Source organism: Streptomyces sp. NPDC127097 (assembly GCF_042724075.1).
Taxonomy (GTDB): domain Bacteria; phylum Actinomycetota; class Actinomycetes; order Streptomycetales; family Streptomycetaceae; genus Streptomyces.
Window position 1 is genome coordinate 1 of record NZ_JBHXFI010000017.1, and the last position, 111349, is coordinate 111349.

Genomic DNA, 111349 nt, shown 5'->3' on the forward strand with positions numbered 1-111349 from the left:
GGTTGATAGGCCAGATATGGAAGCCCGGTAACGGGTGGAGTTGACTGGTACTAATAGGCCGAGGGCTTGTCCTCAGTTGCTCGCGTCCACTGTGTAGGTTCTGAAGTAACGACCTGTGTCATTGCCGGGTTGTCATCTTCATAGTGTTTCGGTGGTCATTGCGTTAGGGAAACGCCCGGTTACATTCCGAACCCGGAAGCTAAGCCTTTCAGCGCCGATGGTACTGCAGGGGGGACCCTGTGGGAGAGTAGGACGCCGCCGAACAATTTTTAGAGGAAGCCCCTCGGGAACGAAAGTTCCCGGGGGGCTTTTTCGCGTTTCCGGCCGCTCGGTACGCTCATGGGCATGCGCTACGACCTGGTCATTTTCGATAACGATGGCGTCCTGGTGGACAGCGAGCCGATCTCCAATCGGATTCTTGCCGGCTACCTCACCGAATTGGGTCATCCGACCAGCTACGAAGATTCGCTGCGGGATTACATGGGCGGTGCGCTGCACCGCATTCACGAGGTCGTGCTTCAGCGGTCCGGGAAGCGGTTGCCGGCCGGGTTCGACGAGAGTTTTCATGCGCGGGTCTTCGACGAGTTCCGGCGGAGGCTGGAGCCGGTGGCGGGCGTGGGCGAGGTGCTGGAGAAGCTGGCCGCGGACGGGGTGCCGTACTGCGTCGGGTCGTCAGGAAGCCATGAGCGCATTCGCGTGGCGTTGACGAAGACCGGGCTGTGGGAGCGGTTCGCGGGGGCCGGCGGTGATGCCGGTGAGCGGATCTTCTCGTCGCAGGATGTGGGGCGGGGCAAGCCGGCGCCGGATCTCTTTCTGTATGCGGCACAGGAGATGGGGGTGGCGCCGGAGCGGTGTGCGGTGGTCGAGGACAGTCCGTTGGGCGTGCGGGCCGCGGTCGCCGCGGGGATGGACGTCTACGGGTTCACGGCGATGACACCGGCGGAGAAGCTGACGGAGGCCGGGGCCACCGCCCTGTTCGCCCATATGGCGGAGCTGCCGGCGCTGTTGCAGTAGGGGACACCGTCCCCGGCGCACGTCAGGCGCCCGGCGAAATCGGCGCTGTGATCCATCTACCCAGTGGTAGTGGGGAGTTCTAGGCTGAGCGGCCATGACGGCCCCCCGGGTACCAGGAGCGCGGCTGCGGCACGGCCGGGTTTCGCTCGCTCTGAGCTTCTTCATCCAGGGTGCGGTCTTCGCCCTCCTGGTGACCCGAATACCCGCGATCCAGGACCGCTACGGGATCTCGGACGGGCTGCTGCCCGTTTTCCTGGCGGCGGTGCCCGTCCTTGCGGGGGTCGGCAGCGTCGTCACCGAGCAGCTGGTGAAGCGGGTGCGGCCCGGCCGGGTGCTGCGAGTGGTGCAGCCGGTGGTGTGTCTGGCGCTGGCCGCCGTCGGGTCGGTCGGCTCGATGGCGCAGGCGGCGGTGGCGCTGGCGGTGTTCGGGCTGTCGGTGGGCGCCCTGGACGCCTCGATGAACATGCTCGGGGTGAGCCTTCAGCGGGCGTACGGGCGGAGCATCATGCTGGGGTTCCACGCCGCGTACAGCCTGGGCGGCATCGTGGGCGCCTCGCTGGCCTGGGCGGGGGCGCACTGGAAGCTGTCGCTGGCGCTGTTGTACGGGCCGGTGGTGGCGGTCCTGGTGCCGCTGGCGCTGCTCGTGGGCCGATGGTTCGTGGACCGGGGCCGGGAGGCTCAGGGAGGCAGCGAGGAGGGGCCGGCGGGGGCCGTCGCGCCCCTCGCGATGCGGCTGTTGTTGCCGCTGTGCATGGTGATGGCCTTCGCCTATATCGGGGACTCGACCGTCTCCAACTGGAGCGCCAAGTACCTCCAGGACGTCCTGGGGAGCTCCGAGCAGCTCGCCACCGTCCCGTACAACGTCTACATGGTCACCACGCTGCTCGGGCGGGCGCTCGGGGACCTGGGTGTGCGGCGCTTCGGGGCGGTCGCGGTGGTGCGGGCCGGGGCGGTGGTCGCGGCCGGCGGCTTCGCGGCGGTGGCGGCGGCGCCGGGGGCATGGGCCGGGATGGCGGGGTTCACGCTGCTGGGGTTCGGGCTCAGTGTGCTGGTGCCCCAGACGTTCGCGGCGGCGGGGCGCTACGCCTACGAGCGGCACGGGCCGGAGGCCGCGGACATGGCCGTCGCGCGGCTGAACATCTTCAATTACGTGGGCTTCTTGATCGGCTCGCCGCTGGTCGGTGCGCTGGGTGATGCCTGGAGCTATCGGGGGGCGATGCTCGTACCGATGGCCCTGGTGCTGGTGACGCTGGTGTATGCCCGCTCGTTCGGGGCGCCGGAGGCCCGATACGGTGACGGGCATGAGCGGCCGTGCACAGCTGATGTGGGATGAGGCAGTAACGGGCTACGACTTCGGGTCCGGGCATCCGATGGACCCGGTCCGGCTCGCGCTGACCATGCGTTTGGTGGAGGCGTTCGAGCTGGAGCGCGGGCCGCTGGAGGTGGTCGCGGCCAAGCCGGCCGGGGACTCCACGCTGCGGCTGGTGCATCGCGAGGACTACATCGCCGCGGTCCGCAGAGCCTCGGCGGACCCGGCGGCCGCGGACATGTCGTACGGGCTGGGGACGGCGGACGATCCGGCGTTCCCGCGGATGCACGAGGCGTCCGCGCTGATCGCCGGGCAGTCGGTGGGCGCGGCGGAGGCCGTCTGGCGCGGCGACGCGGCGCATGCGGTGAACTTCGCCGGCGGGCTGCACCACGCGATGCCGGGCGGCGCGGCCGGCTTCTGCATCTACAACGACGCGTCGCTGGCGATCGCCCGGCTGCTGGAGCTCGGGGCCGAACGGGTCGCGTATGTGGATGTGGACGTCCACCACGGAGACGGGGTGCAGGCGGCGTTCTGGGAGGACCCGCGGGTACTGACGATCTCGCTGCACGAGCATCCCCGGACGCTCTTCCCGCAGACGGGCTGGCCGGAGGAGACCGGCGGGGCGGGCGCGGAGGGCACCGCGGTGAATGTGGCGCTGCCGGCCGGGACCGGGGACGAGGGCTGGCTGCGGGCGTTCCACGCGGTGGTCCCGGAGCTGCTGGGGGCCTTCCGGCCGCAGGTGATCGTGACGCAGCACGGCGCGGACACCCACTTCGAGGACCCGCTGGCGCATCTCGCGGTGAGCCTGGACGCCCAGCGTGCGGTGGCGGAAGCCTGCCACGACCTGGCGCATGAGCACGCCGACGGCCGGTGGGTCGCGCTCGGCGGGGGCGGCTATGCGGTGGTGGACGTGGTGCCGCGCAGTTGGACGCATCTGGTCGCGATCGCGGCGGGCCGGCCGATCGAGCCGACCTCGATGGTGCCGGAGAACTGGCGGCACGAAGTCTTCCGCCGGACCCGGCAGTTGGCGCCGCACCGGATGACGGACGGCCGTACGCCGCGGTGGCGGGACTTCATCGACGACGGCTACGACCCGGCCGACCGGCTGGACCAGGCGGTGCTGGCGACCCGTCGGGCGGTCTTCCCGGCGCACGGGTTGCTGCCGTAGGCCAGCCCCCTGCCGGGGACCTGTAACGCTGTTACGGCGGCGCCCCGGGGCGAGGTGCTCCGCGGGCGCCGACGGCCGGCGAGCGTCGTCGTCCCGCAGCACCGTGCCGTCCGCCGCTCCCGTACGGCCGTATCCGGCACCGCGCCCCACGGATGTGTGACGTCCCGTCGGTCCGGGCACCCGAAGGCCGACCAACCGGACAGTATGGGAAGCGTGTTGGGAACCGGGGCGCTACGGGCGCACCTGATCGAGGCGCGGCTCGCGGGGACGATCGCGACCACGCGGGAGAAGAGTCTGGCGCGCTACCGGCTCTTCGCGGCACGCGACCCCAGGGCGCTGCTGGGGCTGGATCCAGAACGGGACTGGCCGCTGAGTGAAGTACTGCGACTGATGGGGCGGAAGTGCGGGGTTTCGGCCGATCCCGCGCACACTTCCGGCCCGGATGTGATCGACCCCGACCGTACGGTCGCCGCGCTGGACGGGTTCGCCGAACGGGTCGCCACAGCCGCCGGCCGCCGGGCGCCGGTGTTGATCGGCACCGGCCATCCGCACCGGCTGCTGGAGTTCTACGCCGCCCTCGCAGACGCTCTCTCGTCGGCGGGCTGCACCGTCCTCACCCCGGCGTATGGCGCCCGTGTCGACATAGCGACCCGGTTCGGAGTACGTCCCTGCACCCTTGAGTACGTACGGGGAGTCGCGCTGATGCGAGAAACCGGCGTGCGGGGTGCGCCCGGGGCCGGGGGCGTACACACCCATTCCCCGCTCCCGGTACGGACCGCTCTGGCGGCCGCGGCGGACGCTGCGGGGCCGCTGCCGGGGCTGGTGATCGGGGACCACGGATGGGTCTGCGGGGCAGGTCAGCTGGGCTTTGAGGCGATCGGGCTGGCGGACACGGACGACCCGGCGCCGTTCGTCGGCCAGGCCGAGGGGCGGGTGTCCGTGGTGGTGCCGCTCGATGACGCCGTGCGGGCAGCGGACTATCGGCCGCTGGCCCGCTATGTACTTAATCGCGCATGTCTGTCCCGATAGGCGGCTGTTCGCTGCTCCTCTTCCCCACTCGCATCACCCGCCCCTAATCTGGGGAGTGAGCGCATAGCGACGAAGAGTCACCGGAGGGGAAGCCGGTGACCGTCTTATGCGGAAGGTGCAGGTGTGACATGGCGGCAGACCAGAGGCCTCTGAACGAGGTCGTGTTCCTGACAGTGGCGGAGGTCGCCACGGTGATGCGAGTGTCGAAGATGACCGTGTACCGCCTGGTGCACAGCGGTCATCTGCCCGCGATTCGCGTGGGGAGGTCATTCCGGGTTCCGGAGCAGGCGGTGCACGACTATCTCCGGGAGTCCTTTGTGGGGGTGGAATCAGCCTGACGGGTCCGTCGCCGACCCTCGGATTACGCCGTTCGCCCGGCGGCGGGTAGGCTGGCCCGATGTAGGTAGTGTGGGCTCGGACGCCCCGCACCGAGTGATTCGAAGTGAGCGAGGGTAGTCGTGGGCTCTGTTATCAAGAAGCGGCGCAAGCGGATGGCGAAGAAGAAGCACCGCAAGCTGCTCAAGCGCACCCGTGTTCAGCGTCGTAACAAGAAGTAAGCGACGCTGATCGCGAATTCGCAGCCCCTCATCGCCTTGGCGCGATGGGGGGCTGCGGTGCGTTGTGGGCCGTACGGACGGTGGTCGGACGGAAATGTGGCCACGGGCATCCTGCGGTCATCACTGCGCAACACCGACCCGATAGCGTGGCCTGCACAGCTTGGCCAGTCGTGGTCGCGGCGGGAAGGAAGGGCTGATCTTGGGCAAGGTCGTGCTCGTCACGGGAGTCGCACGGCAATTGGGCGGCCGGTTCGTCCGCCGCATCCAGCGCGATCCCGACGTCGACCGGGTGATCGGGGTCGACGCCGTGCCACCGGAGCACCATCTGGGCGGCGCCGAATTCCTCAAGGCCGATATCCGGCATCCGGCCATTGCCCGGGTCCTGGCCGAGACGGGCGTCGACACCGTCGTCCATATGGACATCAACGGCACGCCGTTGGGCAAGCGCGGCGGCCGCGCCTCGGTGAAGGAAACCAACGTCATCGGGACGATGCAGCTGCTCGGCGCCTGCCAGAAGGCCCCGAATGTGCAGCGGCTGGTCATCAAGTCCAGTACCAGCGTCTACGGCTCCGCGCCGCGGGATCCCGCCGTCTTCACCGAGACCACCACACCGAAGTCACTGCCCAGTGGTGGCTTCGCCAAGGACGTCGTCGAGGTAGAGGGATACGTCCGCGGCTTTGCCCGTCGTCGGCCGGATGTGGCGGTGTGTGTGCTGCGCTTCGCCAACATCCTCGGGCCGTGCGCGGATTCCCCGCTCGCCGAGTACTTCTCGCTGCCCATATGGCCCACCGTGCTCGGCTACGACCCGCGGCTCCAGTTCGTCCACGAGGACGACGCCATCGAGGTGCTGCGGATCGCCGCCGCCGCGCCCCGCCGCGGCACGCTCAACAGCGGCACGTTCAATATCGCCGGAGACGGTGTGCTGCTGCTCTCGCAGACTTCCCGGCGGCTGGGGCGGCCGACCGTCCCGCTGCTGCTGCCGACCGTCACCTGGGCCGGTACGGCGCTGCGGTCCATCGGCATCACGGACTTCTCGCCGGAACAGATCCGGCTGCTCACGCACGGCAGGGTCGTCGAAACGACGCAGATGCGCGAGACACTGGGATTCCACCCGAAGTACACGACGGCGGAGACCTTCGCGGAATTCGCCCGCAGCCGCGGACCCGGGCTGCTGCCGCCCGAGTCCCTCGCCCGCACCGTCGACCGGCTCGCCGGCGTGCTGCCCGCACGCGGCGGCCCGACCCAGTGAGGAGTTCATCCACGATGGCGGACGCCAAGGTCATTCCCTTCGGCGAGGAGCCCCGGGCGCGCAGGAAGGCCAGGCGGGCCGGGCGCGCGGGACGCGGTGCGGCGCTGGCGCCCGTACCGGAGGCACGGACCGAGCATCCGCCGGCGGTGCCCCCGCGGCCGAACCCCGGGCGGTCCCTGGACGAGCGGATCGCGGGCGGGCTGGCCTTCCTGCGGCGGCGGATCACCGGCGACTACGAGGTCGACGACTTCGGGTACGACGAGGAACTGACCGACCAGGTCCTGATGTCGCTGCTGCGGCCCTTCTACGAGAAGTACTTCCGGGTCGAGGTGAAGGGGGTGGAGAACATCCCCTCCGACGGCGGTGCGCTGATCGTCGCCAACCACTCCGGGACGCTCCCGCTGGACGGCCTGATGCTCCAGGTCGCGGTGCACGACAATCACCCGGCGCAGCGTCATCTCCGGCTGCTGGCGGCCGATTTGGTCTTCGTCCTGCCGGTGATAAACGAGCTGGCACGCAAGGCCGGGCACACCCTCGCCTGCGCGGAGGACGCCCAGCGGCTGCTGGAGCGTGGTGAGATCGTGGGCGTGATGCCGGAGGGCTTCAAGGGCATCGGCAAGCCCTTCGCGGACCGTTACAAGCTCCAGCGCTTCGGGCGGGGCGGCTTCGTCTCGACGGCGCTGAAGGCCGGGGTGCCGATCGTGCCGTGCTCGATCGTGGGCGCGGAGGAGATCTACCCGATGCTCGGGAACGCCAGGACGCTGGCGCGGGTGCTGGGGCTGCCGTATTTCCCGATCACGCCGACCTTCCCATGGCTGGGGCCGCTGGGTGCGGTGCCGCTGCCGACGAAGTGGACGATCCAGTTCGGCGAGCCGATCCAGACGGCCGGCTATCCGGCGGAGGCGGCGGACGACCCGATGCTGATGTTCAACCTGACCGATCAGGTACGGGAAACGATTCAGCACACCCTCTACAAGCTGCTGGTACAGCGACGCTCGGTGTTCTTCTGAGGGAAGGACCAGAAGAACACCGAGCGGGCCGGCACCGGAGAGCGGGGCTACTTCGAGAGATCCTCGCCGTCGATGCCCAGACCGGGGAGCAGCCCCGGGATCAGCGGCGGGAGAGTGACGTCGGGGCGGCCGCCGGTGTCCTTGCGGCCGCCCTGGCTCCCGTCGTGCGGCGAGGGGCTGTTGCCCTTGGACGGCGGGTCGAGCAGCCCGCCCGTGTTGCCGCCGAGCAGACCGTCCTCCTGTGAGGGCGAGGCCGACGGGCGCGGGGCGTGCGAACCGGCGCGGTGCTTGCCGTGGGCGGACTTGCTGCCGGACGGCGCCGGGCGGTCGTCGGAGCCGGAGCCGGTGCCCGCGGAGGCGGGCGTGTCGCGGTGGTGGCGCTTGCTGTCCGGGGTGGGCGGCAGCAGCGAGCGGAGCGGACCGACCTCTTTGTCTATGGCGTCGAAGACCGAGCTGACCTCATCGCGGACGTCCGTGAGCTGCACCGGGAGCTTGTTGCGCAGATGCGACCAGGTGCCGCGATGGGACTTGGTGAAGGAGTTCAGCGCCTGGATGGGGTCGAGCGAGCCATCGCGCTCATACGCCGCGTGCAGCAGGCGGTGGCCCTCGCCCGCGTCGTGCCGGATGCCGGAGAGCGCCTTGCGGATCTCGCCGAGGGCCTCGTGGTCGAGGTCGGCGAGCCGGGCGCGTTCCATCAGCCGGCGGACCTCCATCATGCGGGTGGACGCCTGGTCGAGCAGGAGCCGGCCGCGGTCGGAGTCATCGTCGGCCATGCCGAGCCGGAGGTCCTCCATGCCGCGCTTGAGGCCGTAGAGGGAGTCGCCGGGAAGGGCGTCGGAGCTGGCCGCGGCGACGCCGCTGAACGCTCCGGCGGCGACGCCGACCGTCAGTCCACCGGCCGCCAGCCCCTTGGAAAAGCGGGAGCGCGGGCGCAGCCGGCCGATCGATTTCGTGGCGCGGTGCGCGCCTCTGTGGGCGCGCTGCTCGGGCACCCTGGCACCGTCGGACGGAGCGCCTTCGGCGAAGGCGGCCTCCATCGCGGCGATGAGCTGGGCGCGCTGGACAGTCTTGACCTCGGTGGCCATCTCGGGCCCCGGGAGTCTCCCGAGGCCGTCGGCGACCGCCAACAGCCGTGCTTCGCCCGGCGCTTGCGCCGGATTGTCGACCTGGTCCTCGGCCGCCGCGCCCTCGAGGACCTGCTCCTCCAGCGCCTGGGCGAAGGCGTTGGCCCGCCGGTGCACCGAGACATTTGCGATCACGGGCGGCACCTCCTCTCGTCATCCCGCTCGACTCCCCGGACTGGCTTTGACTGTCCAGATGGACCGGATGGTTGCACGCCGTGCTCCGCGGCCACTCGATCGAGTGAGTGGCCGCGGGTAAGGCGTGACCGCATGGAGCCTGCATCCCGCACAACGAGCGGCGCGGCACTCGGGTTACGCACTCACGATGATCTGACCGACCGGGTGCGAGTGGTCACCAAGAGTGATCGTGCAGCGGCGTGGGACGGGGCGTCGGTGCATGTGGACAGGGGGTCAGCGGGCGTCTTCGGGGAGCAGTCGCGCGAGGGTGCGGACCGCGCGGTACTGGAGGGTCTTGATCGCGCCCTCGTTCTTGCCCATGACGCGGGCGGTCTCGGCGACCGAGAGGCCCTGGAGGAAGCGCAGCGTGACGCACTCCTGCTGCTGGGGGTTGAGCTTGCGTACCGCCTCCAGGAGGGCGGCGTTGGAGAGCGATTCGAGGACCGAGTCCTCGGGGCTGCGCTCGACCTCGTTGGCGTCGAGCATCTCTCCGGTGGTGACTTCCAGGCGGAAGCGGGAGGACTTGAAGTGGTCGGCGACGAGGTTGCGGGCGATGGTCACCAGCCAGGCGCCGAAGTCACGGCCCTGCCAGGTGAACGTGCCGATGCGGCGCAGGGCGCGCAGAAAGGTCTCGCTGGTCAGGTCCTCGGCCGTGGCGCGGCCGCCCACGCGGTAGTAGATGTAGCGGTAGACCGTGTCGGCGTACTGGTCGTAGAGGCGGCCGAAGGCTTCGGCCTCGCCGGCCTGGGCTCGTTCGACGAGGTCCATCATGCGACGGCTGTCGCTGTCGGCGGGGCGACGGGCGGTGGTCGTGCCGGTGCCGGAGCGGCGGGTTCTGCCGGCGGCCTTTCCGACCGCAGCACTCCCGTCGGCCAGGGCGTAGCAGGGTCCGGCGGCGGGGACGGCTGAGGCGAATGCGGGGACGGCGTACGCGGTGGGGACAAAACTGCGCAGGTGGTCGACGAGTGTCGTACGCAGCGTAGCCAGGCCCGAGGCGTCAACCCCGACGTGTGGGTACACGGGACTCCCAGAGGCAGAGCTTCCATCACGTGCAGTGCGGGACCGTTCACTCCTCGTAGGGACGTGTGGGTTCCGGATTGCGTCTGAGGAGAATAACGCTTCGTACAGGCAGCGCTACACCCAGTTGCTCAAATCATCGATTAGTTACGGTCCGTGCCGGGTTGGTGGCAGATTCAGTATCGATTACTGAGCAACTATTGATCGGAAGGGAACGCAATCTGCCTGGTTGGAAGGCGTGTTGTGGCTGACCGACGGCAGCGGGACTGAGGGGACGGCGCAGGGGGTAGGGAGAGGGGATGGCCGTCCCGTCCGTTCGGTGATCGGGCCTGGTCAGCGGCGTCGGCGCTGGAGCGCGACCGCGGCCGCGGCGCCGCCGGCGAGGGCGCCGACACCGGCCGCCGCCGGGATGCCGATCTTGGCCGCTTTCCGGCCGGTGCGGTAGTCGCGCAGCCGCCAGCCCTGCTCCCGGGCGTGCTTGCGCAGCCTGCTGTCGGGGTTGATCGCATACGGGTGCCCGACGAGCGAGAGCATCGGGATGTCGTTGGCGGAGTCGCTGTAGGCGGCGCAGTGCGACAGGTCCAGGCCCTCGGCGGCCGCCAGTGCGCGCACCGCCTCGGCCTTGGCGGGGCCGTGCAGCGGCTCGCCCACCAGCTTGCCCGTATAGACACCGCCGACGGACTCGGCGACGGTGCCCAGCGCGCCGGTCAGGCCGAGCCGGCGGGCGATGATCGTCGCGGTCTCCACGGGGGCCGCGGTCACCAGCCAGACCTTCTGGCCGGCGTCGAGGTGGGCCTGGGCCAGGGCACGGGTGCCGGGCCAGACCCGCTCGGCCATGTACTCGTCGTAGATCTCCTCGCCGATGGACATCAGCTCGGCGACGCGGTGGCCCTGGACGATGGACAGCGCGCTGTTGCGGACGTCCGCCATGTGCTCGGGGTTCTCCGAGCCGGCCAGCCGGAAGTAGATCTGCTGCCAGGCGAAGCGGGCCAGGTCGCGCTTGTGGAAGAAGTGCCGCTTGTACAGGCCGCGGCCGAAGTGGAAGAGCGCGGCGCCCTGCATGACGGTGTTGTCCAGGTCGAAGAAGGCGGCGGCCGCCGTGTCCCCGACGACCGGGAATTCGGGCTCCGCCGGTGCCTCCTCGACGGGCGGGGCCTCCTGGGAGGACTTGCGGGCGGCCTCGGCCGCGGCCTCGCCGGCCAGCACGCTGCGGGCCGTGGCGGGGCGTCGGCGGCGAGGGATCCAGCCCAGGTCGAAGAGCGCCCCGGAGGGCATCCAGCCGGATCGGCGAGCGGGCGACATGCCGACAGCGTAGCCAGTTTGTTCGGTGCAGCCGGTTACGGGCGCGTGTCAGGAGGGACTGGGGAGGGGGAAGGGTGCATTACGGCCACCTCGGCGGGGCCTTAGGGGGTGGGCGAACGCTTCCCGTAGGGGATGGGAAGGCCCCCTGCGGGGCCACAACGTGGCGGGGGGAGGGGAAATTCCTCGCGGGGTGGGCGGTGGGGATTTCCGGGTGGGGTGGGTGGCGGGGATTTTCGGGCGAGGGGGCGGCGGGATTTGCGGGCGGCCGGCCGCGGGTGTCGCCGGTGGGTTCGGTGGGGAGGCGGAGGGCTCAGGCGCCCAGGGCCGTGCGCAGGCGTTTCGGGTCGACGCGCCAGAAGTCGTGCTGGGCGCCGTCGACGAGGATGACCGGAATCTGCTCCCAGTACTTGCGGTGCAGCTCGGGGTCCTCGGTGATGTCTTTGCGCTCCCACGACGCGCCGGTCTCGGCGCAGACCTTCTCGATCACGGCCTGGGCGTCGTCGCAGAGGTGGCAGCCCGGCTTGCCGACGAGGGTGACCAGCCGGTCGGCGGGGTTCTTGCGGGGGCTGCGGCTGAACAAGGGGGCCATGGAGTCATTGTGCCGGGTCACGGCGGTGCCGGGGCCGGTCGGGTTCGATTACCATCGGTGGGCGATTTGTAGGTTTCCGGGGGTATAGCGGTGAGGAGTGAGGGCGCGTGCTCCCGTCGGTGCTACCCGCTGAAACGGGTGGCGCGAGTGAACGGTGTGACGTGGGAGTTGGTTCCACGGAGGCTCGTTATGGCCGCGTGACCCCGGTCACTTTGGCCCGACAAAACGGACACCATCTTTGTGCACGCGTTCACAAAGACATAGCCTGCACAAGACAGGGCGGTCGGGTTCCATACGGTCGCCCGCAGCCCCGCTCTACCCGCAGGAGCACCGTGGCAACTGGCCGAACTCACCGACCGGCGACCCGAAGCCGAGGCATTCCCGAGGCCACCGTCGCCCGGCTTCCGCTGTATCTGCGTGCACTGACCGCGCTCTCCGAGCGCTCGGTACCCACGGTCTCCTCCGAGGAGCTCGCGGCCGCGGCGGGGGTCAATTCCGCCAAGCTGCGCAAGGACTTCTCCTACCTCGGCTCGTACGGGACCCGCGGCGTCGGCTACGACGTGGAGTACCTCGTTTACCAGATCTCGCGTGAACTGGGGCTGACCCAGGACTGGCCAGTCGTCATCGTCGGTATCGGTAACCTCGGCGCCGCGCTCGCCAACTACGGCGGCTTCGCCTCGCGCGGGTTCCGTGTCGCCGCGCTGATCGACGCCGACCCGGCCATGGCCGGCAAGCCCGTCGCGGGCATCGGGGTCCAGCACACCGATGAGCTGGAGCACATCATCGAGAGCAACGGCGTCTCGATCGGCGTGATCGCCACGCCGGCCGGGGCCGCCCAGCAGGTCTGCGACCGCCTGGTCGCGGCCGGTGTCACCTCGATCCTCAACTTCGCGCCGACCGTGCTGACCGTGCCCGACGGGGTGGACGTCCGCAAGGTCGACCTGTCGATAGAGCTCCAGATCCTCGCCTTCCACGAGCAGCGCAAGGCGGGCGAGGAGGTCGGGCCCGACAGCGGTGGGCCGGCCGCCGCCGCCCACGCCGCCGTGGCGGACGACCGCAAGGGACCTGACGGGGACATGCCCGCCGTGATGCCGGCATGACGCTCCTGGTCGTCGGACTGAGCCATCGCAGCGCGCCGGTGAGCGTGCTGGAGCGGGCCGCGCTCGCCCCGGAGGCGCGCGGCAAGCTGCTCCAGGACGCGGTGTCGGCCGAACCGGTCACCGAGTCCGCGGTGCTCTCCACCTGCAACCGCATCGAGCTCTACGCCGACGTGGACAAGTTCCACGCCGGGGTCGCCGAGCTGTCCACCCTCCTGGCCCGGCACAGCGGCGCCGGCCTGGATGAGCTCACCCCTTATCTCTACGTCCATTACGAGGACCGGGCGGTCCACCACCTCTTCTCGGTGGCCTGCGGCCTGGACTCGATGGTCGTCGGCGAGGGCCAGATCCTCGGGCAGATCAAGGACGCGCTGGCCGTCGCCCAGGAGCAGCACACCGCCGGCCGGCTGCTGAACGATCTGTTCCAGCAGGCCCTGCGGGTCGGCAAGCGGGCCCACAGCGAGACCGGTATCGACAAGGCCGGCCAGTCGCTGGTCACCTTCGGGCTGGAGCAGCTGGCGGCCGGCCGGGACGTCGAGGACTGGGCGCGCGGCAAGCGGGCGCTGGTCATCGGCGCCGGATCGATGTCGTCGCTGGCCGCCACCACCCTCGTACGGGCCGGCGTCGGCGAGCTGGCCGTCGCCAACCGCACCGTCGAGCGCGCCGAGCGGCTGGTGCGGATCCTCACCGAGCCGGGCGGGACCGGCGCCGTCACCGGGCTCGCCGCCCGTGCGGTGGCGATGACCTCCGTCCCGCAAGAGCTGGCGCTCGCCGACGTCGTGATCTCCTGTACCGGCGCGACCGGCCTGGTCCTGGCGGGCGAGATGGTCGCGGCCGCGCGCGACGGGCGCACGGCGCCGCTGGCGCTGCTCGATCTCGCCATGCCGCGGGACATAGATGCCGCGGTGCACCGGATCGAGGGCGCGCACCTCGTCGACATCGAGTCGCTGGCCGATGCGTCCGCGGACGCGCCGATGGCGGCCGACGTGGACAAGGTGCGCGGCATCGTCTCCGACGAGGTCGCCGCCTTCGGCGCCGCCCAGCGGGCCGCGCACATCACCCCCACCGTGGTCGCGCTGCGCACCATGGCCGCGGACGTCGTCGCCGGTGAGATCACCCGGCTCGACGGCCGCCTTCCCGACCTGGACGACAAGCAGCGCGCCGAGATCACCCAGACCGTGCGCCGCGTCGTCGACAAACTCCTGCACGCGCCCACCGTCCGGGTCAAGCAGCTGGCCAGCGAGCCCGGCGGCGCCGGGTACGCGGACGCCCTGCGGGAACTCTTCGACCTCGACCCCCAGACGGTCGCCGCCGTCAGCCGGGCCGACACGCGCGCCGACAGGCACGATGCACGGGAGCGGGCATGACCGACAGCACCACGAGAGCACTGCGGCTGGGCACGCGGCGCAGCAAGCTCGCCATGGCCCAGTCCGGGCAGGTCGCCGAGGCGGTGCGCGCACTGACCGGCCGTCCCGTCGAACTGGTGGAGATCACCACCTACGGCGACACCTCCCGCGAGCACCTCGCGCAGATCGGCGGCACCGGTGTGTTCGTCTCCGCGCTGCGGGACGCGCTGCTCGCCGGGGAGATCGACTTCGCCGTTCATTCGCTCAAGGACCTGCCCACCACGCAGCCCGAGGACCTGACGCTGGCCGCGATACCCGTACGGGAAGACCCCCGGGACGCGCTGATCGCCAGGGACGGGCTCACCTTCGAGCAGCTGACCGCCGACGAGGGCCGGGTGGCCCGCATCGGCACCGGCTCTCCCAGGAGGATGGCGCAGCTGAACGCCTGGGCCAGGTCGCTGGGCCGGCGTGTGGAGACCGTGCCGATACGCGGGAACATCGACACCCGCATCGGCTTCGTCGAAAAGGGCGAACTGGACGCGGTCGTACTGGCCGCCGCCGGACTCACCCGCATCGGCCGGATCGACGAGGCGACACAGCTGCTGTCGCCCGACGTGGTTTTGCCTGCCCCCGGCCAGGGGGCGCTGGCGATCGAGTGCGCCGCGGTCAACGCGGACCTCGCCGCCCGGCTCGCCGAGCTCGACGACCCGGACACCCGGGCCGCCGTGACCGCCGAGCGATCCCTGCTCGCCGCCCTGGAGGCCGGCTGTTCCGCACCCGTCGGAGCACTGGCCGACCTCAAGCGTGACGAGCAGGCTGTCACCGAATTGCATCTGCGCGGTGTCGTCGGCACGACCGACGGCAGCACGCTGGTGCAGATGTCCACCACCGGGCACGTACCCGCCTCTCCCGACGATGTCTCGACCCCGCTGCACATGGGCCGTGAACTCGCCGCCGAGATGCTCGCAAAGGGTGCGGCCGGTCTTATGGGGGAGCGAGCACTTTGAACCCCACCGCCCCAAACCACTCCGCCTCCGGTCAGGTCACCTTCCTGGGTGCCGGGCCGGGAGACCCGGGTCTGCTGACGCTGCGTGCCGTGGAGGCGCTGGCCTCCGCGGACGTACTGATCGCCGACCCGCAGGTGCTGGACGTCGTGCGCGGGCATGCCCGCGCACAAGTGGACACACCACAGGCATCAGCTGACGAGGCATCAATCCCCGTCACCACCAATGGCGTTTCAGCCCTTAGGGACACCGCCAATCTTGTCATGGCGGCCGCCCGTGCGGGCAAGCGGGTCGTGCGTGCCGTCAGCGGAGACCCCGGCCTCGACGGGTACGTCGCCGAGGAGATGCTGGCCTGCGCCGCCGAAGGCATCGTCTTCGAGGTCGTGCCCGGCATCGCCGCGGCCGTCGGCGTGCCCGCGTACGCCGGTGTCCCGCTGCGTGACGCGCAGGGCACCGACGTCCGCTTCGTCGACGCCCGCACCGCCGATGCGCGCTGCTGGGCCGAGGTGGGTGCCAGCGACGCCACCGCCGTCGTCTCCACCTCCCTCGACTCGGTGGCCGCGGCCGCCGGTGAGCTGGTGTCCGCGGGCCGCAAGCCGGACACCCCGCTGTCCGTCACCGTCGCCGGCACCACCACCCGCCAGCGCACCTGGACCGCCACCCTCGGGTCGGTCGCGCAGGTGCTCAAGGCCGCCAAGGTGCTGCCGTCGCCGGACGGCGGCCAGCCGGTCATAGCCGTGGTCGGTGAGCGCAGTGCCGCCGCGCAGCGCGACCGCCTTTCGTGGTTCGAGTCCAAGCCGCTCTTCGGCTGGCGGGTGCTCGTGCCGCGTACGAAGGAGCAGGCCGCCTCGCTCTCCGACCAGCTCGTCTCGTACGGCGCGGTGCCGCACGAGGTCCCGACCATCGCCGTCGAACCGCCGCGCACCCCGCAGCAGATGGAGCGCGCGGTCAAGGGCCTGGTCACCGGCCGCTACGAGTGGATCGCCTTCACCTCGGTCAACGCCGTCAAGGCCGTCCGGGAGAAGTTCGAGGAGTACGGCCTGGACGCCCGCGCGTTCGCCGGGATCAAGGTCGCCGCGGTCGGCGAGCAGACCGCCAAGGCGCTGGTCGCCTTCGGTGTGAAGCCCGACCTGGTGCCGAGCGGGGAGCAGTCCGCCGCCGGCCTGCTGGAGGACTGGCCGCCCTACGACCCGGTCTTCGACCCGATCGACCGCGTCTTCCTGCCGCGCGCCGACATCGCCACCGAGACCCTGGTCGCCGGGCTGATCGAGCTGGGCTGGGAGGTCGACGACGTCACCGCCTACCGGACCGTGCGCGCCTCGCCGCCGCCGGCCGAGACCCGGGAAGCGATCAAGGGCGGTGGGTTCGATGCTGTGCTCTTCACCTCGTCGTCGACGGTCCGGAACCTGGTCGGTATCGCGGGCAAGCCGCACAACGTGACGGTGATCGCCTGTATCGGCCCGGCGACTGCCAAGACGGCCGAGGAGCACGGGCTGCGGGTCGATGTCATGTCGCCTGAGCCGTCGGTGCACAAGCTGGCCGAGGCGCTCGCGGACTTCGGGGCGGCGCGGCGCGATGCCGCGATCGAGGCCGGGGACCCGGTTACGCGGCCGAGCGAGCGGCGGCCGGGGTCGCGTCGGCGGGCTCGTAGCTGAGCGGCTGTAAGGCAGTAGGAACGGCTGAGGGGCGCCTCTTTGCGGGGCGCCCTTCGGCTTGTCCGCCGTTAGTGCTTCGAGGCGTACGGCAGGAAGTCGGCCCAGGTGGTGGGGGTGAAGGTGAGACGGGGGCCGTCGGGGTTCTTGGAGTCGCGGATGAGGATGGTGCCGGGGGCGGTCGCGACCTCGAGGCATTCCGGACCGTCGCCGGTGCTGTAGCTGCTCTTTATCCATGCCAGGGCGGAGCCGTTCCCGCCGGAGGACTTGAGGGTCATGTCTCTCCCCGCACTTTGTCGATGAAGGCAAGCGACTCCCGTGGCGTGAGCGCCTGCGCCCGGATCATGCCATAGCGCAATTCGAGGGTCTGGAGCTCTTTGGGATTGGAGATCACCCGGCTGATGAGCTGGCTCTCGTTGTGCCCGACGGTGGAGCCATCCTTCAGCCTGAGTAGCTGGAAGGGCCCTTCGAGCCCCGCATTTTCTTCGCGGCTCAGGGGCAGCACCTGGATCGACACGTTCGACAACTGCCCCACCTCCAACAACCGTTCGAGCTGACTGCGCAGCACCATTGTGCCCCCGGTGCACCGTCGTAAGGTCGCTTCGCACTGTACGAAGTTGAGGACCGGCAGCCCCGTCTTGGTGCTGATGATCCCCTGACGGTCCACGCGACCCGCAACGCGCCGCTCCACCTCGTTCTGGGGGAACGGCGGCTGCCGGTTTCCGATCACCGCTCGCGCGTAGTCCTCCGTCTGCAACAACCCATGAATCACGGAGTTGTTGTACGCACACAGCTCGACCGACTCCGCCTCCATCTTCTTCAAGTCCCGTACCTTCTTCGGGTACCGGATCTCCGCCACGTCCGCCTTCAGCGCAGCGAGCTTGCCGCCCGCTCCCAGGGCCTCGTCCGCCCGGTCCAGGAACTCCGGCCGGGGAATCCGGCGGCCCCGTTCCACCGAGGAGACCAGCTCCTCCCCGTAGCCGATCGCGGTCCCGAATTCCGCCTGGGTGAGACCGGCCGCCTCCCGCCACAGCTTCAGCTGCCGTGCCACGGCCTTCATTACGGCCCCGGCCTCGTCGTCGTCCATGCCGGCGTCCCAGTCGTCCATGTGCGCTGCCCTCCGTCCAGCCGCTGGGATTCAACTTCTGCCGCCGGAACGCCGTCACCCCGTACGGCCCGGACAGCGCCGGACCGCACCCGGACAGTCACCGTCAGCACGGCCTCCGGTACTTCTCAGGCTAGATACGCACGACCACGCTGTGTGACGTGAATCAGCGAATCGCCCGAACCAGCAATTCCGTTACCGCGCTCGCCGTCGGCTCCGCCCCGGCGCTCCGGTTCTCCGTGCCGCTCTCCGCCACCCGGCGGGGAGCACGGCTGGCCCGGCTCCTGGCCACGGAGCAACTGCGCTCGTGGGGGCTGCCGTTCGACCCTTCCCTGTTGCTCGTCGGCGAGCTGGCAACAAACGCGGTGCTGCACGGCCGGGTCCCCGGGCGGTGCTTCCGACTCGGCCTCAGCGTCTCCTCGCCCGCCACGCTCCGTATTGAAGTCACCGATACGCGCGGTGATCGCCTGCCCGTTCCTCTGCCGGGGGCCGGTGGCTCGCCGGCGGAGTCGGGGCACGGGCTGCTGCTCGTGGGGGAGTTGGCGGACCGATGGGGAGTCGAGGAGGGGCCGGTGCCGTGCAAGACCGTGTGGGCGGAGGTCGATCTCGGTGCCGGCCGCTGAGCCCCGGACCGGCGCCCGGAAAGGCGGGACCCGGTGGGCCGGACGTCGGCGCGGCGGCCGGTCAAGAAGAAAGAACCCCGGGAGAGAACCTTCCAAACCCACCAAACCCCGCGTACGTCACTCGTGGGGGTGAACCGGCTCAACTCGGCTGGCGCGCGGCCGACTTGGGTGGGCAGTCTCGGGCCTGACCACCGCAGACATGCGACGGCCCCCGCCGGGACTGCCATCCCAGTGCGAGGGCCTGACCATAAAAGGAAGCTGAACCTTCCCCATGGCTGAAGAGAACCCTAACCGTGCCGTGCGCCCTTATTCGCGAGTTCGGCGAAGTGCCACCCACAGTGGGGTGACGCATGTCCGGCAGTACCAGCCGGACCGGTACACGATCATCGGCAATCACCTCGCCCAGCACCGCGACCTGTCCCTGACCGCGATCGGGGTGGGCACCCACATCCTGTCGCTGCCCGAGGGGGCGTCGGTCGACAGCGGAGCGGGAGGCGGCACCGCCGGAGGCCCCGGAGCCGCCCCGGCCGCACGCACCGGCCCCCGCCGCCGAAGCGCCGTCCGGCGAGCACCACGCCGCTGCCCGCGCCCTCCTCGTATCGCTGCGCCGTACCGACGACCGGCTCACCCTCCCCGAACGGGACGTGTGCCGCCTCGCTCCCGACGTCGCCGCCTGGTTTGAGAACGGTGCCAGCACTGCGGCCGTGTGCCGCACCCTGACGGCGGGCCTCCCGCCGGACCTGGAGAACCCGGCGGGGTTGCTCGCCCACCGTCTCCGGGAGCTGCTTCCGCCGCCGCTTCCCGCAGACCCCGAGACCCCGCCGGGCCCTGACAGGGGCGAGGTTCGGCCACCTCGGCCCGCTCCCTTCCAGACCTGTGACGGCTGTGAGCGGGCCTTCCGGGGCCGGGAACCGGGGCTCTGCCGGGACTGCCGAGGCGAGCCGGTGACCCGTGATCCCGCTGTCGTGGCTGATCCCGCTGTCGCGGCCTGAGCGGGCCCGGCGGACAGGCCGCCGGACCCGTCCCCTCCGACGACCCGTCGGCAAAGGCAAGCACAAAGCGGGCGTAGCGTGTTCGGTATGACGAAGTACGGAAGCTTCCCAGGGGCGCGGCCGCGGCGCCTGCGCACCACCCCCGCCATGCGGCGGATGGTCGCGGAGCACCGGCTGCATCCGGCGGACCTGATCCTCCCGGCGTTCGTCCGCGAGGGGATCAGCGAGCCGGTGCCGATCTCCGCCATGCCGGGCGTCGTCCAGCACACCCGCGACACGCTGCGCAAGGCCGCCGTCGAGGCGGTCGAGGCCGGGGTCGCCGGGATCATGCTGTTCGGGGTGCCGGAGGACGCCAAGAAGGATGGCGTCGGTACGGCGGGCACCGATCCGGACGGCATCCTCCAGGTCGCCATCCGGGACGTGCGGGCCGAGGTCGGCGACGACCTCGTGATCATGTCGGATCTGTGCCTGGACGAGTACACCGACCACGGGCACTGCGGTGTCCTGGACGCCGACGGCCGGGTCGACAACGACGCGACGCTGGAGCGCTACGCCGAGATGGCGCAGGTCCAGGCCGATGCGGGTGTCCATGTCGTGGGGCCCAGCGGGATGATGGACGGCCAGGTCGGTGTGGTCCGGGACGCCCTGGACCAGACCGGGCACGAGGATGTGTCGATCCTCGCCTACACCGCGAAGTACTCCTCCGCCTTCTACGGGCCCTTCCGCGAGGCCGTCGGCTCGTCGCTCCAGGGCGACCGCAAGACCTACCAGCAGGACCCGGGCAACCTCCGTGAGTCGCTGCGCGAGCTGGCGCTCGACCTGGAGGAGGGCGCCGACATGGTGATGGTCAAGCCGGCGCTGCCCTACCTGGACGTGCTGGCGAAGATCGCGGACGCGGTGGAGGTGCCGGTGGCCGCGTATCAGATCTCCGGTGAGTACGCGATGGTCGAGGCCGCCGCCGAGAAGGGCTGGATCGACCGGGACAGGGCGATCCTGGAGACGCTGACCGGCATCAAGCGGGCCGGGGCGAACATGATCCTCACGTACTGGGCGACGGAGGTGGCGCGGGGGCTGTGAGGCCCCGGCGGCCGTCCGTCGCAGCTGCTCCCGTCCCCGGTGTCCGGGGGCGGGAGCAGCGCTGTATGGGCGTGACGTTTTGTCTGCCTGGTTCCGGGCACGCACCGGTTGTCAGGGAAGACCGCGACCGGACCGAGGAGCGAGTCACCATGACTGCCAAGCGCAAGATGCAGGCCAAGGGCGCCCAGGTCATCGGCGCCATGAAGGAAGTCGTTGGCAAGGCGACGCACAACCGCAAGCTGGAGGCCGAGGGCAAGGCGGAGAAGACCGCCGGTCAGGGCCTCGATGTGAGTGAGAAGGCCAAGGACGAGGTGCGTAAGCGCTGGCCGTGAGGGCCACCCGGTGTCGCTGTCCCTGCCCTGGAGACCAGTACGGCCCCGTACCTCACGTGTGAGGTACGGGGCCGTTGTCGGGAGCGGCGGGCGGCCGGCCCGGCGCGCGCCGGTCAGAGGCGCTCGGGCGTCCGGATGCCGAGCAGCGCCATGCCCTGGTGGAGGGTGCGGGCGGTCAGCTCGCACAGGAACAGCCGGCCCGCGATCTGGTCCGGGCCGCCCTCGGCCTTCAGGACCGGGCACTGGTCGTAGAAGGTCGTGAACAGCGAGGCGAGGCCGTAGAGGTACGCGGCGAGCTTGTGCGGCTCGTACGACGCGGCGGCCTCGGCGACGGTCTCGCCGAACTGGTCCAGGTGCAGGCCCAGGGCCCGCTCGGCCGGGGCCAGCGGCAGCTCCGGGTGCGCCGCGGGGGCCGCGTCACCGGCCTTGCGGAAGATCGACCGGATCCGGGCGTAGGCGTACTGGAGGTACACCGAGGTGTCGCCGTTCAGCGAGACCATCTGGTCCAGGTCGAACTTGTAGTCGCGGCTCGGCGAGGTCGACAGGTCCGCGTACTTCACCGCGCCGATGCCCACCTGCGCACCGTTCTCGGTGATCTCCTGCTCGGTCAGGCCGATCGCCGCGCCCTTCTCGCGCACCACCGCGGTCGCCCGCTCGGCCGCCTCGTCGAGCAGGTCCTCCAGGCGTACGGTCTCGCCCGCACGGGTCTTGAACGGCTTGCCGTCCGCACCGAGGACCGTGCCGTAGCCCATGTTGTGCGCGGTGATGTCGTCGCTCAGCCAGCCCGCCCGGCGGGCCGTCTCGAAGACCATCCGGAAGTGCAGCGACTGGCGGACGTCGACGACGTACAGCAGCGTCGTCGCCTTCAGGTCGAAGACGCGGTCGCGGATCGCGGAGAGGTCGGAGGCCGCGTAGCCGAAGCCGCCGTCCGCCTTCTGCACGATCAGCGGCACCGGCTGGTCGTCCTTGCCGCGGATCTCGTCGAAGAAGACCACCAGCGCGCCCTCGGAGCGGACGGCGACGCCCGACTCCTCCAGCAGCCGCGCCGTCTCGGCCATCATGTCGTTGTACGCGGACTCGCCGACGATCTCGTCGTCGCGGATCTCCATGTCCAGCTTCTCGAAGACCGAGTAGAAGTAGACCTTCGACTCGTCCACGAACCGCTGCCACAGGCCGAGGGTCTCCGCGTCGCCCGACTGGAGCGCCACGACCCGCTTCCGGGCCCGCTCCTTGAACTGCTCGTCGGAGTCGAAGACGGCGCGCGATGCCTTGTAGACGCGGTTGAGGTTGCTCATCGCCTGCTCGCCGTCGACGTCGGCCGCCGGGGCCAGCTCGCCGGGGTTCTCGATCAGGTACTGGATGAGCATGCCGAACTGGGTGCCCCAGTCGCCGATGTGGTGCCGGCCGATCGTCTGCTCACCGGTGAAGTCCAGGAGGTGGCGCAGGGCGTCGCCGATGACCGCCGAGCGCAGGTGCCCGACGTGCATCTCCTTGGCGACGTTCGGCTGGGCGTAGTCGATGACCGTGACGCCGGGGTTCTCCTTGAGCGGGACGCCCAGCCGGTCGTCGGCGGCGCGGGCGGCCAGCGTCTCGGTGATCGCCCGGTCGGTGAGCGTGATGTTGAGGAAGCCGGGGCCGGAGACCTCGATCTCCTTGAGGAGGTCGTTCTCGCCGATCTCCGCGACGACCTTGGTCGCCAGCTCCCGCGGATTGCCCTTGAGCTTCTTCGCCAGCGCCAGCATGCCGTTGGCCTGGAAGTCGGCCCGGTCGCTGCGTCGGAGCAGCGGGTCGGCGGAGCCGGCCTCCGGCAGGGCTGCCGAGAGGGCGTCCGCGACGCGCTGGTGGACCGAAGCTGCGAGCGAAGTGACCGAGGCCATGGAGATGAGCTCTCTTCCAGAGGGAGGTGTCGCTGGAGTGGAAAGGGTTTGCCAATGAGTATCCCACGGCACTACCACTGATTTTTCGTCTGGGAGAATGGGCACCGTCAGGCTTTTGTGCGTCGAACGCGCAAGACGGCGCAATGAGGATCATCAGGAAGAGGAAGGCCGATCGTGGCTCAGCAGAGCACCGAGACCGACTGGGTCTCCAGGTTCGCGGACGAGGTCATTGCCGAGGCGGAGCGCCGCGCCCCCGGCAAACCCGTCGTCTGTGCCTCGGGCCTGAGCCCGTCCGGCCCGATCCACCTGGGCAACCTCCGCGAGGTCATGACCCCGCACCTGGTCGCCGACGAGATCCGCCGCCGGGGCCACGAGGTCCGCCACCTCATCTCCTGGGACGACTACGACCGCTACCGCAAGGTCCCGGCCGGTGTCGAGGGCGTCGACGCGTCCTGGGCCGAGCACATCGGCAAGCCGCTGACCGCGGTGCCGGCCCCGGCCGGCTCGCCGTACCCGAACTGGGCCGAGCACTTCAAGGCCGCGATGAGCGACGCGCTCGCCGAGATGGGCGTCGAGTACGACGGCATCAGCCAGACCGAGCAGTACACCTCCGGCGTCTACCGCGAGCAGATCCTGCACGCGATGAAGCACCGCGCGGACATCGACGCGATCCTCGCCCAGTACCGCACGAAGAAGGCCCCGGCGAAGAAGTCGCAGAAGCCGGTCGACGAGGCGGAGCTGGAGGCCGCCGAGGGCTCCGGTGCGGCCGGCGAGGACGACGGCAGCGGCGGCTCGGCGGGCTACTTCCCGTACAAGCCGTACTGCGGGCAGTGCGAGAAGGACCTCACCACGGTCACCTCGTACGACGACGAGACCACCGAGCTCGCCTACACCTGCACCGAGTGCGGGTTCGGCGAGACGGTCCGGCTGAGCGAGTTCAACCGCGGCAAGCTGGTCTGGAAGGTCGACTGGCCGATGCGCTGGGCCTACGAAGGCGTGATCTTCGAGCCGTCCGGTGTCGACCACTCCTCGCCCGGCTCGTCCTTCGTCGTCGGCGGCCAGATCGTCCGCAAGATCTTCGGCGGCGACCAGCCCATCGGCCCCATGTACGCCTTCGTCGGCATCAGCGGCATGGCCAAGATGTCCTCGTCGCGCGGCGGGGTGCCGACCCCGGGCGATGCGCTGAAGATCATGGAGGCGCCGCTGCTGCGCTGGCTGTACGCGCGCCGCAGGCCCAACCAGTCCTTCAAGATCGCCTTCGACCAGGAGATCCAGCGGACCTACGACGAGTGGGACAAGCTGGAGGCCAAGGTCGCGGACGGCACGGTGCTGCCGGCCGACGCCGCCGCGTACTCCCGCGCGGCCCGCACCGCCGCCGGCGAGCTGCCCCGTACGCCGCGCCCGCTGCCGTACCGCACCCTCGCCTCGGTCGCGGACATCACCGCCGGCCATGACGAGCAGACGCTCCGGATCCTGAGCGAACTGGACCCGGCCAACCCCGTCACCTCCCTGGACGAGACCCGGCCGCGGCTCGCCAAGGCGGAGTACTGGATCACCACCCAGGTCCCGGCCGAGCAGCGCACCGTCGTCCGCGACCAGCCCGACAGGGAGCTGCTCGGCACCCTCGACGAGCAGTCCCGTGACTCGCTGCGGCTGCTGCTCGACGGCCTCGACGAGCACTGGTCGCTGGACGGTCTGACGACCCTGGTCTACGGCGTGCCGAAGGTCCAGGCGGGGCTGGCGCCGGACGCCAAGCCGACCCCGGAGCTGAAGGCCGCCCAGCGCGCGTTCTTCGCCCTGCTCTACAACCTGCTGGTCGGCCGGGACACCGGGCCGCGGCTGCCCACCCTGCTGCTGGCCGTCGGCGCCGACCGGGTGCGCAAGCTGCTCGGCGGATGATGACAGCCCCTAGGGGGGCCGCTGCCGTGGAGTCGTAGACACCCCGGCGGGCTCTCCGACCGGGGGAGGAGACGGGTTCGGCCCCGGGGACGAGGATTCCCGGGGCCGAACGCTGCACGCTGGAGCCATGAGAGGGTTAATCGGCTTCATCGTCATGATCCAGGGCGCGATGGGATTCATCGGCCAGGTCTTCTTCGACGGCGCCTGGGGGCTGCTGCCCCACTGGTTCACCCTGCCGTCCCCCGCCTACGTCGGCCTCTTCGCGGCCGGCGCGGCGCTGGCCGTATGGGGCGACACGGCCAGGAAGCGCAAGCAGCAGCAGGAGCGGTCGGGGGCGGCATAGGGATGGCATGGGGGCGGCATGGGGGCCCGCCCCTACGGGATGTGTCCCGCCCCCGGCGTGCGCGTTACGCGATGTGTTCGTCCATCAGCTCCGCGTTGAGGCGGTCGCTGAACTGGTCCATGTAGCGGTGCAGGTCCCGTGCCCGGAGGCGGATCCCGTACTGCGCTTGCAGGTTCGCCGCGAACGCGCCCTGTGTCGGCATGCCTTCGCCCTCTATCGAATGCCGGAACACCTGGTACAGGTCCTCGTCGGTCGGGGCCGCGGCCGGTGCCCGGTCAGGCTGCGGGTCCGCCTCGGGAGTGCCCTTGCCGAGCGGACGCGTGCCACCCGCGCCGGTCGGCACCGGGACCTCCGGTTCGGGCTCCGGCCCGCGTGGCGCGGGTACGGGGACCTGCTCGGGCGCCGGCACCTGCTGGTGCTCGTCGTACGGGAGCTGATGTTCCTGCTCCGGGACGTACGCCGGGTCGTAGTCACCCTGATACGTCACCTGCTGCGGCGCCGCGAACCACTGGCTCGGCAGCTCCTCGGCCGGTTCCTGGGCCTTCGGCTCCAGAGCGGGCGTCACGGGCTGCTGGGGCGCCGGCATCAACTGCGGTTCGATGCCCGCCGCGGCAAGCCCCGCGGGAGCGGTCTCGGCCAGCGGTACCCCGTACCGGGCGAGCCGCAGCGGCATCAGGGACTCCACGGGAGCCTTACGCCGCCAGTTCCTCCCGAAGCGCGAACGCAGGCGGGCCTGGTACACGAGCCGTTCCTGCTCCAGCTTGATCACCGCGTCGTACGACCGCAGTTCCCACAGCTTCATCCGGCGCCACAACAGGAACGTCGGGACGGGCGAGAGGAGCCAGCGCGTGAGGCGCACGCCCTCCATGTGCCGGTCGGCCGTGATGTCCGCGATCCGGCCGATCGCGTGCCGGGCGGCCTCCACGGCCACCACGAACAGCAGCGGGATGACCGCGTGCATCCCGACGCCCAGCGCGTCCGGCCAGGCCGCCGCGCCGTTGAACGCGATGGTGGCCGCGGTCAGCAGCCAGGCGGTCTGGCGCAGCAGCGGGAACGGGATCCGGATCCAGGTGAGCAGCAGGTCGAGCGCCAGCAGCACCACGATCCCGGCGTCGATGCCGATCGGGAAGACGGCGGAGAAGGCGCCAAAGCCCTTCTTCTGCGCCAGCTCGCGCACCGCGGTGTAGGAGCCGGTGAAGCCGATGGCCGCGATCAGCGCCGCCCCGGCGATCACCACGCCGATCAGGATGCGGTGGGTACGAGTCAACTGCGCCGTCTGCGTCGCGGACACCCGCGGTCCCTCCCCGGCTCGGCGAAATGGCGCGCCTAGCGTGGCACACCCGCCGTCGGCCCCCACCGGGAGGTGCCCCCAGCCGGGGCCGGGGGCACGGGCGGGGGCGCTCCGGTCAGCCGTTGGCCTTGGTGGCGGCGCCGACCGCTTCCTTGGCGGCGGCCTGGGCCTTCTTCAGCAGATCGGCACCCTTGGGGGTGTCCGCGCCCGCCAGGCCGGCGCCGTTGTAGTTGAGCGTGACGACGATGTTGGAGGTGCGGGCGACGACCGTGGTGTTCTTGAAGTCGTTGCCCTCCTTCTTCACGTCGTAGGTGATCGCGGTCGCCTCGTCGCCGGTGCCGGACGTCTTCACGGACGTCAGCTTCTTGGCGTCCTTGGTGTCCTTCGCGTCGATGACCTGCTTGGCGTAGAAGTCCGTGGCGCGCTTCTCGCCGGAGCCGATGGCCGGGTCGGAGTCGTAGCGCTGGAAGCCGATGTCCAGCCAGCGGAACTGGGTGCCGTCGACGCCGTTCTCGTCGGAGCTGCTCCAGGAGCAGGTGCCGTGCGCGGTGTTGTCCGTGGAGTTGCCGCGCTCCCCGGAGGTGTCCTTCGCCTTGGGCAGCATCTTCTTGACGGTGTCCTTGGAGAACGCCTCGCAGGGGTTCGGCAGCTTCTTGAACTTCGCCGGCGCGACGCTCGGCGAGGGCTTGGCCGCGCTGCTGGACTTGGTGGAGGCGGAGGCGTCACCGGAGCTGTCGCTGTCCGAGCCGGAGCAGCCGGCGACGAGCAGCACCGGTACTGCTGCGCAGGTGAGAAGGCTGGCGAGTCGCTTGGCTGAACGGTGCATGGTTCCTTCGCTGTTCGTCGTCGTCCGGCCGGCGTGGAGCGCGGCCGTGGCGGTGGCCCGCCTTTCCTCGCGTACGGGCAGGGCGTGTCCGCCCTAGGGGCACGGTACGCGGCGCGGCGGGGTGGGTGACCGGTTCCTGTCGATGAGCGCAGCGCCCAAAACGGGCGCAGTTCACCGTACTTATCGATTCGGGCAATGCGCTCGATCCGGACTATTCGCTGAGGCTCTCGGACAGCTCGCCGGCCAGCGAACGGGCCTTGTCCTGCAATTCCTGGCTCTCCGGCAACATCGTCTTGTCCGTCGACCACTGGTCGTAGGTGAGCGTCACGATGACGTTCGACGTGCGGAAGACCACAGTGACGTCGCGGTGCACACCCGAGTCCGCTGTGACCAATTTGTCATTGAGGAAGGCCGCGTCCCCGAGGTCGTCCAGGACGCGCGGGGCGGTGGAGTCGCTCAGGCCCGCGCTGGGGTCCGCGCCGGGATCCGCGGAGGGGCTGGACGCCCCCGAGGGGCTCCCGGAGGGCGTCTGCTCCTTCTTGTCCGTCGAGCTGTTCGTGGTGGTTCCGGTGCCCGCGCCCTTGCCCTCGTCCCCGCCCTTCTCCTCGCCCTTGCCCTTGGTGGCGGACGGGCTCGGGTCGACGGGCGAGGGGGAGCCGTTGCCGCCGGACGGGATCTTCGCGGCCTGCGCCTTGCTGTCGTAGATCCCCTGCGCCTTGTCGTCATCGCTGACGGCGGCGTCGTACGACACCACGCGCTGGATGTCGAGGCTCAGATGGCGGGTGCCCGCGGTCGTCTCGCGGGTCCAGCGGCAGCCCACCCGGCGGTCGGTGTCGTAGGTGATGTCGGGCTGGCCGTCGTAGATCTTCTTGGCCTCGTCGCGCGACAGGTGCTGGCCGTCGCCGGGCAGCATGCCGCGGAGGCTGCCGCGCGCGGGCAGCCCGCAGGCTTCGGGGAGGGTCTGATAGCGGCCCGGCTCGGCGGCCTGGCTCGACGTGGAGGTGCCGCCGCTCTTGGCGTCCCCCTCTTCGCCGTCGGAGCCGGAGCCGCCGGTGCAGGCGGTGAGGCCGGCGGCCAGTGCCGCGGCCACCACCAGTGCGGCACCGGGTACGAACGGCTTGCGTGGCATCGTTCGCGGCTCCTTCCCCTACGAAATGCGGTTGCCGCCGGTCAGCGGCCGATGGACACAATGTCTATCGCACGTCTTGCCGCGCACGCCGGTTCGCCGTCCAAGATCGGATAACTTGTCCGGCTTTTGCGTTTTTCATAAATTCGGGGGAATGAGGGAGTTATGTCGTACGTCGAGGTACCGGGTGCCCAGGTACCGATCCGGATGTGGACGGATCCGGCCACGGTCGAGGACGTCGCGATGCAGCAGCTGCGCAATGTCGCCACCCTGCCGTGGATCAAGGGCCTGGCCGTGATGCCGGACGTCCACTACGGCAAGGGCGCCACGGTCGGCTCGGTGATCGCCATGCGCGGCGCGGTCTGCCCGGCGGCGGTCGGCGTCGACATCGGCTGCGGGATGAGCGCGGTACGCACCTCGCTCACCGCCAACGACCTGCCCGGCGACCTTTCCCGGCTGCGCTCGAAGATCGAGCAGGTGATTCCGGTGGGCCGGGGGATGCATGACGACCCGGTCGACCCGGGGCGGCTGCACGGCTTCCCCACGGCCCGGTGGGACGACTTCTGGGCGCGGTTCGACGGGGTCGCCGAAGCGGTCAAGTTCCGTCAGGAGCGGGCCACGAAGCAGATGGGGTCGCTCGGCTCCGGCAACCACTTCATCGAGTTCTGCCTCGACGACGACGGTGTGGTGTGGCTGATGCTGCACTCCGGCTCCCGCAACATCGGCAAGGAGCTCGCCGAGTTCCACATGGGCCAGGCGCAGAAGCTGCCGCACAACCAGGGCCTGGTCGACCGTGACCTCGCCGTCTTCATCGCGGACACCCCGCCGATGGCGGCGTACCGCAACGACCTGTTCTGGGCGCAGGAGTACGCGCGGCACAACCGGGAAGTGATGATGGCGCTCTTCCAGGACGTCGTCCGCAAGGAGTTCAAGAAGGCGAAGGTGACCTTCGACGAGGTGATCTCCTGCCACCACAACTATGTGGCGGAGGAGCGGTACGACGGCATGGACCTGCTGGTGACCCGTAAGGGCGCGATCCGGGCGGGCAGCGGCGAGTACGGGATCATCCCGGGCTCGATGGGCACCGGCTCCTACATCGTCAAGGGCCTGGGCAACGCCGCGTCCTTCAACTCCGCCTCCCACGGCGCCGGCCGCAAGATGAGCCGGAACGCCGCGAAGAAGCGGTTCTCCACCCGGGATCTGGAGGAGCAGACGCGGGGCGTGGAGTGCCGCAAGGACTCCGGTGTGGTGGACGAGATCCCGGGCGCCTACAAGCCGATCGAGCGGGTCATCGATCAGCAGCGTGACCTGGTCGAGGTCGTCGCCAAGCTCAAGCAGGTCATCTGCGTGAAGGGCTGAGCGCGGCACGCCAGGTGACCGACCGCCCCGGACCGCATGTGGTCCGGGGCGCCTGCGTGCTGACCGTCGGTCAGCGTCCGGAGCGACCGCCGCCCGCCGGCCCGCCTCCTGGTGGGAGCCGTGGTGCCCACCGCTCCCGGCCTTGATTGGACAGAGCCGAGCCGCAACCAGAAGGATCGTCGGGCAGCAGTGCCGCAGGCACCGTCGGGGGCGGGCCGGTGAAACCTGTTCGGCCTCCGAGGCACGCCGCGTCGTCCCCCTGACACCTCGGAGGAAAGCCACAGATGAGCTTCGACGGCCCGCACCACCCCTACGGCCAGCAACCGCCGCCGGCCCCGTACGGAGCGCCGCAGCAGCCGGCCCCGTACGGGTACCCGCAGCAGGCCGCGCCGGGCTACGGCCACCCGCAGCAGCCGATGGCGCCCGTCCGGCACGGTGCGTATGCGAGCTGGGGTGCCCGCTTCGGTGCCACCCTGATCGACTTCCTGATCGCCGTACTGGTGCCGGTCATCGTCGTCGCCCTCTCGATGCTCCTCAGGCACACCTGGGGCTCGGACTGCGCATACCTCGACATTGAGTGCACGAACGCTGCGAAGAGGGAAATAGTCCCCTTCATTTTCGTCCTGTGGGTGCTCGCCTTCCTGTGGTTGGTCGCCGCCCAAATCGTCATCCTCGTCAAGGAGGGCAAGGGCGCGTCACCGGGCAAGAAGGCCATGAAGATCCGGCTCATACGCGAGGAGACCGGTCAGCCGCTCGGCTTCGGTATGGCCCTGCTGCGCCGGATCTGCCACGGGCTGGACGGCGCGGCGTGCAACATCGGGTACCTGTGGCCGGCGTGGGACGCGAAGGGGCAGACCTTCGCGGACAAGGTCATGCGCACGGTGGTCGTCAGCACTAAGTAGGCCGGCGCCGAGTGGGCATGGCGCCGAAGCGGCCGCGGGGCCGGCGCCGGTTCAGGGGCGCAGGCCGGCCCGGGAGACGAGGCCGGCCATCGCTCCGCCGCCGGTGGCGACGCCGCCGCGGGGTACGGGGTGGGCGAAGGGGGGCGAGCCCTGGCGGCACGCCGCGCCGGGGGGCGGGAGTGTGCCGTCGATGAAGTAGCGGCTCTCGTAGGCGTGGACGCAGGTGCTGGGGTTGGTCAGTTCGCTGTGGCCGTAGCCGTGGTGGGTGAGCAGGCGGGCCTGGGCCAGTTCCTTGGCCAGGGCCTGGGCGCCCGAGTAGGGAGTGGCGGGGTCGTAGGTGGTGCCGATCACCAGGACGGGGTGCGCGGTCGGCTTGTTCCACGGGCCGAGGTAGTTGTTGGCGGCGACCGCCGGCCAGGTGGCGCACGGCTCCCCCGCCCAGGTCCAGAAGCGTCCGGCGTCGCCCGCGCGGCGGGCGGAGTCCTCCGCCAGGGCGTGATAGGCCCCGGGGTCCCGCGGATGGGGGCTGTCGCCGCAGAACACCGCGGCGGCCTGTTCCTCACCGGTGTACGGATTCGGGTTCGGGACCGGCGGTGCGGGGGGCGGCGGGGTCGGGTCCGGGGCGCGGCCCTGCCAGAGGGTCTGGAGCCGGGCGGCGAGGTAGGCCCATCCGGGGTCGAGGTTGTAGAGGCTGTTCACCACGTCACCGACCGTGCGGCCATAGGTCCACGCGCCGATGGGACGCTCCCGGAGCCGCCGCATCAGCCGGTCGAACTTGTCCCGGGTCGCCTTCGGGCTCCCGGCGGAGAAGGCGCAGCGGGCCGTGGTGGTGGCCCCGCACCGGGTGAGGAACTGGTCCAGGGTCGCGGCCGCGCTGCGGTCCGAGCCCATGCGCAGGAACGTCGGGAGCCGGGGGGCCTGCTGCGAGGCGTGGTTCGTCCAGGCCAGCGGGTCGATGGTGCTGTCGAGGGCCATGGCGCGGACCCTGCCGGGGAAGAGGTTGGCGTAGGTGGCGCCCAGGAACGTGCCGTAGGAGATCCCGAGGTAGCTGAGCTGCGGTTCGCCCACCGCCTGGCGGAGCCGGTCGAGGTCGCGCGCGGTGTCGGCGGTCGACACATGGCGCAGCAGCTCGGGATCGCGCTGCTGACAGCGCCGGCCCAGTTCCCGGTACGCGGCGATCCAGGCCGCCCGCTGCGCCGCGCCCACCGGGAAGCCGGCCGGTCTGCTCGCGTTCCACGCGCGGGCCTCCGCGGGGCCGGTGAAGCAGTTCACCGCGGTGCTGCTGCCGATTCCGCGGGGATCCCAGCTGACGATGTCGAACCGCTCCCGCAGCTCGCGCGGGAAGAGCGGGTAGATCTGCGGCATCTGGACCGTGCCCGGCCCGCCGGGTCCGCCGGGGTTGAAGAACAAGGTGCCCAGGCGCCGCCGGGGGTCGGTCGCCTTCCGCTTGATGACGGCCAGTTCGATGGTGCGACCGCCCGGGTTGCGGTAGTCCAGGGGCGCCTTCGCGGTCGCGCAGTCGAACTGACCGCCCTGGACGCAGGGATGCCACGCCAGCCCCGATACAGGCCCCGAAGGCGACGGCGGACCGCCGGCCGCGGCGAGGCCCGGCCCGGCCAGGACCGTCGAGCAGGTCACGACCGCGGTGACGACCGCGGCGTACCGCCTACGACCCGCCAGGGCCCCCGCTATGTGCATGCCTTGTCCTTCCACGGCTGAGCGCCCGACGCCGCCCATGCACGGGGGTCGGCACGCTTCCGTGTCCACCACACCGTGGCCCGGCACGGTGCGCGAGCCCATCGCGGCCGAATGGCCGAGCGGCGGGCGCCGGGCGGATGGCCGAGCTGCGGGCACCGGGCGGATGGCTGAGCTTCCGTCGCCGGGGTGGATGACCGAGCTTCGGTCGCCGGGGCGGATGGCCGAGCTTCGGTCGCCGGGGCGGAATTCTTCCTCCTCATGCTGACCTTCGACCGCGCGGCGCTGGAGACCGAGCCGGGGGACGTGGGCGCCTTCAAGCACTGAGGTCAGGGGTGGGCCGGGGTGCGGCCGGGGGCTGAGCCCGGCGCAGGGGGTGCCGTGGGCTTCGCCCGTCGGCGGGTGGCCCGTCCGGCACGGCGCCGCAGCAGGCATTCGGCCGCGATCAGCTGGAGGACCAGCGCCGTCCAGGCCGTGGCGCCGGCGATGTCGTGCCCGGCGGCCAGGGCGTCACCGGCGTAGGAGACGGGGTCGGAGAGCTGGGCGGCCACGAGGTGCTCGAACAGCGGCTGGATCAGGCGGGAGGTGATGGCGACGAGGGTGAGGGCGTAGTTGCGGATCATCCACACCCGGTGGTCGGCGTAGCGGCGCTGCCGGGCGGCGCGGTAACCGGCGAGGCCGGTGAGCAGCCAGAGGGCGTCGAGCACCGCGAGGGACGCCTGGTTGCTGAGGCCCAGAGGGGTGAGGCAGACGACGGGGATGCCTACCAGGGCCGAGGGGAAGACCCCGGCGAAGAAGTAGGCGCGGCCCGTCCAGCGGTGGGCGGCCGGACTCCGGCGGCGCAGCCAGGGCCAGGACTGGGCGAGGCCGGTGAACACGGCGACGGCGGCGGTGACGATGTGCGCCACCAGCAGGACGTAGTGGAGCTCGCCGCGGAGCGGGACCCGGCTGGTGTGCGGGTCGGGCGGGACGTAGGCGGTCAGCGCCTGCGCGGTGACGAGGACGGTCACGACGGCGAGCGGGAGCAGCCAGACGGCGGTCCGGAGGCGGCGGCGTCGTCGCCGGGTGGGGCTGGTTTCGGTGGTGGTGGGGTGGACGCCGGTGTCTGTTGGGGCGGGGTGGGTGCCGGTGTCCGTGGTGGCCGGGCGAGCGCTGGTGGCCGTAGTGGCCGGGCGGGTGCCGGTGTCCGTAGTGGCGGGTCGGCCCCCGTCGGTGGTGGCTCGGGCGGGGGGTTCTGCGTGTCCGGTGGCGGTCATGGGTCCACTGTCGCGAGCGGAACGGCCCGGAACACGGGGCCCGGACACCCGGTGGGGGGTGTACCCAGGCCCCATATTCGGGGTGACCGTACGGCGGGCGGCGGTGCCCGCCGGGTGGCTCAACCGGTGCGGTGGACCTTGGAGTTGGACGCCTGGGCGCGGGGCCGGACCACCAGGAGGTCGACATTGACATGGGAGGGGCGGGTGATCGCCCAGGTGATGGTGTCGGCGACATCCTCCGCGCTGAGCGGCTGGTCGACGCCCGCGTAGACCTTGGCGGCCTTGTCGGTGTCGCCACGGAAGCGGGTGGTGGCGAACTCGTCGGTCTTGACCATGCCCGGGGCCACCTCGATGACGCGCACGGGCTCGCCGCACAGCTCCAGACGGAGGGTCTCGGCGATGACATGCGCACCGTGCTTGGCGGCGACATAACCGCCGCCGCCCTCGTACGTGCCGTGGCCCGCGGTGGAGGAGAGCACGACGACGGTGCCGTCGCCGGAGGCGGTCAGCGCGGGCAGCAGCGCCTGGGTCATATGGAGCACGCCCAGCACATTGACCTCGTACATGGTCCGCCAGTCGGCGGGGTCACCGGTGGCGACCGGCTCCGCGCCGAGGGCGCCGCCGGCGTTGTTGACCAGGACGTCGACGGACGGGTAGCGGCCGAGGGAGGCCGCGAAGGCATCGACGGCGGCGCGGTCGGTGACATCGAGGGCGTAAGCCTCGGCGTTCGGCAGCTCGGCGGCGAGCGCTTCGATGCGGTCCTTGCGGCGGGCGGTGAGCACCACGTGGTAGCCGGCCGCGGCCAGCGCTCGCGCGGTGGCGGCGCCGATGCCGCTGCTCGCTCCGGTGACGACGGCGGTACGGGCCTCGGCGGTCATGCACTCTCCTCGGGCGATGGGCCCCTGCTCCTCATGAGCCGGGGAGACGGTCCGTGGCCAGGATATGCAGGCCGGTCAACGGCCCCTGGGGGCGTACATGATCACTGCCACGCCGGCCAGACAGACCAGCGCGCCGATCACGTCCCAGCGGTCGGGGCGATAGCCGTCGGCGACCATGCCCCAGGCCAGCGATCCGGCGACGAAGACACCGCCGTACGCGGCGAGGATCCGGCCGAATTCGGCGTCCGGCTGGAGCGTGGCGACAAAGCCGTACACCCCGAGCGCCAGCACTCCGGCGCCGATCCAGGCCCAGCCCTTGTGCTCCCGGACGCCCTGCCAGACCAGCCAGGCGCCACCGATCTCGAAGAGGGCGGCGACGACGAACAGCACGGCGGAACGGGCGATGAGCATGGGGGAAGCGTACGGAGCGGATGCGTAGGGAGTGGATGTGTACGGAGTGGGCTCGTATGGAGCGGATGCGTAGGGAGTGGACCTCGTACGGAGCGGATTCGTACGGAGTGGATTTGTACGGAGTGGATTTGTACGGAGTGGAAGCCCGGCTCCGGTGGGGGCGGGGTGGCGGGGTGGCGGGGTGTCGGGGTGGCGGGGCGGGGTGGCTGTCAGTGGCGTGTGGCAGCTTCGGAGGCATGCTGATCGAACGGGCTTACGTGGACGTGCCGGACGGGAAGGGGGCGGCGGAGGACGGCTGGCCGTGGACGGTGCCGTGTGTGCGCCAGCTGGCCGAGGAGGGGCTGGCCTTCCGCGCCCCGGTCACCTTTCTGGTGGGGGAGAACGGTTCGGGCAAGTCGACCCTGGCCGAGGCGCTGGCGGAGGGTTTCGGGCTGGATTCCTATGGGGGTTCGGCCGGATACAAATACGCCAGCTCACGGGACGCGTCGCTGCTCGGCGGGATGATGCGGTTCGATCCGACGCGCGAGGGGCGGAAGATGGTGCGCGGGCCGCGGGTCCGCCGGCGGGGGTTCTTCCTCCGGGCCGAGACCGCGATGGAGGCGCTGAACCGGGAGCGGAGCGCGCAGAAGCTGTCGCGGTCCCCGGACGACATGAGCCATGGGGAGGGCTTTCTGATGGCCTTCCGGGAACGGTTCGCGCAGCGCGGCCTCTATGTGATGGACGAGCCGGAGGCGGCCCTGTCCTTCTCCTCCTGTCTTGAACTGGTGGGGCTGATGGACGAGTTGGGGAGCGGTGGTGCGCAGATCATCTGCGCCACCCACTCCCCGCTGCTGACCGCGCTGCCCGGCGCCGAGATCGTCGAGGTCGGCGAGCACGGGATGCGGCGTGTGGAGTGGGCGGAGCTGGGGCTGGTCGACCACTGGCGGCGCTATCTCAACGACCCGCGGGCGTATCTGCGGCATGTGCTGGAGGGGTGAGGGCGGTGGCTATGGAGGCGCCGTCCTCGGTGCCGGTCCAGTGGGCGACGGCGCCCCGTAGCGCCGCGGCGCGCGCCGCGGGGGCGGTGGCGTCGGTGGCCCAGGCGATATAGCCGTCGGGGCGTACGAGCAGCGCCGTGCGGCGGGCGCTCCGCCAGGAGGCGGTCACCACACGGTCATCGGCACGGTCATCGGCGGGGCGAGAGGAGTCTCCGCCGCTCGCCGGGGCCTGGGGGACGCCGGGCTCACCGGCGGGGGTGATGAGGACGAACCGGCCCTGGCGGAGGAGCTCATAGAGGCGGCTGCCGCCCGCCAGCCGGAGGTCGGGGGCACGGCGGCCGGTGAGGGGGTGGGCGCCGGGCCCGGCCGGATAGGCGATACCGAGGCCGGAGAGGGTGTGCACCGCCCGGCGGGCCAGCGGCCGCACACGGTTGACGAGCTGGGCGGCGAGGGCACGGACGGCGCGCCCGGGGCCGGTGGGCATCAGGGCGATCCGGATGAGGGCGCCACTGCTGCGCAGCGCCTGCTTGCCGACCGGGTGGCGCTCGGTCTGATAGCTGTCCAGCAGGCCGTCGGGGGCCCGGCCCCGCAGCACGGCGGCCAGCTTCCAGCTGAGGTTGGCGGCGTCCTGGAGGCCGGTGTTCATGCCCAGGGCGCCGGCGGGGGAGTGCACATGCGCGGCGTCGCCGGCGAGGAAGACCCGGCCGACGCGGTAGGAGGGGACCTGGCGCTCGTCGCTGTGGAAGCGGGAGACCCAGCGGGCGTCATGCATCCCGTAGTCACTGCCGAGGGCGAGCCGGGTCAGTTCGCGGATCTCGTCGAGGTCGGCGGGCGCGTCGTCGGCGGCCTGGTGGTGGCGGTTCCAGCCGATGACGCGGTACCACCCGCCGCCGAACGAGGCGATCAGCGCGAACGCCTCGCCGGTGGCGTTGAAGGTGAGGGGTGAGTCGGGCTCCTGGGCCAGCCGGACATCGGCGAGCACCAGCGAGCGGACCACCGACTTGCCGGGGAAGGGCAGGCCGACGGCCTCCCGGATGGTGCTGCGGACGCCGTCGGTGCCGACCACATAGGCGGCGCGGACGGAGCCGAGCCCCTCGGCGGTCCGGAAGCGCACCGTCACGCCCTCGGCGTCCTGGTCGAGGCCGAGCACCTCGGAGTCGTGGCGGAAGCTGACACCGGCCCGGCGGGCCCGGCGCTCCAGGACCCGCTCGACCTCGAACTGGGGCGTGACCAGCACGAAGGGGAAGCGGGAGCGGAGCTGGGTCGGGTCGATGGTGGCCCGGCCGAAGAGGCGGAGGCCGCTGAGCGGATGGCCGCCGGCGACCAGCTCATCGGCGAGGCCGCGGGCGTCGAGCTGCTCCAGGGTGCGGGCGTGCACGACGAGGGCGCGGGTGAGGTTGCTGATCTCGGCGGGGCGGCGCTCCAGGAGCGTGACTCCCAGCCCCGCCTCGGCGAGGTCTCCGGCGAGCAGCAGGCCGGTCGGCCCGGCGCCCACGACGATGACGTCCGTGTCGCGCGCCTCGCGGGGGTCGGCCCCCGCGCCGTCGCTCCGGTCGGTCCTGCGGTTCATGGCGTGCATGGCTTCCGCCTCCCGTGGCTCTGCCAACGCATGTTGGTCAACGCTTGTTGGCAAGCGTAGGGCTCCCGGGCCTGGCGTGTCAACAGGCGTTGGCCTACTGTTGTTGGCATGGCCGAACACGCCCCCTCCATGGACGCCGTGCCGGGCGCCGCCCCCACCACGGCGCCCGTCGCGCTGCCCGACACCCCCGCGGACACCGCCCCCGCCGCCGACGGCCGCACGCCGGACGAAGCGGCCGACGCCGCCCGCCCCCGCCGCTCCGACGCCACCCGGGCCGCGATCCTCGCCGCCGCCAGGGACCGCTTCGCCGCGGACGGCTACGAGCGCGCCACCATCCGCGCCATCGCCAGGGACGCGGCGATCGACCCGTCGATGGTGATGCGCTACTACGGCAACAAGGCCGGCCTCTTCGCGGCCGCCTCCGAGATCGAGGTGCACGCCCCGGACCTCACGCCCTACCCGCGCGACGAGGCCGGCGCCCGGCTCGTGCGCCATTTCGTGGAGCGCTGGGAGTGCGACGAGACGCTGACGGCGATGATGCGGGTCGGCGTCACCAACGAGGCGGGCGCGGAGCGGATGCGAGGCGTGTTCGCCGAGCAGATCAAGCCGGTCCTCGCCGCGGTCTGCCCGGTGCCCGACGAGGCGCCGACCCGCGCCGCGCTGATCGCCTCCCAGATACTCGGCATGGCGCTGTGCCGCTACGTGCTGCACCTTCCGCCGGCCGTCGGCCTCAGCCGCGACGAACTCATCGCCTGGCTGGCCCCCACCATCCAGCGCTATCTGACGGCCGAACAACCCTGAGTACCGCCGCCCCCCCACTTCCCCCCACCCCCCACCCCCCCCGCCCCTCCCCCTCCCCCGAAGGGGGGAGGGGGAGGGGCGGGGCGGGAGGCGCCCGCGCCCGAAGAAGGAGGGGGTAGGGGAGCGCCCGCGCCCGCAGGAGGGAGGCGGGGAAACGCCCCCCGCCCGAAGGGGGCCGGGCAAGCACCCCGCCCGTAGAAGCGAGTCGGGCAATCACCCCGCCCGTAGAAGGGACCCGGGCAAGCCCCCCCACCCGAAGAAGAAACGAACCCGGAAGCACCCCCGCCGCCCATCCCCCGCCGTCATCCCCGGCGCTCCCTCACCCCACATACACCGTCGGCGGAACCCCCACGGTGGCGGTGACATCGCGGATCAGATGCGCCTGGTCGCTGTAACCCAGTTCGGGGGCGAGCGCGGCCCAGTCCACCTCCGCCTCGGAGGCGGCGCGCTCCAGGGCCTCGTGCACCCGGTAGCGCAGCAGCACCCACTTGGGGCTGACGCCGACATACCCGGCGAACAGCCGCTGGAGAGCCCGTACGGACAGGCCCTCGGCCCGCGCGAAGTCCGCGACCCGGCGGATCGTCCGGTCCGTGCGGATCCGGTCGGCCAGCCCCATGGCGAGCTCGGCCTGGGCGAGAACCCGCGGCCCGGCCCGCAGCAGCGGGGTCAGAAAGGCGTCGAGCGCGGCGACCCGGGCGTCCTCGTCGGCCGGCTCCAGTACGGCGGCAGCGGCATCGGTGGGTCCGAAGGCGGCGGCCAGCGGCAGCCGGCGGTCCGTCCAGTCCGTGGCCGGCCGCTCCGGGGTGAACGGCCGGAACCCGCCGGGCCGGAACTGCACCCCGCACACTCGCCCCCGCCCGGCCAGCTTCTGCGCGAACAGCTCCAGGCCGACGCCCGCGACCTCGCCGAACCCGGGGCGGTCGGCGTACCGCTGGAAGACCAGGTTCACGCAGGGGTGCGGCACGACATGCGTGGCGTACGGCTCGGACAGATCCCAGTCGATCAGCCAGTAGTGCTCGACATACGGGCGCAGCGGTTCGGCGGGGGTGCGGCGGCGGAAGCGCACCCGCGTGAAGAGCCCGGGGGCGTCCACGATGCCCCGGGTGTCGCGCCGTGGAGCGGCCATGCCACGGATCCTAGGACGGACGGCGGCGATCGTGAGCCGGCCTGTCGCGTTTTTTCAATCCGTCGTCGGCGGCGGCCCGTAGCGTCCTCGGCATGAACGACACACGCGACATTCCGGATCAAACGCCCGACGGCACGGCAGCCCACACGGACCGAACGGCCGACGAGCCACCCCAAGCACCCCGCCCACCCCAGGCGCCGCACCCAGCTGACCCGCCCCAGGCGTCGCACCCGGCCGACCCGCCCCAGGCGCCGCACCCGTCCGACGCACCCCAGACACCCCACCCGGCCGACCCGCCCCCACCCATCAGCGCCCTCCTCGACGCCGCGGCCGGGGCGGCGCTCCCGGTGCTCCGCGCGGTGCGCGACGACCAGATGGGGTGGCCGACCCCGTGCTCCGAGTACGACGTCCGCGCGCTGCTCAACCACCTCTTCCAGGTGGTCGTCGCCTTTCAGACACTGGCCGCCAAGAAGGACGTGGACTTCAGCCGCACCCCTGACCGGCTCGGCGAGTACGGGGCGCGGTGGCCCGACCGGTTCGCGGACGAGACGGTGCGGCTGGTCGAGGCGTGGGCGGCGCCGGGCGCGGAGGAGGGGCTGACCGGCGGGATGCAGCTGCCCGCCCGGACCGTCGGCGCCATGGTGCTGCTGGATCTGACCGTGCACGCCTGGGACCTGGCACGGGCGACCGGCCGGCCGTACGCGCCGGCCGCGGGCTGTGTGACCGAGCTGCGGGCGCTGGCCGCCCGGATGGCCCCGACGGCCCGCACGATGAACGTCTTCGCCGCACCGGTCCCCGTACCTCCCGGCGCCTCCGACCTGGACGTGCTGCTGGCGGAAACGGGCCGCGACCCCCACTGGACGGCCGGCTGACGGGGCGTCGGCCGGGCCGCCGGACATGGCCCGATTGCGCCTGCGCCCGGCGGACTTCGTGCCTAGGGTGGAGCAACCGGCAACCGGCAACCGGCAACCGGCAACCGGCAACCGGCAACCGGCAGTCGCGGACGAGGCGGAGGCAGCCCGCAGATGGATGAGCACCGCACCTCCCGCGCTCCCCTTCCCCAGGCGCTGATCGACTTCTACGGGCTGGCGCCGCTGCCCCGGGAGGGCGGGCGCTACCGGCGCATGTGGGCGGGCCCCGAGCGCCCCGACGGACGGCCCGAGGGGACCGCGATCGTGATGCTGCTGACCGCCGAGCCGGGCGACTTCTCCGCCCTGCACCGGCTGCCGTCCGACGAGATCTGGCACTTCTACCGGGGCGACCCGCTCACGCTGTTCCTCCTCCAGGAGGGCCCCGGCGGGGGCACCGCCCGTACGGTCACCCTCGGGCCGGACGTGCTGGGCGGGCAGCACGTCCAGTTCACGGTGCCCGCCGGTACGTGGATGGCCGCCGAGGTCGCCGACGGCGGCTCCTGGACGCTCTTCGGCTGCACGATGGCGCCCGGTTTCACCTTCGAGGACTACGAGCACGGGGACGCCGCCGCACTGGCCGCGCGCTTCCCCGGGGAGGCGGCGCGGATCACCGCGCTGAGCCGGCCATGACCGCCACCCCGCCCGACGCCACCCACCCCGGTCTCCCCGACCTCCGGGGCCAGGTCACCCTCGTCACCGGCGCCGCCGGCGTCCTCGGCCGCGGGATCGCGCTGCGGTTCGCCGCCGCCGGCGCCGCCGTCGTGGCGCACTACCGTACGGGCGCCGAGGCGGCACAGGAGCTGGTCGCGGAGATCGCGGCGGACGGCGGGAGCGCGCTGGCGCTGCGCGCCGATCTGGCCGTCGAGGAGGAGTGCCAGCGACTGGTGACGGAGGCGGCCGGCTGGCGCGGCCGGCTCACCGCGCTGGTGAACAACGCGGGGGTGCAGCCGACCCAGGAGCTGGCGGCGATGTCGCTCGCCGACTGGCGGGCGGTGACCGACCCGAATGTGCACAGCGTCTTCGCCTGCACCCAGGCCGCGGCGGCCGTGATGCGCGCGGCCGGCGGCGGCTCGGTGACCCATATCGCCTCGATCGAGGCGGACCGCCCGGCGCCGCGGCATGCCCACTACTGCGCGTCGAAGGCGGCGGTGGTGATGCACGCCCGCGCGGCGGCGCTCGAATACGGGCCGCACGGCATCCGCGTCAACAGCGTCTCGCCGGGCCTGATCGGCCGGCCCGGCCTGGCCGAGGACTGGCCGGAGGGGGTGCGCCGCTGGCAAGCGGCGGCCCCCGCCGGGCGGTTGGGCACCCCGCAGGACGTGGGCGACGCCTGTGTCTTCCTGGCCTCGCCGATGGCGTCCTGGATCACCGGTCACGACCTGGTCGTGGACGGCGGCGTCTCGGCCCGCCCGACGTGGTGACCGCCGGGGCCCGGCGCCGCCCGCGCTGAACCGTTACGGCCAGACCAGGCAGTACGCCTGGTGCCCCGCCTCGTGCAGCCGGTGGCTGAAGTCCTGCCACTCGTGCAGGAGCTGGTAGACGGTGAAGGCGTCCCGCGGGCCGCCCCGGTCGGGGACGGTGGACCAGATGAAGGCGGCCGCGCCGACCGACTCCTCGCCGACCCCGCGCAGCGGGTCGACCACGGTCATCGGCAGCTTGACGACGGCGTAGTCGGGGTGCAGGACGACGAGTTCGAGCGGTGGAACCTTATGGAGCGGTATGCCCTCTATACCGGTGAGGACCATGGCGGCCATCGTCTCCGGCTTGATCTTGCTGAACATGCCGCCCATGCCGAGCTCGTCACCGCCGAGCTCCTCGGGGCGCATGGAGACCGGGACCCGGGCCGCGGTGGCGCCGTTGGGCGCACCGAAGTACCTGTACGTCACCCCCATGCGGCCGCCTCTGATTTCCCCGCCCGTGGTCCTGTTGCCCGTGGATTCCTCGCGCGTGGTCCTGTCGCCCGTGGTTTCCTCGCGCCGGTGACGGCCGCGCTGGGCGCGGTCGGGACCCCGGTCATTGGTTCCCTCGCCCAGTTCGCCACCGCGATGCATATCTCCACCCGACCACTCGCAGCCCCAGCCGCGCAACCCGATCATCGTCTCAGAGACCTCCCCCGTCACCGGCGTGTGAAACGCCCGGCCGCACGCCCCCGTGCGCCTCTGAGACCATTGCTTGCGTGACTTACTCGTACGTCCCCACAGTTTCGCAGACGAGTGGGGGCTGACGCCCGGTCGAAAGCGAGAGGAATCAAAAAAGGATCGAGATTGAACCGAGCGGCGCGTGAAGGCGTACCGCGAGGGGATTCCCGCACCGATGTCAGCCGGGCCGTGCCCACGAGCCGCCGCCCTCCCTCCGTTTATGCAGGTCAGGATCGCTGTGTCTTTTCCGTATGAAGCCCCTGTTTCGCAGTCGCTGTTCGACCGGGCGTCCGCCGTGACGCCGGGCGGCGTCAACTCTCCGGTGCGGGCGTTCCGCGCCGTGGGCGGTACGCCCCGTTTCATGGTGTCCGGTACCGGTCCGTACCTCACCGACGCCGACGGCCGGGAGTATGTCGACCTCGTGTGCTCGTGGGGACCGATGATTCTCGGCCACGCGCACCCCGAGGTGATCGCCGCCGTCCAGGAGGCCGTCGCCCGCGGTACGTCCTTCGGTACGCCCGGCGCGGGCGAGGTCGAGCTGGCCGAGGAGATCGTGGCCCGGATCGAGCCGGTCGAGCAGGTGCGGCTGGTCTCCAGTGGTACCGAGGCGACGATGTCGGCGATCCGGCTGGCCCGCGGGTTCACCGGCCGCCCCAAGGTGATCAAGTTCGCGGGCTGCTACCACGGCCACGTGGACGCGCTGCTGGCCGCGGCCGGGTCGGGCGTGGCGACCCTCGGGCTGCCCGACACGCCGGGGGTCACGGGCGCGCAGGCCGGCGACACGATCGTGCTGCCGTACAACGATCTGGAGGCCGTGCGGGCCGCGTTCGCCGCGCACCCGGGGGAGATCGCCTGTGTGATCACGGAGGCGTCGCCGGGCAACATGGGCGTGGTGCCGCCGCTGCCGGGCTTCAACCAGGGGCTGAAGGATCTGTGCGCCGCCGACGGCGCGCTCTACATCTCCGACGAGGTGATGACCGGCTTCCGCGTCAGCAAGTCCGGTTGGTACGGGATCGATGGCGTACGTCCGGATCTGATGACCTTCGGGAAGGTCATGGGCGGCGGCTTCCCCGCGGCGGCCTTCGGCGGCCGTGCGGACGTCATGGCGCATCTCGCCCCGGCCGGTCCGGTCTACCAGGCGGGCACCCTGTCCGGGAACCCGATCGCCACCGCCGCCGGTGTCGCGCAGCTGCGGCTGCTGGACGACGCCGCGTACGAGAAGGTCGACGCGGTCTCGGCGGAGGTGCGGGGCCTGGTCACCGCGGCGCTGGCGAAGGAGGGCGTGGCGCACCGGGTCCAGACCGCGGGGAACATGTTCACGGTCTTCTTCACGGACGCCGAGGTCACCGACTACGACGGGGCCAAGGCGCAGGAGACGTTCCGCTTCACCGCCTTCTTCCACTCGATGCTGGAGCAGGGCGTCTACCTCCCGCCGTCCGCCTTCGAGTCGTGGTTCGTCTCGACCGCGCACGACACGGCGGCCGTCGAGCGGATCGCCGCCGCCCTGCCGGCCGCCGCGCGCGCCGCGGCCGGGGCGACGGCCTGAGACGGCTGCGGGCGCACGGGCCGGCACCGCTTGAGACCACTGAATGAATGGGTGACATGAGCAGCGAAGAGATCACCGTCGTGCATCTGATGCGGCACGGCGAGGTGCACAACCCCGACGGCGTGCTGTACGGGCGCCGCCCCGGCTATCACCTCTCCGACCTGGGGCGGAAGATGGCTGACCGGGTGGCGGAGCATCTCGCGGGGCGGGACATCACCCATGTCGTCGCCTCGCCGCTGGAGCGTGCGCAGGAGACCGCGGCGCCGATCGCCGGTGCGCGGGGTCTGGATCTGGCCACCGACGAGCGGCTGATCGAGGCGGCCAATGTCTTCGAGGGGAAGACCTTCGGGGTCGGCGACGGTGCGCTGAAGAAGCCGGGGAACTGGAAGTACCTGACGAACCCGTTCCGGCCGTCCTGGGGCGAGCCGTACATCGAGCAGGTCGTACGGATGATGGCGGCGCTGGGCGCGGCGCGCGACGCGGCGCGGGGCCACGAGGCGGTGGCGGTCAGCCATCAGCTGCCGATCTGGATCGTGCGCAGCTTCGCGGAGCGGCGGCGGCTGTGGCACGACCCGCGGAAGCGGCAGTGCACGCTGGCCTCGCTGACGTCGTTCACCTTCCACGGCGACAAGATCGTTTCGGTGGGGTACAGCGAACCGGCGCGCGACCTGGTTCCCTCCCATCTTCTGGCGGGCGCCAAACCCGCCAAGGGAAAGACCAAGGCATTCGGGGCCTGACGACGCATCACTTGGCGCAACGTCAAAAGCCCACAAAATGAAATACCTGAGCGAATAGCCCCGGATTCCCCGACGCTCAACATGCCCTCCACTCGGTTGTCCGTTTATATGGATATCGAGTTCGGCGAGCACGAGGGGACGAGGGTATGCGCGCGATCAGTCGGCGAAACCTGCTGAGTATGGGAGTTGGGGCGGCGGCGGCCCCGGTCGTCGCCGGCTGCTCCTCGCCGACCCCGGACGCGGGGGCCAACAAGCAGCGCGTGAAGAACGTCCAGGCCCGCCCCAAGCTCATCGGTGACGGATCGACAGCGCATTCCGGAGCCCAGCCCCATCAGCCGAAATCCCCCGAACGGCTGGAGCCCGGTCAGACCCCGCCGCAATTCGTGGTCTTCTCCTGGGACGGTGCCGGAGAGGTCGGAAACGGCCTCTTCCCCCGCTTTCTCCGGCTCGCCCGGGACCACGGCGCGGCCATGACCTTCTTCCTCTCCGGGGTCTACCTCCTCCCCGAATCCCAAAGACACCTCTACGAGCCGCCGAAGAACCCGCAGGGCGCCTCCGACATCGGCTACCTCAGCGACGTCCACATCAAGGAGACCCTCAAGTACGTGCGCGAGGCATGGCTGGACGGCCACGAGATCGGCACCCACTTCAACGGGCACTTCTGCTCCGGCAGGGGCGCCGTCAGGCACTGGAGCCCGCAGGAGTGGCAGTCCGAGATCGAGCAGGCGATGGACTTCGTCACCAAGTGGCGCACCCACACCGGCTTCACCGATCTGGAGCCCTTGCCCTTCGATTACCGGCAGGAATTGGTCGGCAGCCGTACGCCCTGCCTCCTCGGCCAGAAAAACCTGCTGCCCACCGCCCGGGAACTCGGCTGGCGCTATGACGCCAGTTCACCCGGAGGAGTGCAGATGTGGCCGAAGAAGAAAATGGGGCTCTGGAACTTCCCGCTCCAGCAGATCCCCTTCCCGGGCCACTCTTTCGAGGTCCTCTCGATGGACTACAACATGCTCGCCAATCAGTCGAGGAACTCCACCAAGGCCCCGCCGGTCAACTATCCGGGCTGGCGGCAGCAGGCCACCGACGCCTATATCTCCGGTTTCCGCCGGGCGTACGAGACCAACCGTGCGCCCTTCTTCGTCGGAAATCACTTCGAGCAGTGGAACGGCGGCATCTATATGGACGCCGTCGAGGAAGCGATCAAGCACATCGCCAATGAGCAGAACCGGGATGTCCATCTGGTGTCGTTCCGGCAGTTCACCGACTGGATCGATGCCCAGGACCCGGAGGTGCTGCGCAAGCTCCAGCGGATCCCCGTCGGACAGCGGCCCGCCGGTGGCTGGAAGACGTACCTGACAGCGGCCTGACAAGCCCCTTCGTGGCGGGACGCGGCCGGTGAGGGGGGCGTGGAAGATCCGGAATGGGCCCATGCGAAACTTTTCACATGAGTGCCTGCCGCGCCCCACGCCGCCTCACGAGCCGCCGTCGCGTCGCCCTGCTCGCCGCGGGGACGGCGGTCGCCGCGCTGACGCTGAGCGCCTGCGGCGACGGCGCCTCCGGCGGCTCCGCCCAGACCCGCTTCGTCCAGGGCAAGAACGGCGTCGACACCGTCAAGAAGGACCAGCGGCAGCCGGCGCCCGAGCTCTCCGGTGAGTCCACCACCGGCAAGAAGCTGGACGTCGCCGACTACAAGGGCAAGATCGTCATCCTCAATGTCTGGGGATCATGGTGCGGCCCCTGCATCGCCGAGGCGCCGAACTTCGCCAAGGTCGCGAACGAGACCAAGGACAAGGGCGTCCAGTTCCTCGGGATCAACACCCGCGACTCCGAGAAGTCGCAGGCCACCAGCTTCGAGGAAGAGCACAAGGTGCCCTACCCGAGCCTGTTCGACCCGACCGGCCGGCTGATGCTGCGCTTCCCCAAGGGCAGCCTCAACCCGCAGTCCATCCCCTCCACGATCGCCATCGACCGGGACGGCAAGATCGCCGCGCGCTCGATCGGCCCGCTCGCGGAGGACGATCTGCGCAAGATGGTCGACCCGCTGATCGCCGAGAAGTGATCACGTGACCGTGCTCGCCGCCGCCGCGCAGAACCAGACCGTCCTCAACGGCACCCTGCTCGCCGCCGCCCCCATCGCGCTGCTCGCCGGGCTCGTCTCGTTCTTCTCGCCCTGCGTGCTGCCACTGGTGCCCGGCTATATGTCGTACGTCACCGGCGTCACCGGCACCGACCTCGGCGAGGCCAGACGCGGCCGGATGCTGGCCGGCGCCGGCCTCTTCGTCCTCGGCTTCACCGCCGTCTTCGTCTCCGGCGGCGCGCTCTTCGGCTTCGTCGGCCGGGACCTCCAGGAGTACCGGGAGGTCATCTCGCGCGTCCTCGGCGTGCTGATGATCCTGCTCGGCCTGGCCTTCGCCGGCGTCCTCAAGAACTTCGGGCAGCGCGAATTCCGCTTCCACAAGAAGCCCGCCATGGGCCTGGCCGGCGCGCCGGTGCTCGGGGTGCTCTTCGGCGTCGGCTGGACGCCCTGCCTGAGCCCCACCTTCGCCGCCGTCAGCACGCTCACGTTCTACGATGCCAGCGCCGTCCGCGGCGCCCTGCTCACCGTCGCGTACTGCCTGGGCCTGGGCCTGCCGTTCATCGCGGTCGCGCTGGCCTTCCGCCGGGTGCTCGGCGCCTTCGGCTGGGTCAAGCGGCACTACGTGTGGGTGATGCGGCTCGGCGGCGGCATGATGATCGCGCTCGGCCTCCTCCTCGTCACCGGCGTCTGGGACAGCCTGATGTCCGAGGTGCAGGCATGGACGCAAAGCTCCACCGTTGGGATCTGATTGATGTCCACCAAGACCGGCACCCCCCGCGACCCGGGCCCCGCGGCCGACGGGGGCAGCGATCTCGGCGCGGCCGGGTCCCAGCTCTCGACCGCGCCCACCGAGGACGTCACCCTCCCCTCGCTCGGCCCCCTGGGCTGGGCGCGCTGGTTCTGGCGGCAGCTGACCTCGATGCGGGTCGCGCTGCTGCTGCTCTTCCTGCTGTCGATCGGCGCCATCCCCGGCTCGCTGATCCCGCAGACCAGCATCGACCCGGTCAAGGTCGACCAGTTCAAGGCCGAGCACGGCACCCTCGCCGACATCTACGACAAGCTCGGGATGTTCCACGTCTACAGCTCGGTGTGGTTCTCGGCGATCTACCTGCTGCTGTTCATCTCGCTGATCGGCTGCATCGTGCCGCGCAGCTGGCAGTTCGTCGGACAGCTCCGCGGCCGCCCGCCGGGCGCCCCGCGCCGGCTGACCCGGCTGCCCGCCTACACCACCTGGCGCACCGACGCGGCGCCCGAGGAGGTCCTCGGGGCGGCGCAGCGGCTGCTGAAGAAGCGGCGGTTCCGCGCCCACCGGGACGGCACCGCGGTCGCCGCCGAGAAGGGCTATCTGCGGGAGGTCGGCAACCTCGTCTTCCACCTCGCGCTGATCGTGATGCTGGTGGCGTTCGCCGTCGGCAGCCTGTGGAAGTCCGAGGGCGGCAAGCTGATCACCGAGGGCGACGGCTTCGCCAACAGCCTCACCCAGTACGACGACTTCAAGTCCGGTGCCTTCTTCGACACCGACACCCTGGAGCCGTTCGGCTTCACCCTCGACAAGTTCGAGGCGACCTACGAGCGGTCCGGCCCGCAGAAGGGCACCCCGCGGGTCTTCCGCGCCCACATCAGGTACTTCTCCGGCGCGGACGGCAAGGAGCACAAGACCGCGATCGAGGTGAACACCCCCCTCGACATCGCCGGCTCCAAGGTCTACCTGCTCTCGCACGGCTACTCGCCGGAGGTCACCGTCAAGGACGGCCGCGGAAAGGTCGTCTACCAGGGCGCGGTGCCCTTCCTCCCGCAGGACCCCAAGAACTTCACCTCGACCGGTGTGGTGAAGGTCCCGGGCGCGCAGACCAAGGACGGCAAGCGCAATCAGCTCGGCTTCCAGGGCTTCTTCGTGCCGACGTTCGGCGGCAAGGGCTCCGGCTCGATGTTCTCCCAGTTCCCGGCGCTGGACTATCCGGTGCTGACACTGACCGCCTACCACGGTGACCTGGGCGTCGGCTCCGGGCTGCCGCAGAACGTCTACCAGCTCGACAAGAAGCGCCTCAAGCAATACAAGGACAAGGGCGCCCCGGTCGCGAAGATGATGCTGCCCGGCGAGACGATGAAGCTGCCCCACGGTGACGGCAGCATCAAGTTCACCGGCATCAAGAGCTGGGCCAGCTTCAAGATCAGCCACCAGCCCGGCAACGGCCTCGCCCTGACCGGCGCGGCCGCCGCCCTGGTCGGCCTGGCCGGCTCGCTGTTCATCCAGCGGCGCCGGGTGTGGGTCCGCGCCGAGCCGGGCGCCGACGGCCGCACCATCGTCGAGCTGGCCGGACTCGGCCGCAGCGAGTCCCCCCGGCTGCCGGAGGAGCTCGCCGAGCTCGCGCTGGCACTGGAGCCCGACGCCCCCCTCGCCCCGGCCGACGACACCGGCCCGGCCGACGACACCGCCCCGGCCTCCGCCCCGAAGCCCGACCCGAAGCCCGGACCGGCCCCGCACACCGGCCCCGGCTCCGAAGACCCCGCGGAGCCCACCGACTCCGCCGGACCTGCTGACCCCTCTGAAGGAGCGCGCGCGTGAACCTCGCTGCCGCAGCCAACGAGACAATGGCGCACAACAGCAACCTGCTGGTCTATTCGGCGATGGCGGTCTACACGCTCGCCTTCCTCGCGCACATGGCCGAGTGGGTGTTCGGCAGCCGCAGCAAGGTCGGCCGCACCGCCGCCGCCCTGACCACCCCGGCCAAGGCGCCCGCGACGGCGTCCGTCCAGGCCGGGTCCGGCGGCGCCACGGGAACCGCCGTACTGGAGCGCCCCAAGGTCGTCACCAGGTCCGTCGCCGGCAGCCGCGACGTCCCCGACGGGCCGGGCGCCGCGGGCGGCACCGAGAAGGGCGACCTCTACGGACGGATCGCCATCTCGCTGACCGTGCTGGCCTGGGGGCTGCACGTGGGCGGCGTCATCACCCGCGCCCTGTCCGTGCAGCGTGCCCCCTGGGGCAACATGTACGAGTTCTCCACGACCTTCGCCGCGGTCGCGGTCGGCGCGTACCTGCTGCTGCTCGTACTCAAGAAGAACGTCCGCTGGATCGGGCTCCCCCTGATCACCACCGTGCTGCTCGACCTCGGTCTGGCCGTCTCGGTGCTCTACACCGCCAGCGACCAGCTGGTGCCGGCACTGCACTCGTACTGGCTGTGGATCCACGTCAGCTGCGCGATCATCTCCGGCGCCGTGCTCTACCTCGGCGCCGTCGCCACGCTGCTGTTCCTCTTCCGCGACCGCCACGAGGCCAAGCTCGCCGACCCGGCGGCCAAGCAGCCCGGCACCTTCGCCACCTCCGTGCTGGAGCGGCTGCCCTCGGCCGCCTCGCTCGACAAGTTCGCCTACCGCATCAACGCCACCGTCTTCCCGCTGTGGACGTTCACCATCATCGCGGGCGCCATCTGGGCCGAGGCCGCCTGGGGCCGCTACTGGGGCTGGGACCCCAAGGAGGTCTGGACCTTCATCACCTGGGTCGCCTACGCCGGCTACCTGCACGCCCGCGCCACCGCCGGCTGGAAGGGCCGCAAGGCCGCCTGGCTCGGCCTGATCGCCTTCGCCTGCTACCTGTTCAACTACTACGGCGTGAACATCTTCGTGACCGGTCTGCACTCGTACGCGGGAGTCTGACCGCGGCGGCCCCCCGCCCGACCCACGGCGGTGCGCGCCACCGTCCCCGGTGCCGTACGGAACGCCTCGCCCCGAGGCCGCCCGTACGGCACCGTCGTTCCCGGGCGCGCCCGGCCCGCGTCCGCGCCGCCGACCGTCCCTCAGCGCCGCCCGCGCCCTCAGCGCCCTCAGCGCCGCCGGCGCCGCCCGCGCTCCTGACGCGGCGGCCGCTGCCCGCCGCCCGGCAGCGTCGGCTTCGGCAGATGCGCCACCTCCCACTGCGCCTCGGCCAGCTGCTCGGCGGTGTCGTCCGGCAGCCGCGGCGGCCGGCGCACCCGGTGGCGGAAGCCGAACGCGGAGGTCAGATCGCCGAAGGCGGACCGCCGCCAGTCACTGATGTTCGGCTCCGCGACGCCCGTCCAGCGCTCCAGGAACTGAAGCACCGAGGTGTGGTCGAAGGGATCGCCGGCCGCCCAGCCGCCCACCGTCCACGGCGACACGATCAGACACGGCACCCGGAAGCCGCCGCCGATCGGCAGGCCCCGGACGAACTCGTCCGCCGTCCCCGGCGGCGGCACCGGCGGCGGCACATGATCGAAGAGCCCGTCGTTCTCGTCGTAATTGAGGATGAAGACGGTCTTCGCCCACACCTTCCGGTTGGACGCGATCGCCTCGATCTTCTTCGCGACGTAGTCGGCGCCGGCCGCCGGCAGATAGTCCGGATGCTCGGACTGATGGCTGGTGGGGATCAGCCAGGACACCGCCGGCAGCCGGTCGGCGCGGGCGTCGTCCTCGAAGGTGCCGGCCGGCTGCGCCCGCATCCCCCGCTCGTAGAGCGGCTCCCCGGGCTTGGCGTCCCGGAACGTCTGGAACTGCTCCAGGAGATTGCAGCCGTAGTCGTCCTCCTCCTGGTAGACCTTCCAGCTGATGCCCGCCGCCTCCAGCCGCTCCGCGTAGGTCGTCCAGCGGTACGGCCGCGGCGCGGTGTTGTTCAGCACCGGCCCGCCCCGGGTACCGCCCGGGTCGAGCGTGCCGGTCATCCAGTACAGCCGGTTGGGCCACGTCGGCCCGAACACCGAGCAGAAGTAGTTGTCGCAGAGGGTGAAGGTCTCGGCGAGCGCGAACTGGAACGGGATGTCCGCCCGCGTGTGATACCCCATCACATACGGCCCGTTGACCCCGTCCGCCTTCCGGTGCGCGGGCAGCCAGCGGTCCATCTTCCCGCCGTTCCACGCCTCGTGCTGCACGGACCAGGCATGGCTGGTGGAGGGGATGGCCTGCGCGCTGGAGGTGTGGGTGTTCAGGCGGAACGGCAGCAGATAGCCGTCCGGGTTCTGCGCGTCCGGCTGATGGAAGACGGACCGGCCGTCCGGCAGCGTCAGCGCGTCCGGGTCGGCGAAACCACGGACCCCGCGCAGGGTCCCGAAGTAGTGGTCGAACGACCGGTTCTCCTGCATCAGCAGCACGACGTGCTCGACGTCGTGCAGCGAGCCGTGACGTGCCGGTCCGGCGGCGACGGCCTGCTGCACGCTGGGCGGCAGCAGCGACAGCGCGGCGGCGCCGCCGACCGCGCCGGCCGCGGAGCCGAGGAGTCTTCGTCGGGTCATGTCAGGCATATGAGCCACTCTCCCTGAGTCGCGGGAGCCCTCAGCGGGCCGACTTGACTGTGGCGGCGGCTGAGTCTCCCGGGCAGGGGGAGGTTGCTGAACGATGCGGCAAATGGCTGTGAACGGCGCTGAGTTGGCCGGACCTCGCTACGTCCCGTACGCCACACGAAGCAGCGCACGGCGGACTGCGCGATGGCGGGAATTACGCGTTTGCGCAGCGACGTCAGGACACGCGGCGCAGGCCCGGAGTTCCCTCGGGTGCAGGGTAGGGACGCTCCTCGGGCAGCAACGCGGCGGCCGCCGCGGTCTCCCCGGCCCGCACCAGCGCATGGACCTCCCGCGCCAGCGGGGTGACATCCCTGATCGCCACCGTCCACTCATCCGCGTACCGCCGCGACGCCTCCCCCGCCAGCCCCAGCTGAAGCGAACGGTACGGCAGCGCCCGCAACCCCAGATCGCGCTCCGGATCCCACTGCACCCGCGCCGGCGCCCCCTTCAACTCCCGCCGCCACGCGCCGCGATCGGCATGCTCGTCCGCGTCGAAATGTGACAGACAGGCATGCCGCAACGCCCAGTCGAACCCGCTCCGCTCGATCTCGACCGCCAGCACGGTCTCCTGATCCGCCTTCTCGCCCCACCCGCAGCGGTACATCATCCACAGGAAAGAGGGCTTGATCCATGTCATCCGCTCCCGCTTCCAGGCCGCGGGAAACCGCCCGTCCCGCGCGGCCGGCAGCCCGAGCGCGGGGGAGTACGCCTGGTACACGGTGACGGTCGTGCCGGTGTGCAGGGCGCGAATACGGCGCTGGGGCTCGGCGGGGGCTGCGGGACCGTCCGTAGTGGTGTCCACGGGGGTACGGGGAGCCGGGACGGGGCCGTGGGGCTGGTAGAGCTGGTGGTCATGGCTGGTCATCCTGGCGGAGGGCCGGGCGGCGGGCCGGCGAATTGCGGGGGCGGGGACCGTGCGAGGCGCGGGAGGGGGCGTCCCCACCGCTCACTCGTCCCCGATGTCCTCCCGCCACAGTTCCGGCCGCGCCCCGATGAAGTCCCGCATCATCGACGCGCACTCGGGGTCGTCCAGCAGCACGATCCGGACGCCGTGCCGGGCCAGCCAGTCGTGGCCGCCGTGGAAGGTGCGGGCCTCGCCGATGACCACCCGGGAGATGCCGAACTGGCGGACCAGGCCGCTGCAATACCAGCAGGGGGAGAGGGTGGTGACCATCGTCGTGCCGCGGTAGCCGCGCCGGCGGCCGGCCGCGCGGAAGGCCGCGGTCTCGGCGTGCAAGGTGGGGTCGCCGTCCTGGACCCGGCGGTTGTGGCCGCGGCCCAGCAGGGTGCCGTCCGGCCCGTAGAGCGCCGCGCCGATCGGGATGCCCCCCTCGGCCAGCCCGGCCCGCGCCTCGGCGACGGCCGTCGCCAGCATGCCGCGGGCCTGCTCCTGGAGATGGTCGGGGTGCCCGGTCGGGTCGCTGTGCCCGTCGACGCGGCCGTGCAGCCGGAACTCGTCGCGGTCCTGCCCCCAGTCCTGCGTACGGTCCATGGACTCACCGTACGCCGCGGACCGTGCCTCAGCCCGTGGCCGGCGGGGTGTCCTCCGGGCCGTTCGCGTCGCCCGGCCGGCCCTCCTTGCGGCGCAGCTCCTCCTCGCGGCGGCGCAGATCGGCCTCCCAGTCCTTCAGCAGCGCCTCGTCCTTCTTGTTCTCGTTCTTGAGGGACTGGAGGAACTCGGGGTTGTCGTCCGGCGCGACGAACTTCGTACGGTGGTTGCGGTGCCACTGCGACGGCGTGCTGCCGCCGCCCGCCACCGGCTGCCGCTGCTTGCCCGCCACCAGCCAGGCGACCGGGCCGACCAGTACCTCGCCGAAGAGCAGGATGATCAGGACCCAGACCACCTTGGGCAGGCCGCGCACCTGCGATTCGGGTGTGTTGAGGCAGTCGATGAACGCGTAGATCCACAGCGCCAGCACCAGTAGGAACGGCAGATACCTGAGCATTGTGGGACGGTCCCCCTGCGCGCGACGGCGGGCCCACGGCGGGGCCCGGTGACCCGTCCAGGGTAGTGCGTACCCGATACTGGAACGCATGGCTTATGACGATCTTCGCTCGTTCCTGCGCGCGCTCGAGCGGGAAGGCGACCTCAAGCGCATCAAGGCCGAGGTCGACCCGTATCTGGAAGTCGGCGAGATCGTGGACCGGGTGCAGAAGTCCGGCGGCCCGGCGCTGCTCTTCGAGAACGTCAAGGGCTCGGCGATGCCGCTCGCCATGAACGTCTACGGCACCGACCGCCGCCTGCTCAAGGCGCTGGACCTCAAGGCGTACGAGGACATCAGCGGCAAGATCGGCGGCCTGCTCAAGCCGGAGCTGCCGCACGGGTTCGTCGGCGTGCGCGAGGCGTTCGGCAAGCTCGCCGGCATGACGCACGTCCCGCCGAAGAAGGTCAAGGAAGCGCCCGTCCAGGAGGTCGTGCTCCGGGGCGACGAGGTCGATCTGGACCGGCTCCCGGCGCTGTTCACCTGGCCGGAGGACGGCGGTTCCTTCTTCAACCTGGGGCTCACGCACACCAAGCACCCCGAGACCGGCGTCCGCAACCTGGGCCTCTACCGCCTCCAGCGCCACGACAAGCGCACCATCGGCATGCACTGGCAGATCCACAAGGACAGCCGCAACCACTACCAGGTCGCCGCCAAGCGCGGCGAGAAGCTGCCCGTCGCCATCGCCTTCGGCTGCCCCCCGGCCGTCACCTACGCCTCCACCGCCCCGCTCCCCGGCGACATCGACGAGTACCTCTTCGCCGGCTTCCTCCAGGGCAAGCGGATCGAGATGGTCGACTGCAAGACCGTCCCGCTTCAGGTCCCCGCGAACGCCGAGGTCGTCATCGAGGGCTGGCTGGAGCCCGGCGAGATGCTGCCCGAGGGCCCGTTCGGCGACCACACCGGCTTCTACACGCCGCAGGAGCCGTTCCCGGCGCTGACCATCGACTGTGTGACGATGCGTAAGCGGCCGCTGCTCCAGTCGATCGTGGTCGGCCGCCCGCCGACCGAGGACGGCCCGCTCGGCCGCGCGACGGAGCGGTTCTTCCTCCCGCTCCTCAAGATCATCGTCCCGGACATCGTGGACTACCACCTCCCCGAGTCCGGCGGCTTCCACAACTGCGCGATCGTCTCGATCGACAAGAAGTACCCCAAGCACGCCCAGAAGGTCATGCACGCCATCTGGGGCGCCCACATGATGTCGCTGACCAAGCTGATCGTGGTCGTGGACGCGGACTGCGATGTGCACAACCTCCACGAGGTGTCGTGGCGGGCGCTCGGCAACACCGACTACGCCCGCGACCTCACCGTCGTCGAAGGTCCCGTCGACCATCTCGACCACGCCTCCTACCAGCAGTTCTGGGGCGGCAAGGCGGGCATCGACGCGACGGAGAAGTGGCCCGAGGAGGGCTACACCAGGGACGGCGGCTGGCCCGAGATGGTCGAGTCCGACCCGCGGACGGCGGCGCTGGTCGACCGCCGCTGGAAGGAGTACGGCCTCTCGTGAGCAGCGCATCCGCAGCCGTCCCACAGCCGGGCCGCACCAAGGCATTCCTGCGCCTGGTGATGATCGAGCACTCGGTCTTCGCGCTGCCCTTCGCCTACATCGCCGCGCTGACCGCGATGTACGAGGAGGGCGGCCGGCGCATCCAGTGGGGCCCGCTGCTCCTCGTCACCGTCGCCATGGTCGGCCTGCGCACCTTCGCGATGGCCGCGAACCGCGTCATCGACCGCGAGATCGACGCCCGTAACCCGCGCACCGCGCAACGGGAACTGGTCACCGGCGCGGTCTCGGTGAAGTCCGCCTGGACCGGCGCACTGATCGCGCTCGTCGTCTTCCTGGGCGCCGCCGCCCTGCTGAACCCCCTGTGCCTGGCGCTCGCGCCGCTCGCGGTGGTGCCGATGGTGGTCTATCCGTACGGCAAGCGGTTCACCAACTTCCCGCAGGCGATCCTCGGCCTCGCCCAGGCGATGGGCCCGGTCGGCGCCTGGCTCGCGATCACCGGGGCCTGGTCCTGGGAGGCCGTGATCCTCGGCCTCGCGGTCGGCATCTGGATCGGCGGCTTCGACCTGATCTACGCCTGCCAGGACGTGGAGACGGACCGTGAGATCGGCGTGAAGTCCGTCCCGGCCCGCTTCGGCATCCCGGCCGCGATCTGGGGCGCCCGCGGCTGCCACCTCGTCACGACGGGCCTCTTCGCCTGGTACGCCGTGGCGACCGGCGCGGGGGTGTTCCTCTGGCTGGGCCTGGTGATCGTGGCGGCGGCGTTCCTGTACGAGCACACGATCGTCAAGCCCCACGACCTGACCCGCCTGAACCGGGCGTTCTTCCAGGTCAACGGCTTCATCGGGATCGCGCTGTTTGTTTGTGCGCTGCTGGATCTGTTGGTGCGGGGGCTGGCGGTCTGAGGGGTGCGGGCGGGCGTCGGCGGGTGGATGCTGCGCCCCGCCCCTGCCCCGCCGTGCCTGCTGCCTCCCTCTTATCCGGCAACGATTACGTAGCGTAATCAGTTCCTTGCGGTGCGTGCGGGCTTGTTGCTCGGGCGGGCCGCGCCACGGTCGGTCAGGCGTTGTCGGTAGTCGCTCGGCCCCGCCTGACGGGTGTTCAGCCCTTGCTGAGGGGCCAGGCGATCAGGCGGGGGTAGGTCCACAGTTCGCCGCGGGTGGCCTTGACCGTGCCTATGACCGCGCAGATGACGCCGGACAGGGCGTAGGCGCCGAAGATGGCGATCACGGTGATCAGGGGGACCGCGAGGCCGGAGCTGTTGCGCTGTTCCTCCGTGGCGACCGCGGCGAAGGTGAAGGCGCTGGCGACGTACAGCACCAGCCCGAAGGCCGCCATGATGGCCTGGGTGATGCCGTAGTTCACGGCCTGGGTGGCGTGGTGGCGGATGTACGGGTCGTGCTGGTGGCGGTCGTTGCCGCGCAAGGACAGCGGGTAGATCCAGCCGAGGAAGGCGCCCAGGCCGCAGCACATCATCGTGCCCCCGGTGATGGTCAGCAGCGCGCCGAGGTGGGACCACATCGCGGGGCCCGAGGAGGGGGCGGGCGGCCGGGGGCCATAGCCGGGCTGCGGGGTGCCGGGGTAGCCGTAGCCCCCGGGTTGTGGCGCGCCCGGCTGAGGCGGGCCCGGCTGCGGCGCGCCGGGCCAGCCCTGCTGGGGTGCCCCGTACGGCTGCTGTGGTCCGCCGGCCGGTGGACCGTATCCGGGCTGGTGGTAGTCGGACATGCTGTGCTCACCCCGTGGTTACTGCGTGGCGCCTCAGGTGCCGTGTGGCACGCGCGCGACCGTGCGTCCGCCCCGTGACCGTGCGTCCGGCCCCGCGGCTCCCGTTCGGATCGAGGCTATGCGATGGGTCGGACATCGGCGGCGGGCAGGGCGCCGGGAGCGCGCCCCCGGAAGACGAAGGCCGCCAATACCCCGCCTATCAGCCCGAACAGATGCCCCTGCCAGCTGATGCCGCTGTCGGTCGGGAGCGCGCCCCACAGGATCGAGCCGTAGAGCACGCCCACCACCAGGCCGATGCCGATGTCGAGGAGCTTGCGCTCGATGAAGCCGCGCACCAGGAGATAGCCGAAGAGTCCGAAGACGACTCCGGAGGCGCCCGCGGTGTTGCTGTCCGGCGCGGCCGTGAACCAGACGCCCAGTCCGCTGGTGAGGATGATCAGCGCGGCGACGGCGAGGAAGCGGCGCACCCCGCTGCGCAGCGCGGCGACCAGGCCGAGCAGCAGCAACGGCAGGGTGTTCGCCACGAGATGGCCGAAGCCGAAGTGCAGGAAGGCGGCGGGCACGACGTCGGCGAGCTCGGCGGGTTCGCGCGGGGTGATCCCGAAGGTGTCCAGTGCGCCGCCGGTGGCGAAGTCGACGCCCTCCAGCAGCCAGAGCAGGGCCACCCAGCCCAGCATCAGGCAGATCGCGGGCTTCGCGCGTGAGGTCATCTCCGGCCGTCCCTTCTCGTCCCCCGGTGGGGCGGCCCCCGGCGGAGGTCCGCGAGGGGGCGCACAGGTAGGAACGGCCGTGAGGGGGTCTGTGGTTCCGCCGGATAGGCTCGATGCGTGGAGCCGCCGCACATCGACACCAGTAAGCAGGACCCCGGCCGCCGCCGTCCGTGGGTCGTGGGGATCTCCGGCGCGTCCGGGACGCCGTATGCCGCGTCCGTGCTGCGCGGGCTGCTCGCCGCCGGGGAGGCGGTGGACCTGATCGTCAGCCGGGCGTCGCGGCTGACCCTCCTGGACGAGACGGGGATCGCCTTCCGGGACGCTCATTGGCGCACTGACCTGCGGGAATGGCTGGCGCGCGGAGCCGATGGCAAGCCGGCGACGTTTCCGGTGACGGAGGCGGACCTGGCGGAGGTGCGCTATTGGCCGGCCGGGGATCTGGCGGCCGGGCCCTCCTCGGGTTCGTATCCGGTGAAGGGGATGCTGATCGTCCCGGCGAGCACGGCGTGTGTGGCCGGGGTGGCGCTCGGGCTCTCGAAGGATCTGCTCCAGCGGGTGGCGAGCGTGACGCTCAAGGAGCGGCGGCGGCTGGTGGTCGCGGTGCGCGAGACCCCGTTGAACGGGCCGACGCTGAAGCATCTGGTGACGCTGGACGAGGCGGGCGCCGTGGTGCTGCCCGCCTCACCGGCGTTCTATGCGGGGGCGACGCACATCCAGGATCTGGTGGACTTCGTCGCGGGCCGGGTGCTCGATGCGGCCGAGGTGCCGCACGGGCTGTACCGGCGCTGGGAAGGGGAGCTGCGGGGTGGCTCCAGGGAAGTGGAGGAGGCCCCGGAGGCTCCTTAGCGCTGCTTCGCTGCGGCGCGGCCGAAGAGGCGCCGGGTCCGCGGTGCCGCGGAGCGGTGGGCACGTGAACGATTGGCCTGGTCCTGAAGCTCGCGCATGCGGGCGTAGGCCATCTCGATCGAGTACACGGTGACAACTCCTGTGAGATCGTCTCTGAAAGATTTACAGGGCTAATGCCCTGCGTGCCTTAGATTCTACAGCCAGAACACGAAAATGCGTAAAGATTGGAAGGCTTGAGGGCATGGACGCGGTGGATAGGCAGCTCATCCAGGCACTTCGCGAGAACGGCCGGGCCTCGTATGCGGAGCTCGGCCGGCTCGTCGGCCTCTCCGGGCCCAGCGTCACGGACCGGATCAACCGCCTGGAGGCGGCCGGCGTGATCACCGGCTACCGCGCGACGGTCGACGCCGCCTCGCTCGGCCTCGGCGTCACGGCGCTGGTGGGCATCTCGCTGTCGGACGCCACCGACCACGAGGACGTCGCACAACGGCTGCGCGACCTCGAGGAGATCGAGGACTGCTGGTTCATCGCCGGCGACGACTCGTACATGCTCAAGGTGCGGGTGGGGGACGTGGACGGCCTGGAGCGCACCATCCGGCGGCTGTCCGGCACCAAGGGCGTCTCCCGTACGCGCACCACGATCGTGCTCTCCACCAAGTGGGAGAACCGCGTCGGCCAACTGCCCGAAGAGGCCGAATAGGCCACCGGGCGCCGCCGGTACCCGCCGGGGCGGACGGGCGCGCCAGGGGGCTCCGTCCGCCTCCCTTACGGGGGAGTACGCTCGACGAAGCCCGTTTCGGCTCCGAAGGAACGGCACCGGAACGGCACCGATACGGCAGAGACTGGGAGGCGACCGGATGGCTGCGTCGATGGATGTGGGCCTCAAGCGCGAGCTGGAGGCGAAGGTCCACGCCGGGGAGCGGCTGACCCGCGAGGACGGTATCGCCCTCTACGAGTCCGACGACCTGGCGTGGCTGGGCGGCCTCGCCCATGAGGTGCGTACCCGCAAGAACGGCGACGTCGTCCACTTCAACGTCAACCGTCACCTCAACATGACGAATGTGTGCACCGCGTCGTGCGCCTACTGCTCCTTCCAGCGCAAGCCGGGCGAGAAGGACGCGTACACGATGCGCATCGAGGAGGCCGTCCGCCTCGCCAAGGCGATGGAGAACGACAACCTCACCGAGCTGCACATCGTCAACGGGCTCCACCCCAACCTGCCGTGGCGCTACTACCCGCGCTCGCTCAGCGAGCTGAAGAAGGCCCTGCCGAACGTCTCCCTGAAGGCGTTCACCGCCACCGAGATCCACCACTTCGAGACCATCTCCGGGCTCTCCGCCTCCGAGATCCTCGACGAGCTGATCGACGCCGGCCTGGAGTCGCTGACCGGCGGCGGCGCCGAGATCTTCGACTGGGAGATCCGGCAGCACATCGTCGACCACCGCACCCACTGGGAAGACTGGTCGCGCATCCACCGCCTCGCCCACGAGAAGGGCCTCAAGACCCCCTCGACGATGCTCTACGGGCACATCGAGGAGCCCCGCCACCGCGTCGACCACGTGCTGCGGCTGCGTGAGCTCCAGGACGAGACCGGCGGCTTCCAGGTCTTCATCCCGCTGCGCTACCAGCACGACTTCGTGGACATGCAGGACGGCAAGGTCCGCAACAAGCTCCAGGCCCGGACGACGATGGCGACCGGCGCCGAGGCCCTGAAGACCTTCGCGGTCTCCCGCCTGCTCTTCGACAACGTCCCGCACATCAAGTGCTTCTGGGTGATGCACGGTCTCCAGACCACCCAGCTCGCCCTCCAGCACGGCGCGGACGACATGGACGGCTCGGTCGTCGAGTACAAGATCACGCACGACGCGGACAACTACGGCACGCCGAACAAGCTGACCCGTGAGGACCTGCTGGAGCTGATCCGCGACGCCGGCTTCCGCCCCGTCGAGCGCAACACCCGCTACGAGGCCATCCGCGAGTACCCGGGCCCGGACCCGGACCGCCGCGAATCCCCGCAGCCGATGCGCGTCTGACCTGCTCGGGAGCGCCGTCGGCGGGGAGCGTTAGGGTCCGGGTCATGAACGTGCGTTTCGACCTGGACCCTTCCGTCACCCCCGAACTCCATGACGGAATATGTGCGTTGTGGGCCGATGTCTCCAACGCCGGGGGCGCGGTCGGGTTCGTGCCGCCGGTGACCCGCGAGGACGTCCGCCCGGAGCTGCGCAAGCATCTGACGGCCATGGCCGAGGGCCGCCAGCGCCTGGTGGCCGGCCGGGACACGGACGGCCGGGTGCTGGCCACGGCGTTCCTCACCACCAACACCCACCGCCTGATGAAGCACTGGCTGTGGGTCTACACCGTCATGGTCCACCCCACCCTCCAGGGCAAGGGCGCCGGCCGCCGGCTGATGGCGGCGGTCGCCGACGCCGCCCGCTCCGTCGAGGGGATCACCGCGCTCCGCCTCACCTGCCGCGGCGGCTCCGGCGCCCGCCCCTTCTACGAGGCGTGCGGCTACCAGGAGGTCGGCCGGGTGCCCGGCGCGATCCGGGTGGCGGACGACGACTACCGCGACGACATCACCATGTGGCTGGATCTGGGCTGACGGCCGGGCCGGGTGCCGTGCCGGGCGGGCCGCGCCATGACCGGGCTGCGCCGGGGGCCGCGAAGATCGCCCGAAGCGCTGTGCTTGACTGGATGCAGACCCTTTAGGTTGCCGTTGAGGAGAAGGTCCCATCCGTGAGTAGCCACAACTTCGCCACGCTCCGCTACACCGCCCTTCGCATCGGCCTCTTCGTCGCCTCGTTCGCCGTGGTGTGGGTGCTGGCCTACGTCCACGTGATCCCGCTCGGACTCGGCGCCTCCAACATCTTCTGGCTGCTGCTGCTCGCCGTGGTGATCTCCGCGCCGCTCAGCTTCGTGCTGCTGCGCAAGCAGCGGGACGCGATGGCCCAGCAGATCGCCCCCAGGGTCGACCGTCAGCGTGCGCGCTTCGCGGCCAGCGTCGGCCAGGAGGACGGCCTGAAGTAAGGCCGCCCCTCCGGGGCCACCGGACCCGTGATGTAACACGCCTCACAGCCGCTTCGTCGCGACAGGCGCCCGTCGCCGTGGACTTCGCTCCACGGGCGGGCGCCTGTCGCGTTTCTGACGGCGGGTCCGGTGTGGGGACCGCCTCCCGGAACCCAAAGATTTTCTTTGGGTTCCTCAAAGTTCAAGTGTTAACGTTCGTGTCATGAAGACAGCAGCCGCGCCTCCGTCCCCCATGAGCACTCCGCTCGTGGCGCGCCTGCATGTCGATCTCTGCCGCTGTATGTCCGCGGCCTGTTGCCGCCGCTGACCTCTCTCCTCCAGCGGCCGGAGATCCTTCTCCCCACCCCTCCGGGCGGGAGAGGCCCGCAACGCTGCTGCTCCGCAGCCGCTCGAGTTCCTGGCGCTTCTTTTCGCCGTCCCTGACGCCTGACCTGTCCCCGGAGTGTGTCCCTTGTCCCCGTCCGCCGAGACTTCCGAGTCCGCACCGGCGCCGCAGCGCCCCACGTCCTCCCGCATACCCAAGATCCCGTTCTGGGTGCAGATCCTGACCGGCCTCGCCCTGGGCGTGCTGCTCGGCTGGGTCGCCAAGAGCGGTGACGTCGGCTGGCTCACCACCACGCTTCAGCACATCGGCGACCTCTTCGTCCAGCTGCTGAAGCTGGCCGTGGCGCCGCTGGTCTTCTTCGCGATCCTGGTGTCGATCACCAATCTGCGGCAGGTCAACAACGCCGCCCGGCTCGCCTCCCGCACGCTGCTGTGGTTCATGGTCACCTCGCTGATCGCCGTCGCGATCGGCCTGGCCATCGGACTGCTCAGCAACCCCGGCGCGGGCACCGGCCTGACCCCCAAGGACGGCAAGCTCCCCGACCACGCGGGCTCCTGGATCGACTTCCTGACCGGCATCGTCCCCACCGACATCATCACGCCGTTCACCGAGCTGAACGTGCTCCAGATCGTCTTCATGGCCGCCGTCGCCGGTATCGCGGCCCTCCAGCTCGGCGAGAAGGCCGAACCGGTCCTCGCGCTCAGCCGCTCGGTCCTCGAACTGCTCCAGAAGGCCCTGTGGTGGGTCATCCGCCTCGCCCCGATCGGCACCGTCGGCCTCATCGGCAACGCCATCGCGACGTACGGCTGGAACCTGATCGGCAAGTACGCGACCTTCACCGTCGACATCTACGTCGGCTGCGCGCTCGTCCTCTTCGGCGTCTACCCGCTGCTGCTGTCGACCGTCGCCAAGGTCAACCCGCTCCAGTTCTTCCGCGGCGCCTGGCCCGCCATCCAGCTGGCCTTCGTCTCCCGCTCCTCGGTCGGCACCATGCCGGTCACCCAGCAGGTCACCCAGCGCCTCGGCGTGCCGCGGGAGTACGCCTCCTTCGCGGTGCCGTTCGGCTCGACGACCAAGATGGACGGCTGCGCCTCGATCTACCCGGCGATCGCCGCGATCTTCATCGCCCAGATCTTCGGCGTCGACCTGGGCATCGGCGACTACCTCCTGATCGCCTTCGTCTCCGTCATCGGCTCCGCCGCGACCGCCGGCCTGACCGGCGCCACGGTCATGCTGACGCTGACCCTCTCCACCCTGGGCCTCCCCCTGGAGGGCGTCGGCCTGCTGATGGCCATCGACCCGATCCTGGACATGATGCGCACGGCCACCAACGTGGCCGGCCAGGCCGTCATCCCGATCCTGGTCTCCGCCCGGGAGAAGATCCTCGACCGCGACGCGTACAACGGGGCGCGGAGCATCAGCCTGGAGACGTCCGCCGCCGAGGGCGCGGACGAGAAGGTTTCCGTGCCGGTGCCGACTCCTGCGTAGTTCCCGGCCTGCCACACGGATGCGCCCCGACCACTAGAACCTAAGGATTCAAGGTCGGGGCGCATCCGTACGTACCGCCTCGCCGGGAGGCTGGTGGCGGCCGTCCCGCTAAGGCCGGCCCGCCTTCGCCCGGGGAAAGCACTCCGTGAAGTACACGGCGTGCTGGCTCGGCAGATTCACCCGGGCCCAGGAGCCGTCCGTGAAGCCGAATTCGAAGTTGTCGGCGTCGATGTCGGTACGGTGCCGGACCCAGGCCACCTGCTCGGCCGCTGTGCTCCAGCCCGGCTCGACGGCGCCCAGTTCCCCGCGGCGGCGGCCCCGCTGGACATAGCTGACGTGCAGCCGGCGGTCGGTGAGCTGGAGCACCGGCAGCGCGTCCGTGGTCGGCACGCGCGGCCACAGGGCGGTGGCCAGTCCGCCCGCCAGGCTTCCCCAGCCGCCCTTGAGCGGCTTGCCCCTCCGCCGCCCCCCGAAGAGATCGGGGATGGGCCCGAGGATCGCCTCGATACCCCAGTAGACCGACCAGAAGGCCCGTTTGGTGCCTTCCCAGCGGTCGCCCGGGAGACGCCGGCCGGCCAGGACGCGGGGGCGGTTCCACCGCCACGGCTTGGACAACTTCCATCCGGGAAAAGCGACTTCGTTCTGCACGAGCCGCTCCCCGGCCGGCAGCGCCTGCACCGCGCGCTCCCTCGCCTCCTTGTACGGCACTTTCCCCCAGGCGACCCGCAGACTCATCCGAAGACCTCCCGGACGGGCTTGGACCGCGCTGCGCTGTCGGCCAGGCGGTCGGTGAAGCGCTCGGAGTCGGGCCGGTCGGCGTACTGCTTCTGTTGCTCGGTCGGCTGCTCGGCCTTCGGGGCGCTCGGGCCGACGGGGGTCTGGTGCTCGACGTCCCAGCTCTTGTCGCCGATGTGGACCTCTTTGAGGCCGGTGCTGTCGTGGATCGCACGCTCGGCTGCGTTGCCCGCCTCCTGGGCCTTCTCGGTCACGCCGGCGGTCTTCTCGGAGACCCACTCACCGACGTCGACGCCGGTGTGGTGTTCGAGGACGCTGTTCGCCAGCGGCCCTGCCTCGATAACGGCACCGACCGCCTTGGCGCCCACCACCTTGTTGCCGATTCGCTTGAGGTTCTTGTTGATCTTCTTGCGGGCGTTCTTGTTCCGCCACAGCGCCTTGGCCTTGATGCGCGCCCGCCGCAGCTTTTGCACCGCCCGCATCCGGTCGGCGAGATCCTTGAGCTTGTCCGCCAGCTTCGCGGTGATCCGTACGGCCTTCATCGCACGGTGCGCGGCCCCCGCGGCGCCGATGAGCGGACCGATCGCGGCGCCGACACCAGCGGTCAGAATCGCGACGATCGCCGCCGTCGCGGCCGCGACCAGCAGGGCCTCAACGATCTCGGTGATCAGCACGACCATCGTTTCCTCGGCCTCGGCGCACGCCTCCGCGGCCATTTCGAGGAGTTCGGCGACCGTGTTCATGTCTTCGGCCTCGGCCTTGAGGGCCTTTTCGAACTCCGTCATGGCGCCGCCGAAGGCTTCTGACGCCTCGCCGGTCCAGGACCGCTGCAACGTCTTGCGCTCGGCCAGCAGATCCTCGAGGACGCCGTTCATGTCACGGGCCGCGGCGCGCCATTCCCTGGCGGTTTCTATCAGCTTCTCGTTGTCGCCGCTGACCTTTTCCAGATATTCGTCGAGCCCGAGGTCCTTGATGGCCCCCCGGATGACGGAGTCGAGCGCACCCGCAAGCGGGTTGCTCCAGTCGACGTCGAACCCGATGCGCTCCAGTGCCTGGCTCATGAGGCGCCCCCACCGAAGGCGAAGACCTGGTCGTCCTCGTTGTTGTCGTACGCTTCGGCCGTCAGACGGATCCCGTCGGCGATGGCGCCCAGCGATTCCTTGACGTCGTGGAGGTCGTTCACCGCCTCCTCGGACTGCGTGTCGTAGTCCGACTTGAGGCTGTCGGACTCCGCCAGCTGACCGAACACACCGCTGGACAGCTGCAGTTTGCCGACGCGGTTCCGGATCTTCTCCACTTGGTCCGCCGCATGGTCCGCCGCGTTCGCATAGCGACGTAGAGCCGTGCTCTCTACGTCGTACCCCGTGCCGCCCATTCGCCCCGTCCTCCCGTTGACCTGCCGCGCCCCCTGTGCTTGCGCTATCCCAAGTCTTTGCGGAAACAGGGGGATTACTTGGCTTGCACTGTACCTAGAGGTCAGTGGGGCGGTTGAGCCAAGTGGGTCAGCCGCGGGCTCGGCCGGTTCCGGGCGCGACCGGCAGCCCGGCGGGTATCGGTCTCAGCCCGTCACCGCCCCCGTATGCGCCAGAATCGCCGTCGCCAGTGGTGCATGGACGGCGGGCGGGAGCGCGTGCCCCATGCCCGGGATCTCGACGAGCCGCGCGCCCCGGACGCACTGGGCGAGGTGCTCGGAGTGCGGCGGCGGGAAGACCGGGTCGGCGGGTGCGCTGACCACGAGGGCCGGGACCTCGTTGCGGGCGAGCTGGTCCGTGCGGAGCATGCCGTCGTGCTCCGCACGGCCGTGTGCGGTGCCCACCCGGTGGTGTCCCGTGTGCGCGATGACCCGGTGCTCGAAGGCGCGGAAGGAGTCGTCATCGAACGGGAGCCGGTCACCGGCGAGTACGCGCCAGTGTTCGATCCGGCGCTCCACTTCGGCCGCCGGGCCGTGATCCTCGACCGGACGGGACCACAGCTCCAGGACCTCGGGCGAGATGCCCGGCAGTGCGTCGGCCGGGACCGTGCTGCCGTCGGGGCGGGTGCAGTGGGTGGTGCTGAGGGCCATGGTGCCGATGAGAGTGGCGCTGAGCAGTCGGTCGGGGTGGTCGGCGAGCACCATCTGGGCGAGCATGCCGCCCAATGACATGCCGACGATATGGGCCCGGTCGATGCCCAGCCCGTCCAGGACCGCGATCACGTCATCGGCGAGATCGGCGATCCGGTAGGGCCGTTCCTCGAAGGACCAGGTGGAGCGGCCGGTGTCGCGGTGGTCGTAGCGGACGACCCGGTGCTGCGCGGCCAGCGCGTCGACCAGCGGCTCCGGCCAGCCGAGGCCGCTCGCCTGGGCACCCATGACCAGCAGCAGCGGGGCCGCGTCGGTGGCACCGCGCTGCTCGGTCCACAGGCGGACCCCGGGGGCGGCGTCGATGAACTGCTGCATGGGGCGGTCCTCCAGGTGATGCGGACAAGGGCGTCGCGCCATCACAGAGGCGCGACGAGACGTATCGTCTCGCTATGGCGGGAACGCGTCAAGAGGCGAGGGGTGGGAAGCGAAGATCGTAAACTTACTTTGCAGTAAAGGGGCGGGATGGAGGGACATTCGGGGTGGGAGCTGTGAAGAGCAAGCGGGTGCCGCGCGCCGTCCGGGAGCAGCAGATGCTGGACGCGGCGGTACTGACCTTCGCGCGGCGTGGGTACCGGGCGGCCTCGATGGACGAGATCGCCGAACTGGCCGGAGTCTCCAAGCCGCTGGTCTATCTCTACCTGAACTCGAAGGAAGACCTGTTCAACACGGTGATCCGGCGGGAGTCGGCGGCGCTGGTGGCGGCCGTGACATCGGCCGTCGAGCCGGGGGCGGCGGCCGACCGGCAGCTGTGCAGCGGCCTGAAGGGCTTCTTCGCGCACACCGCCGAGCATCCGTACGGCTGGGCCGTACTCCACCAGCAGGCGCGGACGCACGGTGAGCCGTTCGCGCGCGAAGTGGCCGCGCTGCGGGCGGAAATCGTCGCGTTCGTCACGGAGTTGCTCGGTGCAGCCGCAAAGGAGGCGGGTTGCGTCGGCGAACTGGCCGAACGGGAGGTCGCCGGCCTCGCGCACGCGCTGGTCGGCGCGGCCGAGTCACTCGCCGAGTGGGCCAATGTCCGTACGGACGAGGGGGATTCGGGCGACCCCGAGCATCCGCCGGCCAAGGACACCGCGGCCACGATGATGAACTTCGCCTGGATGGGCCTCAATCAGCTCATGGGCGGAGAACGCTGGGCGCCGAGCGGCCTCGTCGACCACGAGAGCCGCTCCTGCGCCGGGCGATGAGACGGCCCGCGCGTCGGCTGCCGCCCCGGTCCCGGTCCTCCGGTGCCGGGGCGGCTCCGTATTTGACGGGACGAAGGTGGTGCCGGGGTATTGGCCAACTCCCGGTCCTCGCATAAATTTACCTCGAAGTAAGGTTACTGCTGGGTCAGGAGCGGTTGCTGCCCGGCGGGGTCTTGGTGGGTCTCGCTTTTGACTGCGGGTGGGTTGTGGCTGGTCGCGCAGTTCCCCGCGCCCCTAAGGGGGGCGCCGTGCGTTGTTTGGTGCGGCGCCGTTGTGGCTGGCGCGCCTGTTTGGCCGCCGTGCGTTGTTTGGTGCGGGTTCGTTGTGGCTGGCGCCGTTGCGGGGTTCGTGGTTGCCGCGGGGGTCGGAGGGGACGCACCGGGGCCCGTCCTCGGCGCGGGCGACGCGGGTGCGTGGGATTGATTGCCCCGGTGTTTGCTCCGGTCCTGCGGGCGGGCCCCGGTACATCCCCTCCGACCGTCCAGCGTTGCCGACTGCCGGACGGTGGCACCGCCCGTCACCACCCATCTCAGCCCTCGCCCAAGCTGCCCGGGGGTCAGATGCCTGCCAAGGGGTGCCGCTGTATTGCCGTAACGGTGATCGGTATGGCGGGTCCGCCGCGTACGAACGGTGGTCGGAGGGGATGTCCGGTGCCCCGCCCGCAGGACCGGAGCGGACGCCGGGGTGCCTTACCTCTGGGAGCAGGGCCGCCCGCGCCGAGGACGGGGTACCGGGCGTCCCCTCCGACCCGCCACCCACCCGCCGTAGGCGAACGGCGAACAGCCCACGGCAACTTGCACAGGAATGACGAGGAGCCGCTCGTGTCCCACCAGGAAAGTGCAACCCCCGGATCACTCACCACCCCCACCGCCACCCCCACCCTCACCGAGCCGCAGAAAACCCTGGTCGACGGGACGGTCCGCGAGGTCTACGTCCCCCCGCTGGCCGCCCCCGTGCGCAGTGGCTCGCTCGGGGACCTCCCCTTCGTCAACGCCCGCGAGGCCCCTGGCGACGTCGTGCTCGCCCGTAAGCAGCCCAGCGGCATCTGGCGCGACGTCACCGCCGCGGAGTTCGCCGCCGAGGTGCGCGCCGTCGCCAAGGGCCTGCTCGCGTCCGGCCTGCGCCCCGGCGACCGGCTCGCGATCATGGCCCGTACGACCTACGAGTGGACCCTCGTCGACTTCGCCGCCTGGGCGGCCGGCCTGGTCACCGTCCCCCTCTACCCCACGTCCTCCGCCCACCAGGCGCAGTGGATCCTGCACGACTCCGGCGCCCGCGCCTGCGTCGTGGAGGGCGTCGACGAGGCCCGTCTGATCAGCGGTCTCCGCGCCGAACTCCCCGTCCTGGACCACCTCTGGCAGTTCAACACCGGCGCAGTCTCCCAACTCGTCGCGGCGGGCGGCGACATACCGGACGAGGCGGTCGACCAGTGCCGCGCCGCCACCGGCCCGTACGCCCTCGCCACCCTCATCTACACCTCCGGCACCACCGGCCGCCCCAAGGGCTGCGCCCTCACCCACGCCAACTTCTTCGCCGAGGTCGACAACGCCGTCGAGCTGCTGCACCCGGTCTTCAAGTCGGTCAGCGAGGAGCCCGCCGCCACCCTTCTCTTCCTCCCGCTCTCCCATGTCTTCGGCCGGATGGTCGCGGTCGGCTGTCTGCGCGCCCGCGTCCGCCTCGGGCACGCCCCCAGCATCCGGACCGACGAGCTGCTCGCCGACCTGGCCGGCTTCCGGCCGACGTTCCTGCTGGCCATCCCGTACGTCCTGGAGAAGGTCTTCAACACGGGACGGGCCACCGCGGAGAAGATGGGCCGCGCCGCCTCCTTCGACCGCGCGGTCCGCGTCGCCCGCTCCTACGGCGAGGCCGTCGAGGCCAGGGAGCACGGGACGGGCCCGGGCCCCGGCGTGGCCCTCAAAGGCGCCCGCAAGCTCTACGATCCGCTGGTCTACCGCCGTATCCGCGCCGCCCTCGGCGGCAAGGTCCGCCACGTCCTCTGCGGCGGCTCACCCCTCGGCCGCCGCCTCGCCGCCTTCTACACCGGCGCCGGCATCGAGATCTTCGAGGGCTACGGCCTGACGGAGACCACCGCCGCCACCACCGTCACCCCGCCGCTCCGGCCCCGTATCGGCACGGTCGGCTGGCCGCTCCCCGGCACCGCCGTACGCATCGCCGACGACGGCGAGATCCTGATCCACGGGGACCACGTCTTCTCCGGCTACTGGGACGCGGCCCTCGGCGCGGCCCGTCCCGTCACCGACCAGGGCTGGCTGGCGACCGGCGACCTCGGGGCCCTCGACCCGGACGGCTATCTCACGATCACCGGCCGCAAGAAGGAGATCATCGTGACGACGGGCGGCAAGAATGTCGCCCCGGCCCCTCTGGAGGACCGCCTCCGCTCACATCCGCTCGTAGGCCAGTGCATGGTCATCGGCGACAACCGCCCCTACATCACCGCGCTGATCACCCTGGAGCCGGACGGGCTCGCGCACTGGCGCCAGATGAACAAGAAGCAGGATCTGCCGCCCGAGCGCCTGGTCCGCGACGAGCGCCTGCTGGCCGACATCCAGCGTGCCGTCGACGACGCCAACGAGCTGGTCTCGCGGGCCGAGTCCATCCGCCGCTTCGCGGTCCTCCCGGTGGACTTCACCGAGGACACCGGGCACCTCACCCCGTCCCTGAAACTCCGCCGGGCCGCCGTGGCCCGCGATTTCGCCAAAGACATAGCGGCCCTTTACGAAAGCAGGTGACCCCCGGTCTGGAGCAAAAGCCCTCGGCGCGTCAAACTGGAACCCCGTGTCACCTCTGTGGGGGAGGTGGCACGGGGTCTGACGTGCACTGCCGCATCACGGCATCTGGCTGACTTCCATCGGCCGGCCCGGCGGCCGCCGGCGCGCCGCGCCCACCGGGAGCCGGTCAGGGCCGGCTGCTGCGGGGCGAGTCGTCCGGGGCTGCTCAGCGCGGCGGCAGGGCCACGGCCGTCTGCATATCGCAGGTGTTGCACCAGAACGCCCAGCCGTTGGCGTCGACGGACCGCGACCCGCAGGCCAGACAGGGGTCGCCCACGAAACTCGCGGCGACCCAGGATCCGGCCGTCGCCGCCCGCCGCCCGGCGACCGCGCATTCGTCGGCGTAGCAGGGGATGCACAACCCGCCCTGCTGACCGGGCAGTTTCATCGACCGTATGCCGCAGGTCGAGCACGGGAGCCGGCCGACGTACTGCTCGTCCAGGCCGACCGGCTTACCGTTCCTACTGGAGGCCGCCATGCTGCCTCTGCCTCCTCTATGCCAGGACGGTTCCGGTGCCGCCACAACCGGAGCACTGTGTGGTGACGCGGTCGCCGGTCGGCGTCTCCCAGTCCACGGTGCCTCTGCCGGCGCAGTCGGGGCAGGGCTTCTGCGGGGGCAAGTGCTCGCTCATTCTGCCCACGGTAGGCCGGGTCATGTTCCGATGTGACCACTTTCCGTGATCGCTTCGGTACGGAGTTGTGCCGGCGTGGGGTGCGCGCCCCCGCGGGCGCGGTGGGCCGAGCGGGCAGGGGTGCGGCACGGCCCGGGGGCGTGGGGCGGGCGGCGCGCCCGGCAGAGGTGATCCGGCTATTCCTCCCCCTGCGGTTCATCCGGCCGGGAGTCGAGGTGGCCTGGGAATCCGCGGTCATTGGCGGAAGAATTCCCTATTGCGGTGGCATTCAGGGGTGTCATGCGCCGGACGACAAGAATTCAGGTGCCCGCCATTCGTGCGATGGGCGTGTCGGCGGGCGAAAAGGCAGGAGCCCCGCTCGCCACCGGAGTGGCGGAGCAGGGCTCCTTGGGTACTGCTTAGGGGCGACCTGGAAGAAATTCCGGGCCGGGCAACTTAGACCGGCGTGACGTTCTCCGCCTGCGGACCCTTCGGGCCCTGCGTGACGTCGAAGTTCACCTGCTGGTTCTCCTCCAGGGAGCGGAAGCCAGAGGCGTTGATCGCCGAGTAGTGGACGAAGACATCCGGGCCGCCGCCGTCCTGGGCGATGAAGCCGAAGCCCTTTTCAGCGTTGAACCACTTGACGGTTCCGGTAGCCATAAGCCCTCCTTGGGCCAAAGGGTTGCCCTGCTCCAGAACCTGCAAAGAAGTCTGAAACTACAAGAGCCTGCGGGGTCACATGCTCCGCAGGCTCTGTACTGCAAGGGAAACCAAACTGCAACTTGCGCTGAGCGTAGCATGTGCTGCTCCTGAGGCGGAAGAGCCAAAGATCACGTTTAACCGACCGCACTAACGTCCATACGGCGCCCCGCCGCGTTGCCCCAAGGGAGACGGGTCTAGCCTCCGCATGTGGACAATTCAACCTTCGGAGACGCACCCGCGGGAGCCGACGCCGGCCGCCGTCGCAGCCGGCCGCGAGTGGGCCACATCCAGTTCCTGAACTGCCTGCCCCTTTACTGGGGCCTGGCCCGTACGGGCACCCTGCTCGATCTGGATCTCACTAAAGACACGCCGGAGAAACTCAGCGAGCAGCTGGTCCGCGGGGATCTCGACATCGCGCCGATCACGCTCGTCGAATTCCTGCGGGCCGCCGACGACCTCGTCGCCTTCCCCGACCTCGCCGTCGGCTGCGACGGCCCGGTGATGTCCTGCGTGATCGTCTCGCAGAAGCCGCTGGACCAGCTGGACGGTGCCCGGGTCGCGCTCGGCTCGACCTCGCGGACGTCCGTACGGCTGGCGCAGCTGCTGCTCGCCGAGAAGATCGGGGTGCGGCCCGACTACTACACGTGCCCGCCGGACCTCGGTCTGATGATGCAGGAGGCGGACGCGGCGGTGCTGATCGGCGATGCCGCGCTGCGCGCCAATCTGCACGACGGGCCCCGGCTGGGGCTGGAGGTGCACGACCTCGGCCAGATGTGGAAGGACTGGACGGGCCTGCCGTTCGTCTTCGCCGTCTGGGCGACCCGGCGCGAGTACCTGGAGCGCGAGCCGGAGGTGGTGCAGAAGGTGCACGAGGCGTTTCTCGCCTCGCGGGATCTGTCGCTGGAGGAGGTCGCCAAGGTCGCCGAGCAGGCGGCCCGCTGGGAGACCTTCGACGAACCGGTCCTGGAGCGCTACTTCACCACGCTGGACTTCCGCTTCGGGCCCGCGCAGCTCAAGGGCGTCGCGGAATTCGCCCGGAGGGTCGGGCCGACCACCGGGTTCCCGGCGGATGTAAAGGTGGAGCTGCTGGAGGCGGCGGCCGCCCGTTAGCGAGCGGCGGCGCGGCGCGGCACGTGCTGCCGGGGCGAAGGGGTATGTCCCGTACTCCTGAGCCCGGCCGTGGCCTTCCCCCGGTGTGCCGCTGGCCGCCGCCCGGCCGGGCGGTGAGCGTGTCGTACCCCTGACGTACGCTGGTTCAGTTCGTGATGCCCGCCTGCGAAAGGGACGCCCCGGTGACCGAGAACGCCGACCTCCAGTCCGTACTCGACCGCGCCGCGCAGGGCGGCCGCATCACGCCGGAGGAAGCGCTCGACCTGTACCGCTCCGCTCCGCTGCACGCGCTGGGCAAGGCCGCCGACGCCGTCCGCCGCCGCCGCTACGCCGGCACCGAGCACATCGCGACGTACATCATCGAACGCAACATCAACTACACCAATGTGTGCGTGACGGCCTGCAAGTTCTGCGCCTTCTACGCCGCGCCCAAGGACACCGCCAAGGGCTGGACCCGCGACCTCGACGACATCCTGCGGCGCTGCGCGGAGACCGTCGAGCTGGGCGGCACCCAGATCATGTTCCAGGGCGGCCACCACCCGGACTACGGCGTCGAGTACTACGAAGAGCACTTCTCCGCCATCAAGAAGGCATTCCCGCAGCTGGTCATCCACTCCCTCGGCGCCTCCGAGGTCGAGCACATGGCCCGGATCTCCAAGGTGTCCGTCGAGGAGGCCATCCAGCGCATCCACGCCGCCGGCCTGGACTCCTTCGCGGGTGCCGGTGCCGAGCTGCTGCCGGCGCGCCCCCGTAAGGCCATCGCCCCGCTGAAGGAGTCCGGCGAGCGCTGGCTGGAGATCATGGAGACGGCCCATGAGCTGGGGGTGGAGTCGACCTCCACGATGCTGATGGGCACCGGCGAGACCAATGCCGAGCGGATCGAGCACCTGCGGATGATCCGTGACGTCCAGGACCGTACGGGCGGCTTCCGCGCCTTCATCCCGTACACCTACCAGCCGGAGAACAACCACCTGAAGGGCCGGACGCAGGCCACCCTCTTCGAGTACCTGCGCATGATCGCCATCGGGCGGCTCTTCTTCGACAATGTCGCGCACATCCAGGGCTCGTGGCTGACCACCGGTAAGGAGATCGGTCAGCTGTCGCTGCACTACGGCGCGGACGACCTCGGCTCGATCATGCTGGAGGAGAACGTGGTCTCCTCGGCCGGCGCCAAGCACCGCTCCAACCGCACGGAGATCATCGACCTGATCCGCAAGGCGGGCCGGGTCCCGGCGCAGCGCGCGACGACGTACGAGCACCTGCTGGTGCACGACGACCCGGCCAACGACCCGGTCGACGACAAGGTCGTCTCGCATCTGTCGTCGACGGCGATCGAGGGCGGCACGGCCCATCCGGAACTGAAGCTGGTCGACGCCAACTGAGCCGCGGATGCTGACACTTCACCGGGTCCGGGGCGTCCGGCCCGGTCATGACGGGGAGCCGATCGCGGGGTACGCGGTCCTCGTCGACGGCGCCCGTATCGCCGCCCTCGGCCCGTACGAGGAGCTGTCGGCGGCCTACGGCAGCGCGCGGGTCCGGGAGTGGGACGGCGTGCTGACCCCCGGCCGGTACGAGCCCGGGGGCGCCGCGCTGCTGGAGGCCGCCTACCACCCCGACCCGCGCGAGGCCGACGAGCTCGGCGGTGAGCCGCTCACCGGCGCGGCGCTCGCCGCCCTCGACATGACCGAGACCCGCTGGGGCGCCAGTGCCCGCCGTGGCCTTCAGCGTCTGCTGGCCGCCGGGACGACATCGCTGACCGGGCCGTTCACCCGGCCCGCGGTCCGTACGGCCGTCCAGCGGTCCGGGCTCGCGGAGCCGCCCGGCGGCCGCCCCCGTGCGCTGACCGTCGGCGGCGCGGCCGATTTCGCGGTCTTCGCCGAGGACGGCAGCGCTCTGGCCACCGTCCTCGCCGGCCGTCTGGTGTACCGCCGCCGCTGACGGCGGGCGTGCCGGGCCGTGCCCGGTGCGGTTCCCGGCTCCGGCACGGTGGACAATGGCCGGGTGACCCGAGCATCCCTGGACAAGCAGCCGCACGAAGTCGCCGCGATGTTCGACGACGTGGCGGCGCGGTACGACCTCACCAACGACGTGCTCTCCCTGGGGCAGGCGCGGCTGTGGCGCAAGGAGGTGGAGCGTGCGGTGGCCGCACGGCCCGCCGAGCGGGTGCTCGACCTCGCGGCCGGTACCGGCACCTCCTCGCTGCCGTTCGCCCGGACCGGTGCGTATGTGGTGCCGTGCGACTTCTCCGTCGGCATGCTGGGGGAGGGCAAGAAGCGGCATCCGTGGCTGCCGTTCACGGCCGGTGACGGTACCCGGCTGCCGTTCGCGGACGCGGTGTTCGACGCCGTCACCATCTCCTTCGGGCTGCGCAACATCCAGGACACCGATGCCGCGCTGGCGGAGCTGTACCGGGTCACCAAGCCCGGCGGCCGGGTCGTGATCTGTGAGTTCAGCGAGCCGACCTGGGCGCCGTTCCGGACGGTCTACACCGAGTACTTGATGCGGGCACTGCCGCCGGTCGCCCGCGCGGTCAGCAGCAACCCGGACGCCTACGTCTATCTCGCCGAGTCCATCCGCACCTGGCCCAACCAGCCCGAACTCGCCGCCCGGCTCCAGGGCGTGGGCTGGACCGAGGTGGCCTGGCGCAATCTGACCGGCGGCGTCGTGGCGCTGCACCGGGGGCGCCGGCCGGCCGAGGGCTGACACCGGCCGCCGACGGCACCGAGCAGGGAAAGGGCGCTGCGGAGCAATTCCGCAGCGCCCGCTCCCGGTTGACGTGCCCTCACAGATCCAGCCGGTGGCAGTACGCCGTGCGCTGCCCGTTCGGCGTGATCACGGTCTCCGCGCGCCGCATCCCCAGCCGCCGGGTCACCGCGAGCGACCGCTCGTTCGCGGCGGCCACCATCGCCACCACGTGCCGGACCCCGGCCGCCCGTACGGACTCCAGCGCGGCCTGCGCCGCAGTGGTGGCGTAGCCCTTGCCCCAGTACGCGCGGCCGAGCCGCCAGCCGATCTCGATCTCGCCCGCCGGGCCCCAGTCGTGCGGCCAGGGCTGGGCGCCGGTGAAGCCGATGACCGCGCCGTCCGCCGGGTCCACCAGGGTGTACAGGCAGAAGCCCAGTTCCGCGTGGTGCCGGCGCTGACGGGCGGTGAGCTCGTCGTACTCCGAGAGTTCGGCGGGGGCGCCGCCATGGAATTCCATCACGTCCGGGTGGTGGAAGGCTTGGTGCCAGTGCCTCGCGTCCTCCTCGGTGGGCACGCGCAGTTCGACGGCGGGGAGCGGGGTGTGCGCAGACTTCATGGGACAACCCTTCAGGTTCTGATCACCAAGGCCCCCATAGACTGCACATGCCCAGTGCCGGTCGGCACCCAGATATCCAGATATCGACTTCCGGGAGACAGCGCCGTGACCGAGTCCGCGTCCGTGACCGATTCCGTGACCCCCGCCCGATCGGAGCACAGCGCGGATGTGATCGTCGTCGGTGCCGGGCCGGCCGGCTCGGCCACCGCCTATCACCTCGCCAAGTCCGGCCTGGATGTGCTCCTTCTGGAGAAGACCGCGTTCCCGCGCGAGAAGGTCTGCGGCGACGGGCTGACCCCGCGCGCCACCAAGCAGCTGGTCGCGATGGGCATCGACATCTCAGAGGAAGCGGGCTGGCTGCGCAACAAGGGCCTGCGGATCATCGGCGGCGGCTCCCGGCTCCAGCTCGACTGGCCGGAACTGGCCTCGTACCCGGACTACGGCCTGGTCCGTAAGCGCGACGACTTCGACGAGCAGCTGGCCCGGCAGGCGCAGAAGGCCGGGGCGCGGCTGTACGAGCGCTGCAACGTGGGCGCGCCGATCGTGCACGAGCTGACCGGCCACATCACCGGCGTGCACGCCAAGCTCGGTGAGGAGAAGACCCCGGTCACCTTCCACGCCCCGCTCGTGGTCGCCGCCGACGGCAACTCCACCCGGCTCTCGCTGGCCATGGGCCTGCACCGGCGCGAGGACCGCCCCATGGGCGTGGCCGTCCGTACGTACTTCACCTCGCCCCGCCATGACGACGACTACCTGGAGTCCTGGCTGGAGCTGTGGGACCGCCGCGGCGCCGAGGACCGGCTGCTGCCGGGCTACGGCTGGATCTTCGGCATGGGCGACGGGACGAGCAACGTCGGCCTGGGCATCCTCAACTCCAGCTCCGCGTTCAAGGAGCTGGACTGGCGCGAGATCCTCAAGGCGTGGTGCGCCTCGATGCCCGCCGACTGGGGCTACACGCCGGAGAACATGACCGGCCCGATCCGCGGCGCCGCGCTCCCCATGGCCTTCAACCGCCAGCCCCACTACACCAGGGGCCTGCTGCTGGTCGGTGACGCGGGCGGGCTGGTCAACCCGTTCAACGGCGAGGGCATCGCCTACGCCATGGAGTCCGGCGCGATCGCCGCCGAGGTCATCGTGCAGGCGCACGCCCGTGCCACGTACGCGCAGCGCGAACTGGCCCTGGCGCGCTACCCGAAGATCCTCAAGGACACCTACGGCGGTTACTACTCGCTGGGCCGCGCCTTCGTGAAGCTCATCGGCAACCCCAAGGTCATGAAGATCGCCACCCAGCGCGGTCTGACCCACCCGCTGCTGATGCGCTTCACCCTCAAGATGCTCGCCAACCTCACCGACCCCACGGGCGGCGACGCGATGGACCGCATCATCAACGGGCTGAGCAAGGTCGCCCCGAAGGCGTGACACCGGGGCCGGCCACCGGACGGGAGGTCCGGGACCGGCCCGGTCCGTGCTCCGGCGGCGGCCGGGAAAATTTTCCGGGCGCCGCGGTCACACTCTCCGGCCGGAATCCGTCAGTGCGGTGACGACGGATTCCCCGAAGGAGAGCAGTGATGGAAGCACGGATGAAGAACCCCGCGGTGGTCCTGCCCGAGGCCATGCAGCCGCTCCTGGACGTGGTCCGGGCGACCCGCCGGGGCGGGGTGCGGGAGGCGACGCTGGAGCTGGTCCATCTGCGCGCGAGCCAGATCAACGGATGCAGCTTCTGTGTCGACGGGGGAGTGAAGAGCGCCCGGAAGGCGGGCGTCAGCGACGATCAGCTGTTCGCGGTCGCGGCCTGGCGGGAGGCGCCGTACTTCTCGGACGCCGAGCGCGCCGCCCTGGCGCTCACCGAGGCGGCCACCCGGCTCGCCGACAGCTCGGATCCGGTGCCGGACCACCTCTGGGACGCCGCCGCGGACCACTTCGACGAGCGCCAGCTGTCGGCGATCATCCTGACGATCGGCATCACCAACCTCTTCAACCGGCTCAACGCGACCACCAGGCAGCCGGCCGGCGCGGGCTGGTAACTCCCGCCCGGCGGCGGCCTGTGACGGCCCCGCCGCACGTCCCTGGCGGCCCGTCGGCGCATCCGGCGGGCCGCTCCTGCTGAGCCGTGATCCCGGGGGCCGGTGACCGGTCCGTCAGCCGGCGGGGGCCTGGGCCGGTGCGGGGAGCCGGCGGGCCGGGTCCGGGGACGGCAGGCGGCGGGCCGGGGCGGTCAGCCGCTCGGCGCCCGGCGGGACCGGTACCGCCGCGAAGATCGCGTTCTGCTGCTCCTGGAGCTCGCGCACCCTCGCGGGCGGCGTGCCCGGCAGCCGCTGCTCCTCGTACAGCTTGTGCGTCTCCAGCTGCGCCGCCTTGCTCTCGGGGGTGTGGAACTGGACCTCGAAGAGCTGGCCGGAGCGGGGCGCGCGCCAGACGGAGTTGACCGCCTTGTAGCCGGCCGGCCGGTTCCAGGTGTTGGTCCAGCGGGTGGAGTCGTTGCCCCAGGTGGACAGCAGCCCGGCCGCGGTGTGGACGCCCTGGCTGTAGGTGCCGGCCGGCCACTGGAGGGTGAAGCGGACCGCGTCATTGATCGTGCGGAGCGCCGCGTCCACGGTCTGCCCCGGTGTCTCCCGCAGCCGGGTGGCGACCTTGCGCTTGAGCGAGTCCGGCGACTTCAGCCGCTGGTCGAAGCCGACCAGCTCGGCATGGCTGATCCTGGCGGCCGCCCGGACCTCGGGGCTGATGGTGCGCTCGGCCCGCCGGGCGCGGGCGACGAAGCCGTCCACCTTCTTGTTCTCGGCGGCCGTCAGATGCAGCCCGTCCCGGTGCCAGCCGCCGTCCAGGCCGGCGGGCCGGCCGGCGAGCGGTGCGGCGGACGGTGCGGCGGTCGCGGTGTGGACGGCGCCCAGGCCGAGCGCGGTCGCCAGGGCGGCGGCCGTCGCGGCCCGGCTGACGAGGCGGCGGGGGGTGCGATGGGTGTTCATCGAAGCGCGGTTCCCTCTCTCTGCGGATACCGGACGACGCATAAGCGGCATCCACGGCATATGGCGAGAGGTGCAACGGCGCGCACCGCGCATCGGTGGCTCCACGGGGCGGCCTTCGGCCCGTACCTGGCTTGATCACGGCGCCGGGCGGCGCGAATCATCCGTCGGACGACGGGGTGGCGGACCGGCCCGGAGACTCGGCCCACGCAGAAGGACCGCCCCTCCCGAGCGGCGAGAGGGACGGTCCTTGTGCGGTGATCGCGCGCGCGGTGGTCCTAGAGGACGCGCACCGCGCCGGTCGGCATGTCGTAGTCGAGCGGGCGCTCGACGATGCCGGTGCTCGGGTTCTGGGCGCCGATGAACTTGCCGCCGCCGACGTAGACGCCGACGTGGTAGGCGCTGCCCGCGCTGCCCCAGTACAGGATGTCGCCGACCTGGAGGTTGTCGAGGCCGACCTGGGTGCCGGCGGTGGACTGGTCCTGCGAGACCCGCGGCAGGTCGATGCCGATCTGGTTGAACGCGGCCTGCGTCAGACCGGAGCAGTCGTACGAGGAGGGGCCGCTGGAGCCCAGCACGTACGCCTTGCCGAGCTGCGCCTTGAGGAAGGCGACGAGGGTGGCGGAGCTGCCGGTGGCGTTGGAGGCCGGGGCGGACAGCGTCGAACGCTCGGAGGAGCGCGAGGCACGGGCCTCGGCGGCCTCCTTGGCCTTACGGGCCTCCTCGGCCTTCTTCTTCGCCGCGGCCTTGGCCTTCTTCACGGCCTCGGCCTTGTGCTTCTCCGCGGCCTTGGCGGCGTGCGAGAAGGCGCTGTCCTGGAGCGCCTGACGCTCGTAGTTGAACGCGACCTGCTCGGCCGTGTCGGCGCTCCTGGCGGCGCTGGTCGCCAGCGCCGTCGTGATCGTCGGCATCTCCTGGGTTTCGGAGACGGGCTTTTCCGCGGCGTTGGCCGGCACGGTGGCGCCGGTCACCGCGAGGGTGAGGAAGCCACCGGTCACGCCCGCGCGCAGCGCCCGCGAGGACGCGGAAGGACGGCGGGGCTTCCGGTGGCTGGGTATGAGTGCGTTCGGGGACATGGCAATAACGGCTATCAGGCCCCGCAGGTTGCTGCCAAGAAAGGTGCAGTGCGCCACACTTGACGCGTACGCGACGAACAAAACGGACTTTTGTCCGCCCGCTGTGCCCGCGGCGGGATGTCCGAATTTCGCGATCATGTTCCTACGCATGGCATTTGCTGCTCCATGCGGGCCCGGCGGGCGCCTACCACTTCCGCATCCGCCACGCCAAGGCTTCCCGGGCGTCAAGCGCTTAGTGCTGGAAATAGCGTGGGATAGGTCACTCTTGAGTGTCCGTTATGTTCCCGTGATCTCTCGTCGGCCGGTCGCTCGTGAACGGAAGCACGTACCGACGATCACGGTCGGGTCACGGCCGGGCCGGATCTCCGGGCCCGCCGCGTATAGCAGTTGGCCGTGTCCAGCGCCAATTTGCTTGCGGCGGCAACCACTTGATATTGGCACCCGCGCGCTGACCAGCGGTAACACCAGGGAATGTCACCTCTCGTGATCACTCGCGCGCTTCGCGTATGAAGATCACCGCTCATCCGACTTCATGATCCTTCGCCGGGTGGTGGAGATCACAAAGGCGTTGTTCACCCCCGTGTCGCAGATCACAGACCAGCGGGCATAAGATGCAGGCGGCTCGGGCTTGTGAACTGCCTCACATAGGCACGATCTCCATGGGGCAGCCGGAGGGCCCGGGCGGACCGCCATCCAGTCATCGTCGACTGAAGGGAGCGAGGACGGTGAACGCTTACGCGCCCATCCTCGTACTGGGAGCCCTCGGGGCAGGCTTTGCGATCTTCTCCGTCGTGATGGCCACCCTCATCGGGCCCAGGCGTTACAACCGGGCCAAGCTCGAGGCATACGAGTGCGGCATCGAGCCGACGCCGCAGCCGTCCGGCGGTGGTCGCTTCCCGATCAAGTACTACCTGACGGCGATGCTCTTCATCGTCTTCGACATCGAGATCGTCTTCCTCTATCCCTGGGCCGTCACCTTCGACGCCCTGGGGCTTTTCGGGCTCGTCGAGATGCTCCTCTTCGCGCTCACCGTCTTCGTCGCCTACGCCTATGTCTGGCGTCGTGGCGGCCTGGAATGGGACTAGGGGTCACACATGGGACTTGAAGAGAAGCTGCCGAGCGGCTTTTTGCTGACCACTGTCGAGCAGGCCGCCGGCTGGGTGCGCAAATCCTCGGTCTTCCCCGCGACCTTCGGGCTGGCCTGCTGCGCCATCGAGATGATGACCACCGGCGCCGGGCGCTACGACCTCGCCCGCTTCGGCATGGAGGTCTTCCGCGGCTCGCCGCGACAGGCGGATCTGATGATCGTGGCCGGCCGGGTGAGCCAGAAGATGGCGCCCGTGCTGCGGCAGGTCTATGACCAGATGCCGAACCCGAAGTGGGTGATTTCCATGGGGGTTTGCGCCTCGTCGGGCGGAATGTTCAATAACTATGCGATTGTGCAGGGCGTCGACCACATCGTTCCCGTTGACATTTATTTGCCGGGTTGCCCGCCGCGTCCCGAGATGCTGATGGACGCCATTCTCAAGCTCCACCAGAAGATCCAGGACACCAAGCTCGGGGTCCATCAGGAGCAGGCCGCCCGTGAGGCGGAGGAAGCGGCACTCAAGGCGCTGCCGCTGATCGAGATGAAGGGGCTGCTGCGGTGAGTGAGCAGACGAACCCCGAGCGTTCCGGCGACGGACCGGACGAGGCGGTGCCCGCGCAGCGCGAGGACACCGGTGAGGCCATCGCCACCCGCCGCGGCATGTTCGGCGCCAACAACGGCGGGGACACCACCGGCTACGGCGGCCTCGTCCGCACGGTCCGGCTGCCCGGCGCGGCCCAGCGGCCGTACGGCGGACCGCGCGGCACGGGTGGGGGCACCTCCCGGTCGAGCGGAGCCGAGAGTGGGGGAGGCTACGGGGAGTTCGACGAGATCGCCGACGAGCTGGAGGGCGCCCTCGACGAACAGGGGCTGGTCCCCGAGAACGTCATCGAGAAGACCGTCGTGGACCGCGACGAGCTGACCTTCCACATCGAGCGCGGCCATCTGCCGGCCGTCGCCAGGATCCTGCGGGACGATCCGGCGCTGCGCTTCGAGCTGTGCACGGGGGTGAGCGGAGTGCACTTCCCCGGCGACAAGGGCCGTGAGCTGCACGCCGTCTACCACCTGCGCTCGATCACCCACAACCGGCTGATCCGGCTGGAGGTCTCCGCCCCGGACGCCGACCCGCATGTGCCCTCGCTCGTGGAGGTCTATCCGACCAACGACTGGCACGAGCGGGAGACCTACGACTTCTTCGGAATCGTCTTCGACGGTCACCCGGCGCTGACCCGGATCATGATGCCGGACGACTGGCAGGGCTTCCCGCAGCGCAAGGACTACCCGCTCGGCGGCATCCCCGTCGAGTACAAGGGCGCCCAGATTCCGGCTCCCGACCAGCGGAGGTCGTACAGCTGATGACTACTGCACCGCACTCCCACTCCTCGTCCGGCCACCGCACTTCGAGCGACTTCGACACCGAGGAGTCGCTGGGCCGCGAGACCACCGAGGGGACCGTCTACAACGTCTCCGGCGGCGACTGGGACGAGATCGCCGCGGCCGCCGTGAAGGCCGACGACGAGCGGATCATCGTCAACATGGGGCCGCAGCACCCGTCCACCCACGGGGTGCTCCGGCTGATCCTGGAGATCGACGGCGAGACCGTCACCGAGGCCCGCTGCGGGATCGGCTATCTGCACACCGGCATCGAGAAGAACCTCGAATTCCGGACCTGGACGCAGGGCACCACCTTCGTGACGCGGATGGACTACCTGACGCCCTTCTTCAACGAGACGGCCTACTGCCTGGCCGTGGAGAAGCTGCTGGGCATCACCGACCAGGTCCCCGACCGGGCCTCGGTCATCCGCGTGCTGCTGATGGAGCTCAACCGGATGTCCTCCCACCTCGTGGCCATCGCCACCGGCGGGATGGAGCTGGGAGCCACCACGATCATGATCTACGGCTTCCGGGACCGTGAGCTCATCCTCGACCTCTACGAGCTGATCACCGGCCTGCGGATGAACCACGCCTACATCCGGCCCGGCGGCCTCGCCCAGGACCTGCCGCCGGGCGCGGTCGACCAGGTGCGTGAGTTCGTCAAGAAGATGCGGAAGAACATCGGCGAGTACGACAAGCTCGCCACCGGCAACCCGGTCTTCAAGGGCCGGATGGAAGGCATCGGCTATCTCGACCTGGCCGGCTGTATGGCCACCGGCGCCACCGGGCCCATCGTGCGCGCCGCCGGACTGCCGCACGATCTGCGCAAGACCCAGCCGTACTGCGGCTACGAGGACTACGACTTCGAGGTGCCGACCGCCGACACCTGCGACTCCTACGGCCGGTTCCTGATCCGGCTGGAGGAGATGCGCCAGTCGCTGCGGATCGTCGAGCAGTGCCTGGACCGGCTGGCGCCCGGCCCGGTGATGGTCGCGGACAAGAAGATCGCCTGGCCCGCCCAACTGGCCCTCGGCCCGGACGGTCTGGGCAACTCCCTCGACCACATCAAGAAGATCATGGGCACCTCGATGGAGGCCCTGATCCACCACTTCAAGCTGGTGACCGAGGGCTTCCGGGTCCCGCCGGGGCAGACCTACGCGGCCGTCGAGTCCCCCAAGGGCGAGCTGGGCGTGCATGCGGTCAGCGACGGCGGGACCCGCCCCTACCGGGTGCACTTCCGCGACCCCTCCTTCACCAACCTTCAGGCCATGGCGGCGATGTGCGAGGGCGGCCAGGTCGCCGACGTCATCGTCGCCGTCGCGTCCATCGACCCCGTGATGGGAGGCGTCGACCGGTGAACGCCACTCCGGCAAACCAGGACGTGCAGCTGGGGATGCCCGCGCTCCCCGCCCCCGATTACCCGGCGGACGTACGGGCCCGGCTGGCGGCGGACGCCAAAGAGGTGATCGCCCGCTACCCCGGCTCGCGGTCGGCGCTGCTGCCGCTGCTGCACCTCGTACAGGCCGAGGAAGGGCACATCACCCGTACCGGCATCCGCTTCTGCGCCGAGATGCTCGACCTCACCACCGCCGAGGTCACCGCCGTCTCGACCTTCTACTCCATGTACCGCCGCAAGCGCAGTGGGGACTACCAGGTCGGGGTCTGCACCAACACGCTGTGCGCGGTGATGGGCGGCGACGCCATCTTCGAGGAGCTCAAGGAGCACCTCGGCGTCGGCAACGGCGAGACCACCGAGGACGGCGCGGTCACCCTCGAACACATCGAGTGCAACGCGGCCTGCGACTTCGCGCCGGTCGTGATGGTCAACTGGGAGTTCTTCGACAACCAGACGCCGGAGACCGCCCGGCGGCTGGTCGACGACCTGCGGGCCGGCCGGACCGTCGAGCCCACCCGCGGTGCGCCGCTGTGCACGTTCAAGGAGACGGCCCGGATGCTCGCCGGCTTCCCGGACGAGCGGCCGGGCGCCGTCGAGGCCACCGGCGGCGCCGGCCCCGCCTCGCTGATCGGGCTGCGGCTGGCCAAGGGCGAGGCCGCTCCCGGCCGCGGCGCCGACCATGTCGTCGCCCCGCGGACCACGGCCGACGGCCCGACCGCCGGTGAGCCCCCGTCCGGCCACCCCGCCGAGGAGGCGCCCTCGGGCCACCCCAGCTCCCACGACGCACCGCAGCAGACGTCGGCCTCTGACGAGGCCAGCCCCTCTCCCGCCACCACCCCGGACGGAGAGGCTGCGCCTCGCGGTAACGAAACGGCCGGCCCCACAGCAGAGGAGGGGGAGTGATGACAGTGGCAGCCGAACACGGCGGTGCCTCCCGGCGCGAGACCGGCGGGGATCACCCCGAGAAGCTTCTGACGCCCGTCCTGTCCGCCTTCTGGGACCAGTCCGCGTCCTGGACGCTGGAGACCTACCGCCGGCACGAGGGCTACGAGGGCCTGCGCAAGGCGCTGGCGATGCCCCCGGACGACGTCATCGCCTACATCAAGGACTCCGGGCTGCGTGGCCGCGGTGGCGCGGGCTTCCCGACCGGGATGAAGTGGCAGTTCATCCCGCAGGGCGACGGCAAACCGCACTACCTCGTGGTCAACGCCGATGAGTCCGAGCCCGGGACCTGCAAGGACATCCCGCTGCTCTTCGCCAACCCGCACTCCCTCATCGAGGGGATCGTGATCGCCTGTCATGCGATCCGGTCGAACCACGCGTTCATCTATCTGCGCGGTGAGGTCGTGCCCGTCCTGCGGCGGCTGCACGAGGCGGTGCGCGAAGCCTATGCGGCGGGCTTCCTCGGGAAGAACATCCTGGGCTCGGGCCTCGACCTGGACGTGATCGTGCACGCGGGCGCGGGCGCGTACATCTGCGGTGAGGAGACCGCGCTGCTCGACTCCCTGGAGGGCCGTCGCGGACAGCCTCGGCTGCGTCCTCCCTTCCCGGCGGTGGCGGGCCTGTACGCCTGCCCCACTGTCGTGAACAACGTCGAGTCCATTGCCTCGGTTCCCGCGATCATGAACCGGGGCAAGGACTGGTTCCGGTCGATGGGCAGCGAGAAGTCCCCGGGCTTCACGCTCTACTCGCTCAGCGGCCATGTGGCCAACCCGGGCCAGTACGAGGCCCCGTTGGGCATCACCCTGCGCCAGCTGCTGGACATGAGCGGCGGGATGCGCCGCGGCCACCGGCTGAAGTTCTGGACGCCGGGCGGCTCGTCGACGCCGATGTTCACCGACGAGCACCTCGATGTCCCCCTCGACTACGAGGGCGTCGGCGCGGCCGGCTCGATGCTCGGCACCAAGGCGCTCCAGTGCTTCGACGAGACCACCTGTGTGGTCCGGGCGGTCACCCGCTGGACCGAGTTCTACGCGCACGAGTCCTGCGGCAAGTGCACGCCCTGCCGTGAAGGGACCTACTGGCTGGTGCAGTTGCTGCGTGACATCGAGGCGGGCAAGGGGCGGCCCGGCGACCTCGACAAGATCGACGACATCGCCGACAACATCAACGGCAAGTCGTTCTGCGCCCTCGGCGACGGCGCCGCCTCGCCGATCTTCTCCTCGCTCAAGTACTTCCGCGAGGAGTACGAGCAGCACCTCAACGGCAGGGGCTGTCCCTTCGACCCGGCCAGGTCGACCCTCTGGGCCGACAACGACGCTCACCTGGGGGTGAAGGCATGACCGTCACGACCACGGGGTCGGACAGCGGCTCCGCCGCCCGTCCCTCGGGGGGCGGCGAGGCAGCGATCCCGCCGGAGGACCTCGTCACCCTGACGATCGACGGCATCGAGATCTCCGTCCCCAAGGGGACGCTGGTCATCCGCGCCGCCGAGCTCCTCGGCATCGAGATCCCGCGCTTCTGCGACCATCCGCTGCTGGACCCGGCGGGCGCCTGCCGGCAGTGCATCGTGGAGGTCGAGGGCCAGCGCAAGCCGATGGCCTCCTGCACCATCACCTGCACCGACGGCATGGTGGTCAAGTCGCAGCTGACCTCCCCGGTGGCCGAGAAGGCCCAGCGCGGCGTGATGGAGCTGCTGCTGATCAACCACCCGCTGGACTGCCCGGTCTGCGACAAGGGCGGCGAGTGCCCGCTCCAGAACCAGGCGATGCAGGTCGGCGACCCGGAGTCGCGTTTCGAGGGCAGGAAGCGCACCTTCGAGAAGCCGGTGCCGATCTCCACGCAGGTGCTGCTGGACCGTGAGCGGTGTGTGCTGTGTGCGCGCTGCACCCGCTTCAGCAACCAGATCGCCGGCGACCCGATGATCGAACTCGTCGAGCGCGGCGCCCTCCAGCAGGTCGGCACCGGGGAGGGCGACCCCTTCCAGTCGTACTTCTCCGGCAACACCATCCAGATCTGCCCGGTCGGCGCGCTCACCTCCGCCGCCTACCGCTTCCGCTCCCGCCCCTTCGACCTGGTCTCCTCGCCGTCGGTGTGCGAGCACTGCGCGGGCGGCTGCGCGACCCGTACGGATCACCGGCGCGGCAAGGTCATGCGGCGGCTGGCGGCCGACGACCCCGAGGTCAACGAGGAGTGGATCTGCGACAAGGGGCGGTTCGCCTTCCGGTACGCGCAGCAGCGCGACCGGCTGGAGCACCCCCTCGTGCGCGACCCGGAGTCCGGCGAACTGGAGCCGGCGAGCTGGCCGGCGGCACTGGAGGCGGCGGCCCGCGGGCTGGCCGCGGCCAAGGGGCGCACCGGCGTACTGACCGGCGGCCGGCTGACCGTCGAGGACGCCTACGCCTACGCCAAGTTCGCCCGGATCGCGCTGGGCACCAACGACATCGACTTCCGGGCCCGGGTGCACAGCGCCGAGGAGGCCGACTTCCTGGCGTCCCGGGTCGCCGGCCGCGGCCGTGACCTGGACGGCGGGGACGTCACGTACACCGCGCTGGAGAAGGCACCGGCCGTGCTGCTGGCCGGTATCGAGGCCGAGGAGGAGGCCCCGGGCGTCTTCCTGCGGCTGCGCAAGGCGCACCGCAGGAGCGGACAGCGCACCTACGGGCTGGCCGCCTACGCCTCGCGCGGGCTGATCAAGGCCGGCGGCACGCTGCTGCCGGCCGCGCCCGGTACCGAGACCGAATGGCTGGACGCGCTCGCGGGCGGGGTCGGCCTGGAGGGCGAGGGCCGTACCGCGGCCGAGGCGCTGCGGGCCGAGGGGTCGGTGATCGTCGTCGGTGAGCGGCTGGCGGCGGCGCCCGGCGCGCTGACCGCCGCGCTCCGCGTGGCGTCGGCCACCGGGGCCCGCCTGGTGTGGATCCCGCGGCGGGCCGGTGAGCGCGGCGCCGTCGAGGCGGGGGCGCTGCCCGGGCTGCTGCCGGGCGGCCGGCCGGCCACCGATCCGCGGGCCCGCGACGAGGTCGCGGCCGCCTGGGGCGTGGCCGCGCTGCCGCACCGGCACGGCCGGGACACCGGCCAGATCATCGAGGCCGCGGCGACCGGCGAGCTCAGTGCGCTCCTGGTGGCGGGCGTCGAGGTCGCCGACCTGCCGGACCCGGCCCGCGCGCTGGCCGCGCTGGACCAGGTCGGCTTCCTGGTCAGTCTGGAGCTGCGGCCCTCGCAGGTCACCGAACGGGCGGATGTGGTCTTCCCGGTGGCCGCCGTGGTGGAGAAGGCCGGCACCTTCCTCAACTGGGAGGGCCGGGCGCGGCTGTTCGAGGCCGCGCTCAAACCGGACCAGATGACCCGCCGGCATCTGCTGCCCGACTCCCGGGTGCTGCACATGCTCGCCGACGCCCTCGACGTGCATCTGGCGCTGCCGGACATCCGTTCCGCACGCCGCGAACTGGACCGGCTCGGCGGCTGGGACGGGCCGTACGCGGGCGAGCCCGTGGAGACCGGGCGGCCGCTGCCCCGCCCCGACAGCGGGGAGGCCGTCCTCGCCGGCCACCGGCTGCTGCTGGACCAGGGGCGGCTCCAGGAAGGCGACCCGGCGCTGGCCGGCACCCGGCACGCCCCGGTCGCCCGGCTGTCGGAGACCACCGCGCAGGAGACCGGGGTCAAGGACGGGGATCTGCTGGCGGTCACCGGGCCGGCCGGCGTGGTCCGGCTGCCGCTCCAGGTCACGCCGATGCCCGACCGGGTGGTGTGGCTGCCGCTCAACTCCACGGGCGGTGGGGTCGCCGCCGATACCGGGGCCCGCCCCGGGGACCTGGTGAAGATCTCCGCCGCCCCGGGCACCCCGGAGCCGGCCGAGGAGGTGGACGCATGATGCAGCAGTTCGGTCAACTCGCCGCCGCCGGCAGTTCGCTGGCCCAGGAAGACCTGTCGATGTTCGGCCGCGATCCGTGGTGGCTGGTGGTCATCAAGGCGGTCTTCTGCTTCGCGTTCCTGATGCTGACGGTGCTGTTCTCGATCGTCTGGGAACGCAAGGTCGTCGCCTGGATGCAGCTGCGCATCGGCCCCAACCGGCACGGTCCCTGGGGGATGCTCCAGTCCCTCGCCGACGGCATCAAGCTGATGCTGAAGGAGGACCTGATCGTCAAGCGGGCCGACAAGGTGGTCTATCTCCTCGCGCCGGTCGTGGCGGCCATCCCGGCCTTCATGGCGATCGCGGTGATCCCCTTCGGGCCCGCGGGCAACGAGATCTCGATCTTCGGTGTCCGTACCCCGATGCAGCTGACGGACCTGCCGATCGGCATCCTCTACATCCTGGCCACGGCCTCGGTCGGCATCTACGGCATCGTGCTGGCGGGCTGGTCCTCCGGCTCGACCTATCCGCTGCTCGGCGGGCTGCGCTCGTGCGCGCAGATGATCTCGTACGAGATCGCGATGGGGATGTCGTTCGCGGCGGTGTTCCTCTACTCCGGGTCGATGTCGACGTCGACCATCGTGGAGTCGCAGCAGAACCGCTGGTACATCCTGCTGCTGCCGGTGTCGTTCATCATCTACATCGTCGCGATGGTGGGGGAGACCAACCGGGCGCCGTTCGACATGCCGGAGTCCGAGGGCGACCTCGTCGGCGGCTTCAACACCGAGTACTCGTCCATCAAGTTCGCGATGTTCATGCTCGCCGAGTACATCAACATGGTGACCGTCTCGGCCGTCGCGATCACCCTCTTCCTGGGTGGCTGGCGGGCCCCCTGGCCGATCTCCACCTTCTGGGAAGGCGCGAACCACGGCTGGTGGCCGCTGCTCTGGTTCACCCTCAAGGTGCAGCTGCTGCTGTTCTTCTTCATCTGGCTGCGCGGCACCCTTCCGCGGGTGCGCTACGACCAGTTCATGAAGCTGGGCTGGAAGGTCCTGATCCCGGTCTCGCTGGTCTGGCTGATGCTGGTCGCCACCGTCCGGGCGCTGAAGAACGAGGGCTACGACTTCTCCCAGATCGTGCTGTACGTCGCCGGCGGCGCCGTCCTGCTGCTGCTGATCTCGCTGCTCGTGGACTTCTTCCGGCGCGGTGCGGTGGCGGAGGAGACGGACGGCGACGGGGCCTTCGACCCGATGGCGGGCGGCTACCCCGTGCCGCCGCTGCCCGGACAGAGCCTGCCGCCGGTGCCGCGCCGCAGGCCGCGCCGGGAGCGGGAGCTGATTGTCAGTGGCGGGGCGGACACTGTCAGTGACGGAATCGGAAACGACGGAAAGGGGGGCGACGGTGCCTGAGTTCCAGAACCCCGTGGCCGGCTTCGGCGTGACCTTCAAGGCCATGTTCAAGAAGCGGCTGACCGAGCAGTATCCGGAGGAGAAGAAGCCGACGGCGCCGCGTTTCCACGGCCGCCACCAGCTCAACCGCCATCCGGACGGGCTGGAGAAGTGCATCGGCTGCGAGCTGTGCGCCTGGGCCTGCCCGGCGGACGCGATCTATGTCGAGGGCGCGGACAACACCGACGAGGAGCGCTACTCCCCGGGCGAGCGCTACGGCCGCGTCTACCAGATCAACTATCTGCGCTGCATCCTGTGCGGCCTGTGCGTGGAAGCCTGCCCGACCCGCGCACTGACCATGACGAATGAGTACGAACTCGCCGACAGGTCCCGGGAATCGCTCATCTACACCAAGGAAGAGCTGCTCGCGGGCCTGGAGGAGACCATGGTCGACAGCCCGCATGCGATCTACCCCGGCATGACGGAGAAGGACTACTACCAGGGACTGGTGACCGAGGCCGCGCCGGGGACCGTCCGTCAGGTCGCCACCTCCAAGGGCGAGAAGGCCGACGACAACCCGCAGGCGAAGGGGGCGCACGCATGACCGGCCTCGCCGCCGCGGCCTCCATGACCTCCACGGGGGAGGCCGTGCAGTTCTGGATCCTGGGCAGCGTCGCCGTCATCGGCGCGCTGTGCACGATCCTGATGAAGCGCGCGGTGCACAGCGCGCTGTCGCTCGCCGGGACCATGATCGTCCTGGCGGTCTTCTACCTCGCCAACGGCGCCTACTTCCTCGGCGTCGTCCAGATCGTCGTCTATACGGGCGCGATCATGATGCTGTTCCTGTTCGTGGTGATGCTCGTCGGTGTCACCGCCGCGGACTCCCTCAAGGAGACGCTCAAGGGCCAGCGCTGGCTCGCCGCCGCGGCGGGCCTCGGCTTCGGCATCCTGCTGATCGCCGGCATCGGCAACGCCTCGCTGAAGGAGTTCAACGGCCTGGGCGAGGCCAACGCCGGCGGCAATGTGCAGGGCCTGGCGGCGCTCATCTTCACCAAGTACGTCTTCGCCTTCGAAGCCACCGGCGCGCTGCTGATCACGGCGGCGGTCGGCGCGATGGTGCTCACCCACCGGGAGCGCACGGAGCGCGCGAAGACCCAGCGCGAGCAGTCCGAGGCACGCATCCGCGAGGGCAAGCAGGTACCGCCGCTGCCCGCCCCCGGCGTCTACGCCCGGCACAACGCCGTCGACATTCCGGGGCTGCTGCCCGACGGCACGGTGTCCGAGCTCAGCGTTAACCCGACGCTGCGGGGGCGCGGTCAGATCCGCGATGTTTCCGGCGCGTCGCTCGCCGAGCTGAAGGCTCTGGAGCGGCGCTCCGAGGACTGGCTGGGCCGGGGCTCCGAGGACGAGCCCGGCCCGTCGTCGTCCGGTGGCTCGCCGTCGACGGAGCACAAGGAGGGGGCCAAGAAATGAACCCGGTCTACTACCTCTATCTCGCCGCCCTGTTGTTCACCATCGGCGCGGCCGGGGTGCTGATCAGGCGGAACGCCATCGTGGTGTTCATGTGCATCGAGCTGATGCTCAACGCCTGCAATCTCGCCTTCGTCACCTTCTCGCGAATGCACGGGAATCTGGACGGCCAGATCATCGCCTTCTTCACGATGGTCGTCGCCGCGGCCGAGGTCGTGGTCGGTCTGGCGATCATCGTGTCGATCTTCCGCACCCGTCATACGGCCTCGGTCGACGACGCCAGCCTGATGAAGCTGTAAGGGGTCGCACAAAGTGGAGAACTTGATCGCGCTGCTTGTCGCGGCACCGCTGGTCGGTGCGGCCCTGCTGCTGTGCGGCGGCACCCGACTCGACCGCACCGGCCACTTGATCGGCACGCTGTTCTCGGTGGCCTCGTTCGCCATCGGGGTGGTGCTCTTCGCCGACATGCTCGGCAGGGGCGCCGAGGACCGTGCCCTGCATCAGCATCTGTTCAGCTGGATCCCGGTCGGCGGCTTCCGGGCCGACGTCGCGTTTCAGCTGGACCAGCTGTCCATGACGTTCGTTCTGCTGATCACCGGTGTCGGCTCGCTGATCCACATCTATTCGATCGGCTATATGGAGCACGACGAGCGGCGCCGCCGCTTCTTCGGCTACCTCAATCTCTTCCTCGCGGCGATGCTGCTGCTCGTCCTCGCCGACAACTACCTTCTGCTGTACGTCGGCTGGGAGGGCGTCGGTCTCGCCTCGTACCTGCTCATCGGGTTCTGGCAGCACAAGCCGAGCGCGGCCACCGCCGCCAAGAAGGCGTTCCTGGTCAACCGCGTCGGCGACATGGGCCTGTCCATCGCGATCATGCTGATGTTCACGACGTTCGGGACCTTCGCCTTCGGCCCGGTGCTCGCCGCCACCGGCGACACCTCCGAGGGCAAGCTGACCGCCCTCGGGCTGATGCTGCTGCTGGCCGCCTGCGGCAAGTCGGCGCAGGTACCGCTCCAGTCCTGGCTCGGTGACGCGATGGAGGGCCCGACCCCGGTCTCGGCCCTGATCCACGCCGCCACGATGGTCACCGCCGGCGTGTATCTGATCACCCGTTCCGGGGCGATCTTCAATGCCGCCCCGACCGCCCAGCTGGCGGTCGTCGTGGTCGGTGCGGTCACGCTCCTCTTCGGTGCGATCGTCGGTTGCGCCAAGGACGACATCAAGAAGGCGCTGGCCGGTTCGACGATGTCGCAGATCGGCTACATGATCCTGGCCGCCGGCCTCGGCCCGATCGGCTACGCCTTCGCGATCATGCATCTGGTCACCCACGGCTTCTTCAAGGCGGGCCTCTTCCTCGGCGCCGGTTCCGTGATGCACGGGATGAACGACGAGGTGGACATGCGCCGTTACGGCGGTCTGCGGAAGTACATGCCGGTCACCTTCGTCACCTTCGGCCTCGGCTATCTGGCGATCATCGGCTTCCCCGGGCTGTCCGGCTTCTTCTCGAAGGACAAGATCATCGAGGCGGCGTTCGCCAAGGGCGGCACCGAGGGCTGGATCCTCGGCGGTGCGGCCCTGCTGGGCGCCGCGATCACCGCGTTCTACATGACGCGGGTGATGCTGATGACGTTCTTCGGCGAGAAGCGCTGGGACCCCAGCGAGGTGCATCCGCACGAGTCGCCGAAGGTCATGACGCTCCCGATGGTCGTGCTGGCCGTCGGATCGGTCTTCGCGGGCGGGCTGTTCAGCGTCAACGAGACCTTTGTGAAGTGGCTGGAGCCGGTCACCTCGTTCGCCCACGGCCACTCCCCGGTCAGCGCCACCACGGTCACCGCCGCGACGATCGTGGTGCTGCTCATCGGCGTCGGCATCGCCTGGCTGATGTACGGCCGCAAGCCCGTGCCGGCGCTGGCCCCGCGCGGCTCGCTGCTGACCCGGGCCGCCCGCCGCGATCTGCTCCAGGACGACTTCAACCACATCGTCTTCGTGCGCGGCGGCGGGGAGCTCACCGGCACCCTCGTCCAGCTCGACCGCACCCTCGTGGACGGCGCGGTCAACGGCACGGCGGCGTCGATGGGCGGACTCTCCGGCTGGCTGCGCCGGTTGCAGACCGGATTCGTCCGTTCGTACGCGGTCCAGATGCTGGGCGGCGCCGCCGTTCTCGTCGCCGCGACCCTGCTGATGAGGGGTGTCTGAGCCATGTCGTTTCCCCTGCTGACGGCGGTGGCCGCGGTCCCGGCGGCCGGTGCGATCGCCACCGCCGCGCTGCCCGCCGCCAAGCGCACCGCGGCCAAATGGCTCGCGCTGCTGTTCTCGCTGATCACCTTCGCGCTGGCGCTGGTCGTCGGGTTCCGTTTCGACCCGGGCGCGAAGGGCCCGTTCCAGCTCACCGAGTCGCATGCCTGGATCAGCGACTTCGGCGTCCGCTACGAACTCGGCGTGGACGGCATCGCGGTCGCCCTGATCGCGCTGACCACCCTGCTGATCCCCTTCATCATCCTGGCGGGCTGGCATGACGCCGACCCCCTGGAAGAGGCCACACCCAACCGGCGCTGGCGGCCCACCCAGGGCTTCTTCGCGCTGATCCTGGCGGTCGAGGCGATGGTGGTGCTCTCCTTCGAGGCCACCGATGTCTTCCTCTTCTACATCTTCTTCGAAGCCATGCTGATCCCGATGTACTTCCTCATCGGCGGCTTCGGGGACCGGGCGGGCGGGGACGGCGAGGAGGAGGCCGCGGGCCGGCGGTCGTACGCCGCGGTGAAGTTCCTGCTCTACAACCTCGCCGGCGGGCTGATCATGCTGGCCGCGGTGATCGGGCTGTACGCCGTCACCGCCGACCAGCTCGGCACCGGCACCTTCTCGCTCCAGCAGATCGTCGAGGCCCGGGCGGCCGGCACGCTCGACATCGGCACCGGCACCGAGCGGCTGCTCTTCCTCGGCTTCTTCTTCGCGTTCGCGGTGAAGGCGCCGCTGTGGCCGCTGCACACCTGGCTGCCGGGCGCCATGGGCGAGTCCACCGCACCGGTCGCGGTGCTGATCACCGCGGTGGTCGACAAGGTCGGCACGTTCGCGATGCTCCGCTTCTGCCTCCAGCTCTTCCCGGAGGCCAGCAGCTGGGCGACGCCCGCCATCCTGGTGCTCGCGCTGATCAGCGTGCTCTACGGCGCGCTGCTGGCGGTCGCCCAGCGGGACATCAAGCGGCTGATCGCCTACGCCTCGATCTCCCACTTCGGTTTCATCATTCTGGGCATCTTCGCGATGACGACCCAGGGCCAGAGCGGCGCCACGCTCTACATGGTCAACCACGGCATCTCGACCGCCGCGCTGATGCTGGTGGCCGGCTTCCTGATCAGCCGCCGCGGCTCCCGGCTCATCGCGGACTACGGCGGCGTCCAGAAGGTCGCCCCGGTCCTCGCCGGCACCTTCCTCATCGGCGGCCTGGCCACCCTGTCGCTGCCGGGTCTGGCGCCGTTCGTCAGTGAATTCCTGGTCCTGGTCGGCACGTTCAGCCGCTATCCGGTGATCGGCATCATCGCCACCCTGGGCATCGTCCTCGCCGCGCTGTACGTCCTCGTGCTCTACCAGCGGACGATGACCGGGCCGGTGAAGGCCGAGGTGCGGAGCCTGCCCGATCTGCGGGTGCGGGAGCTGGTCGTGGTGGCGCCGCTGGTCGCGCTGCTGCTCTTCCTCGGGGTCTATCCGAAGCCGCTCACCGACCTCGTGAATCCGGCGGTCGGCCACACCCTGTCCGTCGTGGACAAGAAGGACCCCAAGCCCACTGTGCAGGTGGACGCCGGTCCCGGTGGAGGCCGGGCCGGCCAGGCCGTGCAGGATCAAGACCGGGAGGCCGCGAAGTGAGTTCCGTGGCAAGTGTCCACAGCCTGTGGACGGTGGCGCACGGCGCACCGGGCAAGATCCCGGCGCCGCACATCGAGTACGCCCAGCTGGCGCCGACGCTGATCGTCCTGGGCGCGGCGGTGGTCGGCATCGTCATCGAGGCGTTCGTGCCGCGCCGGCACCGCTACTACTCCCAGCTGCTGCTGACCGTGGTGGCGCTGGCCGCCGCGTTCGCCGCGGTGATCGGTCTGGCGGCCGGCGGCTTCGGCTCGGCCAAGGCGCATATCGCCGCCATGGGCGCCCTCGCGGTCGACGGGCCCGCACTGTTCCTCCAGGGCACCCTCCTGCTGGTGTCCCTGGTCGCGGTCTTCACCTTCGCCGAGCGGCGGCTCGATCCGGCGGCGCACGGCAAGCGGGTGGACTCCTTCGCCGCGCAGCCCGCGGCCGTCCCCGGCGGTGCCGCCGAACAGGCCGCGGTCAAGGCGGGGTTCACCACCACCGAGGTCTTCCCGATCGCGCTCTTCGCGGTCGGCGGCATGCTGGTCTTCCCGGCGGCCAATGACCTGCTGACCCTCTTCATCGCGCTGGAGGTCTTCTCCCTCCCGCTGTACATCCTGTGTGCGCTGGCCCGCCGCCAGCGGCTGCTGTCGCAGGAGGCCGCGGTGAAGTACTTCCTCCTCGGCGCCTTCTCGTCCGCCTTCCTGCTGTTCGGCGTGGCCCTGCTGTACGGCTACGCGGGCACCGTCACCTACGCCGGGATCGCCGAGGTGATCTCGGACGGTGCCAAGCAGATCGATCCGGCGCTGGCCGGCACGATGGGCAATGACGCACTGCTGCTGATCGGCGCCGCGCTGGTGCTGATGGGGCTGCTGTTCAAGGTCGGCGCGGTCCCGTTCCACATGTGGACCCCGGACGTCTACCAGGGCGCCCCGACCCCGGTCACCGGCTTCATGGCGGCCGCCACCAAGGTCGCGGCGTTCGGCGCGCTGCTGCGGCTGCTGTATGTCGTCCTGCCGGGCATGCGCTGGGACTGGCAGCCGGTGATGTGGGGCGTCGCGATCATCACGATGCTGGGCGGGGCGATCGTCGCCATCACCCAGACCGACATCAAGCGGCTGCTGGCCTACTCCTCCATCGCGCACGCCGGCTTCATCCTCGCCGGTGTCATCGCCACCAGCGAGGAGGGCATCTCCTCGGTGCTCTTCTACCTCGGCGCCTATTCCTTCGTGACCCTCGGTGCCTTCGCCGTCGTCACCCTGGTGCGGGACGCCGGCGGGGAGGCCACCCAGCTGTCCAAGTGGGCCGGGCTCGGCCGGCGTTCGCCGCTGGTGGCCGCGGTCTTCGCGGTCTTCCTGCTGGCCTTCGCGGGCATCCCGCTGACCTCCGGGTTCGCCGGGAAGTTCGCGGTCTTCAAGGCGGCGGCGCAGAGCGGCGCGGGCTGGCTGGTGGTGGTCGGTGTGCTCTCGTCGGCCATCGCCGCGTTCTTCTACATCCGCGTCATCGTGCTGATGTTCTTCCAGGAGCCCAAGGCGGACGGCCCGACCGTCGCGGTGCCCAGCCCGCTGACGACCACGGCCATCGCCATCGGCGTCGCGGTCACCCTGGTGCTCGGCCTGGCGCCGCAGTACTTCCTCGATCTGGCCGGCCAGGCCGGGGTCTTCGTGCGCTGACCACGGGCGGCGCGGCACGGCAACGGCCGCCGCCCGGAGCCCTCGGGGGGTTCCGGGCGGCGGCCGTCCGCGTGGCGGGGCGGTCAGCCCTTGGGCATCCCGCTCGGCATCTCCGGCATGTCGGGGATCTTCACGCTGCCGTCGGTGGACTTGGTGTACTTCTCGGTGGGGCCGTTCTTCCAGTCGACGGTCAGGGTCTTGCCGTCCGCGCCGGGCTTGAGGGTGCCCATGGTGCGGGTGGTGTCCCCGTCCGTGCACTTGAGCGCGGCCATGGTCATCCCGGCCATCTCCTGGACCTTGCCCAGACAGGCGGCCTTGTGGCCGTTGCTGAACGCGACGGTGCCCTTGGTGACCACCAGGATCAGCTGGCTGCTCTTCGGGCCGGACTTCCAGGCCCCCTCGAACGCCGCGGGGTCCGCGGGCTTGTCCGGAGTCGACGGCGCGTGGTCCGGCGACTTGCTCGGCGTGCTGTCCTTGCCGCTGTCGTTGCCGCCGCTGCTTCCGCAACCGCTGAGCAGCATCGCGGCGATGGCTGCCGCCCCGGCGATCTGCGCTGCCTTGCGCACGTACGTCTCCTCCGTTGTGGGACCAGGAAACGTGAGGCTAGCAGCGGCCCGGCAGCCGTCCGAGCCGTCGCCCGGATTGCGGCGGCGCCGGTACGGAGTTGGTGTGCGGCTGTGACGTAGGAGGCCCGTGAGGCGGCGGGGCGGGATCTCCGCGGCGGGCCGCCGCCTTCGAGGGCGATCCGCCGGACGGGCCGGCCCGCGCCGCGCCGGCCCGTCCGTACCGGTCATCCCGTCGGCAGGATGCGGCCGGTGACCTCGCCCAGGCCGATCCGGGCGCCGTCCGGGCCGGGCGCCCAGGCGGTGAGGGTGACCTCGTCGCCGTCCTGGAGGTAGGGGCCCTTGCCCTGGGTGAGTTCCAGCAGGCAGCCGAGCTGGTCCGGGTCGGGGCCGGAGACGGTGCCGGAGGCGAACAGATCGCCGGTGCGCAGCGAGGCGCCGTTGACGGTCATATGGGCGAGCTGCTGGGCGGCCGTCCAGTACATGGCGGAGAACGGCGGCCGGGAGACCGTCTCGCCGTTGACGCGCACCTCGATACGGATGTCGATGCCGCCCGGCTCCGCACCCGCGTCATCGAGGTAGGGCAGCAGCGGGACGTCCCGGGCGGGCGGCGCCGTACGGGCCTCGTCGAGGGCGTCGAGCGGGGTGACCCAGGCGGAGACGGAGGTGGCGAAGGACTTGCCGAGGAACGGGCCGAGCGGCACGTACTCCCACGCCTGGATGTCGCGCGCCGACCAGTCGTTGAGGAGGCAGACGCCGAAGACATGGTCGCGGAAGGCGCCCAGCGCGACGGGTTCGTGCAGCGTGGAGGGCGCCCCGACGACGAAGCCGACCTCGGCCTCGATGTCGAGACGGAGGCTCGGGCCGAAGGTGGGCGCCTCGTCCGCGGGGGCCTTGCGCTGGCCCCGGGGCCGTACGACCGGGGTGCCGGTGACGACCACGGTGCCCGCCCGGCCGTGGTAACCGATCGGCAGATGCTTCCAGTTGGGGGTCAGCGCCGCGTCGTTCGGGCGGAAGATCCGGCCGACGTTGGTGGCGTGGTGTTCGCTGGCGTAGAAGTCGACATAGTCGGCGACCTCGAAGGGGAGGTGCAGCGTGACCCCGTCCAGCGGATGGAACAGCGGCGCCACTTCGTCGCGGTGCGCGGGGTCGGTCACGGCGCTGTGGACGGCCGCGCGGATCTGCCGCCATACGGGACGGCCGGCGGCCAGCAGCGGGTTGAGGGTCGGTGCCGCGAGCAGTTCGGCGTGCGGGTGGATGGCGGCGGGCAGCGCGCTCGGCAGGGCGCTCAGATCGAGGACGCTGTTGCCGTAGCGGACGCCGAGGCGGCGCCGGTCGGGCGCGTCGGCGGTGCTGAAGACGCCGTAGGGCAGGTTGTGCGGGCCGAAGGGATCGCCTTCCGCCAGGTCGAACGGGCTCTGCTCGGGCATGGACAGCTCCTCGCGTGCGTCGTCGCCGGTGGGCGGCCGGGGCCGGGTGGCCGCGGGCCGTGGGGCCGTCGATCAGATTACGGCCGGGCGGTGATCAGCGGGGCGGTACCGGGGCGCGCGGGCGCGGAGGCGTACGCAGACGGGGGGCGGTGGCGCGGTGCGCTGCGCCCCACGCATCGGTCATGTCCGGAAAAGCCTTGCCGCACCGCGCAATTCGGGCCTAACTTCCTTCCCTGACCGGCGGGAGGACGGGGCCACCGGGCGGGAGGGGCGGACCGGCGGGTGACGGGGCTGTTGCTCCCCTCGCCGAAGAGGCGGCCGGGCGGCCGTTCTTCACGCGAGGGAGGGACCGAAGTGAGCACTCCGGTAGCGGTCATCGGGGCCGGTCCGTACGGGTTGTCCGTGGCCGCGCATCTAGGGGCGTACGGCCTGCCGGTGCGGGTCTTCGGGCAGCCGATGCGGAGCTGGCGCGCGGGGATGCCCGCGGGCATGCTGCTCACCTCATCCCCGGCGGCCTCCGGCATCGGCGTCCCGCAGCCCGGCCACACCCTCGGCGACTTCTGCGCGGCGACGGGGGAGGGGCCCTACGCCGCGGACCGGGACCTCGTCCCCGTGGAGACCTTCGTCCGGTACGGGCAGTGGGTGCAGCAGCGGCTGGTTCCCGGGCTGGAGCAGGTCCGGGTGGTCTCGGTCGACCGGCGGGCCGACGGCTTCGAGCTGAAGCTGGACAGCGGTGAGCAGGTCGGCGCGCGGGCGGTGGTCGTCGCCACCGGCCTGACCGGACTGGCGCAGCTGCCGCCGGAACTGGCCGCCGCGCTCCCGGACGGCCCGTCCGCCACCGGCCCGGTCTCGCACAGCTCGCAGCACCACGATCTGTCCGCGCTGGCCGGCCGGGACGTGGTGGTGATCGGCGCCGGGCAGTCGGCGCTGGAGAGCGCGGTGCTGCTCACCGAGGCGGGCGCGGCGGCCGTACGGGTGGTGGCGCGCGGTGTCGGCGCGGTGGGCTTCGGCGCGCCGCCGGACCACCGGCCGCGGCGGCGCCCGTCGCCGTGCGGCAGCGCCTGGCCGCGGTATGCGCCGGCGTACCGCGCCGGAGTCTTCCGCCGCCTGCCGGTGCCCGCCCGGCGGTATCTGGGGCACCGGGTGCCCGTCCCACGGGGGGCGTGGTGGCTGCGGGAGCGCTTCACCGACCGGGTGCGGGTGACGCAGGGGCGGCGGATCGTCCGGGCCACGGTCCGCGACGGCCGCCCCGTCCTGGCGCTGCGCGGCGCCGACGGGCAGGGCGGGGAGGTCGTCGCCGACCATGTGCTGGCCGCGACCGGCTACCGGATGGATCTGGCGGCGCTGGACTTCCTGGGCCCGGGGCTGCGCACCGGGATCGTGGTGCGGGCCGGCGGTCCGCTGCTGGACGGCGGCTTCGGCTCGTCCGTGCCGGGGCTGTATTTCACGGGGCTGCCGGCGGCCGCCTCCTTCGGGCCCGCGATGCGCTTCGTGTGCGGTACGGAGTTCGCCTCGCCGCGGCTGGCCAGGGCGGTGGCGCGGGCGTACGGGTGAGGCGGGGGCGGGCGCACCGGCCCGGCACCCTGTGACCCCGGGGCGCGCGGTGTCCCGTATGCCGTGTGCTCGCCTCGCCCGGGCATGACGGCCGGGGGCGCGTCGGCGCGGAAGTCGTCCTGCGCCACGGTGATTTCGCACGGGACGGTGACCGGTACGTCCGCCCCGGTGACCGGGGCGGTGACCGGGGCGGGGCTTTCCGGCCATGGCCGGTCCGCAGGCCCTTGCCCGAGCGGAAGCGGACCGGGGATGCTGGCGGTTGCCGGTCCCGCTCTTCCCGTTCGCCGGTCCCGCTCTTCCGCGTCGCAGCGCGTCAACAGATGATCCGGAACATCCCGGCCGAGGGGTCGCCGTGCTTCCCGGGCGGTTCGGGGGGCGGGCGCTCACGGTGATCGAACTGCGACCGGATACGCTGGCCAATGGTGGAGACAGCGACAGATCGACATTCAGTTTGATCGTCAGCAGACAGGAGTACCCCTCGTGACCGTCGTCGGGCCCTTCGGGCTGAGCGTGCGGGACCAGGCTCTTGAGGCCGATGTCCAGGCCGGGTTGGCGGCTGTCGAGGAGGGCCTGCTGGAGGCCACCAAGAGCGACGTGCCGTTCATCACCGAGTCCGCGCAGCATCTCGTGCGCGCGGGCGGCAAGCGGTTCCGGCCGCTGCTGGTGATGCTGGCCGCCCAATTCGGTGACCCCTACAGCCCGGGTGTGGTGCCCTCCGCCGTCGTCGTGGAGCTCACGCACCTGGCGACGCTCTACCACGACGACGTGATGGACGAGGCCGATGTGCGCCGCGGGGTGGCCAGCGCCAACGCCCGCTGGGGCAACTCCGTCGCCGTGCTGACCGGCGACTTCCTGTTCGCCCGCGCCTCGCACATCCTCGCCGACCTCGGGCCGGACGCGGTCCGGATCCAGGCCGAGGCGTTCGAACGCCTGGTGACCGGCCAGATCCTGGAGACCGCGGGCCCGCGCGACGGCCGGGACCCCATCGACCACTACCTGGACGTGCTCGCGGGCAAGACCGGCTCGCTGGTCGCCGTCGCCTGCCGCTTCGGCGCGATGATGTCGGGCGCCGAGGAGTCGACGGTCAACATCCTCACCCAGTACGGCGAGCGGCTCGGTACCGCCTTCCAGCTGGCCGACGACGTGCTGGACATCGCCAGCGACTCGCACGAATCGGGCAAGACGCCCGGTACGGACCTGCGCGAGGGCATTCCGACGCTGCCGGTGCTGCGGCTGCGGGCGCGGGCCGAGAGCGCCGCCGGCACCCCCGAGGACCGCGCGCTGTGCGAGCTGCTGGCCGGTGACCTCACCGACGACGCCCGGCACGCCGAGGCGCTGGCCGGTCTGCGCGCCCACCCGGCGCTCGAAGAGGCCCGTCGCGACACCGTGCGCTCTGCGCAGGAGGCCCGCGGGATGCTGGCGCCGCTGCCCTCGTGCATGGCCAAGTCGGCCCTTGAGGGGCTCTGCGACGCGGTGGTGCACCGCGCGGGCTGAGGCATCCCGGCCCGCCTGTCCCTGCGGTCTCCCGGCGCGCCTGTCCCTGAGGCGTCCCGCCGCGCCTGCGCCTGCGGCCCGGCTGCGCATCCCTGAGGGCCTTTCGCCGTATCCCCTAGGGAGTGCTCCGCCTTCTGTGGTACGGCATCCGACCTGAGGTGATCGTGCGTCATACCTCAGCAGTAGGACGAGTTGCTCCCGCGGGCTGACGTTTTGTGCCGGGCGATTTGATGTGATGGAACCACCTGAGCGCGGCGGGCAGGTCACCATGGGCCCCAGGGGGGAACACGTGGACAGCGCAGCAGCCGCCGCACACGACGGAGGTAGGGCAGATGCCACGGAACGAACCGACCGAGGTCACCGACGGATGGGGTGGGGAGCGCTCCCCGAAGCGCCGTAAGGCGGTGCGGTATGGCGTGCCGGTCGCGGTGGCGGGAGTGTCGGCGGCCATGATCGGGCTGGTCCCGGCGTTCGCCGGCTCCGCTCCGGACCTGCCGAAAATCTCGGCACAGGACCTGATAGCCAAGGTCGCCAAGTCCGATGTCCAGCAGCTCTCCGGCACGGTCCGGGTCACCACGGACCTCGGCCTGCCGTCCCTGCCGGGCGCCGGTGGCGGAGCGGGCGGCTTCGGCGGCGCCCCGGACGACGGCGCGCAGGGCGGGGACGCCGCCTCCGCAGCGCCCCAGAAGAAGCTGATGGAGCTGGCGTCCGGTGCGCACACGCTGCGCGTCGCGGCCGACGGCCCCGAGAAGCAGCGGGTGTCCGTCGTGGACAAGGCCGCTGAGTACAGCCTCGTCCACAACGGCAAGGACGTCTGGGCCTACGACAGCGGCAGCAACACCGCCGTGCACAGCAGCGCCCCCGGCGACCGGTCCGCCAAGCAGCACCGGGCCCCCGAGGGCCTGCCCAAGGACCTGAAGACCGCGACGCCGCAGGACCTCGCGAAGCAGGCCCTGGAGGCGGCCGGTGACACGACCTCGGTCACCGTCGACGGCACCGCCAAGGTCGCCGGACGGGACGCCTACCAGCTGCTGATCAAGCCCAAGCAGGCCGGTTCCACGGTCGGCTCGATCCGGGTCGCGGTGGACGCCGCCAACGGCGTGCCGCTGAAGTTCACCCTGACCCCCAAGAGCGGTGGCGCGGCCGCCGTCGATGTCGGCTTCACCAACGTCGACTTCGCCAAGCCCGCCGCGAGCACGTTCTCCTTCACCCCGCCCAAGGGTGCCAAGGTCGTCAACGGCGACAAGGAGCGCGCGACCGCGCAGCGCGAGCACGGCAAGGACGCCCCGTCCCGCGAGCACCTCGCCAAGGAGGTGGACGGGATGGACGTCATCGGCAAGGGCTGGACGTCCATCGCCACGATCAAGGGCGACGGCCCCGGTCTGCCCTCCGGCAAGGACATGGAGAAGGCCAAGGGCGCGGGCGGCGACGTCGGCAAGTTCCTGGACAGCATCGGCGACAAGGTCAACGGCAAGTTCGGCTCCGGCCGGGTCTTCAGCACCCGTCTGGTCAACGCCCTGATCACCGACAACGGCACGGTCTATGTCGGCGCCGTCGACAAGCAGACCCTGATCAACGCGGCCAACGCCGCCAAGTAAGGCACCACCGCGGCCTCGCGGGACCGCCGCGCCACCCCTTCGCGGAGGGGTGGCGCGAGCGGGCGGGACAACCTCCGCCGGTTCGACGCCGCCGACCCGGCCGCCGATCCCCGGACCCGCGAGGCGCGGGTCGGCCGGGCGCTGGAGCGGGTGGGCCTGGCCGCGGCGGCCGGCAAGAAGGCGCGCGCCTACTCCCTCGGTATGAAGCAGCGCCTCGGTCTGGCCGCGGCCCTGCTCCAGCCCCGTGAGCTGCTGGTGCTCGACGAGCCCACCAACGGGCTGGATCCCCAGGGCATGCGGGAGATCCGTGCCCTGGGCCGGGAGCTGGCGGCGGACGGCACCACCGTTTTTCTCTCCTCCCATCTCCTCGACGAGATCGAGCAGGTCTGCACCCATGCCGCGGTGATGGCCCGCGGCCGGCTGCTCACCCAGGGCACGGTCGCCGACCTCTCCGCCACGGTCCTCGGCCCGCACGGCCACGCCCGGCTCATGGTCACCACGCCCGACACCGCGGACGCGGCCCGGGTGCTGAGGGAGTGCGGGGTGACCGGGGTGGAGGCCACCGACGACCGGGTGACGGGCGAACTCCCGCCCCCGGACGCCCCTCCGGCCGGGGCGGAGGACGGGCGCCGCGGGAGATCGCGGAGCTCAACGCCGCGCTGGTGCACGCCGGTGTGCGGGTCCGCGGCTTCGGCACGGCGCGCGCCTCGCTGGAGGATGTCTTCGTGGCGCTGACCGGGGAGGGCTTCGATGTCGCGGGCTGAGGAGGTGGCGCGGACGCCCCGGCCGCTGTGGTCGCTGGGGCTGCTGCGCAGCGAGATCGTCATGACGTTCCGGCGCTGGCGGACCCTCGCGCTGCTGGCGGTGCTCGCGGGCGTACCGGTCCTGGTCGGTGTCGCCGTCCGGATCGAGACCGGTGGCGGCGGCGGCCCGGATGGCGGTGGCGGCGCGGGCGGCCCGGCCTTCCTCTCCCAGGTCACCCACAACGGCCTCTTCCTGGTCTTCGCCTCGCTCGCGGTGACCCTGCCGTTCTTCCTGCCGATGTCCGTCGGCGTGATCGCGGGCGACTCCCTCGCCGGTGAGGCACACGGCGGGACGCTGCGCTATCTCCTGGTCGCCCCCGCGGGCCGCCTCCGTCCGCTGCTGGTCAAATACGTCACGACCCTGACGTTCTGCCTGGTGAGCACCCTGGTGGTGGCGCTGTCCGCACTGGCGACCGGTGCGCTGCTCTTCTCCCTGGGCGAGGTCACCCTGCTCTCGGGCACCTCGGTGTCCTTCGGCGAGGGGCTGCTGCGGGCGTCGGCCATCGCGGTCGCGGTGGCGGTGTCCCTGACCGGGGTGGCGGCCATCGGCCTGTTCGTCTCGACGCTCACCACCAGCGGTATAGCGGCCATGGCGACCACGGTCGGCCTGCTGATCACCGTGCAGATACTGGACACGCTCCCGCAGCTGCACGCCCTCCAGCCGTACCTCTTCCCGCACTACTGGCTGTCCTTCGCGGATCTGCTCCGCGACCCCGTCTACTGGGACCAGCTGGAGAAGAACCTCGGCCTACAGGCGCTGTACGCCGTGGTGTTCGGCTCGGCGGCCTGGGCGCGCTTCACCACCCGGGACATCACTGCGTGAGGCGGGGAGGCCGTGGCGTCCCCGGCTGCTCCGCGGTGTGCTGGGCCGTTGCCGCGGGCGCCGCTTCCGTGGCCGCTTCGGGGGGAGGTGCCGCGGCGGCCGCCTGGGCCGCGGCCTCGGCCAGCGCCGCCCGCGCCCGCCCCGCGGTCCGCAGCGCGTCCCAGCTCAGCACCGCCAGCGCCAGCCACACCAGCGCGAACCCGGCCCAGCGCTCCGGCGGCATCGTCTCGTGGAAGACCGTGAGCCCCAGCAGGAACTGGAAGGACGGCGCCAGATACTGGAGCATCCCGATCATCGTCAGCGGCAGCCGCACCGCCGAGGCGCCGAAGCAGATCAGCGGCACCGCCGTCGCGACCCCGCAGGCCGACAGCAGCAGCGCCTGGCCCACCCCGGTGGTGAAACTGGCCTCGCCGCGCAGGCCGAGGAAGATCAGAAAGCCCAGCGCGGGCAGCAGCTGGAGGGCCGTCTCGGCGCTGAAGCCCTCGATCCCGTCGAGCTTGATGCCCTTCTTGACCAGGCCGTACGTCGCGAACGAGAGGGCCAGCGCGAGCGCGATCCAGGGCATCCTGCCGTAGGCGACGGTCATCACCAGGACGGCCAGCGCGCCGATGCCCACCGCCGCCCACTGGAGCGGACGCAGCCGTTCGCGCAGCACCAGGACGCCGAAGGCGATGCTGACCAGCGGATTGATGAAGTAGCCGAGCGACGCCTCCAGGACGTGCCCGGAGTTGACCGCCCAGATGTAGAGGAACCAGTTCGCCGAGATCACCAGGGTGCTGACCAGTATCAGCCCGAGCCTGCGGGGCTGCCGCAGCAGCGGGCCGATCCAGGACCAGCGGCGGAGCACGGCCAGGAGGACGACGGCGACCGGCAGCGACCACACCATGCGATGAGCCAGGATCTCGGACGGTCCGGCGTCCTCCAGCAGACGCCAGTAGAGCGGCAGCAGGCCCCACATGGTGTAGGCGGCGATGCCGTAGGCGAGTCCGGTGCGCTGATCGCTTCGAGGCTGCAAGGGACCCTCCTGGTGGTGCGGTGTCGCCCTGGTGAACGTAGCGCCGCCCGGACCGCCTGTCATGCCCGTCTTGCCATACGGTCATGACGGTCCACCGGCGGCGCTGCGGCGGCCCCCTTTAGGTGGGCAGCCCCTTCGGCCCCTCCAGCTCCTTCAGCGCCTCCGCGATCGCCTCGGCGATCGGTGTGGTCGGCCGGCCGATGAGCCGGGACAGCTCCCCGGGCGTCGCGGACAGCTCGCCGCGGGCGATCCCGGTGTCCGCGTCGGCGACCAGCTGGGCGCCCAGCGCCGGTACGCCCGCCTCCACCAGCAGCGCCGCATACTGCTCCGGCGGCAGATCGCGGTACGCGATGCGCCGGCCGGTCTGCCGCGAGACCTCGGCCGCGTACTCGGCCATCGTCCAGGCGGTGTCGCCGCTCAGCTCGTACACGGTGTTCTCGTGGCCGCTGCCGGTGAGCACGACGGCGGCCGCCTCGGCGTAGTCCCGGCGCGCGGCGGTGGCCACCCGGCCGCCGTCCGCGCTGCCCACGACGGCGCCGGTCTTGAGGGTGCCGGGGAGCGCGCCCGTGTAGTTCTCGTGGTACCAGCCGTTGCGCAGCAGGCAGTACGGCACCCCGGACGCGAGCAGCGCCTGCTCGGTGGCGAGGTGCTCCTCGGCGATGGAGAACGTGGCCGTCGGCCCGCCCAGCACGCTGGTGTACGCCAGCAGCCCGACGCCCGCCTCCCGCGCGGCGTCGATCACGGTGCGGTGCTGGGTGAGGCGCTGCCCCGCCTCGTTCCCGGAGATGAACAGCACCCGGTCACCGGCCGCGAAGGCGCCCTGGAGGGTTTCGGGGCGGCTGTAGTCCGCGGTCTTGATCTCCACCCCGCGGGCCGCGAGGCCGGCGGCCTTGGACCGGTCGCGGGCGAGGGCGACGATCTCGCCCGGGGTGGTGCGCCGGAGCAGTTCCTCGATGACGAGCCGGCCGAGTGCCCCGGTGGCGCCGGTGACGACGAAGCTCATGAGTACCCCCTGTGGGCGTCGCTGGCTGAGGACCCGACCGTACGCCTGCGATAAACGATCGTCTATGACGGGTGTACGGATAGCTGAGGCGGGATTTCCTTCAGCATCGCCCGGCGGCGCGGCACCGGCACGGCGCAGGGGAGGGGCGGCCCGCCGCGAGCACGGCCCACCGCGAGCACGGCCCACAACGCACGGATGCCTCCGCGAGCGCGGTGAAACGCTCCCGGAGGCACCCGTGCGGCACCGGTCGGTCAGCCGACGACCGTCCAGGTGTCGTTGCCGGTCAGCAGTGCGGCGAGGTCGCCCTTGCCCTTCTGCTCGATGGCGGCGTCCAGCTGGTCGGACATCAGGGTGTCGTAGACCGGCCGGTCGACGCTGCGCAGCACACCGATGGGGGTGTGGTGGAGGGTGTCGGCGTCGGCGAGCCGGGAGAGCGCGAAGGCCGTCGTGGGCGAGGGGCTGTGGGCGTCGTGCACCAGCACCCCGCCCGTGCCCTCCTCCCGGACGTCGATGACCTTGAGGTCGCCGGTGGCCGGGTCGCGGACCACGCCCTTGGAGCCGAAGCCGTCGGGGGCCAGCGCGCCGAAGCGGATCGGCTGCCCGTGCTCCAGCCGGATCACGGCCTCCTCGGCCTGGTCCTTGTCCTTGAGGGCCTCGAAGGCGCCGTCGTTGAAGATGTTGCAGTTCTGGTAGATCTCCACCAGCGCCGTGCCGGGGTGGGCGGCGGCCTCGCGCAGCACCGAGGTGAGGTGCTTGCGGTCGGAGTCGACGGTGCGGGCCACGAAGGACGCCTCGGCGCCGAGCGCCAGCGAGACCGGGTTGAACGGCGCGTCCAGCGAGCCCATCGGCGTCGACTTGGTGATCTTGCCGACCTCGGAGGTGGGGCTGTACTGGCCCTTGGTCAGACCGTAGATCCGGTTGTTGAACAGCAGGATCTTGAGATTGACGTTGCGCCGCAGGGCGTGGATGAGGTGGTTGCCGCCGATGGACAGCGCATCGCCGTCGCCGGTGACGACCCAGACGGACAGATCGCGCCGCGAGGAGGCCAGGCCGGTGGCGATGGCCGGGGCGCGGCCGTGGATGGAGTGCATCCCGTAGGTGTTCATGTAGTACGGGAAGCGGGAGGAGCAGCCGATGCCCGAGACGAAGACGATGTTCTCCTTCGCCAGGCCGAGCTCGGGCATGAAGCCCTGCACGGCGGCGAGGACGGCGTAGTCACCGCAGCCGGGGCACCAGCGCACTTCCTGATCGGACTTGAAGTCCTTCATGGACTGCTTGGCGTCGGCCTTGGGCACCAGGGAGAGCGCCTCGATCTGCGAGGGCCTCTCCGAGATCGCCTCAGTCATTGGTGGCCTCCTTAAAGACCTCCGCGAGCTGCTCGGCCTTGAACGGCATTCCGCTGACCTGGGTGTGCGACCGCACGTCGACGAGGTACTTGGCGCGCAGCAGAGTGGCGAGCTGTCCGAGGTTCATCTCCGGCACGATCACCTTGTCGTAACGCGCCAGGACCTCGCCGAGATTCCGCGGGAAGGGGTTGAGATGGCGCAGATGGGCCTGCGCGATACGGTCTCCCGCGCGCCGGACGCGCCGGACCGCCGCGGTGATCGGTCCGTACGTCGAACCCCAGCCCAGGGCAAGGGTCCGGGCGCCCTGGCCGCTCTCGTCGGCCGGGTCGTCGACCTCGAGGTCGGGCACCTCGACGCCGTCCACCTTCGCCTGGCGGGTGCGCACCATGAAGTCGTGGTTGGCGGGGTCGTAGGAGATGTTGCCGGTGCCGTCCTGCTTCTCGATGCCGCCGATGCGGTGCTCCAGGCCCGGCGTGCCCGGCACGGCCCAGGGGCGCGCCAGCGTCTGCTCGTCGCGCTTGTACGGCCAGAAGACCTCGGTGCCGTCCGCCAGCTGGTGGTTGGTGCCGGAGGCGAACTGGACCCGCAGATCGGGGAGTTCCTCGATGTCGGGGATCCGCCACGGCTCGGAGCCGTTGGCCAGATAGCCGTCGGAGAGCAGGAAGACGGGGGTGCGGTAGGTGAGCGCGATACGGGCCGCGTCCAGCGCCGCGTCGAAGCAGTCGGCGGGCGTCTTCGGCGCCACGATCGGCACCGGCGCCTCGCCGTTGCGCCCGTACATCGCCTGGAGCAGGTCGGCCTGCTCGGTCTTCGTCGGCAGCCCCGTCGAGGGCCCGCCGCGCTGGATGTCCACGACCAGCAGCGGCAGCTCCAGGGACACCGCGAGACCGATGGTCTCCGACTTCAGCGCCACACCGGGTCCGGAGGTGGTGGTCACCGCCAGCGCGCCGCCGAAGGCCGCGCCCAGCGCCGCGCCGATCCCGGCGATCTCGTCCTCCGCCTGGAACGTCCGCACCCCGAAGTTCTTGTGCTTGGACAGCTCGTGCAGGATGTCGGAGGCCGGGGTGATGGGGTACGAGCCCAGATACAGCGGCAGATCCGCCTGCCGGCCCGCCGCGATCAGCCCGTAGGACAGCGCGAGGTTCCCGGAGATATTGCGGTAGGTGCCGGTGGGGAAGTCCTTCGTCGCCGGCGCGACCTCGTAGGAGACGGCGAAGTCCTCCGTCGTCTCGCCGAAGTTCCAGCCCGCCCGGAACGCGGTGACGTTCGCCTCCGCGATGTCCGGCTTCTTGGCGAACTTCGCCCGCAGGAACTTCTCGGTGCCCTCGGTCGGCCGGTGGTACATCCACGACAGCAGACCCAGCGCGAACATGTTCTTGCTGCGCTCGGCCTCCTTGCGGGAGAGCCCGAACTCCTTGAGCGCCTCGATCGTCAGCGTGGTCAGCGGCACCGGGTGGACGTTGTAAGCCTCCAGCGAGCCGTCCTCCAGCGGGCTGGTGGCATAGCCGACCTTCGCCATCGGGCGCTTGGTGAACTCATCGGTGTTGACGATGATGTCCGCGCCCCGCGGGACATCGGCGAGGTTCGCCTTCAGCGCGGCGGGGTTCATCGCGACCAGCACATTCGGTGCGTCACCCGGCGTGAGGATGTCGTGGTCGGCGAAGTGCAGCTGGAAGCTGGAGACGCCCGGCAGGGTCCCGGCAGGGGCCCGGATCTCGGCGGGGAAGTTGGGCAGCGTCGACAGGTCGTTGCCGAATGACGCCGTCTCGGACGTGAACCGGTCGCCGGTGAGCTGCATACCGTCACCGGAGTCACCGGCGAACCGGATGATCACCCGGTCCAGACGTCGGACTTCTTTGCCTTCGCCGCCGTTGCCGGACGCGCGTTGTTCCCCGACAAGCGCTGCGTCGGTCTGCTCGGCTGGGCTACTGACCTGGCTGGTCACTGCTTCGGACCTCCCTCGAGGGGTGCGGCGTCCCCGCCGGAGGCAGGGCTCGGGACGTGTCGTACCGACCGGTTGTCCCATAACCATCGTACGTGGGTAAGGGTGACCTTCCTTGGGTTGATCGCATGCTGGACGTCAACATGAGACAGCGATCTGGTGCGTTTTGTCATGAAATCACCGCCCCCGTGACCCCGTTCTTCATGACGCTCCGGACTCCTCCATTGGTTCTACGCCCAAAGCCCTGGACCTGGGTGGAAAACACCGCGGCCAGCTCATCTGACAGAGTGTCAGATCCTCAGGAGTTGAGATAGGTGAGTACGGCAAGCACTCTGCGGTGATCCCCATCACTCTGCGCCAGACCCAGTTTCGAAAAGATATTGCTGACGTGTTTCTCGACCGCACCGTCGCTGACCACCAGCTGCCGGGCGACCGCGGAGTTCGTCCGGCCCTCGGCCATCAGCCCCAGCACCTCCCGCTCCCGGGGTGTCAGATGGGCCAGCACATCCTGCTTACGGCTGCGGCCCAGCAGCTGGGCGACCACCTCCGGGTCCAGCGCGGTCCCGCCCCCGGCGACCCGGACCACCGCGTCGACGAACTCCCGCACCTCGGCCACCCGGTCCTTGAGCAGATAGCCGATACCCCGGCTCGAACCGGCCAGCAGCTCCGTCGCGTACTGCTCCTCGACATACTGCGAGAGGACCAGCACGCCGAGGCCCGGGTGGTCCCGGCGCAGCCGGATCGCGGCCCGCAC

At 70.9% G+C, this 111349-nt stretch carries 107 protein-coding genes, 2 rRNA genes and 1 pseudogene (1 of these 110 cut by a window edge); 69 read left to right on the forward strand and 41 right to left on the reverse strand.

Translation table 11 applies throughout. The features are described from left to right. The 10 genes from ACFWJW_RS15440 to ACFWJW_RS15485 form a co-directional block, all read left to right on the forward strand. Positions 1 to 74 (forward strand): 23S ribosomal RNA (locus ACFWJW_RS15440); the annotation flags it as partial. Between the two features lie 73 nt (positions 75 to 147). After that, positions 148 to 264: ribosomal RNA gene (gene rrf, locus ACFWJW_RS15445) — 5S ribosomal RNA — on the forward strand. Between the two features lie 81 nt (positions 265 to 345). Beyond that, positions 346 to 1014 carry an HAD family hydrolase gene (locus tag ACFWJW_RS15450; protein ID WP_387240298.1) on the forward strand — a complete coding sequence of 223 codons (669 nt, stop codon included), beginning with the start codon at positions 346 to 348 and terminating at the stop codon, positions 1012 to 1014. A gap of 94 nt (positions 1015 to 1108) precedes the next feature. Next, complete coding sequence (locus tag ACFWJW_RS15455) at positions 1109 to 2347, forward strand: MFS transporter (RefSeq protein ID WP_387240301.1); 1239 nt, start codon at positions 1109 to 1111, stop codon at positions 2345 to 2347. Further along, the gene (locus ACFWJW_RS15460) at positions 2316 to 3491 is read left to right on the forward strand and encodes an acetoin utilization protein AcuC (RefSeq protein WP_387240304.1); all 1176 of its coding nucleotides are present in this window, start codon (positions 2316 to 2318) and stop codon (positions 3489 to 3491) included. Before ACFWJW_RS15455 ends, ACFWJW_RS15460 begins: the two co-directional genes overlap by 32 nt. 213 nt (positions 3492 to 3704) lie before the next feature. Continuing rightward, entirely contained in the window at positions 3705 to 4520 is an 816-nt protein-coding gene (locus ACFWJW_RS15465) for a phosphatase (RefSeq protein ID WP_387240307.1), read from the forward strand. Between the two features lie 128 nt (positions 4521 to 4648). After that, positions 4649 to 4858: a helix-turn-helix domain-containing protein gene (locus ACFWJW_RS15470; RefSeq protein ID WP_006604741.1), complete on the forward strand. Its 210-nt coding sequence runs from the start codon at positions 4649 to 4651 to the stop codon at positions 4856 to 4858. A gap of 120 nt (positions 4859 to 4978) precedes the next feature. Beyond that, positions 4979 to 5077, forward strand: a complete 99-nt coding sequence (locus tag ACFWJW_RS15475; protein WP_003948845.1) for a 30S ribosomal protein bS22 — start codon at positions 4979 to 4981, stop codon at positions 5075 to 5077. Between the two features lie 199 nt (positions 5078 to 5276). After that, complete coding sequence (locus ACFWJW_RS15480; protein ID WP_387240311.1) at positions 5277 to 6326, forward strand: NAD-dependent epimerase/dehydratase family protein; 1050 nt, start codon at positions 5277 to 5279, stop codon at positions 6324 to 6326. Between the two features lie 14 nt (positions 6327 to 6340). Then, a complete protein-coding gene (locus ACFWJW_RS15485; RefSeq protein WP_387240314.1) occupies positions 6341 to 7336 on the forward strand; it encodes a lysophospholipid acyltransferase family protein in 996 nt (331 codons plus the stop codon). Between the two features lie 47 nt (positions 7337 to 7383). Here the strand turns inward: ACFWJW_RS15485 and ACFWJW_RS15490 are convergent, their stop codons facing one another. The 4 genes from ACFWJW_RS15490 to ACFWJW_RS15505 all read right to left on the reverse strand — a co-directional run bounded on the left by ACFWJW_RS15490 (position 7384) and on the right by ACFWJW_RS15505 (position 11542). Then, positions 7384 to 8595, reverse strand: a complete 1212-nt coding sequence (locus ACFWJW_RS15490) for a DUF5667 domain-containing protein (RefSeq protein WP_387240317.1) — start codon at positions 8593 to 8595, stop codon at positions 7384 to 7386. A 273-nt stretch (positions 8596 to 8868) separates the two neighbouring features. Further along, positions 8869 to 9654, reverse strand: a complete 786-nt coding sequence (locus tag ACFWJW_RS15495) for an ECF subfamily RNA polymerase sigma factor, BldN family (RefSeq protein ID WP_006604745.1) — start codon at positions 9652 to 9654, stop codon at positions 8869 to 8871. Between the two features lie 330 nt (positions 9655 to 9984). Continuing rightward, positions 9985 to 10926 carry an HAD family hydrolase gene (locus tag ACFWJW_RS15500; protein WP_387240628.1) on the reverse strand — a complete coding sequence of 314 codons (942 nt, stop codon included), beginning with the start codon at positions 10924 to 10926 and terminating at the stop codon, positions 9985 to 9987. A 337-nt stretch (positions 10927 to 11263) separates the two neighbouring features. Next, positions 11264 to 11542 carry a glutaredoxin family protein gene (locus ACFWJW_RS15505; protein ID WP_042156576.1) on the reverse strand — a complete coding sequence of 93 codons (279 nt, stop codon included), beginning with the start codon at positions 11540 to 11542 and terminating at the stop codon, positions 11264 to 11266. A gap of 332 nt (positions 11543 to 11874) precedes the next feature. Between ACFWJW_RS15505 and ACFWJW_RS15510 the strand changes: the two genes are divergently transcribed. The 4 genes from ACFWJW_RS15510 to ACFWJW_RS15525 are packed head-to-tail and all read left to right on the forward strand — an operon-like array spanning position 11875 to position 16644. Beyond that, positions 11875 to 12642 carry a redox-sensing transcriptional repressor Rex gene (locus ACFWJW_RS15510; RefSeq protein ID WP_387240321.1) on the forward strand — a complete coding sequence of 256 codons (768 nt, stop codon included), beginning with the start codon at positions 11875 to 11877 and terminating at the stop codon, positions 12640 to 12642. Next, complete coding sequence (locus ACFWJW_RS15515) at positions 12639 to 14006, forward strand: glutamyl-tRNA reductase (RefSeq protein ID WP_387240324.1); 1368 nt, start codon at positions 12639 to 12641, stop codon at positions 14004 to 14006. Before ACFWJW_RS15510 ends, ACFWJW_RS15515 begins: the two co-directional genes overlap by 4 nt. Further along, on the forward strand, positions 14003 to 14992 hold the full coding sequence (hemC, locus tag ACFWJW_RS15520; protein ID WP_387240327.1) for a hydroxymethylbilane synthase: 990 nt from the start codon (positions 14003 to 14005) through the stop codon (positions 14990 to 14992). Before ACFWJW_RS15515 ends, hemC begins: the two co-directional genes overlap by 4 nt. Further along, on the forward strand, positions 14989 to 16644 hold the full coding sequence (locus tag ACFWJW_RS15525; protein WP_387240330.1) for a uroporphyrinogen-III synthase: 1656 nt from the start codon (positions 14989 to 14991) through the stop codon (positions 16642 to 16644). Before hemC ends, ACFWJW_RS15525 begins: the two co-directional genes overlap by 4 nt. Positions 16645 to 16712: 68 nt before the next feature. On the opposite strand, the gene ACFWJW_RS15530 is transcribed toward ACFWJW_RS15525, so the two are convergent. Further along, complete coding sequence (locus ACFWJW_RS15530) at positions 16713 to 16919, reverse strand: DUF397 domain-containing protein (protein ID WP_387240333.1); 207 nt, start codon at positions 16917 to 16919, stop codon at positions 16713 to 16715. Beyond that, positions 16916 to 17749: a helix-turn-helix domain-containing protein gene (locus ACFWJW_RS15535; RefSeq protein WP_387240336.1), complete on the reverse strand. Its 834-nt coding sequence runs from the start codon at positions 17747 to 17749 to the stop codon at positions 16916 to 16918. Before ACFWJW_RS15535 ends, ACFWJW_RS15530 begins: the two co-directional genes overlap by 4 nt. A gap of 158 nt (positions 17750 to 17907) precedes the next feature. Here ACFWJW_RS15535 and ACFWJW_RS15540 point away from each other — a divergent pair, with 158 nt between their 5' ends. The 3 genes from ACFWJW_RS15540 (at position 17908) to ACFWJW_RS15550 (ending at position 20770) form a co-directional block, all read left to right on the forward strand. Further along, positions 17908 to 18369: an ATP-binding protein gene (locus tag ACFWJW_RS15540; protein WP_387240339.1), complete on the forward strand. Its 462-nt coding sequence runs from the start codon at positions 17908 to 17910 to the stop codon at positions 18367 to 18369. A gap of 1079 nt (positions 18370 to 19448) precedes the next feature. Beyond that, positions 19449 to 20438, forward strand: a complete 990-nt coding sequence (gene hemB, locus ACFWJW_RS15545) for a porphobilinogen synthase (protein WP_387240342.1) — start codon at positions 19449 to 19451, stop codon at positions 20436 to 20438. Positions 20439 to 20587: 149 nt separating this feature from the next. Beyond that, a complete protein-coding gene (locus ACFWJW_RS15550; protein WP_387240345.1) occupies positions 20588 to 20770 on the forward strand; it encodes a CsbD family protein in 183 nt (60 codons plus the stop codon). A gap of 113 nt (positions 20771 to 20883) precedes the next feature. Here the strand turns inward: ACFWJW_RS15550 and argS are convergent, their stop codons facing one another. Further along, positions 20884 to 22647, reverse strand: a complete 1764-nt coding sequence (argS, locus tag ACFWJW_RS15555; protein WP_387240348.1) for an arginine--tRNA ligase — start codon at positions 22645 to 22647, stop codon at positions 20884 to 20886. A gap of 174 nt (positions 22648 to 22821) precedes the next feature. Between argS and lysS the strand changes: the two genes are divergently transcribed. Together lysS and ACFWJW_RS15565 are read left to right on the forward strand one after the other, a co-directional pair. After that, positions 22822 to 24546 (forward strand): lysine--tRNA ligase, encoded by a 1725-nt coding sequence (lysS, locus tag ACFWJW_RS15560; protein WP_387240351.1) that lies wholly within the window; start codon positions 22822 to 22824, stop codon positions 24544 to 24546. Between the two features lie 127 nt (positions 24547 to 24673). Continuing rightward, the gene (locus ACFWJW_RS15565) at positions 24674 to 24889 is read left to right on the forward strand and encodes a hypothetical protein (protein ID WP_042155645.1); all 216 of its coding nucleotides are present in this window, start codon (positions 24674 to 24676) and stop codon (positions 24887 to 24889) included. 64 nt (positions 24890 to 24953) lie between these two features. On the opposite strand, the gene ACFWJW_RS15570 is transcribed toward ACFWJW_RS15565, so the two are convergent. The 3 genes from ACFWJW_RS15570 to ACFWJW_RS15580 form a co-directional block, all read right to left on the reverse strand. After that, the gene (locus ACFWJW_RS15570) at positions 24954 to 26180 is read right to left on the reverse strand and encodes a DUF2637 domain-containing protein (RefSeq protein ID WP_387240354.1); all 1227 of its coding nucleotides are present in this window, start codon (positions 26178 to 26180) and stop codon (positions 24954 to 24956) included. 115 nt (positions 26181 to 26295) lie between these two features. Further along, positions 26296 to 27006 (reverse strand): DUF3558 family protein, encoded by a 711-nt coding sequence (locus ACFWJW_RS15575; protein ID WP_387240357.1) that lies wholly within the window; start codon positions 27004 to 27006, stop codon positions 26296 to 26298. Positions 27007 to 27217: 211 nt separating this feature from the next. Further along, complete coding sequence (locus ACFWJW_RS15580) at positions 27218 to 28135, reverse strand: hypothetical protein (RefSeq protein WP_387240360.1); 918 nt, start codon at positions 28133 to 28135, stop codon at positions 27218 to 27220. Positions 28136 to 28297: 162 nt separating this feature from the next. On the opposite strand from ACFWJW_RS15580, the gene ACFWJW_RS15585 reads away from it, so the two are divergent. Together ACFWJW_RS15585 and ACFWJW_RS15590 are read left to right on the forward strand one after the other, a co-directional pair. Beyond that, positions 28298 to 29491 carry an RtcB family protein gene (locus tag ACFWJW_RS15585; protein ID WP_387240363.1) on the forward strand — a complete coding sequence of 398 codons (1194 nt, stop codon included), beginning with the start codon at positions 28298 to 28300 and terminating at the stop codon, positions 29489 to 29491. 284 nt (positions 29492 to 29775) lie between these two features. Beyond that, the gene (locus ACFWJW_RS15590) at positions 29776 to 30393 is read left to right on the forward strand and encodes an RDD family protein (protein WP_387240366.1); all 618 of its coding nucleotides are present in this window, start codon (positions 29776 to 29778) and stop codon (positions 30391 to 30393) included. 51 nt (positions 30394 to 30444) lie between these two features. Here the strand turns inward: ACFWJW_RS15590 and ACFWJW_RS15595 are convergent, their stop codons facing one another. Then, positions 30445 to 32091, reverse strand: coding sequence for an alpha/beta hydrolase (locus ACFWJW_RS15595; RefSeq protein ID WP_387240369.1), 1647 nt, complete (start codon positions 32089 to 32091; stop codon positions 30445 to 30447). A 186-nt stretch (positions 32092 to 32277) separates the two neighbouring features. On the opposite strand from ACFWJW_RS15595, the gene ACFWJW_RS15600 reads away from it, so the two are divergent. Next, complete coding sequence (locus tag ACFWJW_RS15600; RefSeq protein ID WP_387240372.1) at positions 32278 to 32415, forward strand: hypothetical protein; 138 nt, start codon at positions 32278 to 32280, stop codon at positions 32413 to 32415. Between the two features lie 2 nt (positions 32416 to 32417). Here the strand turns inward: ACFWJW_RS15600 and ACFWJW_RS15605 are convergent, their stop codons facing one another. The 3 genes from ACFWJW_RS15605 to ACFWJW_RS15615 form a co-directional block, all read right to left on the reverse strand. Then, entirely contained in the window at positions 32418 to 33344 is a 927-nt protein-coding gene (locus ACFWJW_RS15605; RefSeq protein ID WP_387240375.1) for a DUF2306 domain-containing protein, read from the reverse strand. Positions 33345 to 33463: 119 nt separating this feature from the next. After that, positions 33464 to 34222: an SDR family oxidoreductase gene (locus ACFWJW_RS15610; RefSeq protein ID WP_387240378.1), complete on the reverse strand. Its 759-nt coding sequence runs from the start codon at positions 34220 to 34222 to the stop codon at positions 33464 to 33466. A gap of 75 nt (positions 34223 to 34297) precedes the next feature. Further along, positions 34298 to 34633, reverse strand: coding sequence for a YnfA family protein (locus tag ACFWJW_RS15615; RefSeq protein WP_387240381.1), 336 nt, complete (start codon positions 34631 to 34633; stop codon positions 34298 to 34300). A 236-nt stretch (positions 34634 to 34869) separates the two neighbouring features. On the opposite strand from ACFWJW_RS15615, the gene ACFWJW_RS15620 reads away from it, so the two are divergent. Then, positions 34870 to 35610, forward strand: coding sequence for an AAA family ATPase (locus ACFWJW_RS15620; protein ID WP_387240384.1), 741 nt, complete (start codon positions 34870 to 34872; stop codon positions 35608 to 35610). Here the strand turns inward: ACFWJW_RS15620 and ACFWJW_RS15625 are convergent. Next, entirely contained in the window at positions 35567 to 37189 is a 1623-nt protein-coding gene (locus ACFWJW_RS15625; RefSeq protein ID WP_387240387.1) for an FAD-dependent monooxygenase, read from the reverse strand. The genes ACFWJW_RS15620 and ACFWJW_RS15625 overlap by 44 nt on opposite strands. Positions 37190 to 37297: 108 nt before the next feature. On the opposite strand from ACFWJW_RS15625, the gene ACFWJW_RS15630 reads away from it, so the two are divergent. Beyond that, positions 37298 to 37990 carry a TetR family transcriptional regulator gene (locus ACFWJW_RS15630; protein WP_387240390.1) on the forward strand — a complete coding sequence of 231 codons (693 nt, stop codon included), beginning with the start codon at positions 37298 to 37300 and terminating at the stop codon, positions 37988 to 37990. Positions 37991 to 38309: 319 nt separating this feature from the next. Here the strand turns inward: ACFWJW_RS15630 and ACFWJW_RS15635 are convergent, their stop codons facing one another. Continuing rightward, positions 38310 to 39116, reverse strand: a complete 807-nt coding sequence (locus ACFWJW_RS15635; protein WP_387240393.1) for a DUF6597 domain-containing transcriptional factor — start codon at positions 39114 to 39116, stop codon at positions 38310 to 38312. A 92-nt stretch (positions 39117 to 39208) separates the two neighbouring features. Here ACFWJW_RS15635 and ACFWJW_RS15640 point away from each other — a divergent pair, with 92 nt between their 5' ends. From ACFWJW_RS15640 to ACFWJW_RS15650, 3 genes are all read left to right on the forward strand, one after another. Further along, complete coding sequence (locus ACFWJW_RS15640) at positions 39209 to 39988, forward strand: TIGR03086 family metal-binding protein (protein WP_387240396.1); 780 nt, start codon at positions 39209 to 39211, stop codon at positions 39986 to 39988. A gap of 153 nt (positions 39989 to 40141) precedes the next feature. Continuing rightward, complete coding sequence (locus tag ACFWJW_RS15645) at positions 40142 to 40657, forward strand: cupin domain-containing protein (RefSeq protein ID WP_387240399.1); 516 nt, start codon at positions 40142 to 40144, stop codon at positions 40655 to 40657. Further along, a complete protein-coding gene (locus ACFWJW_RS15650; protein WP_387240402.1) occupies positions 40654 to 41448 on the forward strand; it encodes an SDR family NAD(P)-dependent oxidoreductase in 795 nt (264 codons plus the stop codon). Before ACFWJW_RS15645 ends, ACFWJW_RS15650 begins: the two co-directional genes overlap by 4 nt. 33 nt (positions 41449 to 41481) lie before the next feature. Here ACFWJW_RS15650 and ACFWJW_RS15655 read toward each other — a convergent pair whose 3' ends face one another. Continuing rightward, entirely contained in the window at positions 41482 to 42078 is a 597-nt protein-coding gene (locus ACFWJW_RS15655) for a hypothetical protein (protein ID WP_387240631.1), read from the reverse strand. Positions 42079 to 42403: 325 nt separating this feature from the next. Here ACFWJW_RS15655 and hemL point away from each other — a divergent pair, with 325 nt between their 5' ends. The 7 genes from hemL to ccsB all read left to right on the forward strand — a co-directional run bounded on the left by hemL (position 42404) and on the right by ccsB (position 50179). After that, positions 42404 to 43711 carry a glutamate-1-semialdehyde 2,1-aminomutase gene (hemL, locus tag ACFWJW_RS15660; RefSeq protein WP_387240405.1) on the forward strand — a complete coding sequence of 436 codons (1308 nt, stop codon included), beginning with the start codon at positions 42404 to 42406 and terminating at the stop codon, positions 43709 to 43711. A gap of 56 nt (positions 43712 to 43767) precedes the next feature. Continuing rightward, positions 43768 to 44448 carry a histidine phosphatase family protein gene (locus tag ACFWJW_RS15665; protein ID WP_387240408.1) on the forward strand — a complete coding sequence of 227 codons (681 nt, stop codon included), beginning with the start codon at positions 43768 to 43770 and terminating at the stop codon, positions 44446 to 44448. Positions 44449 to 44594: 146 nt separating this feature from the next. Then, positions 44595 to 45815 carry a hypothetical protein gene (locus ACFWJW_RS15670; protein WP_387240411.1) on the forward strand — a complete coding sequence of 407 codons (1221 nt, stop codon included), beginning with the start codon at positions 44595 to 44597 and terminating at the stop codon, positions 45813 to 45815. 77 nt (positions 45816 to 45892) lie between these two features. Continuing rightward, positions 45893 to 46507: a TlpA family protein disulfide reductase gene (locus tag ACFWJW_RS15675; RefSeq protein WP_387240414.1), complete on the forward strand. Its 615-nt coding sequence runs from the start codon at positions 45893 to 45895 to the stop codon at positions 46505 to 46507. Positions 46508 to 46511: 4 nt separating this feature from the next. After that, positions 46512 to 47273, forward strand: a complete 762-nt coding sequence (locus ACFWJW_RS15680; RefSeq protein ID WP_387240417.1) for a cytochrome c biogenesis CcdA family protein — start codon at positions 46512 to 46514, stop codon at positions 47271 to 47273. Positions 47274 to 47276: 3 nt separating this feature from the next. Continuing rightward, positions 47277 to 49091: a cytochrome c biogenesis protein ResB gene (locus ACFWJW_RS15685; protein WP_387240424.1), complete on the forward strand. Its 1815-nt coding sequence runs from the start codon at positions 47277 to 47279 to the stop codon at positions 49089 to 49091. After that, positions 49088 to 50179 (forward strand): c-type cytochrome biogenesis protein CcsB, encoded by a 1092-nt coding sequence (gene ccsB / locus ACFWJW_RS15690; protein ID WP_387240428.1) that lies wholly within the window; start codon positions 49088 to 49090, stop codon positions 50177 to 50179. Before ACFWJW_RS15685 ends, ccsB begins: the two co-directional genes overlap by 4 nt. Before the next feature lie 167 nt (positions 50180 to 50346). On the opposite strand, the gene ACFWJW_RS15695 is transcribed toward ccsB, so the two are convergent. The 4 genes from ACFWJW_RS15695 to ACFWJW_RS15710 all read right to left on the reverse strand — a co-directional run bounded on the left by ACFWJW_RS15695 (position 50347) and on the right by ACFWJW_RS15710 (position 53759). After that, positions 50347 to 51774: an alkaline phosphatase family protein gene (locus ACFWJW_RS15695; RefSeq protein WP_387240431.1), complete on the reverse strand. Its 1428-nt coding sequence runs from the start codon at positions 51772 to 51774 to the stop codon at positions 50347 to 50349. 214 nt (positions 51775 to 51988) lie between these two features. Beyond that, positions 51989 to 52678, reverse strand: a complete 690-nt coding sequence (locus tag ACFWJW_RS15700) for a DUF4291 domain-containing protein (RefSeq protein ID WP_387240434.1) — start codon at positions 52676 to 52678, stop codon at positions 51989 to 51991. A gap of 81 nt (positions 52679 to 52759) precedes the next feature. Next, entirely contained in the window at positions 52760 to 53188 is a 429-nt protein-coding gene (locus ACFWJW_RS15705) for a nucleoside deaminase (RefSeq protein ID WP_387240634.1), read from the reverse strand. Between the two features lie 145 nt (positions 53189 to 53333). Next, positions 53334 to 53759 carry a PLD nuclease N-terminal domain-containing protein gene (locus tag ACFWJW_RS15710; RefSeq protein ID WP_387240437.1) on the reverse strand — a complete coding sequence of 142 codons (426 nt, stop codon included), beginning with the start codon at positions 53757 to 53759 and terminating at the stop codon, positions 53334 to 53336. 88 nt (positions 53760 to 53847) lie between these two features. On the opposite strand from ACFWJW_RS15710, the gene ACFWJW_RS15715 reads away from it, so the two are divergent. Both ACFWJW_RS15715 and mqnP read left to right on the forward strand, forming a co-directional pair. Next, positions 53848 to 55302 carry a menaquinone biosynthesis decarboxylase gene (locus ACFWJW_RS15715; RefSeq protein ID WP_387240440.1) on the forward strand — a complete coding sequence of 485 codons (1455 nt, stop codon included), beginning with the start codon at positions 53848 to 53850 and terminating at the stop codon, positions 55300 to 55302. Continuing rightward, on the forward strand, positions 55299 to 56204 hold the full coding sequence (gene mqnP, locus ACFWJW_RS15720; RefSeq protein ID WP_387240443.1) for a menaquinone biosynthesis prenyltransferase MqnP: 906 nt from the start codon (positions 55299 to 55301) through the stop codon (positions 56202 to 56204). Before ACFWJW_RS15715 ends, mqnP begins: the two co-directional genes overlap by 4 nt. 196 nt (positions 56205 to 56400) lie before the next feature. Here mqnP and ACFWJW_RS15725 read toward each other — a convergent pair whose 3' ends face one another. Both ACFWJW_RS15725 and ACFWJW_RS15730 read right to left on the reverse strand, forming a co-directional pair. Further along, positions 56401 to 57024, reverse strand: coding sequence for a DUF4870 domain-containing protein (locus tag ACFWJW_RS15725; protein ID WP_387240446.1), 624 nt, complete (start codon positions 57022 to 57024; stop codon positions 56401 to 56403). Between the two features lie 116 nt (positions 57025 to 57140). Further along, positions 57141 to 57734 (reverse strand): rhomboid family intramembrane serine protease, encoded by a 594-nt coding sequence (locus tag ACFWJW_RS15730; RefSeq protein WP_387240449.1) that lies wholly within the window; start codon positions 57732 to 57734, stop codon positions 57141 to 57143. 117 nt (positions 57735 to 57851) lie between these two features. Between ACFWJW_RS15730 and ACFWJW_RS15735 the strand changes: the two genes are divergently transcribed. Beyond that, positions 57852 to 58580, forward strand: coding sequence for a UbiX family flavin prenyltransferase (locus ACFWJW_RS15735; protein WP_387240453.1), 729 nt, complete (start codon positions 57852 to 57854; stop codon positions 58578 to 58580). Here ACFWJW_RS15735 and ACFWJW_RS15740 read toward each other — a convergent pair. Next, the gene (locus ACFWJW_RS15740) at positions 58577 to 58708 is read right to left on the reverse strand and encodes a hypothetical protein (RefSeq protein ID WP_275451831.1); all 132 of its coding nucleotides are present in this window, start codon (positions 58706 to 58708) and stop codon (positions 58577 to 58579) included. The two genes, ACFWJW_RS15735 and ACFWJW_RS15740, sit on opposite strands and share 4 nt — an antisense overlap. Before the next feature lie 113 nt (positions 58709 to 58821). Here ACFWJW_RS15740 and ACFWJW_RS15745 point away from each other — a divergent pair, with 113 nt between their 5' ends. From ACFWJW_RS15745 to ACFWJW_RS15765, 5 genes are all read left to right on the forward strand, one after another. Beyond that, positions 58822 to 59280, forward strand: a complete 459-nt coding sequence (locus ACFWJW_RS15745; protein WP_042155701.1) for an Lrp/AsnC family transcriptional regulator — start codon at positions 58822 to 58824, stop codon at positions 59278 to 59280. 169 nt (positions 59281 to 59449) lie between these two features. Further along, positions 59450 to 60613 carry an aminofutalosine synthase MqnE gene (mqnE, locus tag ACFWJW_RS15750; RefSeq protein ID WP_387240637.1) on the forward strand — a complete coding sequence of 388 codons (1164 nt, stop codon included), beginning with the start codon at positions 59450 to 59452 and terminating at the stop codon, positions 60611 to 60613. A gap of 44 nt (positions 60614 to 60657) precedes the next feature. Beyond that, positions 60658 to 61182, forward strand: a complete 525-nt coding sequence (locus tag ACFWJW_RS15755) for a GNAT family N-acetyltransferase (protein WP_387240458.1) — start codon at positions 60658 to 60660, stop codon at positions 61180 to 61182. A gap of 134 nt (positions 61183 to 61316) precedes the next feature. Further along, positions 61317 to 61607, forward strand: coding sequence for a DUF4229 domain-containing protein (locus ACFWJW_RS15760; RefSeq protein ID WP_387240461.1), 291 nt, complete (start codon positions 61317 to 61319; stop codon positions 61605 to 61607). Between the two features lie 451 nt (positions 61608 to 62058). Further along, positions 62059 to 63420: a dicarboxylate/amino acid:cation symporter gene (locus ACFWJW_RS15765; RefSeq protein WP_387240464.1), complete on the forward strand. Its 1362-nt coding sequence runs from the start codon at positions 62059 to 62061 to the stop codon at positions 63418 to 63420. Between the two features lie 108 nt (positions 63421 to 63528). On the opposite strand, the gene ACFWJW_RS15770 is transcribed toward ACFWJW_RS15765, so the two are convergent. The 4 genes from ACFWJW_RS15770 to ACFWJW_RS15785 form a co-directional block, all read right to left on the reverse strand. Next, positions 63529 to 64155, reverse strand: a complete 627-nt coding sequence (locus ACFWJW_RS15770) for a hypothetical protein (protein ID WP_387240467.1) — start codon at positions 64153 to 64155, stop codon at positions 63529 to 63531. Then, entirely contained in the window at positions 64152 to 65216 is a 1065-nt protein-coding gene (locus tag ACFWJW_RS15775; RefSeq protein ID WP_387240470.1) for a WXG100 family type VII secretion target, read from the reverse strand. Before ACFWJW_RS15775 ends, ACFWJW_RS15770 begins: the two co-directional genes overlap by 4 nt. Beyond that, positions 65213 to 65530 (reverse strand): DUF2563 family protein, encoded by a 318-nt coding sequence (locus ACFWJW_RS15780; protein ID WP_387240473.1) that lies wholly within the window; start codon positions 65528 to 65530, stop codon positions 65213 to 65215. The genes ACFWJW_RS15775 and ACFWJW_RS15780 overlap by 4 nt, the downstream gene beginning before the upstream one ends. Positions 65531 to 65713: 183 nt before the next feature. Further along, entirely contained in the window at positions 65714 to 66592 is an 879-nt protein-coding gene (locus ACFWJW_RS15785; protein WP_387240476.1) for an alpha/beta fold hydrolase, read from the reverse strand. A gap of 164 nt (positions 66593 to 66756) precedes the next feature. Between ACFWJW_RS15785 and ACFWJW_RS15790 the strand changes: the two genes are divergently transcribed. Together ACFWJW_RS15790 and ACFWJW_RS15795 are read left to right on the forward strand one after the other, a co-directional pair. Continuing rightward, on the forward strand, positions 66757 to 67461 hold the full coding sequence (locus ACFWJW_RS15790) for a TetR/AcrR family transcriptional regulator (RefSeq protein ID WP_387240479.1): 705 nt from the start codon (positions 66757 to 66759) through the stop codon (positions 67459 to 67461). Positions 67462 to 68282: 821 nt separating this feature from the next. Beyond that, positions 68283 to 70211 carry an AMP-dependent synthetase/ligase gene (locus ACFWJW_RS15795; protein WP_387240482.1) on the forward strand — a complete coding sequence of 643 codons (1929 nt, stop codon included), beginning with the start codon at positions 68283 to 68285 and terminating at the stop codon, positions 70209 to 70211. Positions 70212 to 70416: 205 nt separating this feature from the next. Here ACFWJW_RS15795 and ACFWJW_RS15800 read toward each other — a convergent pair whose 3' ends face one another. The 3 genes from ACFWJW_RS15800 to ACFWJW_RS15810 all read right to left on the reverse strand — a co-directional run bounded on the left by ACFWJW_RS15800 (position 70417) and on the right by ACFWJW_RS15810 (position 71521). After that, positions 70417 to 70728, reverse strand: a complete 312-nt coding sequence (locus ACFWJW_RS15800) for a hypothetical protein (RefSeq protein ID WP_387240486.1) — start codon at positions 70726 to 70728, stop codon at positions 70417 to 70419. A 16-nt stretch (positions 70729 to 70744) separates the two neighbouring features. Then, on the reverse strand, positions 70745 to 70882 hold the full coding sequence (locus ACFWJW_RS15805) for a hypothetical protein (RefSeq protein ID WP_158092640.1): 138 nt from the start codon (positions 70880 to 70882) through the stop codon (positions 70745 to 70747). A gap of 435 nt (positions 70883 to 71317) precedes the next feature. Beyond that, entirely contained in the window at positions 71318 to 71521 is a 204-nt protein-coding gene (locus tag ACFWJW_RS15810) for a cold-shock protein (protein WP_003984261.1), read from the reverse strand. Between the two features lie 249 nt (positions 71522 to 71770). On the opposite strand from ACFWJW_RS15810, the gene ACFWJW_RS15815 reads away from it, so the two are divergent. The 4 genes from ACFWJW_RS15815 to ACFWJW_RS15830 all read left to right on the forward strand — a co-directional run bounded on the left by ACFWJW_RS15815 (position 71771) and on the right by ACFWJW_RS15830 (position 75376). Then, positions 71771 to 72673, forward strand: a complete 903-nt coding sequence (locus ACFWJW_RS15815) for a menaquinone biosynthetic enzyme MqnA/MqnD family protein (RefSeq protein ID WP_387240491.1) — start codon at positions 71771 to 71773, stop codon at positions 72671 to 72673. Between the two features lie 182 nt (positions 72674 to 72855). After that, complete coding sequence (mqnC, locus tag ACFWJW_RS15820) at positions 72856 to 74055, forward strand: cyclic dehypoxanthinyl futalosine synthase (RefSeq protein ID WP_042155722.1); 1200 nt, start codon at positions 72856 to 72858, stop codon at positions 74053 to 74055. Between the two features lie 7 nt (positions 74056 to 74062). Next, entirely contained in the window at positions 74063 to 74611 is a 549-nt protein-coding gene (locus ACFWJW_RS15825) for a hypothetical protein (protein ID WP_387240494.1), read from the forward strand. A 63-nt stretch (positions 74612 to 74674) separates the two neighbouring features. Further along, entirely contained in the window at positions 74675 to 75376 is a 702-nt protein-coding gene (locus tag ACFWJW_RS15830; protein WP_042156591.1) for a demethylmenaquinone methyltransferase, read from the forward strand. Positions 75377 to 75455: 79 nt separating this feature from the next. Here ACFWJW_RS15830 and ACFWJW_RS15835 read toward each other — a convergent pair whose 3' ends face one another. Continuing rightward, positions 75456 to 75974: a GNAT family N-acetyltransferase gene (locus ACFWJW_RS15835; RefSeq protein ID WP_387240497.1), complete on the reverse strand. Its 519-nt coding sequence runs from the start codon at positions 75972 to 75974 to the stop codon at positions 75456 to 75458. 135 nt (positions 75975 to 76109) lie between these two features. Between ACFWJW_RS15835 and ACFWJW_RS15840 the strand changes: the two genes are divergently transcribed. After that, on the forward strand, positions 76110 to 77393 hold the full coding sequence (locus ACFWJW_RS15840; protein ID WP_387240640.1) for a geranylgeranyl reductase family protein: 1284 nt from the start codon (positions 76110 to 76112) through the stop codon (positions 77391 to 77393). Positions 77394 to 77542: 149 nt separating this feature from the next. Further along, positions 77543 to 77998 (forward strand): carboxymuconolactone decarboxylase family protein, encoded by a 456-nt coding sequence (locus tag ACFWJW_RS15845; protein ID WP_387240500.1) that lies wholly within the window; start codon positions 77543 to 77545, stop codon positions 77996 to 77998. Between the two features lie 114 nt (positions 77999 to 78112). Here ACFWJW_RS15845 and ACFWJW_RS15850 read toward each other — a convergent pair whose 3' ends face one another. Beyond that, positions 78113 to 78940: an ATP nucleotide 3'-pyrophosphokinase gene (locus ACFWJW_RS15850; RefSeq protein WP_387240503.1), complete on the reverse strand. Its 828-nt coding sequence runs from the start codon at positions 78938 to 78940 to the stop codon at positions 78113 to 78115. Positions 78941 to 79215: 275 nt separating this feature from the next. Beyond that, entirely contained in the window at positions 79216 to 80013 is a 798-nt protein-coding gene (locus ACFWJW_RS15855; RefSeq protein WP_387240506.1) for a C40 family peptidase, read from the reverse strand. Between the two features lie 725 nt (positions 80014 to 80738). On the opposite strand from ACFWJW_RS15855, the gene ACFWJW_RS15860 reads away from it, so the two are divergent. The 14 genes from ACFWJW_RS15860 to nuoN are packed head-to-tail and all read left to right on the forward strand — an operon-like array spanning position 80739 to position 97024. Continuing rightward, complete coding sequence (locus tag ACFWJW_RS15860) at positions 80739 to 81098, forward strand: NADH-quinone oxidoreductase subunit A (protein WP_042155734.1); 360 nt, start codon at positions 80739 to 80741, stop codon at positions 81096 to 81098. Between the two features lie 9 nt (positions 81099 to 81107). Next, positions 81108 to 81662 carry an NADH-quinone oxidoreductase subunit B family protein gene (locus tag ACFWJW_RS15865; RefSeq protein ID WP_042155737.1) on the forward strand — a complete coding sequence of 185 codons (555 nt, stop codon included), beginning with the start codon at positions 81108 to 81110 and terminating at the stop codon, positions 81660 to 81662. Next, positions 81659 to 82456, forward strand: coding sequence for an NADH-quinone oxidoreductase subunit C (locus ACFWJW_RS15870; protein ID WP_387240510.1), 798 nt, complete (start codon positions 81659 to 81661; stop codon positions 82454 to 82456). Before ACFWJW_RS15865 ends, ACFWJW_RS15870 begins: the two co-directional genes overlap by 4 nt. Further along, on the forward strand, positions 82456 to 83832 hold the full coding sequence (locus ACFWJW_RS15875; RefSeq protein ID WP_387240513.1) for an NADH-quinone oxidoreductase subunit D: 1377 nt from the start codon (positions 82456 to 82458) through the stop codon (positions 83830 to 83832). The genes ACFWJW_RS15870 and ACFWJW_RS15875 overlap by 1 nt, the downstream gene beginning before the upstream one ends. Positions 83833 to 83867: 35 nt before the next feature. After that, the gene (nuoE, locus tag ACFWJW_RS15880; RefSeq protein WP_387240643.1) at positions 83868 to 84773 is read left to right on the forward strand and encodes an NADH-quinone oxidoreductase subunit NuoE; all 906 of its coding nucleotides are present in this window, start codon (positions 83868 to 83870) and stop codon (positions 84771 to 84773) included. After that, a complete protein-coding gene (nuoF, locus tag ACFWJW_RS15885; protein WP_371874005.1) occupies positions 84770 to 86152 on the forward strand; it encodes an NADH-quinone oxidoreductase subunit NuoF in 1383 nt (460 codons plus the stop codon). Before nuoE ends, nuoF begins: the two co-directional genes overlap by 4 nt. Beyond that, a complete protein-coding gene (locus ACFWJW_RS15890; protein WP_387240517.1) occupies positions 86149 to 88680 on the forward strand; it encodes an NADH-quinone oxidoreductase subunit G in 2532 nt (843 codons plus the stop codon). The genes nuoF and ACFWJW_RS15890 overlap by 4 nt, the downstream gene beginning before the upstream one ends. Then, positions 88680 to 90068 carry an NADH-quinone oxidoreductase subunit NuoH gene (gene nuoH / locus ACFWJW_RS15895; protein ID WP_387240646.1) on the forward strand — a complete coding sequence of 463 codons (1389 nt, stop codon included), beginning with the start codon at positions 88680 to 88682 and terminating at the stop codon, positions 90066 to 90068. Before ACFWJW_RS15890 ends, nuoH begins: the two co-directional genes overlap by 1 nt. Further along, positions 90061 to 90651 carry an NADH-quinone oxidoreductase subunit NuoI gene (nuoI, locus tag ACFWJW_RS15900; protein ID WP_245698585.1) on the forward strand — a complete coding sequence of 197 codons (591 nt, stop codon included), beginning with the start codon at positions 90061 to 90063 and terminating at the stop codon, positions 90649 to 90651. The genes nuoH and nuoI overlap by 8 nt, the downstream gene beginning before the upstream one ends. Next, positions 90648 to 91520, forward strand: coding sequence for an NADH-quinone oxidoreductase subunit J (locus tag ACFWJW_RS15905; protein WP_387240522.1), 873 nt, complete (start codon positions 90648 to 90650; stop codon positions 91518 to 91520). Before nuoI ends, ACFWJW_RS15905 begins: the two co-directional genes overlap by 4 nt. Next, complete coding sequence (nuoK, locus tag ACFWJW_RS15910; RefSeq protein ID WP_018090964.1) at positions 91517 to 91816, forward strand: NADH-quinone oxidoreductase subunit NuoK; 300 nt, start codon at positions 91517 to 91519, stop codon at positions 91814 to 91816. The genes ACFWJW_RS15905 and nuoK overlap by 4 nt, the downstream gene beginning before the upstream one ends. Before the next feature lie 13 nt (positions 91817 to 91829). Further along, positions 91830 to 93713 (forward strand): NADH-quinone oxidoreductase subunit L, encoded by a 1884-nt coding sequence (nuoL, locus tag ACFWJW_RS15915; protein ID WP_387240525.1) that lies wholly within the window; start codon positions 91830 to 91832, stop codon positions 93711 to 93713. A gap of 3 nt (positions 93714 to 93716) precedes the next feature. Beyond that, positions 93717 to 95375 carry an NADH-quinone oxidoreductase subunit M gene (locus tag ACFWJW_RS15920; RefSeq protein WP_387240528.1) on the forward strand — a complete coding sequence of 553 codons (1659 nt, stop codon included), beginning with the start codon at positions 93717 to 93719 and terminating at the stop codon, positions 95373 to 95375. Then, positions 95372 to 97024 (forward strand): NADH-quinone oxidoreductase subunit NuoN, encoded by a 1653-nt coding sequence (gene nuoN / locus ACFWJW_RS15925; RefSeq protein ID WP_387240531.1) that lies wholly within the window; start codon positions 95372 to 95374, stop codon positions 97022 to 97024. The genes ACFWJW_RS15920 and nuoN overlap by 4 nt, the downstream gene beginning before the upstream one ends. Positions 97025 to 97107: 83 nt before the next feature. Here the strand turns inward: nuoN and ACFWJW_RS15930 are convergent, their stop codons facing one another. Together ACFWJW_RS15930 and fahA are read right to left on the reverse strand one after the other, a co-directional pair. Next, positions 97108 to 97590, reverse strand: coding sequence for a hypothetical protein (locus ACFWJW_RS15930; protein ID WP_387240534.1), 483 nt, complete (start codon positions 97588 to 97590; stop codon positions 97108 to 97110). Between the two features lie 224 nt (positions 97591 to 97814). Beyond that, positions 97815 to 99017, reverse strand: coding sequence for a fumarylacetoacetase (gene fahA / locus ACFWJW_RS15935; protein WP_387240537.1), 1203 nt, complete (start codon positions 99015 to 99017; stop codon positions 97815 to 97817). 354 nt (positions 99018 to 99371) lie between these two features. On the opposite strand from fahA, the gene ACFWJW_RS15940 reads away from it, so the two are divergent. The 5 genes and pseudogenes from ACFWJW_RS15940 to ACFWJW_RS15960 all read left to right on the forward strand — a co-directional run bounded on the left by ACFWJW_RS15940 (position 99372) and on the right by ACFWJW_RS15960 (position 105289). Next, positions 99372 to 100571, forward strand: a complete 1200-nt coding sequence (locus tag ACFWJW_RS15940) for an FAD-dependent oxidoreductase (protein WP_387240540.1) — start codon at positions 99372 to 99374, stop codon at positions 100569 to 100571. A gap of 480 nt (positions 100572 to 101051) precedes the next feature. Continuing rightward, entirely contained in the window at positions 101052 to 102065 is a 1014-nt protein-coding gene (locus ACFWJW_RS15945; protein WP_387240543.1) for a polyprenyl synthetase family protein, read from the forward strand. Positions 102066 to 102397: 332 nt separating this feature from the next. Then, a complete protein-coding gene (locus ACFWJW_RS15950) occupies positions 102398 to 103663 on the forward strand; it encodes an outer membrane lipoprotein carrier protein LolA (protein WP_387240546.1) in 1266 nt (421 codons plus the stop codon). Positions 103664 to 103711: 48 nt separating this feature from the next. After that, positions 103712 to 104427: pseudogene (locus tag ACFWJW_RS15955) on the forward strand (AAA family ATPase); the annotation flags it as partial. Next, positions 104414 to 105289, forward strand: a complete 876-nt coding sequence (locus ACFWJW_RS15960) for an ABC transporter permease (RefSeq protein WP_387240549.1) — start codon at positions 104414 to 104416, stop codon at positions 105287 to 105289. The pseudogene ACFWJW_RS15955 and the gene ACFWJW_RS15960, both read left to right, overlap by 14 nt. On the opposite strand, the gene rarD is transcribed toward ACFWJW_RS15960, so the two are convergent. The 5 genes from rarD to ACFWJW_RS15985 form a co-directional block, all read right to left on the reverse strand. Continuing rightward, positions 105279 to 106304 (reverse strand): EamA family transporter RarD, encoded by a 1026-nt coding sequence (rarD, locus tag ACFWJW_RS15965; protein WP_387240552.1) that lies wholly within the window; start codon positions 106302 to 106304, stop codon positions 105279 to 105281. The two genes, ACFWJW_RS15960 and rarD, sit on opposite strands and share 11 nt — an antisense overlap. Before the next feature lie 118 nt (positions 106305 to 106422). Next, the gene (locus ACFWJW_RS15970; protein ID WP_387240555.1) at positions 106423 to 107307 is read right to left on the reverse strand and encodes an SDR family oxidoreductase; all 885 of its coding nucleotides are present in this window, start codon (positions 107305 to 107307) and stop codon (positions 106423 to 106425) included. Between the two features lie 251 nt (positions 107308 to 107558). After that, positions 107559 to 108653, reverse strand: a complete 1095-nt coding sequence (locus ACFWJW_RS15975) for a 2-oxoacid:ferredoxin oxidoreductase subunit beta (RefSeq protein ID WP_387240558.1) — start codon at positions 108651 to 108653, stop codon at positions 107559 to 107561. Further along, positions 108646 to 110598, reverse strand: a complete 1953-nt coding sequence (locus ACFWJW_RS15980; RefSeq protein ID WP_387240561.1) for a 2-oxoacid:acceptor oxidoreductase subunit alpha — start codon at positions 110596 to 110598, stop codon at positions 108646 to 108648. The genes ACFWJW_RS15975 and ACFWJW_RS15980 overlap by 8 nt, the downstream gene beginning before the upstream one ends. Positions 110599 to 110893: 295 nt before the next feature. Continuing rightward, a protein-coding gene (locus ACFWJW_RS15985; protein ID WP_387240649.1) for a LuxR C-terminal-related transcriptional regulator crosses the window boundary here: on the reverse strand, positions 110894 to 111349 show its 3' portion. Its footprint extends 204 nt past the window's final position; only the last 456 of its 660 coding nucleotides appear in the window; its start codon lies off the right edge, out of view — the gene reads right to left on this strand; its stop codon occupies positions 110894 to 110896.

Excerpts from the sequence above, each read along its gene's own strand:
- ACFWJW_RS15810 (WP_003984261.1), bottom strand. The coding sequence starts at position 71,521 with ATGGCTACCGGAACCGTCAAGTGGTTCAACGCTGAAAAGGGCTTCGGC.
- ACFWJW_RS15515 (WP_387240324.1), top strand. The coding sequence starts at position 12,639 with ATGACGCTCCTGGTCGTCGGACTGAGCCATCGCAGCGCGCCGGTGAGC.
- ACFWJW_RS15665 (WP_387240408.1), top strand. The coding sequence starts at position 43,768 with ATGAGCAGCGAAGAGATCACCGTCGTGCATCTGATGCGGCACGGCGAG.
- ACFWJW_RS15470 (WP_006604741.1), top strand. The coding sequence starts at position 4,649 with ATGGCGGCAGACCAGAGGCCTCTGAACGAGGTCGTGTTCCTGACAGTG.
- ACFWJW_RS15745 (WP_042155701.1), top strand. The coding sequence starts at position 58,822 with ATGGACGCGGTGGATAGGCAGCTCATCCAGGCACTTCGCGAGAACGGC.
- ACFWJW_RS15780 (WP_387240473.1), bottom strand. The coding sequence starts at position 65,530 with ATGGGCGGCACGGGGTACGACGTAGAGAGCACGGCTCTACGTCGCTAT.
- ACFWJW_RS15725 (WP_387240446.1), bottom strand. The coding sequence starts at position 57,024 with ATGTCCGACTACCACCAGCCCGGATACGGTCCACCGGCCGGCGGACCA.
- ACFWJW_RS15580 (WP_387240360.1), bottom strand. The coding sequence starts at position 28,135 with ATGCCACGCAAGCCGTTCGTACCCGGTGCCGCACTGGTGGTGGCCGCG.
- ACFWJW_RS15605 (WP_387240375.1), bottom strand. The coding sequence starts at position 33,344 with ATGACCGCCACCGGACACGCAGAACCCCCCGCCCGAGCCACCACCGAC.
- nuoK (WP_018090964.1), top strand. The coding sequence starts at position 91,517 with ATGAACCCGGTCTACTACCTCTATCTCGCCGCCCTGTTGTTCACCATC.
- ACFWJW_RS15625 (WP_387240387.1), bottom strand. The coding sequence starts at position 37,189 with ATGCACGCCATGAACCGCAGGACCGACCGGAGCGACGGCGCGGGGGCC.
- ACFWJW_RS15455 (WP_387240301.1), top strand. The coding sequence starts at position 1,109 with ATGACGGCCCCCCGGGTACCAGGAGCGCGGCTGCGGCACGGCCGGGTT.
- ACFWJW_RS15825 (WP_387240494.1), top strand. The coding sequence starts at position 74,063 with ATGCTGACACTTCACCGGGTCCGGGGCGTCCGGCCCGGTCATGACGGG.
- ACFWJW_RS15630 (WP_387240390.1), top strand. The coding sequence starts at position 37,298 with ATGGCCGAACACGCCCCCTCCATGGACGCCGTGCCGGGCGCCGCCCCC.
- nuoH (WP_387240646.1), top strand. The coding sequence starts at position 88,680 with ATGCAGCAGTTCGGTCAACTCGCCGCCGCCGGCAGTTCGCTGGCCCAG.
- ACFWJW_RS15500 (WP_387240628.1), bottom strand. The coding sequence starts at position 10,926 with ATGCCCTCCGGGGCGCTCTTCGACCTGGGCTGGATCCCTCGCCGCCGA.
- ACFWJW_RS15975 (WP_387240558.1), bottom strand. The coding sequence starts at position 108,653 with ATGACTGAGGCGATCTCGGAGAGGCCCTCGCAGATCGAGGCGCTCTCC.
- ACFWJW_RS15950 (WP_387240546.1), top strand. The coding sequence starts at position 102,398 with ATGCCACGGAACGAACCGACCGAGGTCACCGACGGATGGGGTGGGGAG.
- ACFWJW_RS15705 (WP_387240634.1), bottom strand. The coding sequence starts at position 53,188 with ATGCTGGCGACGGCCGTCGCCGAGGCGCGGGCCGGGCTGGCCGAGGGG.
- ACFWJW_RS15785 (WP_387240476.1), bottom strand. The coding sequence starts at position 66,592 with ATGCAGCAGTTCATCGACGCCGCCCCCGGGGTCCGCCTGTGGACCGAG.
- ACFWJW_RS15585 (WP_387240363.1), top strand. The coding sequence starts at position 28,298 with ATGTCGTACGTCGAGGTACCGGGTGCCCAGGTACCGATCCGGATGTGG.
- ACFWJW_RS15590 (WP_387240366.1), top strand. The coding sequence starts at position 29,776 with ATGAGCTTCGACGGCCCGCACCACCCCTACGGCCAGCAACCGCCGCCG.
- ACFWJW_RS15615 (WP_387240381.1), bottom strand. The coding sequence starts at position 34,633 with ATGCTCATCGCCCGTTCCGCCGTGCTGTTCGTCGTCGCCGCCCTCTTC.
- ACFWJW_RS15610 (WP_387240378.1), bottom strand. The coding sequence starts at position 34,222 with ATGACCGCCGAGGCCCGTACCGCCGTCGTCACCGGAGCGAGCAGCGGC.
- ACFWJW_RS15450 (WP_387240298.1), top strand. The coding sequence starts at position 346 with ATGCGCTACGACCTGGTCATTTTCGATAACGATGGCGTCCTGGTGGAC.
- ACFWJW_RS15550 (WP_387240345.1), top strand. The coding sequence starts at position 20,588 with ATGACTGCCAAGCGCAAGATGCAGGCCAAGGGCGCCCAGGTCATCGGC.
- argS (WP_387240348.1), bottom strand. The coding sequence starts at position 22,647 with ATGGCCTCGGTCACTTCGCTCGCAGCTTCGGTCCACCAGCGCGTCGCG.
- ACFWJW_RS15970 (WP_387240555.1), bottom strand. The coding sequence starts at position 107,307 with ATGAGCTTCGTCGTCACCGGCGCCACCGGGGCACTCGGCCGGCTCGTC.
- ACFWJW_RS15695 (WP_387240431.1), bottom strand. The coding sequence starts at position 51,774 with ATGCCTGACATGACCCGACGAAGACTCCTCGGCTCCGCGGCCGGCGCG.
- ACFWJW_RS15460 (WP_387240304.1), top strand. The coding sequence starts at position 2,316 with ATGAGCGGCCGTGCACAGCTGATGTGGGATGAGGCAGTAACGGGCTAC.
- ACFWJW_RS15595 (WP_387240369.1), bottom strand. The coding sequence starts at position 32,091 with ATGCACATAGCGGGGGCCCTGGCGGGTCGTAGGCGGTACGCCGCGGTC.
- ACFWJW_RS15800 (WP_387240486.1), bottom strand. The coding sequence starts at position 70,728 with ATGGCGGCCTCCAGTAGGAACGGTAAGCCGGTCGGCCTGGACGAGCAG.
- ACFWJW_RS15620 (WP_387240384.1), top strand. The coding sequence starts at position 34,870 with ATGCTGATCGAACGGGCTTACGTGGACGTGCCGGACGGGAAGGGGGCG.
- ACFWJW_RS15650 (WP_387240402.1), top strand. The coding sequence starts at position 40,654 with ATGACCGCCACCCCGCCCGACGCCACCCACCCCGGTCTCCCCGACCTC.
- ACFWJW_RS15755 (WP_387240458.1), top strand. The coding sequence starts at position 60,658 with ATGAACGTGCGTTTCGACCTGGACCCTTCCGTCACCCCCGAACTCCAT.
- ACFWJW_RS15485 (WP_387240314.1), top strand. The coding sequence starts at position 6,341 with ATGGCGGACGCCAAGGTCATTCCCTTCGGCGAGGAGCCCCGGGCGCGC.
- ACFWJW_RS15670 (WP_387240411.1), top strand. The coding sequence starts at position 44,595 with ATGCGCGCGATCAGTCGGCGAAACCTGCTGAGTATGGGAGTTGGGGCG.
- hemB (WP_387240342.1), top strand. The coding sequence starts at position 19,449 with ATGACGAAGTACGGAAGCTTCCCAGGGGCGCGGCCGCGGCGCCTGCGC.
- ACFWJW_RS15565 (WP_042155645.1), top strand. The coding sequence starts at position 24,674 with ATGAGAGGGTTAATCGGCTTCATCGTCATGATCCAGGGCGCGATGGGA.
- ACFWJW_RS15685 (WP_387240424.1), top strand. The coding sequence starts at position 47,277 with ATGTCCACCAAGACCGGCACCCCCCGCGACCCGGGCCCCGCGGCCGAC.
- ACFWJW_RS15505 (WP_042156576.1), bottom strand. The coding sequence starts at position 11,542 with ATGGCCCCCTTGTTCAGCCGCAGCCCCCGCAAGAACCCCGCCGACCGG.
- ACFWJW_RS15645 (WP_387240399.1), top strand. The coding sequence starts at position 40,142 with ATGGATGAGCACCGCACCTCCCGCGCTCCCCTTCCCCAGGCGCTGATC.
- ACFWJW_RS15920 (WP_387240528.1), top strand. The coding sequence starts at position 93,717 with ATGTCGTTTCCCCTGCTGACGGCGGTGGCCGCGGTCCCGGCGGCCGGT.
- ACFWJW_RS15715 (WP_387240440.1), top strand. The coding sequence starts at position 53,848 with ATGGCTTATGACGATCTTCGCTCGTTCCTGCGCGCGCTCGAGCGGGAA.
- ACFWJW_RS15855 (WP_387240506.1), bottom strand. The coding sequence starts at position 80,013 with ATGTCCCCGAACGCACTCATACCCAGCCACCGGAAGCCCCGCCGTCCT.
- ACFWJW_RS15640 (WP_387240396.1), top strand. The coding sequence starts at position 39,209 with ATGAACGACACACGCGACATTCCGGATCAAACGCCCGACGGCACGGCA.
- ACFWJW_RS15530 (WP_387240333.1), bottom strand. The coding sequence starts at position 16,919 with ATGACCCTCAAGTCCTCCGGCGGGAACGGCTCCGCCCTGGCATGGATA.
- ACFWJW_RS15710 (WP_387240437.1), bottom strand. The coding sequence starts at position 53,759 with ATGCTCAGGTATCTGCCGTTCCTACTGGTGCTGGCGCTGTGGATCTAC.
- ACFWJW_RS15805 (WP_158092640.1), bottom strand. The coding sequence starts at position 70,882 with ATGAGCGAGCACTTGCCCCCGCAGAAGCCCTGCCCCGACTGCGCCGGC.
- ACFWJW_RS15730 (WP_387240449.1), bottom strand. The coding sequence starts at position 57,734 with ATGACCTCACGCGCGAAGCCCGCGATCTGCCTGATGCTGGGCTGGGTG.
- ACFWJW_RS15850 (WP_387240503.1), bottom strand. The coding sequence starts at position 78,940 with ATGAACACCCATCGCACCCCCCGCCGCCTCGTCAGCCGGGCCGCGACG.
- ACFWJW_RS15835 (WP_387240497.1), bottom strand. The coding sequence starts at position 75,974 with ATGAAGTCTGCGCACACCCCGCTCCCCGCCGTCGAACTGCGCGTGCCC.
- hemC (WP_387240327.1), top strand. The coding sequence starts at position 14,003 with ATGACCGACAGCACCACGAGAGCACTGCGGCTGGGCACGCGGCGCAGC.
- ACFWJW_RS15635 (WP_387240393.1), bottom strand. The coding sequence starts at position 39,116 with ATGGCCGCTCCACGGCGCGACACCCGGGGCATCGTGGACGCCCCCGGG.
- fahA (WP_387240537.1), bottom strand. The coding sequence starts at position 99,017 with ATGCCCGAGCAGAGCCCGTTCGACCTGGCGGAAGGCGATCCCTTCGGC.
- ACFWJW_RS15890 (WP_387240517.1), top strand. The coding sequence starts at position 86,149 with ATGACCGTCACGACCACGGGGTCGGACAGCGGCTCCGCCGCCCGTCCC.
- ACFWJW_RS15655 (WP_387240631.1), bottom strand. The coding sequence starts at position 42,078 with ATGCATCGCGGTGGCGAACTGGGCGAGGGAACCAATGACCGGGGTCCC.
- ACFWJW_RS15770 (WP_387240467.1), bottom strand. The coding sequence starts at position 64,155 with ATGAGTCTGCGGGTCGCCTGGGGGAAAGTGCCGTACAAGGAGGCGAGG.
- ACFWJW_RS15675 (WP_387240414.1), top strand. The coding sequence starts at position 45,893 with ATGAGTGCCTGCCGCGCCCCACGCCGCCTCACGAGCCGCCGTCGCGTC.
- nuoE (WP_387240643.1), top strand. The coding sequence starts at position 83,868 with ATGCCCGCGCTCCCCGCCCCCGATTACCCGGCGGACGTACGGGCCCGG.
- ACFWJW_RS15960 (WP_387240549.1), top strand. The coding sequence starts at position 104,414 with ATGTCGCGGGCTGAGGAGGTGGCGCGGACGCCCCGGCCGCTGTGGTCG.
- ACFWJW_RS15575 (WP_387240357.1), bottom strand. The coding sequence starts at position 27,006 with ATGCACCGTTCAGCCAAGCGACTCGCCAGCCTTCTCACCTGCGCAGCA.
- ACFWJW_RS15535 (WP_387240336.1), bottom strand. The coding sequence starts at position 17,749 with ATGGACGACTGGGACGCCGGCATGGACGACGACGAGGCCGGGGCCGTA.
- ACFWJW_RS15775 (WP_387240470.1), bottom strand. The coding sequence starts at position 65,216 with ATGAGCCAGGCACTGGAGCGCATCGGGTTCGACGTCGACTGGAGCAAC.
- ACFWJW_RS15845 (WP_387240500.1), top strand. The coding sequence starts at position 77,543 with ATGGAAGCACGGATGAAGAACCCCGCGGTGGTCCTGCCCGAGGCCATG.
- ACFWJW_RS15865 (WP_042155737.1), top strand. The coding sequence starts at position 81,108 with ATGGGACTTGAAGAGAAGCTGCCGAGCGGCTTTTTGCTGACCACTGTC.
- ACFWJW_RS15700 (WP_387240434.1), bottom strand. The coding sequence starts at position 52,678 with ATGACCAGCCATGACCACCAGCTCTACCAGCCCCACGGCCCCGTCCCG.
- mqnE (WP_387240637.1), top strand. The coding sequence starts at position 59,450 with ATGGATGTGGGCCTCAAGCGCGAGCTGGAGGCGAAGGTCCACGCCGGG.
- ACFWJW_RS15875 (WP_387240513.1), top strand. The coding sequence starts at position 82,456 with ATGACTACTGCACCGCACTCCCACTCCTCGTCCGGCCACCGCACTTCG.
- ACFWJW_RS15905 (WP_387240522.1), top strand. The coding sequence starts at position 90,648 with ATGACCGGCCTCGCCGCCGCGGCCTCCATGACCTCCACGGGGGAGGCC.